Raw genomic sequence first — 108,292 nt, 5'->3', positions numbered from 1 at the left:
TTTTTCGTTTGATTTGCTACACTATTTTAATGAACTGCTTCCCTAAAATTCAGACTGCAAAGATACTCACTTTATTTCCTAATAAACAAGAATTTGTTAAACTATTTTTTAACCTTTTCTTTAAATACCTTAAACCCCTATTTTAATGAACTTTTGCTAACTTTAAAACTTAGCGCTTCTCCGTTGGCGGGTGCAAATATAGATACCTTTTCCCACTTAACAAGCAATTTTTAAACCTTTTTTTAAAATATTTATTAATACACTATAAGATAATTAGTTACACCCTGAAGTTTTTCTAACCAATCAAAACAATACCTACTCTTTTACTCTAAACACCCGATTTAACTATTCCCTTTAATACTAATAGTGACTTAAATACTATATATATGGTAGCAAATCGCGTTAGGGATTAAAGCGGTATCCTTTTGTTTTTGATTTGCGATAGCACCTCAAGAACAAAAGATATAGCGGAAAGCCCAACATTTAGTGTTATTAAGCATAAGCGAAAATAACCTTTAAATGGAACGCCCACATTAATAAAGGTGTTTTTTAGAAATACGTTATATATAATGTAGGTAATTGCCTTTTATAAAATATTATTTAGAACAGTGTTGTTTGATTCGTTTGGTACTTATCAAATTTGGTATAATCTAGCGGATGGAGTGTTTTATCTTTTAAATACAGTTTTCTTGCCAGCTTAAATTGTGTATTTATTTGCTCTGCTATTTTTCCTTCTCCTCTCATTCTACCCCCATAACGTGAATCATTCAACGAGCCTTTATGCGTGTCTTCTATTTGATGCAGTATTTTGTTTGCTCTATCTGGGTAGGTTTTTCTTACCCAATTGGCAAAAATTTCCCCTATCGCTCCATTCAAACGTACTATTGTATATGCAACTGATGTTGCTCCTAACTCACTTACTTTTTTTACTAATGGTAATATTTCATGACTATTGATTGAAGGTATAATTGGCGCCATCATAACATTAACTGGAATATTATTTTCCGCTAGCGTCTTAACTGTTTCTAATCTTTTTTCGATTGTTGCTGTTCTTGGCTCTACTACTCTTCTTGTTTCTTCTAACAACGATGTGATTGATATATTCACTCTCACTAAATTCATAGCTGCCATTTTTTTTAAGATATCTAAATCACGAAGTATTAGTGCATTTTTTGTTATCATACTTGCTGGATGCTTTAACTTTAACAGCACTTGTAGCATTTTTCGTGTGATTTCAAGCTTCTTTTCTATTGGTTGGTAACAGTCTGTATTTCCTGAAAACATAATATTTTGGGGTTGCCAATTACGACTTCGCAGTTTTTTCTCTAATAGTTCTGGTGCATTTGTTTTATACAGTATTTTACGTTCAAAATCTAATCCTGCTGAATACCCCCAATATTCATGCGTGTTACGTGCATAGCAATATATACATCCATGCTCACAGCCTTGGTATGGGTTCATTGAATATGAAAATCCAATGTCTGGACTTTTTACTTTATTTAAAATTGTTTTGGGATAAATTTCTAAATAGGTTGTTTTATTGTTATCTGCTGATTCATTTTCAGCTTCGCAATAATTTAAAAAGTCATCTAACACCTCGTGTTGATGTTGTATAAATTTATTGTGCGTGTTGTGTTGTGCACCACGCCCTTTAATATAGTCCATAATCATATCTAAATAAAATATTATAAAATTGTCTTTAGAATGACTTTATCGAGAACAGGTTCGTATAAACTTCTCGATACAATTTCGATAGAGCACCGAAATCATCCGAAGTGACTTTGTAAAGTTACTTTAAAATAAAATGATTTATTTAACAATAGGTAAAATTGTTATAAACAAAAAACATCATTTTTTTAAAATGGTGTTTTTAATTTTAAATTCTTCTAGTTTTATTCATTAACCAAAAATCGGCAAGTACTAAAGCTGTTAATGCCTCTACAATAGGTACTGCTCTTGGTACTACACAAGGGTCATGTCTCCCTTTTCCGTGTATCTCAGTAGCCTCTCCTTTTGAGTTTGTTGTTGCTTGATTTTGCATTATTGTCGCTACAGGTTTGAATGCTACCCGAAAATAGATATCCATTCCGTTAGAAATCCCTCCTTGAATTCCTCCTGACAAGTTAGTTCGTGTTGTTCCGTCTGGATTAAAAATATCGTTATGCTCAGAACCTTGCATTTTTGCTCCACAGAAACCACTTCCAAACTCAAATCCTTTTACAGCGTTTATAGATAACATGGCTTTTCCTAACTCTGCATGTAATTTATGAAAAATAGGTTCTCCTAAACCTACAGGTACATTTTGTGCTACACATGTTATTGTTCCTCCAACAGTATCACCTGCTTTACGTATTTCATGAATTTTAGCAATCATCTTTTCTGCTGATACTTCATCAGGACAACGGACAATGTTACTTTCAATTTTAGAAAAGTCTAAATCTTGATATGGCTTTACCATAAAAACGTCTCCTACTGATGATGTAAATGCATTTATATTAATGTGATTGATTAATTGCTTTGCTAGCGCTCCTGCCACAACCCAATTGGCTGTTTCTCTTGCTGATGTTCGTCCACCACCTCTATGATCTCTAATTCCGTATTTTTTATCATACGTGTAATCGGCATGTGAAGGACGGTACACATCTGTATTATGGTTATAATCTTTACTTTTTTGATTTGTATTCTTTATTGCAAAACCTATTGAGGCTCCTGTAGTCACTCCATCAAAAATACCCGACAAAAACTCAACTGTATCTGGTTCTTTACGCTGTGTTACTATTTTAGATTGCCCTGGCTTACGACGATCTAATTCTTGCTGAATAGCATCAAAATTAACTTTTACTCCTGCAGGGAATCCATCAATCACACCTCCAATCGCTATTCCATGAGATTCACCAAATGTAGTTAACTTTAAAATATTTCCGAATGAATTAAACATACCTTACTATTTAATAAGACGAAGGTAGAATTTATTTACTAAAAACGATAATTTTCATTCTTATAATTATCGATTAATCCATTACCTCATCCTATTATGTATTCAGTTTATTTTTTATTTAAATTTTTTTAAATTTTATTTCACACCAAACTTATTGATAGCAAAAGCATTACGTTTCACAACACTTTTAAAGCTTAAATTTTATTAAAAAAAGTATCAAAAAACTTTTTTAGAATTGAAAAAAGGTCATATATTTGCACCCGCAATCAGGGAATATATCTGATGAGGCACTAAGGAGAAATGGCAGAGTGGTCGAATGCGGCGGTCTTGAAAACCGTTGTCTGTAACAGGACCGGGGGTTCGAATCCCTCTTTCTCCGCAAGTCCGAAGCGAAAGCTTCGGATTTTTTTTTAGGGGATTAAAGAAAAAAAGCTTACAAATTTGTAAGCTTTTTTTATTAATTAGAAACAGTAACGTTTCTTATAATCTTAATACTATTCTTTCCCTAACCCAACTCTCTTCTCAAGAGCTAAGTATCCAAAATAAAATAATGTTCCTAAAATTATACCTGAAATATATCCTGTAGCGACGTCTACTGGAAAATGTACCCCTAGGTATATCCTACTATATCCGAAAATCAAAGGAAATAAAATCATTAAGTAAATTAACCTAATGTGCTTTCTCAACAATAGAATTATAAAAGTTGTTATTGTAGTAGATAACGAAGCGTGACCAGACCAGAAACTATATCCTCTTGGCTTATATGTAAAGTCTCTCAAATACTCTTTCAAGCCTTCAGTATTACATGGTCTAATTCTTTCTGTAGAATTTTTAATCAAGTTTGTAAATTGATCAGAAAAAGCAACAATAACCGCTATAAATAACACTGTAAATAATCCTTTTTTCCACCCAAACTGTTTAAACACTAAAAACAGCACAAAAGCAAACAAAGGCGTCCAAGTAAATTGATTGGTTATTGTTAACCAAAAACCATCCCATTGCTCACTTCCTAAATTGTTAAGATAAATTAAAAGTTCTTTATCTTTTTGTATAATATTTTCTATCAAAACTACTTTCCTACTTTTAATACTTCTATTTCAAAAATTAAATCTGACTTTGGTGGTATTGGCCCTACTCTACGATCACCGTAACCTAAATAAGAAGGTATAAACAATCGTACTTTATCTCCTTCTCTCATTGTTTTCACTCCTTCTTTCCAACCTGTTATTAATGGAAAGTTTTCGTCATCTACAGTAAAAACAAAAGCTTCTCCTTTATCTAAACTAGAGTCTATTTTTCTTCCATCTGCTAAATACAGCGTATAATGCGCTGTTGTTGGTAATGCTGGATTTACTTTTTTTCCACTTCCTTTTTGTAATGACAAAATTTTCAAACCAGAATCAGTTGTAATTGCATCATTAATTCCTTGTTCTTCTTGATACTTTTGTTTTAACTCTTCTAGCTTTTTCTTTCTCTCTTCTTCTTTCTTTTCAACGTTTGCTAATTCATTTTCAAAAACTACTGGAGCATCAAACTTAGCCGCCTCTTCTCCTATTCTTAAAATTTCTATCTGTTTTATATAGTCATTTTTCTGAATGGTATCTACTACTGACTGACCTTGCAAAACACGACCAAAAACCGAATGTCCACCATCTAACCAAGGTGTTGCTTTGTGTGTAATAAAAAATTGACTGGAATTGGTAACTGGTCTTGAGTAGTTTGCCATAGACAACACCCCTGGCCCGTCGTGCTTATACAACAGCTTTCCTTGTTCATCCATTGGGAATTCATCAGCAAATGTATAACCCGCATCACCAGCACCTGTTCCTGTTCTATCCCCTCCTTGTATCATAAAATCTTTAATAACCCTATGAAACTTCGTTCCATCATAAAACGGTGTTCCTTTTAACGAATCTATCATTTTAGGATGTGTTCCTTCACTCAAGGCTACAAAATTCGCTACTGTCATTGGAACTTTATCATAAAAAAACTTTACTAAGATATCTCCTCTGTTTGTTTGGATATCTGCATACAACCCGTTTTCTAAATTAGGGTATTTCGCTGATTTACATGATACAAACATTATCAATACAACAAATACAATTTTAAATAATTTCATTTATTTCGTTTTTATTTTCTCATATAAACAATTAATTAGGTTAACAACAAGTGCTAACCTAATTAATTATCAACTATTTAAGTTTTGTTTATTTTATCTCTAATAACTCTACTTCAAAAACTAAAGCTGAAAAAGGCTTAATATGTTGTCCTCTTTGTTGCGCTCCATAGGCTAATTCTTGAGGAATAAAGAATTTATATTTTGCTCCTGGCTTCATTAACTGTAAACCTTCTGTCCATCCTTTAATTACTTGTCCTACTCCAAATTCAGTTGGTTCACCTCTTTCTACTGAGCTATCAAACACAGTTCCATCAATTAAAGTTCCATGATAATGAACTTTTACTCTAGAGTTTGCTGTTGGAACTTCGCCTTCTCCTTCTTTTAAAACTACATACTGTAAACCACTCTCTGTAGTTTTTACTCCTTCTTTAGCTTTATTTGTTGCTAAAAACTCTTCTCCTGCTTTTTTGTTATCTCCAAATTCAGCTTCTGCTTTTTTAGCTTGCTCTTCTTGCATTTGTTTCATTTTTTCTTGTTGCTTCTTTTGAAAAAATGCTCTTAAAATATTGTTTATATCTTTTGACTCTACTAATAGGTTTGTAGAATCCATACCATTTTTAAAACCTTGCACAAATAAATCCTGATCCATATCATCAAAATTCATTTTTATTTTATTAGCCATATCTAAGCCTAAAGCGTAGCTTACAGAGTCTACTTCTGTTGCTAATGAACTTTTTTGTTTAAACTGACCGTTACTGCATGAAACAATTGATAAACCTACAACTGTAGCTGCTAAAATGTTGGTTAATTTCATTCTTCTATTTTTGATTTTATATCGATTAATGTTACTGTACTTTGTATTGGCTGATTTACAGCTATTTTATTTCCATCTCCAGTAACTCCAAAAGCTCTGTATGATGGAATGACAAATGTAATAGTTTCTCCTTTTTTCATCAACTTTATTCCATCTTGTAATGCAGGAATAAAATCTTCTTTATCTACTTTATAACTTCTCTCCTTTGTTTCATAAAGAACATCTCCATTCAGACTTACTATATTGTAAGACAACATAACTAAATCTTCAAACTTCGGAGAACTTGAGTTTAATGTATCTTTAGTAATATATGTATACCAAAAACCGTTAGGTGAAGTTTTATATTCTTTAAGAGTATCTTTAGCCACCCATTCTTCTAAACGTTTTTTTTCTAAAGCGTTTAGTTTCTTATTCTCTTTAAGAACTTCTTTATAAAAATTTGTTGTACCGTGTTGCTTTGGTCTTCTTGCTTGCGGCTCTTTACAAGACACTATAAGTATAGCTGTAAAAACAAAAAGTATTATTTTATGCTTCATACGATTTTTCTAACTCTTGTTGGTATGTAGGTAATAACGACTTAAATCTTGCTATCGTATTTTCCAAGCTATCATCACTTCTACCTCCAGCTGCATTATCATGTCCTCCTCCATTAAAATAATTACGTGCAAACTGGTTTACAGAGAATTTTCCTTTTGAACGAAAAGATATTTTCACAATTCCTTGTTCTTCATCTTCAATAAAAATGGCAGCAAATACAATTCCTTTCAAAGATAATGCATAGTTTACTACCCCTTCTGTATCTCCTTTTTCGTAATTAAATTTTCTCTTTTCTTCCTCAGTAAGTGTTATAAATGCTGTTTTATATTCTGGTAAAACTTTCATATTACCAAGTGCTTGCCCTAACAACAATAATCTATTGTAAGAGTTTGCATCGTGTACATTACTGTGAATCTTATCATTTTCAGCTCCTTTATCTATTAAATTTGCTATAATTCTATGAGTGGTACTTGTTGTAGATCTAAAACGGAAAGAACCTGTATCGGTCATAATACCCGTATATAAGCAAGTTGCTATATTTTTATCTATTAACTCTACATCTCCCATCATTTCAATAAAGTTGTATACCATTTGACAAGTTGAAGACATGGAAGTATCTGAATACATATACATGAAATCGTCTGGTTGTTGATGGTGATCTATTAAAGCAAAATCGTTTTCGTATTGCTCTAAAGTGTTTTGCATATCACTTCCTACTCTATGTAACGCATTAAAGTCTAGTAAGAAAACAATGTTAGACTTCGCTAAAGCTTTGACAGATTGGTTGTTTTGACGATCAAAACGCTTAACAGTTTTTGACCCAGGAACCCAATGCAAAAAATCAGGATATTCGTTTGGCATTAACACTTGTGCCGTATGTCCTTTTTTATCTAAATAATGTTTTAAACCTAATGTTGAACCAATTGCATCTCCATCTGGGTTTCTATGCCCAATTATTACAATATTCCTAGGTTTAGATAAGAACTCTTTTAATTCTGTAAAATGCTTTAAAATCATAAGTGGCGAAGATACAAATTAATGCTATATTAACCTTTTTATGTATTGCTTTTTGTTTCTTTGCTATAAAATTAAAACTTAATGAAATCTACTAAATTTATTACCCTATTAACCTTTTTGCTAAGTATCCCTTTTCTATCTTTTAGTCAAGATACATTTTCCATTGCTTTTGGATCTTGTAATAACCAAAAACTTAACAATCCTTTTTGGGAAAACATTCTATCACTTCAACCCGATGTATGGATTTGGGGTGGAGATAATATTTATGCAGATACTAATAACATGCGTAAAATGAAACGCATGTATAAAAGTCAAAAAAAGGTTAAAGGATATAAAGAACTAACTACCAAAGTTCCAATTCTTGCTACATGGGATGATCATGATTATGGTAAAAATGATGCAGGTGTAGAATTTGAAATGAAAGACGAAAGTCAACAACTATTTTTAGATTTCTTAGATGTTCCCAAAAACTCTCCTAGAAGAAAACAGCAAGGGGTTTATCATTCTAAAACTTTTAAAACAAGCAAAGGAAATGTTAAAGTTATTGTTTTAGATACTCGCTATTTTAGAACTTCACTTACTAGAGGTACTAACGGACAACGTTTTCAACCTAACAAATATAACGAAGGTACTATTTTAGGCGATACACAATGGAAATGGCTTACAAATGAACTTACAAACTCTACTGCTACTTTTACTATAATTGTAAGCAGTATTCAAATCTTATCAAAAGAACATGGTTTTGAAAAATGGGGTAACTTTCCTCATGAAGTAGCTAATTTATTCAGTTTAATTAAAAAAGCTAAAAACACCAACGTAATTCTTCTTTCTGGAGATAGACATATTTCTGAGTTTTCTAAAACAACTATTGAAGGACTTGCTTATCCTCTTATAGATTTCACTTCAAGTGGGTTAACACATGCTTATTCTTCATTTTCTTCAGAAGAAAACAACTTCAGAGTAGGAAATGTTGTAAATTCTTTAAGCTATGGAACGTTGCTTTTAGATTTAAAAACTAAAAAAGTAACCTTTCAAATGCGTGGTAAAAACAAATCTATCTTACAAGAAATCAACCAAGTATACCCTTAACTTGCTAATAACATTAAAAAGTGTATTTTTGCGCCGATTTATGCAAAGTTTGCATAATCAACAACAATTAAGAAATTTATCATATACTGATATTTATTACATTTAATAATGGCAACAAATAGAACTTTTACAATGATTAAACCAGATGCTGTTGAAAACGGACATACTGGTGCAATTTTAGAAAAAATTAATGCTGCAGGTTTCAGAATCGTAGCTATGAAAAAAACACAAATGACGAAGCGTGATGCTGAGACTTTTTACGGAGTACACAGCGAGCGTCCTTTCTTTGGTGAGTTAGTTGAGTTTATGACTCGCGGACCAATCATCGCTGCTATCTTAGAAAAAGACAACGCAGTTGAAGACTTTAGAACTTTAATTGGTGCTACAAACCCAGCTGAAGCTGCTGAAGGAACAATCCGTCAGTTATATGCTACTTCTATTGGAGAAAATGCAGTACACGGTTCTGATTCTGATGAAAACGCAGCTATCGAAGGAGCTTTCCACTTTTCTGGTAGAGAAATGTTTTAATCTTTAATTTAGATTACCGAATTTATAGATATTATAAAGGCTCGCTACAGTTTTGTAGCGAGTTTTTTTTTTGTAAATCTTACTCCAACTACTCTCCCTTTACCAAATAAAAACACATCCTTAAATCTAATTTAAATTTCTTATTTAGGATTTATAAATTCAGACTGATATTTTTCTAAGAACTTCTTCTGCCTATCTTCCATTTGTTTCATTATTTTATCTATTTCCATAAATTCTCTACCAAAATTACTTTTAAAAAAATCATTACTAAAGTAATGTTTACTAAAAAGAGAATCTTCAGAAAAGACATCTTCAAACCCTTGCTTTTGAAATTCTGAAAAGTTTGTGAAAAATTTAGATTTAAATGATTTTAACAAACTATCTCTGTCAATAGAAGAAAGGTTTGTTTCATTGTTATTAAGTGACCAGGTATAAATACTATCATACCTTATCAAGTTTCCATTTTCATCAAACTCTTTATCAACTTTCCAACTTCCTTTAGGTTGCTTTTCTATACGCTCAACACCTTCTTTTTGTTTATGTTTTTGACCATTACAACTAATAGTTAACAAAGCCAAGACCATACATAATATATACTTTCTCATCTTTTTTATTTTTTATTAAACAGTTCGTAAAATTGATAAAATGAATTAAATCTCTATACCTTATACAAACCTCCTGTTTCAGGTAATTTCACCAAATTGTTTTGATGAAATATTTTTGATTTCCGTTCGCCATCTTTATACCAAACACACTCTAAATAAGTATCATTATTATTTACCCCAAATAAGACATCCTTCTTTAGGATGTATTTGAGCACTTCCATCTTAGGAGTTTTATTACTATCTTTTAATTTCACCCAATCTCCTGATTTAAATTTTCTAGGCATGCGATTGTATATTAAATTAATAGGAAATTTTTTATAAGGAAGGCTGATAATTCAGCCTCCTTACCTCCATTAAGGATAAAAAATCATTATGAAATTTTAATTATTCTAGCTGGTTTTTGTTTCGCTTCATCTTTTTTAGGTAAAAAGATGTTTAAAACACCATCCTTGTAGCTAGCATTAATCTTATCATCATTCACGCTTTCTGGTAGCGTAAATGTTCTTTTAAACGAAGAATACCCAAACTCTCTACGAATATAATTCTCTTGTTTTTCTTCATTAGTTTCATTTGTTTCTGTACTAATAGATAATACCTGATTATCAATATTTATATGAAAATCAGATTTACTTAAACCAGGAACAGCCATTTCTACAATATAACTATCTGCTGTTTCTTTAATGTTTACTTTAGGTAAAGTAATACCTCTGTTAAAGTTTGATGTAAGTACAGCTGGTAAATCTCTATTAAACATATCATCTAACCAACTAGATAAGTTAGGGAAGTTTAGATTTGAATTAGTGCTTGTTAAACTTCCGTTTTTAGGAACATTAATTAAATTGCTCATAATTACAAAATTTTAATTAAACATTATTTCAAAAATGAAATCTTATGCGATTTCAATAATCTATTTTACAAATAATGAACCAAAATAAAAATTACAAAACTCCTTTAATTAAACTTTTAAATTTCTTTAACACACAACTGTTATTTTTTCAGCGAAACACTATCACTCGCTAAAAAACTGTCATTTTGTCATCTTTAAAACAAGCCAAAAAACTTCTTTTAAACCAACATCAGTTTTTTAACAAGCTCCTCTCCTATTTCCTCATTAATCATACGGATAATTTTATCTTTTCCATAACTCAATTCTTCTCGTAAAACTGAAGATGATAAACGAACAATCAAGGTTCCGTTTTGTAATTTCACTTCACTAGTATAAGAAGCTACTCCTGCACCCATCAATTTTTCCCAAGCTTCATCAATATGAATTTTTTGAAATCCTTTTTTCAACTTATTATTTTCTTGAATAAAGCTTCCCATTAAATCTTTGATTGAAAAACTATCGTTTTCTCTTTTAGCCATTTGATTTACTTTTTGCCTTGTTTTCTTGCAATTAAGATTATAATTTAAAAATCTGATACTCTTGATTACTCTTTTTTATCACTTCCTCTGTTCGATCGGCATGTGTATCTGTAATAAAAATTTGTCCAAATTCATCACTATTCACTAAATCAACGATTTGAGCAACCCTATTTTCATCTAACTTATCAAAAATATCATCCAATAACAAAATAGGAGTTACATTAGACTGCTTTTTAATAAATTCAAACTGCGCTAATTTTAATGCTATTAAATACGACTTTTGTTGTCCTTGTGAACCAAATTTTTTAATAGGATGTTCCTCTATCTCAAAATTTAAATCATCCTTATGAATTCCAACCGATGTATACTGTAGCATCTTATCTTTATCTAAGTTTTGTTGCAACAAAACTTCTAAAGACACATCGTGTAACTGACTTTTATAACGTAAATTTACTTCTTCATTTGCTCCAGAAATAATTTTATGCTTATCGTTAAAAATAGGCACAAACTCTTCTAAAAAAGCTTTTCTTTTGTTATAAATAACCGTTCCATACTCGATTAACTGCTCATCGTATACTTTTAAATTTAACGCATCAAATGTTCTATTGGCAGCAAAATACTTCAACAATGCATTTCGCTGACTCACAGTTTTAGTATACGAAATTAAAGTTTGCAAATACTTTTTATCTTGTTGAGAAATTACTCCGTCAATAAATTTACGACGAGTTTCGCTTCCTTCAACAATTAAATCCCTATCCGCAGGAGAAATAATCACCAACGGTAGCTGCCCTATATGTTCAGAAAATTTCTCGTAGGCTTTTCCATTGCGTTTCAATACTTTTTTCTGACCTCTTTTTAAGGAACAGATAATTTTTTCTTGTCGATCGTTTAACAAATAATCTCCTTCTACCATAAAAAAATCTTGACCATGTCGAATATTCTGTCCTGCAATCGAATTGAAGTAACTTTTAGCAAATGACAGGTAATAAATTGCATCTAACACATTGGTTTTTCCAATACCATTATTCCCAACAAAGCAGTTAATTTTCTTTTGAAAATCAAAAGTTTGAGATTCAATATTCTTAAAGTTTACCAAAGAAAGTTTTTGTAAATACATGAATGAGCCCTGTTACTAAAAGAAAGCGCAAATTATCGAAAATTTACGAAAAAACGACTTTTAAAATCCAATTAAAAAAACTATTTTTGTCGCCACTAATTTTTTAAGCAATTATGGCTACATACAAGAAAAGAGGTTACAAACCTAAGAAAGAAAAGGTTACACAAGAAGTAGAAGAAACATTTGATGAATCTCAAAGTACTACTGCTGAAGTATTTAATACTTTAGATGATACGGCGAATAAATCAGAAGAATGGATTGAAAAAAATAGCAAGCCATTATTTTACGGATTGGTAGCTGTTGCAGCTTTAATTTTAGTGTACTTAGCTTATAACAAGTTTATTGCTGAGCCAACACAACAAGAAGCTTCTAACGAATTAGCATACCCTAGAGCTTTATTTGATGAAGCTTCAACTTTTGCTGGAGCCAAAGCTGATTCTATCTATAACCTAGCTCTTATAGGAGGAGTTAATGGAAAATATGGTTTTATTGATATTGCTGATCAATTTAGTGGCACAAAAGCAGGAAACTTAGCAAACTATTATGCAGGTATTTCTTACCTAAAAATAAAAAAATACGAAGAAGCTATAGAGTATTTAAGCAGCTTTAGTTCAGATGATGAGCTATTAGGGCCTACTGCTTTAGGAGCTATTGGTGATGCTTTTGCTGATATCAATCAGCCAGAAGACGCTTTAGACTATTATCAACAGGCAGCTAATAAAAAAGATAATCAATTTACTACGCCTTTATTTTTATTCAAAGCAGCTCAAATTGCAATGGATTTAAAAGAATACAGTAAAGCTGAAAAATTATACACAACCATTAAAGAAAAATACGCTGATTCTGATCAAGGAAGAGATATTGAAAAGTATATCAACAGTGCAAAATACGCTCAATAATGGCAACAACAAATTTATCTTATTACGATAAAGCAACAATCCCAAATGCGAAGTCTTTTCGATTTGGGATTGTTGTTTCAGAATGGAATCCTGAAATCACTAAAAACCTTCATAAAGGTGCTATTGAAACTTTATTAGATTGTGGAGCTACAGAGGAAAATATTGTTTCTTGGGATGTTCCTGGTAGTTTTGAATTAGTGTACGGATGTAAAAAAATGATCGAAACACAAAAATTAGATGCTATTATCGCCATTGGAAATGTTATCCAAGGTGAAACCAAGCATTTCGATTTTGTATGTGAAGGAGTTACTCAAGGAATTGTAGATTTAAACATTAAGTACGATGTTCCTATAATTTTCTGTGTATTGACCGATAACACCAAACAACAATCTATTGATCGTTCAGGCGGTAAACTAGGTAACAAAGGAATTGAATGTGCAGTAGCTGCAGTTAAAATGGCAGCAATTAAAAATCAAGAACGTCCATCAAAATCATTAGGTTTTTAATTAATTCTGTTATAGTTAAATATTATTAAAAAGCGTTTAGATTCCAAAATCTAAACGCTTTTTAACTTTAATTTATACACATTTTTTGACCACCTCTCTATAATTCAGTAACTTTGGAATTCGTCTTATTTGGTGTGATTTTTGTTCCACTTAAGCTATTAAAGAAGCAACAATTTTATGGGATTTATCAAAAGAGAAAATAAAAAGTTCGATTACAAACCTCGTTATTATAAGGGAGATGGTAATCCTTATCAAGTAAAACATAAATTTGATGAGTACAGAACTACTGTTGGAAAAAGAAAAAGTTTAAAGGGAAAGTTTAATGCTGCTTTTGACGAATTTAAAGAGTCTGGTTACAAACTGAACAAAACTATAGTTGTTATAGCGTTGGTTTTAACGCTTATTTTCTTGTTTATTATCGACTTTGATCTTACAATCTTTTTCCCTAAAAAATAATTAAATGTCAGATATTATACAGTTACTACCTGATCATGTTGCAAACCAAATTGCTGCTGGAGAAGTTGTGCAACGCCCTGCTTCTGTAGTAAAAGAATTGATTGAAAACTCTATTGATGCTGGTGCTACTTCTATCACCTTATTGTTAAAAGATGCTGGGAAAACTTTAATTCAAGTAATTGATGATGGTAAGGGAATGAGTGCTACGGATGCTCGTTTAAGTTTTGAACGTCATGCCACTTCAAAAATTAAAGATGCACAAGATTTATTCAACCTAAATACTAAAGGTTTTCGTGGAGAAGCTTTAGCTTCTATTGCTGCCATTGCGCATGTTGAATTAAAAACGAAACAAGAAGATGACGAGTTAGGAACACAGATAAAAATTGAAGGTAGTGAAATAACTTCTCAAGAAGTAGTTTCAACTGCGAAAGGAACTAGTATCGCTGTTAAAAATTTATTTTTTAATATTCCTGCACGTCGTAACTTTTTAAAATCTGACACTGTTGAAACGCGTCATATTGTTGATGAATTTCAACGTGTAGCCTTAGCGCATCCTACTATTTCTTTTTTATTACACCATAACAACAACGAGGTTTATCATTTAAAAAAGAGCAACTTACGCAAACGTATTGTGGCTATTTTTGGGACTAAAATGAACGAAAAATTAGTTCCTATTAATGAGCAAACAGATATTATAACTGTTAACGGATTTGTTGCTAAACCTGAATTCGCAAAGAAAAAACGTGGTGAACAATTCTTTTTTGTGAATGACCGTTTTATAAAAAGCTCGTACTTAAATCATGCTGTAGTAAATGCTTTTGAAGGTTTATTAGAAAGTGGTTCGCATCCTTCTTATTTCTTGTATTTAGAGGTGCCTCCTAATACAATTGATATTAACATTCACCCAACAAAGACGGAAATTAAGTTTGATAACGAAAAAGCATTATACGCTATTTTACGTGCTACTGTAAAACATAGTTTGGGGCAATATAATGTAGCTCCTGTATTGGATTTTGACAGAGATGCTACTTTAGATACTCCTTACGATTATAGCAAAAAGAGTAACTCATCTGTTCCTCCAATAACTGTTGACCCTACATTTAATCCTTTTAAAACGGAAACTAATTACAAAGAGCCGTCTAATACAAATAGCTCACCTAAAAGTAGCACAACGCACAGTTATCAATCTAACTTTAAAAAAGATACTGGAAGTTGGGAAGCTTTATATACAAATACTGAAACCATTGAACCTATTCAACAAGAACAACTTTTTGAATCTGAGCAAGAAACTGAAACTGGAAAAACCTTCCAAATTCAAAAAAAATACTTATTGAGTTCTATAAAATCAGGCGTGGTATTAATTCATCAATCTTTAGCACACCAACGTGTTTTGTATGAAGAATTTTTAGAGAATATTACTGTTAAAGAAGCTAGCAGTCAGCAACTGCTGTTTCCTGTAAATATTTCTTTTTCTTCATCAGATATTGAAATGATATACAGTATAAAATCTGATTTAGAGAGTGCTGGTTTTATGTTTGACGAGTTCACCAAAGAAAGTGTAGTAATTGCCGGAATTCCTACTTCAATAAGTGAAAGTCAAATCACCCTTATTTTAGAACAGTTATTAGACGATATTAAACTCGAAGTACCTGATAGTAGTTTTAGTCATTTTGACGTGATGGCAAAATCATTTGCAAAATCACTAGCAATAAAAACAGGGACTTCTTTAAATCCAAAAGAGCAAGAAAACTTAGTAAACAACTTATTCTCTTGCAAAGAACCTAACATTTCACCCTTTGGCAAACCTACGTTTAAAACATTAGCTTTAAATGAAATTGATGCCATTTTTAATAAATAAAAAGTAATTATGAGGATATCAAACACAGTTAAGCATTTGATAATAATAAATGTTATTTTTTTCTTAACAATAAAAGCTTTTGGCTATAATTTGTTCAATAGTTTAGCCATTTGGTTTCCTTTGAATAACAATTTTGAAGTTTGGCAGGTATTTACCCATATGTTTATGCATCATCAAACTTTCTATTTGCATATTATAATGAACATGTTTGGCTTATGGATGTTTGGTACTCCTTTAGAACAAATGTGGGGGCGAAATAAGTTTTTATTTTTTTATTTCTCTGCTGGAGTTGGAGCTGTTCTTTTACCTTGGATAATTGATTTCTATCAATTTAACTCTATCGTACACCAATTAACCATCAACGGTTTTGATAAATCAGAAATCTTAATGCTTTTAAATGAAGGTAAATATAATATTGGATGGAAGAATATTTTAAGTGAGGCTGATTTTTATAAAATGAATCAAATCTTTTATACATCAGGTGTTGGTGCTTCAGGAGCTATTATGGGATTAGTAGCTGCTTTCGGTATTAATTTCCCTAACGCTAAGATGGCTTTAATTTTTTTACCTGTTCCCATTGCTGCTAAATATTTCATTCCTATATTTTTAGCTTATGAAACCTTATCAGGAGTATTCAATTGGCCTTCTGTTTTTGGTATTAATGTAGCCAATTTTGCTCATGTGAGTGGTGCTATTGTTGGAGCAATTATCGCATGGTACTGGAAAAAAAAATCAATTTAAATTTCGTTAATTTAGTATCTTAACTTGTCTTTATTCAAGAAGTCATAAAAATATGAATATACTCGAAAACTTAAAATATAGATTCAAACATGCTGGAATTGTTGAGCAATTAATTTACGTAAACTTAGCTGTTTTCTTACTTGTTTTTGTGACCAATACTTTTGGTTTTCTTTTTCAATCAAAAACAAACTTTTTAGTAGAATGGCTTGCGTTACCTGCTAACTTTGATGATTTTATACTAAAACCGTGGACCATTATTACCTATGGTTTTTTACACACTAGTTTTTTGCATATTCTATTCAACCTAATTGCTTTATTTTATATCGGGCATTTATTTCAACAATATTTCACCCCTAAACAGTTGCTTAGTTTTTATTTACTAGGAACATTATTTGGAGGAATTGTTTTTGTTGCGAGTTATAATTTTTTTCCTGCCTTACAAAATGTTGCACATAATAGTGTCTTGTTAGGTGCTTCAGCTGGTATTTCTGCTATCTTTATTGGTATTGCTACCTATATACCTAATTATGAATTAAAGTTCCCGTTAATTGGTTTTGTAAAACTATGGGTATTAGCTTGTATTTGGATTGCTATTGATATTATTCAAATTCCTGCTGGTAATGCTGGTGGGCATTTAGCACATTTAGGTGGTGCCCTACTAGGCTTTTTCTATGTTCGTAGTGCTAGTAATAAGGAGTTGGACATTTTTAAATCGGTAAACAAACTTTTTTCTAAAAAAGAAAGAAAACTCAAAACAGTTTATAAATCTGGTAATAAAACACCAAAACCTAACGTTGATAAGACTAGAAACCAAGAAGAAGTTGACGCTATTTTAGATAAAATTAGTAAATCTGGATACGATACTTTAAGTAAAAGTGAAAAAGAGTTTTTATTTAAACAAGGAAAAAATTAGATGAAAAAGTTTTCGATAGCTCATAAGTTTATATTCTTTATCAATTCAGTTTTTGCAGCTGTTTTATTGCTATCATATGCACTTCCGTACGTATCTCCACAAACAATTCCTTTCCTTTCTGTTTTTGGGTTGTTTGTTCCGTTTTTAGTTATCGTAAACATTGCTTTTTTTGTGTATTGGCTTATTAAAATGCATAAAAATGCTTTTTTATCATTACTTGTTTTAGCCATAGGATGGTTTGTTTCTACTCCATTAGTTAAGTTTTCTAATAAGGAGGTAATTTTAAATGATGATTTAAAAATAATGAGCTACAATGTCCATTTGTTTAATCATTATAAACATGAAGAAGATGTTACTACTGAACAAAAGATTTATGAGTTCATCAATAATGAAAATCCAGACGTTATTGCTGTACAGGAATTTTACAATTCTAAAATGTTAGATATTAAACTTCCTTATAAATACATCAAAACGAAAACGAAAACGAATAAATTTGGATTAGCTATTTATTCCAAACACCCAATTATAAACTCTGGTTCTCTTGATTTTAAACAAAGTGCTAACAACACCATTTTTGCCGATATTCTTGTAAAAGATGACACCGTTCGTGTTTATAATGTGCATTTAGAATCATTAAAACTAAATCCGAAAAAAGAAAATTTTGGAGAAAAAAGTTCTGAGCGTTTATTTAAACGTTTAGAAAATGGTTTTGTAAAACAAGTAAGTCAGGTTGAATTAATTCAACAGCATGAGTATTCATGGAAAGGTAAAAAAATTGTTTGTGGCGACTTTAATAACACCGCTTATTCTTGGGCTTATAAACAATTGGCTTCTGATAAAAAAGATGCTTTTATTGAATGTGGAATTGGTTTAGGCAAGTCTTTTAGGTACATTTATCCTATGCGAATTGATTTTATTTTAACAGATAAAAAAGCTACTGTGAATCAATTTAAAACCTACGGAGACATAAAACTATCTGACCACTACCCTGTTATGACTCGTTTACATTGGTAAATTAATTTTTAATTCGGTATAAAAGTGTATTTTTAACCGAACTAAAAATAATACTATGAAACAGCATTACCATGTTGCTATTATTGGCAGCGGACCATCAGGAGCTTCAACAGCTTTTTACTTAGCTCAAAAAGGAATTTCAACAGTTATTATTGAAAAAGAAACTTTACCACGCTATAAAACATGCGGTGGAGGTTTTGTTTTTAGAGGTCGCAAAAACTTACCTTTTGATATTAAAGAGGTCGTTGAAAAAGAGTTTCATACTGTTGATATTTATTTGGGAGAGAAACTTCACTTTAAAACGCATAGAGAAGAACCAACTATTTCTATGATTATGCGTGATTCTTTTGACAATCTTATCACGCAAAAAGCAAAGGAGTTTGGTGCTACTTTACTAGAAAACCATAAGCTAAAAGGACTAACTTTTTCTGATGATATTATTACTCTTGAAACTTCTCAAGGTAATTTTACTGCTAATTTTGTTATCGCTGCCGATGGTGCTTTGAGTCCTACAGCTAAAATGGCTGGGTGGAAAGAAGATACTCGTAAATTAATTCCTGCTTTAGAATATGAAGTAGAAGTTTCTGACGAAGACTTTAAACGTTTATCAAAAGAAGTTCGTTTTGATATTGATGCTATTCCTTACGGTTATGCTTGGAACTTCCCAAAGAAAAAGCATTTATCTATTGGGGTTGCCTCTGCTAGAAGAACTAAAATTAACTTGAAAGAATATTATCAAGAATACTTAAAAACATTAGGAATTACAAATATTGTTAGCGAATCACAACATGGTTTTCAAATTCCTGTTGCTCCTCGTACAGATGGTTTTGTTAAAAATAATGTGTTTTTAATTGGTGACGCTGCTGGTTTTGCTGATCCTATTACTGCTGAAGGAATTTCTAATGCTATTTACAGTGGTAAATTGGCTGCTGAAGCTATTATTGAGAGTGAAAAAGAGCCTGAATTAGCTACTAAATTATATTTAGAAAAAATATCAGAAAGCCTACTTCCTGAAATAAAAACTGGTTTATGGCTTTCGAAATGGTTTTACGAGCAAAAGAATATCCGAAATATTGTATTAAAAAAATATGGTCAGCAGTTTAGTGAAGCGATGGCCGATGTTTTTCACGGGGATAGAAGTTATCCTAAAGATATTAAAAAAACAATTACGAATCGAATTAAAGATTTAGTTTCATATTAACAAAGAGATTGCTTATAACTACTATCATTTTTGATTAGCAATACAGTTTTAAAATTTAAATACTATTATTTACACTTCTTATTTGTAAAGAAGAATATCTAATTTTGTATTTAATTAGAACAGTATTATGAATCTAGATAGTTACTTAATTCCTATAATTTATTTACTCGGCCTTATTCAAGGAATTATATTTAGTATACTTTTAATTTACTTGGATAAAAAAAATAATCGCCCTACATTACTTTTAGGGTTATTTATTTTTGCTTACTCCATAAATTACCTTAAACCAATAGCTAAACTTTTAGATTTAGATAAAGATTACTCTTTTTTAAATAATCTTCCTGTTGATTTTACTTGGTTACTATTCCCTCTTTTTTATGTTTATATAAGAAATATTTCTATACTACCTAAATCTAATAAAGTCTATTTTTATTTATTACCAGGTTTGTTAATGTTAATTATAGATATATTGGTTTATCTTAATTTATCATCAGGGTTAGAACAGTTAAAACTTTCAAAAGAATTTCGTTTTGTAAATCATATAGGTGGGCATTTATATGATATTTTTATATACTACAAAACTTATACTTTTATAAAAAAACATACCGAAGAAACTAACAATCAATACACTTCTACTACAGGTAAAGAGCTACAATGGGCTAAAACATTTATGTCAATTGGTCTCTTTTTTACGCTCACACTTCATTTTTTACCTGAAATAACAAATAAAACTCTCAATTTATTTATTATTTTAATTGATGTTGGGCTTTTATACTGGATTAGTATTTATGGGCTACAACAACAAACAATTAAAAACTTGACTCAACAAAAAGACTCTAAGATTGAAAAGAAGAACAATTTTAATAGCGAGAATAAAATAAGTAAAGTTGATACAGATTTATTTAACCATATTCAACAAACTATAATTTTACATAAAAAATATAAAGATCCAGATTTAACCATTGCTGATGTAGCTAATATTACAAATCAACACCCTAAAAGAATTTCTTTTGTTATTAATGAAATTTCAAATAAAAACTTTAAAACTTTTATAAATGGTTTTAGAGTTAATGAAGCTATAGAAATTTTAAAAAGTAATAATTCAAAAAACTATAGTATTGAAGGTATTAGTTTAGAGGTTGGTTTTAAAAGTAAAAGTGCTTTTTATAGTGCCTTCAAGAAAGAAACTGGTACTACTCCTACTAATTATAAAAATAGCTTTTTCTAATATTTAACCTATAAAAACCTGTTTCTTTTATTTAAAAAAGAGTTAATTAAAGTTCTATTTTCTGATTTTCGAACTCATTATCTCTTTATCTTTCATATTTAAATGATTTAAAATATTGAGTTTTGCAAAAAATTAAAAATTAAAACTACATGAAAATTAAACATTTTTTAAAACCTCTATTTTTTTTATTTATCTCTATTATACTTACTAACTGCTCTAGTGAAGAAAACGAAATAGAAATAATACCAACTAGTTTCAATACTAGTAATGATTTTAATTATTTTATTAACCACAATAATACTCTTAAAATATATTTAAAAGGCACTTTTAAAGATGGTAATGATTTAGCTGATGTAACTGATAGAGGATTTGTATATGGAAAATCATCAAACCCTATTCCTAATGGCAACAATACTGTGGTTGCCGCAGGTCCTGCTGACAATATTACAGGTATAGTCGACAATTTACAAAAGGAAACAACTTATTATATTAGAGGTTATTTTAAACTAAGTGATAACACATATTTCTATGGAAATGAAATTAAAATAAACACTAGTATAGACGCTAGTGAAAGTAGGTCAATTAACATGATAATCAAACCGAAACTATTCTTTAAAAATTCAGAAGGTATTACCCCAGAATTAGAAGTAATTTCTATAGAAAAAGAATCTCCTAAAGAAATTGGTTTTGAATATAGTTTAAATGAAGATTTTTCTAACAGCTCTATAGCCTTAGATACTGATGTATCTGGTAATATTTTTAAAAATATTTATACTGAATTTATTGAAGAATTAACACCTGAAACCACTTATTACTTTAGACCTTATGCTAAATACAATGATGGTAGTGTTACAAATGGAGGAACTAGTGTTGCTTCTTTTAAAACAAATAAAGCATTTTAATTAAAAAGTATTTTCTGACTAGTACTAAATAATTATTATAGTTATTTAGTACTGGTCGTTATTTTTTCATTTATGCCTAAAAAATAAACACCTATTCTAAAAACGATTTAATCTACAATTTTTCTAGTAACTTGCTATAGAACAATTACACATACAAGTGATAAAAATTAAAACTACTATTTTTTTAAAACTTCCTTTTCTGTTTGATACAGATAAACTATTACATGATTATTCTTTAGTTGTAAATCAACATTGGATTCCTCATTTCAACACATCTGGATATCAAGGTGAGTGGAAAGCAATCTCTTTGTACGCTGGCAATGGTGATGCTTCTAATATTTTTGCTTTTCAAAATGATAATAGTACTATTAAGGAAACTCCGATAATGAATGATTGCAATTATTTTAGAGAGGTTATCAACTCTTTTCAATGCCCTATTTCATCTGCTCGCTTACTACGTTTAAATGTTGGTGCAGAAATTAAACCTCATCGTGACTACAAACTAGGTTATGAAGATGGTAACTTTCGCTTACATATTCCGATTATTACGAATAATAAAGTTGAATTTATTTTAGATGATGAACAATTGAAAATGTTACCTGGTGAGTGTTGGTATACGAATGTAAATTATATACATTCAGTTACTAATAAAGGAAATGAAGACCGTATTCATTTAGTTATCGATGCTGAAAGGAACGAATGGTCTGATACTTTATTTTTTTCTCTTGCTCCAAAAGAAAGTTTTCAACCTAAACAAGAAGAAATTGATTCACCAGAAACAATACACCTTATCCTAAATGAGCTAAAACGTAGCAATGAACCTGCTTCGAAAAAACTTATTAATGAAATGGAACAGAAGTTATCAAAGCTTACATCAAAATAAACAACTCTTATAATAGCTTGTAATGAATTTAAAAAAAGAGTTACTACATATTACTTCTAAATTCTTTGATGAAACATCTAATTATTCTTCTTCTTTAAAAGATTATAAACAATTACTCTTTAGAATTTCAAATGAAGCTATAAATCATGAAGAGCATCAAAATAATGTTCAACTTGAAAATGGTGTAGCAATAGGTACTTTATGGGCAGCTAATTGCCTTGATGATTTAGAAAGAACTCTAAAATTTATCAAAGGAATTGATATTGCTATTCAAGAGAAGATCTATCAAAAAGACTCATTACATATACTTTATGCTGGTACTGGTCCTTTTGCTTCGCTTATACTTCCTTTTATATTAAAGTATGCTGATTTGAATATAACATACTCACTTTTAGAGATAAACCCTCTGAGTTTTGAAACTTTAAAAAGTACAATTAAAAAACTAGATTTAGAAAACCATAATATCAACTTTATAAATCAAGACGCTACAAAATATAAATTCCCTAAAAACTTTTCTCCAGATATTATTTTAAGTGAGACGATGCAACGTGCGTTGGATAGTGAGCAACAAGTTTCTGTTTTTTATAATTTAATGAAGCAGTCTAATTCAAATACTGTTTTTGTTCCTGAGAAAATTACATTAGCTATTGGTACTAGCTCATACAAAAACGATGAACCTAACATTCAACAAAAATATTATCGTGAACATCATAAGGTTTTTGAAGTTAGTAAAAAAGCACTGAATTCGAGTGAGTGGTTGTTTGAAAAAAATTCAAACAATTTAAATTTTATTGAAAAACGTACAGTTTTAAGAGAGAAAGAACTTTCTACAGCTAGTGAAATTGTGGTGATGACAGAAATTACAATTTATAAAAATGAGAAGCTTATGATAAATGAAAGTGGTTTAACTGTTCCTAAGTACATTCAGGATGTTTCCAACAACGAAAAAGGATTCTTAACTATCAAGTCTAGATATATAATTGGCTCTAATCCTAAACTTGAGTTAAAAATTATTTAAACAAACTTTAAGTTTACTCCTTTTTTCTCAGCATATTTTTTTGCTGCTTCTTCTAGCTCTAAGTTTTTTTCTTTAAACTCTTCAAAACTTCTGACTTTAAACTCTTTAATTAACTGATTAATTTCTTGTTGAGTTTTTCCTTCATCGTACATATATGCTATTTCTGCATAGTCTTTTTTATAAAAGTCTATACAAAACTCAAACAATTCAATTGAAGCATTTATTAAATCTTTTGAATCTTCGTTTACTTCTAACTTCTGAATGTCTCTTAAACTTCTTTCAAGGTTTGGTATTGTTACTTTGTGAAGATATTGAGAGTATGTTGCGGAATATTCTTCTCCATCATTATCATAATACTTTAAATATTCATTTTTTTGTAATTCTTTAAGTTGTTTAAAATATCCTATGCCATAGTTAACAGTTAATAAATTGGCTTTGAGTACTGTTTTTTCAACTATCTTTTGCGGAGTTTCTTTCTCACACCCTGTTAATAAGATACATACTACAATAATTCCTAGAATATTTTTTATACTTTTCATTTCAACTACCTTTTATTGTTCTAAAAAATAATTTCAGTTTTATACAAAAACATTGCAAACAAGGCTTTTTTTTGATTTTTTGATAGAAACCCCACACCCCTACCTTATTTAAGCCTTCGTTTACAATGTTATATTTTATGTTTTCTCTTTCTTTATTTTGTTAGTTTATATGAAAATGAATGAAGCTACAATCATCCATATTCCAACAACGATTCCTAATAATCCTAATTTTCCTTGTTTCGGTGCAATCTTCCCTCTCAATATTTCTGCTTTTTCTCTAGCTTCTGGATTTTTTGATAGTAATAATTTGTTTATCATTCCGTATCCTAACATAAAACCTAATCCTGCTTCTACAATGCTTCCTGCTAAAAAGGTTCCCCACCATATTGGTGCTGTAGTTAACCAACCTAAGTTTAAAATAGCTGAAATAATTCCCCAAATTCCCCAAATACAGAAAATAAGACCAATCCATCCTTGGTAAGGCTCTATTTTTTCTAATAATTCTTTAGCATTAGGCTTTTTTGATAAAATTAAAGATGGTACCGCTACAATACTTAAAAATACTAATGAGATTCCGTAAATCATGTTTGATTAAAATTTAAATGGTTTATATTGATTTTTATTATTTATGTATTAAAAGTGCTGAAGAAAATATAAACAGCATTAAAAAAGTTACGATGATAAGCCCCGAAAACATCCACCAAGGAGTTTTACTTGTTTGCTTATATTCTTTCGCCTTTCGTTGTAAGTCTGGTGGCATTTGGCTTTTGCTCATTTCCAGTTTACAATGACCACAAATACTATATGTTTTTTTGTATAAAGGAATAACAGGAATCCAAAATACATGTACATACAATCTATTTACTTGAATAAATAAACGTTCTGGTGTATTGCAATAACTACAACTATGATTGTTTACTGGCTGTATACTTATTTTGGCTTCTCGCCATCCAAAAATGACCATAACTTTATTACTTAATAATTATGGTACAAAGATGCGTTAGATGTGATTCTTAAAATAGACTGAAACTAGTGAAAGTTACTACCCTGTTTTCAGGGGGTGGTAAAATTACTACTCTACTAAGCCCAGTTTTATTGCGTATTTTGTTAATCCTGCAAGGTTTTTTACGTTAAGCTTAGATATTAAGTTTTTTCTATAACTCTCAATAGTATGCTTACTTAAAAAGAGTTTATCTGCAATTTCTTGTGTAGTATATTCTTCTGCAATTAATTTAAGTACATCTTTCTCTCTAGCTGTTAACATTATTGACGTTTCCTTTTTTTTATTAAAAACATTTTCCATGTAAGCTTCTCGTACAGATTGTGAGAAGTATTTTTCACCACCAAGAATAGTTTGTACTGCTTTTAGTAGTTCAGATTGAGTTGCATTTTTAGATAAATATCCGTCTACATTATTTTTAATTAATGTATCTATCATTCCTGCATCTGTATGCATGCTAACAATTAATGTTTTAATATCCGAGCGTTCTTTTTTTATATAATCGTTTAACGTAATACCATCTATATCTGGCATAGAAATATCACTAATAACAATATCTATATGTTGATTCGGATTTGTTTTTATGTACTTTATTACATTTTCACCATTATTTGCTGTAAGCAAGATATTGTACACATCTTCATTTTTAAAAATATTTACCAACCCATCTAAAAACATTTTATGGTCGTCAACTAAAATAATATTGTAAGTCATCATATATTAATTTAAAGGTACATTAATATCTATCACTGTTCCTCTACTTGGAAAAGAGTTAATTAAAATATTTCCCTTAACTGTTTTTAATCTGTCTTTTAAATTTTGAAATCCTAATCCGTATTTTACTTTTTCTTGATCAAATCCAACACCATCATCTTCAAAAAGTAGTTGTATCGTGTTATTAAACAGAGAAAGCTGAATATCTATTTGTGTTGCCTTCGCATGTTTTAATGCATTGGTTAATAATTCTTGAATTATTTTATAAAGCTCTACTTTTAAATTCTCATTTATTTTATCTACCTCTTCCGTTGGATGGATTTGTAACGTTATTTGTTCTTTAGATAGCGCTTTTACATTATTTATATATTCTGTTATTATTGTTGTAAAAGCAGAATCTTTAAACTTTTTAGGCATTAAGTTATGAGATAACTCTCTTACCTGATTATAGGTTTCATCTACTTGCTTAATTATGCTTTCTTCCTCTAATTTACTCTTGTTTGATAGTTGTAACTTTATGGTTGCTAAATTTCCTCCAATACTATCGTGTAGCTCTCTGGCAATACGTTTTCTTTCATTATTCTGCCCTTCTAATGATGCTTTTACTAACTTTAATTCTTGGTCTTTAAGTAACGTAGTTATTTTTTGTTGGTTTACTTCTTCTAAAGTCTTATTAAGTTTACTTTGTGTTTGAAGCTTTTGATAGTACACATATAATAAAGCAAGTACAGGTATTAATACTATAAGAAAGGCTATTAGTATGTATGCTTTCATTGTTTTTTGTCGCTCAATCTCTTGCTTTTGCTCCAGTGTTTTATACTGTACTTCAAGCTCATTTACTTGCTGTTTATTTTGACTTACTAAAATTTCATTATTAACACGATTTAATTGCGTCATTAAAGCATGTGCATTTTTATAATCTCCTGTTGAAGCATAGGCGTTTTGAAGTCCTAAAATAGCTCTTCTTTCTATCTCTAAATTTGCCCATTGTATGGAGTTTATATATACTGTAGAAAGTATTTTTTTAGCATTTTCATAGTCTTTTTCTTTTAAATAAAGAATGCCTAATGTATTTCCTGTCTTGGCATACAATGTAAAAAAACCTTTAGATAACGACTCATTAAAAACATAATAACAAACATCTAGAGCTTCTGTTATTTTACCTTCTTCTTTCAATACTTTTCCTAGCCACAGATCAGTTTCTAAAGCTTCTTTAACAAACCCCTCGGCCACGTAGTGTAATCTAGCTTTATTATAATTTTCTTTTGCTTTCTCATACTCTCTTTGAGTATAATAAATAAACCCTAGTTCATAAAAAGCATCGTGTTTTAATTTTTCGTTTGGAGCATTTTCAATGCATTCTTCTATAATTGCCTTTCCTTCCTCTTCTTTTCCTCTAACATACTTTACAGCTCCTAATCCTATTCTATTTTTAACAAATAATTCATCGTCCGGTTTATTATTTGAGTGCTCTATTCCTTTAAAATACCATTTCAAAGCTTCATCAAAAAGTCCCTTTTCTAACTTTCCTTCAGCCACTATACTAGAAACCTTTGATAAATGATTTTCTTTATCTATCAATTTATTCTTAGTTGTTTCCGTATACAGTTTATTTCCATAGTATATAATGGAATCTAAATTTCCTTTTTCTCGATGAAACTCTATAAGATCAAATGTCGCATCATATTTAGCTTTGAAGTCTTTTGCCTTATTTATTTTTGAAAAAAGAGAATCATTAGGTATTGTGGGGTTTACACCAAAAGCCTTAAATCCTTGTACTCCCACCGACTGCGACATTCCTTCTAAAGCAAAAAACAAAAGAACTGTGATTATAACTTGTTTTGCAAATAACAACCTCATTTCTTTTTTTAAGTAACCTATTCTCATCTCAATTATTAAATCTTTTCTATAAACAATAAGAACCGCTAAAATTACATAACATTTTTATTTCTTAATTAACTATTAACAACTTTATTATATACTCCTCATTTCCAAAACAGAAGCAGTTTTTATAAAAAAAAATCAAAAATTATTTTTTATAGTTAGGAAACCTAACTATATTTGTATTGAAATTTAAAATTAATATAATTATGAGTAAATCTATTTTTTATCACGCTGGTTGTCCTGTTTGTGTAAGCGCAGAACAAGACATTATTAACTTAATTGGTTCTGATAATGTTGAAGTAGTTCATTTTGGAGAAGACAAAAGTCGAATTTTAGAAGCCGAAAATGCTGGTGTAAAATCTGTACCTGCTCTAGTTACTCCAACAGGAAATGTACTTCACATTAATTTTGGAGCTTCAATGGACGAAGTAAAAGGATAATTTTTTCGCTCTACAAAGTTAGGAATCCTAACTTTGTAGAGCGAAAAAATTATAAATATATAATAAAATGAAAGTAGCTGTTTGGGATACCTACGTAACTAAAAAAGATAATACAATAATGCTTTTTGATATTATTATACCTTCTAGCAATAAAGACACTAACATAATTTTCAACTATGGTAAGGAATATTTAAAAACTAAAGGATTAGAAAACCTTGAACTATCTTCAAAAGAATGTGTATTTTGCCATATTGAAATACTCAAACCCGAATGGGAAGATGCTATACATAAAAAAGGGTATTTTATATACAAAATGGAAAACTGTAATTAATGAAATCTCCTTTTGACTTAAACCAGCAAAACACTAAAATTGAAAGTAAAATAGTTGTAGCTTTAGAACGAATTTCTGAAGCTTTTAGAGTACTTCTTTGGAGCGAAAGCAAGGAGAATTCTTTAAGCCCTATCCAAATTCAACTTCTAATTTTTTTACTATTTCACTCAGAAGAAAAATGTAAAGTGAGTTATTTAGCTGAAGAGTTTAACATGACTAAAGCTACTGTTAGTGATAGTATTAGGGTTTTATTAAAAAAAGAATTAGTTCAAAAGTTTCATAACCCTAACGATACTAGAAGTTATATTATTGGTCTAACTAAGCAAGGAAAACAAATAGCTGAGAAATCAGCTAACTTTACTTTCAATATTGAAAAACCTTTGAGTTCATTACCTGAAGATCAAAAAAAAGACATACTAACAGGACTCTTAAAAGTAATATACCAGCTTAATAAAGCAGGAGTTATAACTATTCAAAGAATGTGCTATACTTGCTCTTATTACCAACATGAAAACAATGAACATTTTTGTAACCTTTTACAATCTAAACTAGCTTCTAAAGAGTTAAGAATTGATTGCCCTGAACACGAATTTAAGAGTTAATAATTTAAAGCATCAACTTTATTTTTGACAAAAAAACACAAATGGCTATACATAACTTGATTCTTCAATCGAAAGAAACAACTATAGAACTAGATAAAATTCATCTTAGCGATGAAAACAAAAATACACTACATCAACTATTAAAAGAATTTAAACACGTTGCTGTTTTAGATAAATACAAACTGCCTGTTGATAATAAAATTTTATTATTCGGACATACTGGTTGTGGTAAAACTACCACCGCTAAGGCTATTGCCAAAAAGCTTGATAAAAAAATTATCATACTTAATTTGGGTAGCATTGTTTCTTCAAAACTAGGAGAAACAGCTAAAAACATTTCCGAAGTTTTTAAAAAAGCAACTCGAGAAAGTGCTGTTTTATTTTTAGATGAGTTTGATTACATCGGTAAAGCGCGCGATTATGACAGTAAAGATTCTAGTGAGATGAAACGATTGGTGAATACAGTTATTCAACTTGTAGATCAACTTCCAAATGACGTTTTATTAATCGCTGCCACGAATCACTCTAGTGTTATTGATACTGCACTTTTAAGACGTTTTCAATTAAAACTAAAATTCGAAGTACCTAGTGAATCGGATTTAGATAACTATTATGAGACTTTGCTGCAACAGTTCCCGCAAGAGTTTAGAGAAGTAAATCGTGTGTATGATATATCCTATGCAGAAGCTAAAGACATTACTTTTAGAGCTGTAAAAAATAAAATTATTGAAAAAGAAGAACTAAATAGTCAATTAGTAAATGGATACTATTCAAAATAACCTCAACATTATTCACCAAAGAATACAATTTGCATGTAAAAAAGCAAATAGAAACCCAAAAAATGTTCGTTTATTATTAGCTACAAAAACAGTAGATACTGACAAGATAAATTTCGCTTTAGAACAAGGAGAAAACCTAGTTGGTGAAAATAAAGTACAAGAATTAAAACAAAAATGTAATGCAATAAAACAACTGCAACCTGAAGTACATTTTATCGGTCATTTACAAAGTAACAAGATTAAAGAAGTTATAAAATGGGCTAGTTGTATTGAATCTATAGATCGCTTATCTGTCGCTCAAAAATTGCATCAACGCTTAACTTTTGAGGAAAAAGAAATTGATGTATACATACAAGTAAACACCTCTTTTGAAGAAAGTAAGTTTGGAGCTAAACCAGAGGAAACTATTGAATTAGTAAAAAAGATATCTGAATTCAAAAATATTCATATAAAAGGATTAATGACCATTGGTTTGCTGAGCTCGGAATCAGATGAAGTTCGAAAGTGTTTCCAACTTTTAAAGCAACTTCAAGAAGAAATCAAGGCACTACAAATTCCTAATGTAGAAATGAATGAACTCTCTATGGGAATGAGTGGCGATTTAGAAATTGCTATTGAAGAAGGCGCTACTATTGTACGTGTTGGAACAGCTATTTTTGGAGAACGAATACATCCTGACAGCTATTACTGGAACGAAACAAAAAGTAATACTTAGTTTTTCTGTACTCTTTTTAGGTTTAACAAATCAATCGGATTAATTCCTAAACCGGTAACATTTTTCTGTGTAAAGCGAATTACCTCATCGTAATATAACGGTACAATTGGTGCTTCTACAATAATAATGCTATCCATTTTTTGATATAGTTTATAGCGTTTTTTCACATCTACTTCTTTGATAGATTGTTCATACAAAGTATCAAAAAAATCATTTTTAAAATGCGTATAGTTAGGCCCATTAGGAGTAAAATTTTTGCTGTAAAATAGCGACACATAGTTTTCCGCATCGGGATAATCAGCAATCCAACTTGCTCTAAAAATAGGCAACTTTCCATTTGCTTTTCCTTGACGCAAGGTTGAAGGCGGAATCACATCTACTTTGGTAGCTACTCCTATTTTTTGTAATTCGCGTTGAATAAACTCGCACAAATCTAAATAATTGCTGTTCGTTGTAATGGCTATTTGTGGATTCTCATCTCCTGTCTCTTCTTTGTATTGTGCTACTAACCTCTTCGCTTCTTCAGGTTTGTATGAATATCCTTGTTGGTTATTGAATGAAGGCAATCCTTTCGGGATGAATCCACTTGTAGCAGGACTCCCAATTCCGTTTCTTAAGAACTTAATCATCTTCTCCCTATCAAAACCATAATTGATGGCTTGTCGTATCAATTTTGATTTTGTTGGATGTTTCTCTTCTCCATCTAAGTAAATTCCTAAATATTCTGTGTTTAAATACGCTCCTGTTTGCATATTGATTGTAGAAGCATATTTCTCTTTTAAAGTTCCATCAGTGTTTAGAATATCATCTTTATACGAAGCGTCCAAACTCTTCATAAAGTCAATATTTCCTTGGATAAACTGTAAAAACTCACTTTGTTTGTCTGGTAAAAAAGTAACAGCAACCGACTCTAAATACGGAAGTTGTTTTCCATTTTCATCCTTTTCAAAATAGAGTGGATTTTTTCTCAATACCAACTTAGTATTTTCAACCCAAAGTTTAAAATGAAAAGGTCCTGTTCCAATCGGATTTGCTCTAAATTCATTCCCAAAATAATCAACTGCTTCTTTTGGTACAACCGAACAATATTTCATAGCCAGCAGTCCTAAAAAAGGTGGAAAAGGTTGCTTTAAATTAATTGTAAAAACAGAATCGCTTTCTGCTTTGAATTTTTCTACATTTTGTAATACCCAACCTCCTGGAGACGCTACATTCTTATCTAATAATCGATTAAAAGAATATTCAAAGTCTTGGGCTATTACATTTCTCGTAGAATCTTTTCCAAATAACTCATGCTTATGAAATAACACGTCATTTCTTAACTCAAACTGATAGGTTTTTCCATCTTCAGAAACTGTCCAGTTTTTTGCTATCGAAGGTTGTACTTGTAAACTATCATCTAATTCTACCAATCCATTATATAGTTGGTTGACTCCCCAAATATTTCGCTGATCTTTTGCAAAAGCAGGATCTAATGAGGTAATATTTGAGTGCTCATTATAACGAAAAACCTGATTGTTTGTATATTTTGATTTCTTTTTAGCACAAGAAAAAAGAAACAATAAGGCTATTAATACAACTAATTTATTTCTTTTTACGTTTATTTTTATAGTAGGTTTTATCTGCAATGTATATGGTTTTAGAAACTTCTGCAAAAACAACAGTTTTATCTTGGTTCGTTATTTTAATATCTTTTATTAAATTGATTTCCTGTTCATTTTTAACCTGCTTTTTTATTTGTTTTATTTCATCTTCAGAAAAAATAAAATCTACATAAGCGTCTTGCTTTACAGGTCTTTTAAATAATATTGTTGCAGCTTTATCCCAAACTACATAAGTATCTCCAAGAATATTTATTAACTGAATCATAAAAATAGGATCGGTTGCAGAAAATAAGCTCCCTCCAAAAATAGATCCTACGTAATTCTTATTCTTATAAGTAATAGGAATTTTTACTTGCGCTTTTAACAAATCTTCAGAAACATAATTTATTTTCCCAGTAGATCTTCTATACATGGGAGAAATATTGAATCCATACTTAAAAATAGTACTTTGTTTAAAAAACCTTTTTAAAAAATTAGAAATTGTTGCGTACATACCTATCCTTTTTCAAAACCATACTCTCGTTCTACTTTACATATACGTAGTTGATATTTTTTATACCACCTTTCTCTTCCTTTATTTCTAGCTTCAGTATGCTCAACATTATTTTTCCATTTTACAATAGCATCTAAACTTTCCCAATAAGAAACCGTAATGCCTACATTGCTCCTTGTCGACTCAACACCTAAATACCCATCTTGTTCTTTAGCTAAATTGTCCATTTTTTCAGCCATCTCATAATATCCTTCTGTATCATCTGAAAGAGTTGTCGTGAAAATTACTGCGTAATATGGAGGTTTTAAATTATCTACTATCATAAAATTAGTTCATATTTTGTTTCTGGTAGACCAATATCGTCACTTATAAATTTCTCTATCGCAACAAAGTTGAATCGTTCTAATATTTTAGCGGAAGCAACATTTTTATCCACCACACACCCTATAAGTTTTTTCATTCCTATGGATTTACAGTACTGTATTAATCCTTCACAAAGTTCAGTTGCAAAACCATTTCCCCAGTATCGTTCTATAAACCGATATCCTATTTCATCATTTCCTTCTTCATCTTTTACCAAAGCAACCGTACCTACAAATTCATTGTCTGACTTACGTTCTATGGCATATATCCAAAAATCATTTTCTTTATTAGTGTATCGTGCTATAAGCTGTTCTAAATCCTCTTTACTTTCTTCTAAATCTTTAGGTTCCCCAGTGGCGTATTGCAATACTTTCGGATTGCTTTCTAGCTCATAAAAAGGTTCTATATCAACAACTTGAAGCTTTCGAATAAGTAATCTTTTCGTTTCAAAAATCATGAATATTATCGTACTTTTGCAAACCCAAAACTGCTTTAAGCAGTCGTAGATTAAATAAACTATACGAACTTCTAAAAAATTAAAGACTTGTACAAGGCTTTTGTTTTTTATTTAGGATAGAGAAAAGATGAATGTAGATAAGAAAGTAGCTTTTTACACCTTAGGTTGTAAATTAAATTTTTCAGAAACCTCAACTATTGCCAGAAACTTTGTTAATGAAGGGTTTGAGCGTGTTGAGTTTGAAGAGGAAGCAGATATATATGTGATTAATACTTGTTCGGTAACAGATAATGCTGATAAACGCTTTAAGAGTATTGTAAAATCTGCTTTAAAGAAAAATGAAGAAGCTTTTGTTATTGGTGTAGGATGTTATGCACAATTAAAGCCAGAAGAATTAGCTGCTGTTGATGGGGTAGATTTGGTACTGGGTGCTACGGAAAAGTTTAATGTAACTAGCTATATTAACGACTTAACCAAAAATGACATTGGTGAAGTACATTCTTGTGAAATTGAAGATGCCGATTTTTATGTAGGTTCGTATTCTATTGGAGATCGTACCCGTGCTTTCTTAAAAGTGCAAGATGGTTGTGACTACAAATGTACTTACTGTACGATACCGTTAGCACGTGGAATTTCTCGAAGTGATACGTTAGAAAATGTATTGAAAAATGCCAAAGAAATTTCTGAAAAAGGGATTAAAGAAATTGTTTTAACAGGAGTAAATATTGGTGACTACGGAAAAGGTGAATTCGGTAATAAAAAACACGAACATACCTTTTTAGAGTTGGTACAAGCTCTTGATAAAGTAGAAGGAATTAACCGTTTACGAATCTCTTCAATTGAACCTAACTTATTAAAAGATGAAACAATTGATTTTGTTTCCAACTCAAATACGTTTGTTCCTCATTTTCACATTCCTCTACAATCAGGAAGTGACACACTTTTAAAGAAAATGAAGCGTCGCTATTTACGTAAAGTATATACTGATAGAGTTGCAAAAATTAAGGAAGTAATGCCTAACGCTTGTATTGGTGTAGATGTTATTGTTGGATTCCCTGGTGAAACAGATGAATTGTTTTTAGAAACCTATAACTATTTAACTGATTTAGATATTTCTTACTTACATGTTTTCACATACTCTGAAAGACCAAATACTGAAGCTGTTGAAATGGATGGTGTAGTTCCTAAAAAAGTGCGTGCTAAACGAAGTAAAATGCTACGCGGATTATCTGTTAAAAAACGTAGAGCTTTTTATGAAAGTCAGTTAAGTAACACGTTAACTGTTTTATTTGAAAGTGAGAACAAAGAAGGGTATATCCACGGGTTTACAGAAAACTATGTAAAGGTTAAAGCTCCTTGGAATCCTGAATTAGTGAATACATTACATACAGTTACGTTAACAAAAATTGATGAAGATGGTTTAGTTCGTTTTGATTTTGTGGATACTGAAGTTATTGCTTAACTTGTCAACTAGTTCACTCAATCAAAAAATCTACCTATGAAGTACCTATTATATTCTTTTTTAGCCTTAGGAATCTCTTGTGGTATTCCTAAAAAAGGTTCTGAAACTAAACTAGCTGAGCCTACTGAAAAAGTAATAATTGCTAAAGAAGAAGCTACTAAACCTATGGCTTCTCAAAATCAACTGATTGTTGTTCTTAAAAACGCTAAAAGTATTGATGATGTAAAATCACTTATAAAAAACAGCGGTTTAACTTGGAGTAAAATGGCTTATGAAACAGATGCTTCAAAAATAGGTATTGTTGAAGTTCCAGAAGGGAAACGTGATTTTTGGATTGATAAATTACAAGAAAGTGGTGAGTTCAGATTGATTGATGCCAACACGGAAGAAAAATTAACTAACATTATTTCCGAAGAAAAAAACAATCTATTAAGAATTACTAAAACTCAATGTTTTGGTGACTGCCCAGTATATACTGTTTCCATTGATAAAAAAGGAAACGTTGTTTACAACGGAGTAGAATATGTACTTGTAAAAGGTATTCAGAAATTTACGCTTTCTGAAAAACAATTACAAGAGTTAAACGAAAAACTTGCAAAAAAGGATTTTAAAAATTTTAAAGACGCTTATAACAATCCTAGAATACCCGATTTATCTAGCACTTACATAGTTCATGATGGAAAACAAATCTTAATTCGTTTATGGAAAGATATTCCTGATGAACTTATTGATATACATGAATATATAGATGGTATTTTATTAGACAAAAAGTTTATTGAATAATGCCTAAAACTCACTTATATTTTGTTCCTGGTTTAGCTGCCAATACCAAAATATTTGAGCGTATTTCTTTACCCGAGGAACATTTTGAATTACACTTTTTAGATTGGATGCTTCCAACATCTATCGATGAAAGTATTGAAGAATATGCCGAACGATTATGTGCTAAAATTCAACATAAAAACCCTGTATTAATTGGGGTCTCTTTTGGGGGAATTATCGTACAAGAGATGAGTAAAATTATTGATTGTAAAAAAATAATTATAATTTCTAGCGTTAAAAACAATAAAGAGTTTCCTAAACGTTTTAAATTAGCACAAATAACAAAAGCCTATAAGCTTTTCCCTTCTAAAGTTATTTCAAATATTGAAAGTTATGAACGCTACTTTTTTAATGATTATTTAAAAAAACGAGCTGAGCTATATAAAATATATTTATCCATAAGAGATAAAAAGTATTTGCAATGGGCTATATACAACGTATTACATTGGAAGCAAGAAAAATCAATTCCTGGAATAATACATATTCATGGAAAAAAAGACGAGGTTTTTCCTATAAAGTATATCAAAAACGCAATTGAAGTTGAAAATGGTACACATGTGATGATACTGACAAAGGCAAAAACTATTTCTGAAATATTAAAAAAGGAATGTTTTTTGATGGATTAATACCATTACACAACTTGACAAAAACTAAAAGAACAAATGAACAAATCAATCCGTTTCTTATCTATCTTAACTATAGTATTTGTTGGAATTTTATTTACCAATACTATAAGTAAATCAAACGAACCTACCATTAAAAATGTGGCAGAAAGCTATGAGGTTAAAGCTTTAAAACTACCTAACGATTTAAATTTAGCTGGAGAACGTGTTCCTATTGAAAAACCTGACATTAGAGAACGAATGGATCGCGAGCTTTTAGTAAACACCTATTGGCAGTCTAATGGATTGTTATTAATAAAACGTGCTAATAAATACTTCCCTATTTTAGAACCTCTACTAGAAAAATATGGCTTACCTGACGATTTTAAGTTTTTAGCCTTGGCTGAAAGTGGATTTATTGATGAAACATCACATGTAGGAGCTGCTGGTATGTGGCATTTTATGAAACAAACAGGAAGAGAATATGGATTAGAAATTAATAGTAATGTTGATGAACGTTACCATATTGAAAAGTCTACTAAAGTAGCTGCTGAATATTTAAAGAAATCAAAAGAGCGTTTCGGTTCTTGGACACTTGCAGCAGCAGCTTACAATGCAGGCAACTACGGTATTTCAAAAAGATTAGATGCTCAAGGTGTAACCAGTTATTATGATGCTTTATTACCTGATGAGACTGAACGTTACGTTTTTAGAATTTTAGCCTTAAAAGAAATTATTTCTAACCCAAAAGAGTATGGTTTTGTTTTTGACCAAGAAGATTTATATATCCTACCTGAAACCTATACTGTTAAAGTAGATACTGCTATTAGCAACATTGCTTTATTTGCTAAAAAATTCGGAATTACCTACAAAGAGCTTAAGCTACATAACTCTTGGTTACGTGAAAACAAGTTAAACAACCGTAGTAGAAAACTATACGAAATTAAAATCCCTGTTAAATAGTGAGAAAAGTACTTCCTTTTATATATTTATTCATAGGTATATTTATTTTAATTAATACATTTTCTATCTTTTTTCAAAAAAGAGAAGTGTATCGACTTTTATTCAGCTTTACAACCGAAAACCAATATGTTTTCCTACTCTTTAGAGTATTATTTGCTTCTTGGTTTATAGTGGATGGCGTTAAAAAACTAAGAAAAAATCAGTAAGTATTTATGGATAATTTTTTAATCGGAATAGGAAAACGAATTAAAGAAATTAGAAAAAAGCAACATATTACTATCAATACTTTAGCAACCAATGCACAAGTAAGTAATGGTCTAATTTCAAGAATAGAAAACGGAAGAACCATTCCATCTTTACCTGTTTTATTAGAAATTATAAGTGCTTTAGAAATAGATGCCAGTACTTTTTTTGAAGGAGTTGAGAAAAAAACTGGTTCAAAATATATTCATATTAAAAAAGAGGAACAGCAATTAATAGAAAAAGAAGTAGAAGCTGAAGGATTTACGTATTATCAAATTTTTGGTAAAAGTTTAAATGCCGTTGGTTTTGAAGCTGTTTTATTAACTGTATCTCCCAACTCTAAAAGAGAAAAAGTAATTACTGATGCTTGGGAGTTTAAATACATTATGAGTGGTGAATGCACATACCTTATCGATAATGTTGAAGTTACAGTTAAAGAAGGTGACTCTTTGTATTTTGACGGAAGACTTCCTCACGTACCTGTTAATCGTACTCAAACACCTTGTACCATGTTGGTACTATATTTTTATTCAGAAAATAATTAAGTAGGGTGCTCACACACCCTACTTATTTTAATCTTTTAATTTTTTAATCCAGGCCAAGTGCTATTGTTAACCTCTTTAGGATAACCTGACACTGCACTATCTGTTGATTTGTTATACTTAATGTATGTATTATCATCAAGGAAGAAATAACAATAAGTTACACCCCAATCTACAGCTGCTGTAATCTTTGTTGCGTAATCTCCTAACCCTGGCCAGCTTCCATTGGTAATAGCTACAGGGTACCCAGAATCTACAGAGTCATTTGTTATACTATATCTTATATAAGTTCCATCATTTAAAAAGAAATAAGCTTTACTATTATTTCTTTTAAAAGCTGCCACAATTTTATCCTTGTATGGTTCCAACCCAGGCCAATTTCCATTTGTTATGTTTGCTGGATATCCCGCATCTACAGAATCATTATTCATATCGTAACGTAAATACCTTCCATCTTTTAAGAAGAAATATCCTTTATGATTATGCCATTTAAAAGCTGCACTAATTAAATCTTTATACTCCCCTAACCCTGGCCAAGTACTGTTGTTTACCTCTTTTGGGTAACCATCATCAGACTTATCTAACAGTTTGTCATAACGTATATAACTATTGTCACTTCTAAAAAAATAAGCTCTATTGTCTGCAAAATCATTCCAATCTAATCCTGCTATTATTTGAGAATTATTATAAGCCACAGAACCTGTTTGTCCATCAAGTAATAGGGTGTAATTAATACTTCCATTAGAATTGTTAGCATCGGTAAAATATCCTTGTGAAGCAGGTACCGTTGCTACGTATGCATTGTTTTTATAAACATCAACATTGTTAGATGCGTTAGAACTCCAATAAACTGTATTGGTATTTTGCATCATTACCTTCCTAGTACCCACATTCCCTACTAAAGAAGTACTATTTAATTGCCATTCTTTTTGAATCGGGATATTTAAGTGAGTTAAGATAGAAGGAACGATTGCTGTTTGTGCAACATGACCGTAAATTCCGCCAAAATCTTGATTTGGAACATTTGATACATGGGAATTAAATTCAGCGTTTCCTTCTTTATTCATTCCTACAAAAATTGTTTTTTCTTGCGTTGTTTGTCCTCCATGGTTAAATCCTCCAAAACCTCTTCCGTGATCTGTTACTACTAATATTAACCAATCTTCGTTCGTTCTTTTTTCTACCTCAGCTACAATTCTACCAAACTGCTCATCTGCTTTGGTTATAGCTTTATTATAAGCACTACCAAAGCCTAACGAATGCCCTACACCATCTACATCATCAAGATGCACAAAAACCACGTCTGAATTTTCATTATTAATTGCATGAATGGCTCCTGTGACTGTATTTTCATCTCCTCCACTTTTTGAGTGGTAATCAATATAGTTCAGTTGCTCTCTAAAGAAATCATGAATAGGTCCCCAAGTAACAACACTAGCAGTTTTTAGCCCTGAATTTGATTCTTTAATTAATTGAAAAACACTTTTCGCTTTCGAAATATGAGAAGTATTGTTGTCTGTAACTCCGTGTTTGTTTACCCAAACACCTGTTAAAATAGTTGACCACCCTGGTCCACTACTTGTTTTTTGTTCAGAAGAAGTATTATCGATTCCTCCTGCATACCCTTTTACAATATTAAGCTTATCTAAATTTGGAGTGGAAGTTCCTGCAATTTTCTCAAACTGGATTCCATCAAAGCCTACAACAAGTACCTTCTTCTTTAAAGAAGACTTTGTTTGTCGTTCTAGTTTTCCTTGTTTTTTGGATACCTCATCCAAGTTGTTCTCTTGACAGCTCGACAATGCGAACAATAAAATTAAAGCGCTTAGCTTTACTAAATAATTGGTTTTCATTTTAAAAAGTTTACTAATAGTTAATTTATTAATCAAAAATACACTATTAGTAAACTTTTAAAAGACAGTTTTCGAGTCTTAATACAAAGATAAATTAGCTAACATTAAAGATATATTTAGCAAACATATCATTTACATTTTATTAAACTAACTCACTTAAAGACAACAAAATATAATCTGGATTTTGAACTTCTAACTGTTCTTTAGTTTGTGCTCCTGATAAAACACCGATGGTTACACCACAATTAGCATTTTTACCTTCCTCAATATCGATAGCTGAATCTCCGGCTTTTAAAACGAACCTGGTATTGGTTATATTAAATGCTTCCATTGCTTTGTGTATCATTTCTGGATGAGGGCGTCCCTTTTCTACATCAGAGGCAGTTAATAGCATATCGTAATGTATGTTCTTGTCCCATGCCAATTTTTCTAACAGCCTTTCTGCTACTTGTCTGTTATAACCCGTATTTAAAACTACTATTATTCCTTTTTGTCTTAAATTAAGCAATACATTCTCTACGCCTTTTATGGGCTTAACTTCTAAGTTTTCATAAGCTTCATCCAGCATTTTTTTGAATTCTTCAAATATTGCTTCAGACTCCCCCAGTTTATTCGGCTTGAATTCAACTAAAACATCTTTTATTGCTTGATGTTTTTCTTTTCCTGCTCCAATTTTTAAAACGGTATTTAAATCAACTGCTACTCCGTGTGTATTTAATGCTTTATGTAAGGTTTTATACACTACATTTTGCTCATCTACTGTTGTTCCTGCCATATCAAAAACAACCATTTTAATATTTTCTAACATCTATTTACTTAAAATAATTTATTAATACTTTCTTTTGAAAAGCCTGCGCTTCCTGTCATTCCTTTTCCTCCAATACCTGTTACAATGTGTATATTTTCTCCTATCGAATATTCAAAAAGATCTTTGGTTTTACATTGACTGTAAAAACCTGCCCAACGATGTTGAATTTCATATGTTGGTAAATCGATAATTTTTTTAGCTTCTTGAATCATGAAGTTATCTATGTCTTCATTCAAGTCAAATCCAAGATCATCTATATTTTTTGCCGTTGCATATTCGTGTGAATCACCCAAAATAACAGAACCATCTGTCGCTTGCTTAAATAAAATATGTACTCCATATTTTTTCTCAAACGAATTCGGATCTTCTTTAGCTTTTATCACATTCCATGAAGCACACTCTTCAAAAGCTTCATACCTTCTAATAGTCAATCCTGTTAAAATAGATCCGTCTAGTTGATAATTCTTCTGTGGTTTCGTCTGCATCATTTGTAGCTTAGATACAATTAAATCACTTTCATTATATATTGACGGATACAATGTCTTAAAATCACTTCCGTTGCAGATAATTACTTTTAACGCCAATAATTCTTCAGAATTTGATGTTAACACTGATACACAACTGGTAACATTATTTGTAGCAACCACGTTAGTATTATAGTGTATTGTTACATTCAATTCTTTTTTCATGTACTCATGTAAATGAAGAATCATAACTCTAGGTTCCACAGTTACTTCTTCAGGAAAAAATAACCCTGCTTGACAATAATCACTACGCAAGCCAGCATATTTATCTAAACATTGTTCTTTGGTTAACAGCTGTGACGTATAGCTATTATTCTTATTAATTTGATGCAATTCTTCTATTAACTGAACTTCTTCTTCGTTTGAAGCAATATATACGGTTCCGTTTTGACGTATGGAAACATCAAACTGTTCTTGAATGCTTTTATAAATAGCTAAACTTTCTCTTCCATAGTTTTGCCATTTTTGATTCATTCCTGAAGGCACTACTTGTCCGAAATTACGAACGGTAGCTCCTTGTGGTTTGTTATCTTTTTCTAAAATAGCTACTGACAACCCTTTCTTTGCAGCATGATAGGCATGAAAAGTTCCTAAAACTCCCCCTCCAACAACAATAAGGTCATATTTATGATTCATATACTAATTGATTTATTTTTTGTTCTTTGTTTTTTTTAGCTTTAAAAAAGTAAAAGCTATATAGTGTTATAAATATTCCTATAAATGCTAAAATGTAAAGTGCGTATGTAAAAAAGCTTAGCCATGAAATATCTCCTTTTCCGAAGTTTTTATATAAAAGAATTAATATACTTCCTAAGTAACCAAAAGCATCAGCTATATAGATTAAGAACCCAACATTTCCGTTTATTTTAAAAGTAGCTATCATGCGGTCGAAAAATATTCCGTTAAAAGGCACATAGCAACTATACAATCCTAAACCAGAAATAATCATCCACGTTAATGCTGAAATTTCATTGTACTGAAATAAATAAGTACTAATAATCACTGCTAAGCACGATACAAACAACACATAATGATAGTAAACAAATGCTTTGTAGTTTTTGCTAATACTTCCTATTACCCCTAAAATAATGAGTACAATAATGGCTATAGGAATTTCTGAAATACTATAAATTGAAGCATCTTTGTACTCTAAAGAGTCCCAGATTTCTCGTGCAAAGTTGTCTCTAAAATCTCTCAATGCTGTGAGTAACATAAAAAAGAAAACAATGAGTATTAAAGGGCCTGAAAATTCTTTGAATAACTTTTTTCTTCCTGCTGAATCTAATGGTTTACGTACTACTTTAAGTCGTGTATCTTCTGCTGTTGGTTTGGGTAACTTCTCTAATAACCAAGCAAAAAATATCAACGGAATTATAAAAAACAGTCCCGTTATAAAAGGCATCCAATGTTCGTTAAATCCAAAACTATCCAACACTATTTTCCCGACTGATTTTACAGCTCCTGAAGAAACTATAAAACTTGAGGACAAGATTACTCCTAATAGTTCTGTGGCTTTTCTTCCTTCTAAATAAGAAAACACAATTCCCCAAACCATGCCTAAGGGCAATCCATTTAAAAACAGGAATAAGATATTGTAGGGTGCGGGAGTTATAGCAAAACCTAATAAGCTTACTTCTGCAAATAGAATAAAGCTAACTAAAGCGAGCATCCTTTTACCTGATTTCATTTCGGAAATGACTTTTATCCCTATAAACTTTGATAATGTATACCCTACTACTTGGGCTATTATCAAGAGAATTTTATAATCAATTCCCCAAAAACTTTCATCGGCAAAAGTGGCTACTGTAAATGGCTTTCGAAAAGCGTACATACAAAAGTACGTACCGAAAGCTGCTATAGAGGCTCTTGCTATAAATCTTATATTCATACTAACATTTTTAATAATGCAAGCCCTCATAAAAATGAGAGCCCGCATTGCATTTATAAACAGAAAACAAGTTCATTACAGATTATACTTTACACCGATGCTTCCTTTTATACCGTAGAATTCTACTTGCTTAGGACGGTCTTCAGTTTTTCCATAATGATAAATTAGGGCATTGTTTAATATGTTATTTACATCTGTAAAAATGGTCCAGTTTTTACCTATTTGATATGAGGCTGAAAAATCTAGTGTGTTGTATTTTCCATAGTAAATATCATCAATGTCTCTTTCTCCAAACCCAATTGCATAGCTTCCTTTGTGGTTATAGGCTAATCGTGTATTGAATCCTCCTTTTTCAAAGAATAACTGTGCATTAAATAAGGTATTGGCTTGGTATGCAATAGATACTTTTCTTCCACTTGGTTTTGTCATTTCAGAATCCATAAATGTTGCATTTAACTGAGTTCCGAAGTATTGTAAGAATCCTGGTAAGAAATCAAATCGTTTGTTAATTCCTAATTCTATACCACCAATCCAAGCGTCTGCTCCATTTACAGGTGTACTAAACTCTACTCCTGTATTTCCGTTGTAAGTACCTTGATATGTATCGTTGAATACAGGATCTGTAATTGATTTATAGAAAATACCTGCATTTATTACTCCTACATTTTTAAAGTAGTACTCTCCTAATAAGTCAAAGTTCCATGAGAATGTAGGGTTTAAGTTTGGATTCCCTCCTTTAAACTCGTTATCAAATGAGATGAAGGTACCTCCTGGAGCAATATCTCCAAAGTTTGGCCTTGAAAAACTTCTTGTTGCTGCAAAACGAATGTTTAAATCAGTTTTTGGTGAGTATTTTACATGTAACATTGGTAATACTGCCCAATAGTCTTTTACATTTCTTACAGCATTTAATTGGCTTTGATCAGCATCCCAAACATAACCGTTTACTTCTGTTTCTGTTTTGGTTGCTCGTAAACCTCCCAATACCGTGAATTGATCTGATAATTTTAAGGTTCCCATTCCGTAGAATGATAAATGAGTTTCATCTACATTAAAGTTTCTTCCTAAACCTCCACCGTTCTGTAAAATTTCTGAATCTCCTTCTAAAACAGTTAGGTTGTTTTTATTGTTTTTCCAGAAGTTTACCATTCCTTGTTCTGATAATACTGGCCCAAAAGTAGATTGAATATTAGACCCCATTTCGTTTAAAAAATCAGCTCTTCCTGGTTGCTCTATAATATTTTGAGAGTAATCTGACAGGTTAGGTGTTGTTCCTGCGTTTGCTTCATCCCAACCATAGTATACATCCTCAAACTTAGCTCTACGATCTTTATCTCTATATTTTGTACCCACTTTTATTTTAAAGCTGTCATTAAAAGTATGTTCATAGTTTAAAGACGCTACAATGTTATCACGCTCTTTAATTGATATTTTATACAACTCTAAATCTGCAAATGACATTTGAGATGCATCCATTTTAAATGAAGGATCGCTAAAGAAACCAAATAAAGCATCTGTATCGTTATAGTCTAACAATCCACCATCTGCTTTCCAGTATGCTCTATCGTCTCCAGCTCCACCAGCTGCTTCTGGTCTATTCTGTAAATATTCAGGTTTCATTCCTACTCCATCTTGCTTAAACTTCACTACATAGTAGCTCTTATCTTGCTCTGTTGGAATTCCTCCGTATCTAAACTCATTATTATAATTAGCTATACTCCAATCAAACTTACCATTACCTGTAATATGTCGCCCTCCAATTTCACCACCAATCATTTCAGTAATTAGTTCATTGTAGATATTTTGTAACTCAACCCTTGCTGTGTTTGTTCCTGAATCAAACTTATCAAAACGTACTCTATGCTTATAATGTGTTTCTGTATCTGACAATGTTCCGTACACTCCTCTAAAGTGCATTTTATGTTCTGGTGTAAAATTATACTCCATCGCTCCGTTTAACCCTTTGGTTATTCTTACACCGTTGTAATCTCTTAACTCCATTCTAAATACACCTTCATCTCCTTTTCTTCTTGCTTCAAAATTGTCCGTTCCCCAATTTCTATTCCAATATGAACCGTTAACAATAAATCCAAACTTTCCATCTTTACTTCTATTTCCATACGTTAATGAAGCATTGTAAATTGGCTCTCCAGATTTCTCGTTATATCCTCCGCCAACATTTACGTTTAAAACTCTTTTTGCTGGTGCTGTTTGTGTAATAAAGTTTACTCCTCCACCAATACCATCAGCTTCCATATCTGGTGTGTATGCTTTTGCTGCTTGTACATATGAGATTAAATCAGAAGGAAAGAAATCGAAAGCCGTTGCTCTTGAAGTTGTTTCTTCTTCTGCGGTAGGAATACGGTTTCCGTTAATTGTTGTAGAAGCCCAAAATGGCGGCAATCCACGTACTGATACAAAACGTCCTTCTCCTTGATCTCTTTCAATAGATAATCCTTGGATACGTTGTACCGTTTCTGCTGCATTTCTGTCTGGTAACTTTCCTATTCCATCTGCTGCAATTACATTCATTATACTCATTGATTTCTTTTGAATACTCAATGCTCTTGCTTCACTGTTTCTTCTTCCTGAAGAAGTAATAATTACTTCTTCTAAATTTTGGTTAGATGGCACTAATGTAATTACGCCTACATTTTTCTTTACATTCGTGTTAATTGAAACTCTTTTTGTTTCAAAACCTATGTAAGATATTTCTAAGGTTACTTCCCCCTTTTTGACATTAGACAACACAAAATTTCCATCAAAATCTGTGTTAACGCCTTTTGTTGTTCCCGACAACATAACACTAGCACCAGGCAAAGGATAATTTCCATCATTTACTATTCCAACAATAGTAGCCCCCTGACCTAAAGCTGCACTACACGTAAAAAGAACAAATAGTGAACTTAGTAAAAGTTTAAAATTATTCATTGGTTTATTATTTACAATTATTAAAATTAATATTGCAAATCACTATATTATTTTACTATTTGTAAACTTTTAAACATTAAGAAAACTTTTATGAATTGCTATTATAGCGTAACAGAATTGTTAACACCAAAGGTTTTAGTTTTAACTAAACGTAAATAACACTGTATTTCAACTAGTTAAAAACTAATTTAAGTATAGATAAAAACAAAAAACTCTCAACCTTAGTTGAGAGTTCTCTTGTTATACTTTTTTACTAGAAGTAAAAAAGCTCATTCTAAAGAATGAGCTTTTTAATTTATTTACTACTTATTTTCTATTGAAAATCAGTGTTTAATTTTATGTAATCTAAGAATTCACGCTTAGTTTCTTTGTTTTTAAATGCTCCACCAAACTCAGCAGTTACTGTACTACTTTCAATATCTTTAATTCCTCGTGAGTTAACGCATAAATGTTTAGCATCTATAACACAAGCAACATCTTGCGTTCCTAATGCTTCTTGCATTGCTTGTACTACTTGCATTGTTAAACGCTCTTGTACTTGCGGACGCTTAGCGTAATACTCTACAATACGATTCATCTTAGATAAACCGATTACTTTACCATTTGAAATATACGCAACGTGAGCTCTACCAATAATTGGTAATAAGTGGTGCTCACATGTTGAATATACAATAATGTTTTTTTCAACTAACATTTCACCATACTTGTATGTATTGTCAAATGTTGATGCCTTTGGTTTGTTTTTTGGGTTTAACCCCATAAACAACTCATTTACGAAAGCTTTTGCAACTCTTTTAGGAGTACCTTGCATGCTATCGTCTGTTAAGTCCATTCCTAGAGTTTCAAGAATTTCTTTAACACTTTCTTGAATTCTTTCTATTTTTTCGTCGTCAGAAATATCGAAAGCATCTGCACGTAAAGGTGTTTTAGCCGACGTAGCAATGTGGTTCTCTCCTATTTCGTCAATTCTATCGTCATTCATTTTGTTGTTGTTCACTTCAAACATTTCTATCTAAAATTAGTAGGGCGCAAATTTACAACATTGTTGGTAATTTACTGCACTTTATTTATCAATTCGTCTAAAGAACAAGTAGTTTGCTCTCCTGTCGACATATTTTTAACAACAAGCGTACCGTTTTCAACAGTTGTAACTACAAACTCTATTTCTCTATTTGTAGCATACTTCCATTGCTTTTTTTGCTGGTTGTTACTGCTTGCCACATCTGGATACATTTCTGACTTAATATTGTTTTGTCTTAATGTTTTTATGGCTTTTATTTTATCTAAACTCTCGTTTTCGTCAAAGTTTAAGAACAATACTTTAGGTTTTGGTAATTCTACTGCTTCAAACAGCCCTAATTCTTCCATCACCAAGTAAATTCTATCCAATCCGAAAGATATTCCTACTCCAGAAACATCTTTTAAACCGAAAATACCTGTCAAGTCGTCATAACGACCTCCACCACCAATAGAACCCATTTTTACACCTTCAGGTGCTGCTACTTCATAAATAGCACCTGTGTAATAGTTTAATCCTCTAGCTAAGGTTACATCTAATTCTAAGCTTGCTGAATCTAGCCCGATGCTTTCTACATTATCAACTACGGTTCTTAAATCAGCCACTCCTTGTAATCCTTCTTCCGAACCTTGTAACATAGCCTCTAAAGAAGCTAACTTATCTTGATTACTTCCTGAAAAGTTAAATAACGGGTCAACTTTTTCTATCGCTTCAGCAGAAATCCCTTTATCTAACATCTCCTTAACCACACCGTCTTTTCCTATTTTATCTAACTTATCTAAAGCCACTGTAAAATCAATCAATTTGTCTGATGCTCCAATTACCTCAGCAATTCCAGACAAGATTTTTCGGTTATTGATTTTGATAGTCGTACCATTTAATCCTAACTTACTAAAAACAGTATCATATAATTGCACAAACTCAACTTCTTGCCATAGCGACTTACTTCCTACTACATCGGCATCACATTGATAAAACTCGCGGAAACGTCCTTTTTGAGGTCTATCAGCTCTCCAAACTGGCTGAATTTGATAACGTTTAAACGGAAATGTAATTTCGTTTTGGTGTTGTACTACGTAACGTGCAAACGGCACTGTTAAGTCGTAACGCAATGCTTTTTCAGAAATTTTCGACGTAACTTTTTGACTGTCTTTATCTGCCAATAAGTTTTCATCTACTTTCTTTAAATAATCACCTGAATTCAAGATTTTAAAAATCAATCTATCCCCTTCTTCTCCATATTTTCCCATTAATGTAGAAGAGTTTTCAAAACTTGGCGTTTCAATAGGTTGAAATCCGAAATTTTCAAACGAATGTTTAATCGTATTAAAAATATAGTTTCTCTTTGCTACTTCCGTTGATGAAAAATCTCTTGTTCCTTTTGGGATTCCTGGTTTCATTTTTTTGTTAATTATGAATTATGAATTTTTAATTATGAACTTATTGATAATTCGTAATTATTAATTCGTAATTTGATTTGCGTTTTAGCCTGCAAATATCCGAAAAAATATGAAGAAAAATGTTATTTAACTCTCGCTTTATTTTTACGTTTTAAACGATAAATTGTAGCATTTAACTCAAAGCCTAGGAGAAGAATAATTGCGTTTAACCACACAAAAAGCATTAAGATTAACAGCGTACCAATTGACCCGTATAGCTGATTGTATTGCGCAAACTTTACTACATAAATTCCAAATAAGTAAAAAGTAAACATAGATACTACGGTAGTTAAAATAGCACCTGGTGAAAAGAATTTTACTTCTTTCCCTTGTTTGGTTCCGTATCTAAAAAGTAGCGATACAATGGTAAAAATCATTACTAAAAACAAGAAACCTCTTCCGTAGTAAAACAAATCTAAATCTCCTGTATTTAGCCATCCTATTTTATGGATTCTTGTTAGCGCTATTTGATAAAAAATAATCAATGTTACCGTTACAATTAAGAAGAAAGACATGAGTAATGATACCGCTAAGGAAACAAAATAAGCTCTAAAAACGCTTCTCATTTCTGTTACATGGTAAGAATATTCAAATCCACCAAATATGGCGTTTACACCATTTGTCATTAAAAAAATAGAGGCTAAAAAACCGAATGATAACAATCCTCCGTACTGATTGTTAATAATATCTTTTATCACAAAATCTACCGCTTCAAAGGTTTTTGGTGGTAACGCTTCTTGCATTAAAGAGAGTAGTCCGTCTTGGAATCCATCAATTGGGATGTATGGAATGAGTGTTAAAATGAATAATAAGAATGGAAAAATTGCCATAAAGAAACTAAAAGCAATACCTCCTGCCCTTGTTGTTAATGCTCCTTTTACAATACCTATAACATACATTTCAAGTACATCATACAAAGACATTCCTTCTAACCCCGGAATTTTAATTTTCTTTCCAAAGGCTACGAGCCAGTTTATTACTGGAATTTTCTCAAGGCTTTCTTCTATCTGTTTAGTCATTTTCTTTTTAGTTGCAAAGTGTTTCTAGTTTCAGAGATTCTAAGATGCAAAGTGTTTTTAGCTGCAAAGTATCATTAGTTCCTGAGGTTTAAAGATGCTAAGTTTTTTTAGTTTCAAAGTTGAATAGTGTTACTGTATCAAAGTTGCATAGTTTTTATCGTTTTTCCTTTAACTTTCTTATTAAACTTGATAGCATTCTTTCTATCTCTCTTGATTCCTCATAAAGTCTGTCAAAAGATTCTTTTGAAATATACGCTAAGTTTGAAGAAATTTCAAGTTGCGTTTGTAATTCAAACAACGAAGCTATTCCAATATTTAAAAACCGAATAAAATCTCCTAAACTTTGTCTTCCAAACCCTTCAGAAATATTACTTGGTACTGAAACTGCGCTTCTTCTCATTTGTGAAGTTAGTCCAAAAACTTCTTCCTTAGGAAAATTATTAGATATTTTATAAACCTCTGTTACAAAACCCATCGATTTTTGCCAAACCAATAAATCTCTGAATGTTTTTATACGTGTTTTCTCTTTCATTTTATACTTTTCTTTTTCACTTTGCTTCTATAACTCTTAGAAACTTTGCCTCTTTCTAACTTTACTTCTCAGCATCTTTGCTACTTCAATAACCCCAACCACATTACTCCACCACAATATCATATTTATATAACAATCCTACAATATTCTCATTGGAAAATTTAGCTTTTTTAATACTATTATTTTCAGGGTCGATCGCAAAATTAGTGGCAGTTGTAAGATCTGCTTTTTCTAAATTCGTCTGATCAAAAATTGCTCCTTTTAAATCACAATCTTTAAAGAGACCTCTACTTAAGTCAGCTTCAACAAAATCTACTTCTTGCAAATTACAACTTATAAATTTTGTAGTAGGAATTTTTAATTGGTAAAAAGAAGATAAGTTTAGTTGGCAGTTATGAAAGCTCATTTCTAGCAAAAAGTTGTTGCATTCATTAAACTTTACCCCAACCATTTTACAATTTTCAAAAGTGCAATCTTTAAAAAAAGTGTGGTTTACCACTGTATTGCTAAAATTACAGTTGATAAACTCACACTCTAAAAATTCAATATTTGAAGCATGTACGTTCTCGAAATTGCAATTCTCGAACGTACAGTTGTCATATTCTCCTTTGTTGATTTTTGTTAATGTAAAATCAACTTTTGTAAATGTTTCGTTGTCAAAGAAATCATTCATTTATTGTAATCCTCTCGCTTTTAACATTGGTTCAGCTTGTGGATCTCTTCCTGCGAAAACTCTATACATTTCTGCATAGTCCATCGTGTTTCCTTTCGATAAGATTTGTTCTCTAAACTTCTGACCATTTTCTCTGGTTAACAATCCGTTGTTTTTAAACCAATCGTAGGCATCGTGACTTAACATTTCTGTCCATAAATACGAGTAGTACCCTGCAGCGTATCCTCCGCTAAAAATATGTGCGAAATAGGTTGAACGGTATCTTGGTGGTACCTCATCAATCTTTAACTTCATTTTAGCTAATGCCTCTTCTTCAAATTTAGCTACATCTTCAATGTTTGTATCTGCTGAAATAGTGTGCCATTGCATATCTAAATTAGAAGATGCTAAGTTTTCAATAATTGAATATCCTTGATTGAACGTTCCTGCATTCTTGATTTTTTGTAATAACGCATCAGGAATTACTTCTCCTGTTTTATAATGTAAAGCATAGTTATTTAATACCTCTGGATGAGTTGCCCAGTTTTCATTGAATTGCGATGGAAATTCTACAAAGTCTCTTGCCGTACTTGTTCCTGAAATTGATGCATATTTTTGATTTCCGAATAAACCGTGTAATGCATGTCCGAACTCATGGAAGGTAGTTTCTACATTATCAAAGCTGATTAATGCTGGTTCTCCTTCTGCTGGTTTAGGGTAATTACAAACGTTGTAAATTACTGGTTTTTGATCTCTTAATTTCGATTGCTTTACAAAAGCTCCCATCCACGCACCACCGCGCTTACTGTCTCTTGCAAAGAAGTCTCCGTAGAACAATCCTAACTTACTTCCGTCTTCTTCAAAGATTTCATACACTACTACATCTGGGTGATAGGTAGGGATATCGGTACGCTTTTTAAAGGTGATTCCGTATAATTTTGTAGCCGCATAAAACACACCTTTTTCTAATACGTTGGTTAACTCAAAGTATGGTTTTACCTCATCTTCGTTTAAGTTGTATTTTGACTTACGTACTTTTTCAGCAAAATGATTCCAATCGTATGGAGCTAAAGTAAAATCGTTTCCTTCTTTATTAATTTCTGCCTGAATTTCTTTCGTTTCGGCAGCTACTTTTGATAACGACCCAGGAATTAATCCGTTGAACATTTCAAATACTTTATCTGGTGTAGATGCCATTGTTCCTTGTAAACTCCAGCTTGCAAAGTTGTCAAAACCTAAGATTTGCGCTTTCTTAGCACGTAATGAAGCCATTTTCTTTACTAAATCGCTTGTGTTATACTCACCTGCATCAGTTCTGTGAATTGATTTTTCAAACAATTCTTTACGAACTTCTCTATTTTCTAAAGTTTGTAATAAAGGTTGTTGTGTAGTGTTAATCAGTTGGATTTCGTATTTACCGTCTTTCTCTAAACCTTTAATTGTTTCTTCTGAAAGTCCTTTTAACTGTTCTTTATCCGTAACCGTTAAACCTCCTTTTTTACTAGCGTCTAATAACTTTTTTCCGAAGTCGTTAGATAAACTTGCTAATTCTGCATTGATTTCTTTTAGCTCGTTTTTCTTTTCTTCAGATAAGTTAGCTCCTGCTTTTACAAACTTTTTATACTGTTCTTTAACCAAGTGTTTAGACTCAGCATCCAATTCTAGATTCTCTAAATTATCGTGTACCGCTTTTATTTTTTCAAACAACTTAGTGTTTAATAAAATTTCATCGTTGTGTTTAGAAAACTTAGGCGCTAATTCTTTTTGATTGTCTTTAATTGTATCGTTTGTATGTGCTCCTGCTAAAGCATAAAAAACAGCCGTGGCATTGTCTAACATTTTACTACTTTCTTCAAGTGCAACAATGGTATTTTCAAATGTTGGCGCTTCTGTGTTTGCTATAATTTTAGCTATTTCTTCATTTTGAACTTCCATACCTTTTAAAATTGCAGGCATAAAGTGTTCGTTCTTTATTTTAGTAAAATCTGGTGCTCCAAAGTCTAAAGAACTTTTTACTAATAATGGATTTTCTACCATGTTTGAAGTGGTTTCTTTTTTAGTTTGCTCTGTTTTACACGACATAGCTACTACTAGCGTTGCTATGAGTAATAGTTGTTTTTTCATGATGTATTAGGTTATATTAATCGACCGCTTTTAAGCTTAAATCCATATTGTATACTGAATGTGTTAAGGCTCCAGACGAAATAAAATCAACCCCACATTCTGCATATTCTCTAATGGTTTTTTCGTTGATTCCTCCAGAAGATTCTGTTAAACACTGATCTCCTATCATAGCTACCGCCTTACGGGTATCTTCATAGTTAAAGTTGTCTATCAAAATTCTGTACACACCTTCGTTTTGTAAAATCTCTTCTATTTCTGCTAAGCTACGTGCTTCCACAATAATTTTAATATCCAATCCTTTTTCTGCTAGGTACTTTTTGGTTTTGGTAATAGCTTGTGTAATTCCGCCAGCAAAATCGATGTGATTGTCTTTAATCATTACCATATCGTATAAAGCAAATCGGTGGTTTTCTCCGCCTCCTATTTTTACCGCCCATTTTTCTAAAGCACGGATTCCTGGTGTGGTTTTACGGGTATCTAACACCTTGGTTTTGGTTCCTTCTAACAAATTGGCAAAAAACTTAGTTTTGGTTGCAATAGCACTCATACGTTGCATTGCGTTTAGTACCAAACGTTCTGCCATTAAAATAGACTGTGATTTTCCTGATACATAAAAAACAATATCTCCGTATTTTACGGGTGAACCATCATTAATCAACGTTTCTACTTTTAAATCGGTATCTACATAGTTAAACACCATTTTAGCAAATTCTACTCCGGCTATTATTCCTTCGTCTTTTACTAATAGTTTTGCTTTTCCTGTTGCATCGGCAGGGATGCATGATAATGATGTATGGTCTCCATCTCCTATATCTTCTCTAATAGCATTTGCTATAATTAAATCTAACTCTTTATTAAATTGTTCTTGTGAAATCATAGTATTGAATTGTTGAGGTAAAAATACAATTATTTTTAGTTCTCTGTTTTGAGTTCACTTCTTATTGTTGTGTAATTTTTACCGTTTCTTTACTAACAAAATTCTAAACCTGTTACAGGTTGTTTTTCATTTTCTACTACTTTGTGTGTATGGTATGTGTTTGGTGTTTGTTTAGCATATTATCTTACACTTTTACATCATACATTTTGAGAAAACTCTGTCAATTCGAGTGAATTTTATGATTGAAATGAGTAAAATTTGTGTCGAGAATAAGAGTTATAACACTTAAATTAGTTCTCGATACTACTTTTGTTTTTTTATAATTTTAAAACATACAGTAACGTCTGTAAATTGAGCCGCCCTTTCCAACAACACGCTAAAAAACTAACAATCAAGCATTAAAAACAAAAACATAAGAAAAAACCTTACTTTTTTACGGTTTTTTTAGCAAAAAAGTTATTATTAAAAGATATTTTTGAAAAAAAAATTGCTCCTTATAAATCATACTCTTAAAAAACATTACTGATTTTAAACTTTTAAATATAAAATCATTCGCGAAGGATAGACACAAAAGGTGAGTGTCTTTAATAGTTCACCAAAAAAATAATTTATAAAATTTTTATTATGCTAAACAAAATTGTTAATCTAAATGGAGTTACAATACTTAACAGAAAAGAACTTCACAGTATTGCTGGTTCAACTTGTAGAATTGCAGTAAGAAATAAAGATGGTTCTTTTAGACATTGGTCTGCAAAAGTTTATTCGGTAGATGATGCTCAGTCTGCTTATAATGAAACGGAGAAATATAGTGATGGAAGCTATGCTTCTGGATACTGTTGTGCTTCTTGTTAAAAAGTACAATATAAACTAACTTAAAGGAAAGGTTAAAAAACCTTTCCTTTATTCCTTTAATAAATAAAATTAAAAATGACATTGAGAAAATTTATTTCACTTATACTGTTTACACTTTTGCTCTTTTCTTGTACCAGTAAAAAAGACAATGAAGTTCCTAAGCTTAAAAATGAATTAATTGTTTGCATAGAAAACTATTCTGATAATCAAATTGCATTAAGAAAAGAAGCTAGTTATCAAAACATTAATAAAAGTCTCTATACATCAAAAAAGAAGATAGACACTATTAATATAAAATTAAATAAAGGTGAATTTATTTATTTAAGTCATAAAAAAATTGTTCCCGATACTCTCTTTTTAGGTAAAGGTGACAGCATAAAGATTAAAGCTTATGAAGACAGAATAGAATATATTGTTAACTCCTACAACCAAAATAACAAACGATTTAAAGAAGTTTCACAAAAATTAAAGCAAGATAGCATCTATCAAAGCTTCAAAAAACAAATAGATTCCTTAACTAATATCTTTTATTCTATAAAGCACAATAAAAGGCCGATGATTGGTAATAATGATTATCAAAAATTTGTTAGCTATCCTGTAAAAGTAAACGAAGAATTATATCCTTCAAAGCATAAAGAAGAAAAGCTACTTATTGACTTATTAGACAAACTTTACTTGTATAAAATTGATTTTTTTAAAAAACAAGAGCTACCTAATGATTTAAAAGTGCATTTAAACTTTAAATCATTGATAGAGTATAATAATAAACTATCGGTATTTCATAGTTTTTTTAAGTCAAAAGCTGCTAAAGACAAACTCAATTCAGCCATTTTTATAAACGACAGCCTTCTTTTAAACCCCTATTCCAAAACATTAATGCTTTCTTTCTTAAGAAAGAATGTAATTAAATCTAAACCTACCTATACTCGCTCAAGACAATACATTAACTATGTAGAGGCTTTTGATAATGCTCCTTTATATTTTAATGACTCACTTACAAAATATGCTCGGTTTTTAAGTATTGAAGCTATGATTAATTTTGGAGAATCTTTTAATGTTACTAGATCAAAATTTAATGAATTTAAAAACAAATACCAAGATGACAGATTAAATACTATTCTGGAAGACAAGTATTTACTTGATATTGATATATTTGACAATATTAAGAATGATGTAAAACTTATAAATCATAATCAAGAAATAAGTTCTTTGAATGATTTAATAAAAAACAACAACGGTAATTACATATTTATCGATTTTTGGGCTAGTTGGTGTTTCCCATGTAGGGAATCTATGCCGGACTATCAAAAGGTGATACATAAATTTTCAAAAGAAAAAATCACTTTCCTTTACCTTTCTATTGACAAAAATAAAGACAGCTGGTTGAGCGCTGTAAAAACTGAAAATATGGAAAGTTATCAGCATAGTTATATGGTGCTAAATCAAGAGAGTGCAAACTTTTTAAAATCAATTAAATTGGTTAATATTCCAAGATATATACTTCTTGATAAACAAGGAAAAATCCTTCATGAAAATGCTCCTGGTCCTAAAGGTGATGAATTAACTGTTTTTTTGAATAAATACCTAAGTAAGTAATATTAAACCTAAACATATAAAAGTAAAAACCGAACATTTTAGTTCGGTTTTTTTAATAACTAAATATCAAAACCTTGCATGCATTATTCTTAAGGAAAAGAACTATAGCCTTTAAATTAGTTCTCAATAGTTCTACTGAGCGAAGTCGATGTATGATTTTCGTCCCTCAAAATCACTCGAACTGACAGTTTTCCATATTTCTGTCTCTAAAAGCATCAACTGGTTGGACACTCTTGATTTATTTTTTTGCTTTTACGACTGTTTTTTACTCCTTCTTGTTTGTTTTTTATATTTTGCTATCTAAATACTAACTGAATTTTAAAACTTACGTGTTGTAAAGATTAAGAAATCTTCTTTCAACTTATAACTACTCTTATATCATGGCTATAAACTATCCTTTTGGTCTTCCGTTAAAACATAATTTTGCTGAGTTTGTACACTACAACGGTTTATTTCTTCCGCATGAAACTGATAGAATTTTGAATTTATGGAGTGAGAATCAAAAAATTAAGGCTACGCTTAGCGGATCTGACACTTATGATGATGAGCTTAGAAAAAGCGATGTAATGTTTATTGAAAATACGCCTGAAACTGAATGGATTTACAACCGACTGGCGGGGTTGGCTATTCAGTGTAATAATGAACGATATTGGTTTGATTTGTTAGGTTTTCATAACAATTTGCAATTGGCTAGTTATACTGAGGGTGACTTTTTTGATTGGCATTTGGATTTTGGTGCGGGTGAAATTTCTGATAGAAAACTGAGTATTTCCATGCAGTTATCTGACCCTGATGAGTATGAGGGTGGTGATTTACAGTTTATGCTGAATCAAAAAATTGTAAGTGCTCCTAGAGAAAAAGGTACCATCATTGTTTTTCCTTCTTTTATGATGCATCGTGTTACTCCTATTACTAAAGGGATTCGTAAGTCTATTGTGGGTTGGGTTGCGGGGCCTCCGTACAGGTAGTGGTTACTCGCTAGTTGTTAGTTTTTAGTTATTAGTTATTAGCTCTTAGCACTTAGTACTTAGCACTTAGTTATTGATAATCAATAACTTACCCCTACATAAAGCTCTTACAATGTTACGGCAATTGCCTTTTATATAAAGGTCTGTGCTGTGGTATCTTCGGAACATGCCGTGATATCAGCGACCCGTGCCGCGGTGTCTGCGGAGCATGCCGTAATATCAGCGACCCATGCCGCGGTGTCTGCGGAGCATGCCGTGATATCAGCGACCCGTGCCGTGGTATCTGCGGAGCATGCCGTAATATCAGCGACCCATGCCGCGGTGTCTGCGGAGCATGCCGTGATATCAGCGACCCATGCCGTAGTGTCTTCGGAGCATGCTGTGATATTAGCGACCCGTGCCGTGGTGTCTGCGGAGCATGCCGTAGTATCTTCGGAGCATGCCGTGATATCAGCGACCCATGCCGTAGTGTCTTCGGAGCATGCCGTGATATCAGCGACCCGCGCCGTGGTGTCAACAGAGCATGCCGTGATATTAGCGACCCGTGCAACCTTTAATGACTCTTAAAACATCTTTTATTCCCTAAATAGCTGAGTTTATGGGATTCCGTAATAATGTGTACATGCTTTGTATTAGGTTCGCAGGGATTGTATAATTAATTAACAAATAACAGTAACTCGTTAATAACTTTTCTTTTTGATAAAGTACTTGTTTAATTATATTTGATAACCTATAAAATTGCTATCCTTTATTTGTTATATCCCTTACTATTGTCGGGATAACAAAAGTAAAACTTGGCATATAACGAGTTAGCCGCAATTTAAAAAATGAACTAAGAACCTAAAACAAAATATTATGGAATCATCATTATTGTCAATTTCAAAAATATTTACAGAGAGACTATTTAGAATCCCTGATTATCAAAGAGGATACGCATGGACAGAAAAACAATTAAAAGATTATTGGAATGATTTAGTCCAACTTGAAGATGGAAAAAATCATTATGTTGGTGTGCTAACATTAGAGGATGTTCCTGTAAATAAACATAACAGTTGGGAAGATGATAAATGGATAATTGATGCAAGAAGTTATTCACCATATTACATTGTTGATGGTCAGCAGCGGATGACAACTTCTATTATTCTTATTCAAGCTATTACAGAATACATAACCAAAGGTGAGAAACTTAATTTCACAACAATTGAAGATATAAAACGGAAGTTTATTTTCGATTCAAAAGACGAAGGAATTTCTCGCTCATATATTTTTGGATATGAGAAGGACAACCCAAGTTATGAATTTTTAAAAACAAAAATTTTCTTAGAAGATAGTACTCAAAGTGAAACAGAACAAGAAACAATTTATACGCATAATCTTGAGAATGCAAAAAAGTATTTCAGTTCATGTCTAAATGATTTAAAATTTGATGAAGTAGAGAAGGTTTATAAAAAATTAACCCAGAATTTTTTATTTAATATTTATACCATTTCTAACGATATAGATGTTTTTATTGCTTTTGAGACAATGAACAACAGAGGCAAACCCCTGTCACATCTTGAATTATTAAAAAACAGACTGATTTATTTATCAACAAAATTTTCAGTAGATAATTTTGAAAAAGAACAGTTGAGAAAAAGGATAAATGAATGCTGGAAAACAGTTTACCATAATCTTGGAAAAAATAAAGATAATCCTCTTGAGGATGATAAATTTCTAATCAATCACTTCTTTATCTATTTCGGAAAAGGAATGATTGAAGAAGAAGAGCGTGGGATAAGACATATGAGAAGTTTAAGAAGAATGTTTCGTTTGGAATATTCAGATTACTTGCTGGAAAATATATTTACTACCAAAAATATTGAAAATGGGAATAAATACAACCTAACGGTTAATTTTATAAATGAGTATGTTAGAGATTTAAAGAAATCTATAGAGATATGGTATAAGATTAATAATCCAGAAAAAAGCAATTTTTCTTCAGAAGAGATTAAATATTTAGAAAAGTTAAATAGGTTAGGTCTAAATGAAAATTCATCTTTAATTTTAGTTTTCTATAGTAAAGTAAGAGATGTTCAACTTCGTATTAAATTTCTTAAGTTGATTGAACAAACTCAGTTTTATCAGTTACTTAGTTCACATCGCTATTATTATAGTTTTAGAGAAGAGTCTAGACTAATATCTGCAATTGATTTATATCATGAGACAATTAATGCCACACAAATTATTAAAGATTTAGAAGCAAAAATCAGACAATACGATTCAAACAAGGAATACTGGAAGGAAGTTAAACAAGGATTTAAAAATAATGGCTTTTATAAATGGAATGGGATTCGATATTTTCTTTACGAATATGAAATGTATCTTCAAAGCCAATCAAAATCACGAAAGAAAAAAATTAATTGGGCTGAATTACTACATGAGCAACCAGATTACAAAACTATCGAACATATTTATCCTCAAAACCCAAGGAAAGATTGTTGGACAAAAATTTATAATAAATACACACCAAAAGAGAGGAGTGCTTTACGTCATTCCCTAGGCAATTTATTGCCACTTTCAAAACCGAGAAACTCTAGTTTTGGCAATAAGTGTTTCAAAGAGAAGGTTTCTAACAGTAATAATACTGTGGGATATAGATATGGGTCTTATTCAGAAAATAAAATTGCTGCATATGAAAAATGGACAGCAAATGATATTCTTGAAAGAGGGATTGAATTACTTGATTTTATGGAATCAAATTGGAAAATAAGTATTGGAACAAGGCAAGAAAAAATAAAATTTCTAAACCTTGAATTTATGAAAGAGAAAAAAACAGCGGCTAACACTTTGTATAAGTAATGGCAGGCGAAGTAGCAAATATCAAGGTTCGCAGCCCGCTCAAACTGCATAACGGTTTGACAGGAAATTACCACGCAATCTGCCACTACTCATACAATTTACCGTTGAGCTTAATTAAATGAAAACAATACTTGATAACTGCAAAACATTATTTTTAGATGAGCTTCATTATAATAAAAGCTTACAACTCATCGTATCTGAAAGAATTCTTTTAAATGAGAATCAATCAATAAAAATTGGAGAAGGAACTATTGATAATGTAAAACCGATCGTGATTACAGAAAATAGTAAAAAATTTAAAATTGAATTTGACTTTGATGACATAATTAACTTTCAAGTAATTGATTAATCTTATACAATGTTTGATAAAGATGAAATAAGTGACACTAATGGATTTCTTCAAATTATATTAAAATCTGACTATTTATCATACGTGGAAAAAAGTCATGGTTGGTATAAAAATGTGGTTGATAAAGAAGGATAACATTATAGACTGTGGACTGAAAGCGACATAATTGATATAATATCAATTGAGAAACCAAAAATTGAAATATTAGAGAAAAACTAAGCTCTATAAAGAACTGAGATAAAAACAAGTAAATTTTATATCAAAGTACTTTTATAGTTCATATTATACGGTAAACCTCTTTTTATTATTGCAAAAACCAGTTTTAGCAGCTTATTACACACCGCTATTAAAGCAAGTTTTTACTCTTGCCCATATTTCCGAATTTTCTATTCGGTTTGTATTTGCTAAATTAGTTACTTAAAAACATGCACCTAACCATATACAAACATGTTGTACGTGATTAAAAATCATCCAGCGTTTTAAATTTAAAAAAATGAAAAAACCTTTTTCTTTAATTCAGTTGTGCCTTTTTTTACTGTTGGCGTGTAATGAGAAACAGACCAAATCGTCAGACTCTAATAAATCAGACCAAACAAACTTCTCAGAAAGCAAAATTATAGATTTATCTCATGCATATTCTAATGAGACTGTATATTGGGTTACAGCAAAGGAATTTAAATTAGACACTGTTTTTAAAGGACAAACAGATAAAGGGTTTTATTATTCCGCAAATAATTTTAGTACTGCGGAGCATGGTGGAACCCATATAGATGCACCTATCCATTTTGCTGAAAAAGGCCAAACTGTAGATGAAATTCCTATCGAAAAATTAATTGGATCTGCAATTAAAATTGATGTTTCTTCAAAAACATTTAACAATCCTGACTACTTAATAAAAATTGATGATTTTTTAGCGTGGGAAAATAAAGAGAAAATCAAAATTCCTAATGGAAGTATTATTTTATTAGAAACAGGGTTTTCTAAATACTATCCTAATAAAGTTAAGTATATGGGAACAGCTGAACGAGGTGAAGATGCGATTGAAAAATTACACTTTCCTGGATTGTCTAAAGAAGCAGCAAAATGGTTAGTTGAAGAACGAAACATCAATGCTATTGGAATTGATACACCAAGTATCGATTATGGTCAATCTGAATATTTTGAAAGTCATGTTATATTACTCTCTCAAAACATACCGGCTTTTGAAAATTTAACCAATCTAGATAAGCTACCTAGTATTGGATTTAAAATAATTGCATTACCAATGAAAATTAAAAATGGTAGTGGTGCGCCATTGAGAATTGTAGCTTTAATTAATTAGAATAATATGAAAATAGAATACTCAGAAGAAGAGGATGAATATTATTCATTGGTTTCCTTAAAGTCTCTCAATCAATTTGAAAAAAACCATCAACCTAAAGACTCTATATGTATTGATTTTTTTGGATTTGGCGAAGAACCCACTAAAGAACAATTAATTGCTTATGAATTTCTCTTAGAAAACGAAGAAAGGATAATTAATTCTTTAATCAGAGGAGCTGTAAACTCATACAACTCCATTTACTTAAAGAGATTTGAAAAGTTTATAGGATTCTTACCTGAAATAAAAAACACAAGTGATTTTAAAAAAGCTATATCAATACAAAATATAATAATTTCAGATAACCACGAAAATGGTTCCTCCTTTGTTATGTATAAAGGAGAATGTAATTGGGATGAGGAACACGGAGTTTGTATTGTTATGTTAAAAGACAAATTTATAACAATGGAATCTTGGGACTATTATCACGGATAAACTATTACTAATAACATGTATAATTTACTGCTAGTTCTTGCTTACTTACGAAACACTTAAAATGAAAAAAACACTAATTTTAATACTAATCTTTTTACCTCTAACTATACTCGGACAACACTTAAAATGCTGTGAATCGAAAAAAGAAGTGAAATCTTATTTGAGCGGAAAATGGAAAATAAAAAATTCTGACTCAAAAACCATTTATCATTACTGGTTTGAAAAAGGACAGGGAAACCTAACCGAAATGGAACGAACCGAAAATGAAAACGAATATTTAATAATTGATGATCATCCTTTTGTTGATATCATCAAATATGACCAAGGGTTTAAATTAAAATTTACAAGCTTATACAGTATCTGGACTTCTGAATTAAAATATTTGAACTCAAATAGAATGATACTCGTTACAGAAGACAAAGAGGTTGAATATGTTAAAGAATCTGAATAAAACACTGCACACAATAATAGCTATAAGCAACTAATAACTTATTTTTCTACACTGAAATCTATTCCTTTAATAGTTTATAAAACATTCGTAATTTAGCCATATAAAAATTGCTAAGCTTTATAATATCACATGCTTTTGTCGGGATAAAAAATTGAAAGCCACAATTAAACCAAAAAATGAACGAATCGACTAAAATTGGAAAAAAAAGAACGATACTAATTTCAATAAGTATTTTATTAGTTTCAATTCACACAATATATTTTTATCACTCTGTAAGACCAGAAATTGAGTCAAAAAAACTTATCCAACAATTAATAAGATTTTCATTAACAATCGTACTTTTAATTCTGGTTTATAAAGGAAAAAAATGGGCTATAGTTATTTCAGTGATTTTATTTTCCTTGGGATTATTAATTATATTACCTACTCTATTTACAATAGATAGGCCATTTATTAATAAAATCCCATTGATTGTGATGACCTTCGTTTATTCAATTGCTATTTATCATTTCGGATTTTCTAAAAGCTTTAAAGCATTTTTTGATTTTCAAAATTCAAATGTAACCGATTCTACAACCGAGAAAATAAAATAAAACTTTGGCTAACACTGTATAACATTTGAGAGAAACATTGAAACATATAATTTTAATAATGGGAATATTGTCTTTTTTGGGAGCGAATAGTCAGAATAATAAAAAGAAAACCTATAAAAATTTGACTTCAGAATTAAAAGATATATATAGAAACGAACTAAAAAGAGATTCTGAAAAAGAATTTAATTTAGAATTCATACGAACGACTAATTTAGAAAACGAAATCATAAATAAATATGGTTTTAATGGTATTAAACTTGTATTTGAATCAAAAAACAGCTCAAACTTTCACAAGCTTGGAAAATTACCAAAAGACTGCCCTTGGTCAAATTTAAACGACAAAACGAATACGGAATTCATTACTGAAAACTTTAAACCAATTTCCAAGAAAGTACCAAATTTGATTTCTTCTTTAAAAGAGAGGTGTAAATTCATTTTTGCAGAAAAAAAAGAAAACACTTGGCATGAAACTTTATGATGATAGAGATTACTACGGAGTATATACTGGAGGTGAACCTCTTTTAAATGCTGAACCGAATAAAAACCTAAAAACATATAATTGGAATATTCCGAATAACTTAAAAGCTTTTTATAAAATTCATAATGGATTTGGAGAAATCTACGAAGCTAATTATATAATGGCAAATGAGGATATTAAAGTTATGGAAGAAATGATGAATCCAATTTGCAAAGAACAAAATGTAAAGCCAGATGGCTATTCATTTAACGATTTACTTGAATTTTTCCCTGATGGGGCTGGTAATACACAATGCTTTTATAAAAACATTGGAAACTCAACAGTTGATTGGGATCATGAAGTTTGGGAAATATCGGGAGAAATTGATTTTTTTGAGTTTATAAACGAACGAATGTCGGAAATTGATGAAGAATAAAGAACGTTTTACAAAAATTTTTATAATTCATTACTAGACCTCACTTACATACAAAAAACCTCGCGGATTTTCTATTCGGTTTTTACTTGCTTAAAACATGTTACAAACAAATAGAGATCAGCAAACTACTGGAAATGAAGAGTAACTGAAAATTCTAAAGAGTAAGGAAACTTTTAAAAATGAAAAAACCGTAATAAATATATCTCCTGTTAGCAAAGAATCATTTCAGTCTGTATCAATAATATTATTCTTGTATTTGAGTTTTAAATAGAATATCTACCTGTGTAACAAATATAAATAATTGCTTGTTTTATCTTATTTCTTAAAATCCTTTCAGTTTTTTAATTTTGTGTGCATTTGCTAAATTTAATAGCATCAAAACAAACAAAACCATTATAATCAATTAAATAATGAAACTCAAGAAAAAATATATAAGCTTTTTTTTAGTACTTTTTTTAATATCAATAAATTCTATAAGTGCTCAAAATTACATTGATTATTATGACAATGGAAGTAAAAAATCTGAAGGTTTTAAAAATAGTGAAGGGATAGCGTATGGTAACTGGACATATTATAGGAAAGACGGCTCTATAAATTCTATGATTAATTTTGATAAAAATGGAAACCCTAAAGGTACTTTTGTTCTTTATTATAAAAACGGACAAGTTCAAACTACATGTAGCTACTCTGGTAAGGGGTTTTACGAAATGGATGGAAACTACGAGAGTTACTATAAAAACGGGCAGTTACAATCTACTGGGGTTTACAAAGAAAATAAGCCCGTTGGAAATTGGATAAATTATTGGAGCAATGGCCAAATTAAATCAAAAGAAGAATATACTGAAAAAGGCATAATTCAAAAGAACACTGAATACTACAAAAATAGTCAGTTACGACTTGATGCTAAATATAATGATGTAGGTGATTTTGTTGGCAAATTAATTATATACTATAATAACGGAACTATATATCAAGAAAAGGAATTTAATGAAAAAGGAAATAAGATAGGTACACATACTAGTTTTTACCCTAATGGAAATATTATGGAAACTGGCAGCTATTTAGGTACTGATTATTTTACAAAAGTTGGGGTTTGGCAAACTTATTATAAGAATGAAAAATTGAAGTCAAAAATTGAATACAACCAAGAAGGGAGCATCATAAAAAAAACACTTTATGATAAAAAAGGTAATAGAATACTAACGAAGTATTAACGTATTTTTTTGACAAAAAACATCTCCCTTTAGTCTTTAATTATAATCAAACGATAAAATTAAAGTTAGAGATTATTACTTTGAAAAAGATGAATGGAACGTTGAACTTAACGGTGTATTAAAAAAGGTCAGTTCGGTTGGAGAAGGTAAAATCCAATATTTTAATTTTAGGCAATACTCTGGAAAACCTTTGTTTTATGAGGAAATTTTAATAATGATTTAGTTGCTGTTAATGTAGTACAAACAGATTAAATTTGTAGAAGAAATATGTATTATTAAACTAATTACGTAGTCGTCTACAAAATATGAGATTACTCCTATTTTTTTGATGTTATAAAACTTTTAATCTTCTAAAATCAACTTTTCTTTGGTTCAAAAACTTTAAGTCTATAAAGTATTCTTCAAATTCTTTTTTAAGAATGTTCCTTCCATCTTTACTCAAATACATATCTTCCATTTCCCTTTTTTTATAATATATATTAATAACGTTTTGTTCGTAAAGCTTCATTCTAACTTCAACTTCATTCATAAAAACTGATGTTTGCAGTTTTATATTTCTGTCTTTTAAAGAAATTGTTATTTGCGACCTAAACCTTTTACGAGTTTCAAACCTGTCGTGTTTGTTTTTATAATATTCAGGCGACCTTATAAATAATTCGTCTAAAAAACTACTCTTTTCATCAAAGTAATCGTCTGGATTTTCTCTACATTCTTTTCCGTATATATCAATAGATATGGTTTCGTCGTAATAGAATCCTTCAATTCTAACATCTTCTGTAGATACTTTTATGTGTAAGTAATCTTTAAAGAGCGACTTGCTTGATCTGTTGTTATATCTGGTTGCATTATTATAGTTATCGGGACTCTTATGTGAAGATGTAAGGTAAATACCTTCAACTATTTTTCTTATAAATGTTACTAAGCTAAACTGCATTATTAATGGGGTTCTTTGATGTTTTAATTTTTACAACCTTTTCATGTAAATTAAGTTATTATTGATTTTAAAACTCATACATAGAAAAACGATTACTTACTTTGTTAATAAACTTTTTAAGAGTACTGTGAATTAACAAGTAGATAATTAACTTCATTGATTAGTTAACCTTAATAGGTACTTTAATTCTTTTTATTTTTTTATCTTTCCCTCTAAGTGGAAGAAGTTTAAACCTTAAATATAGAGTATCTTCTTTTATTAAGTCTTTTGTTAAAGTTGGGTAATTTTTATAAAAATCTTCAAAAGCCCCTAGTGTAATAGAGTCTTTTGTTTCTCTACCTTTAATATATTTTGACGATAATTTATTCGACAGCTCAGTATCATAAATCATATGTCTGGTGTATAATAAGAACTTTTTTCTTTTATTAGAGCTAAATGACCTTTCTTCATAATCTTTTAATACTTCTATCTTTTTTCTTTGTTTATATAATAAATTTCCACAGAAGCGCCTTTTTTAGGATTTCTGTATTTGTATTGGTAAGTATGTAAAAGTTCTTGTTGGCTACTCTCAATATATAGATTAAAAGGTAAACTTATCGCGTCTATTTTTTTACTTTTAGGATTATACCAACCGATTATTTCATTGCTTTTTGAAGTAATACTCTTTACTTCAATATTTCTTTGCATACTGCAAGAAGAAATAACAAATAGAATTAGCGTTATATATAACTTATATTTCACAATGTATTCAATAAAAATAGATTCAACAATTGTTTTTACTTGTACTGGATTTTTTTTATCCTCATTGTTGAAGCTTAAAAAACTCTGTTACCATTTTGCAGGAACAGTAACATACTCGCCTAACTTTCCATTATCTAAAAACTGAATTGAAATACTATCTCCTTTTGTTAACTTTTAAAATAATGCTGCATGTTTTTTCTTAAACTCTAAAACTGATTTTATACGGAAGGTATCTAAGTTGTTTTTCAACATTTTTAGTACGTAGGGTTTTAACTCTTTTTGAGTGACCTCAGATGAGTCTATTTGATATCGTGAATAGATTATATATTTATTAGTTAAAAAAGGTGATATGCTCTTTATTTGATTGTTTTCTATTTCAACTAATTCTTCAGCATCATTATAGATAAATAAATCTTCTCCAATACCCTTTTTATTAAGGAAGTAATTATAATTCATGGTAACAAAAGATAGTTTTGAAGATGAACTGTTTTTTATTTTAATACCAAAAGGAATGTCTATTCTATAAACTTTTTTATGAGGTTTACTCATCATCACAATAACTGGACTTGAAGGTTTAAAGCTTGAAACTTTTTTATTACTTGAACAAGCAATAAACATTAAAGTAACAAAGACATATTTCCTTCTATTTATCAATAAATATAGACTCGATAACGTAATCAAATCTTCCTTTTTCTTCTCCATAAACAGCTCTATACAATATTTGTACATTTTTTGTACTAAACTTTTGTTCACTTTCATAATCGTTTAATTTTTTTAAGGTTCTAAATTTTCCTAATAACAATGCTGATAAAGTTTTATTTGAAACAGCTATTAAATCATACTCTGTCTCTTTTCCGTAAATATGAACAAAAGTTTGAACAGCATCTAATCCTTTTATTTTTGCTCTTTCAAGTTTTTCTTGCATTATTTAGTCAACCATAGCTTCTTGCTTTTCATGTTCAACCAAAGCTACATATCCTAAAAACTCAAGCCATAAACTAATACCTACAATGGGTGTTTTGGGTAAAAAACGTTTTAACAAAAAATCAGGTACATTTAAAGTTTAATAGGTACTTTAATTCTTTTAGGAGGAGAGTTTTTTTTATCAAAATTTGTAAACTTTAAAAAAATACTATCATTTGATAATAATTTTTGTGTCAATTTAGGTAGTTTATTTTTGAAGTTTTTAAAACTACTCAAATGTACTGAGTCAGTATTTAAATGTTTGTTTTTAAAGGTTGAAAGAATTTTATTAGAATCCGTCAAGTTATTAATAAGATGTTTTGAGTAAACGACATACTCTTTTTTTTGTTTTGGAAATATCTCTTTTTTGAGCGTGCTACTCAGTTTTATTAAATCGTTATTATCATTCTCCTTATACAAAAATGCGAAAGCACCTTCACTAGGTTTTTTATAGATATATTGATGAAAAGTAAGCTCTTCCTTTTGATTAGCCGATTTATTATTTATAGTTAAAACAAAAGGAAAGCTAATAGCCCAAATATCTTTCTGTTCTTTATCATACCAAACGACAACTTTATGTTTATTAGAAGGGTAATTATCTACTTCTATTTTACTGACAGTTTTACAAGAGGTACATGCTAATAACAGTATATATAAGTATATTTTCATTTTGATTTATTTTTGAAATAAAATTGATTCGATAACTCTAGGATTTTCTTTTAGGTAGTCTTTTTTTACTTCTTTAATTAAAAGCTCTATTTTTTTAGCACCTCTAGTATTTGCATCATAATCTAAAAGTTCGTCAAAAGTTTTAAATTCTCCTAATAACAATGCTGAAAGAGTTTTACTTGAAATAGGAATCAAATTATAATCTGTTTCATAAACATGTAAAAATGTTCTTAAAGCATCTAATCCCTTAGTTTTTGCTCTTTCAAGTTTTTCTTGCATTATTTGGTCAACCATAGCTTCTTGCTTTTCATGTTCAACTAAAGCTACATATCCTAAAAACTCAAGCCATAAACTAATACCTACAATGGGTGTTTTGGGTAAAAAACGTTTTAACAAAAAATCAGGTACATTTAAAGGTGTATCCGTTATTTCTTCTAAACTCATCATAGAGAAATCAACCAAACTAAATATTTTACTAAATGCTTCAGATGCGTCTTCTGCATTCATTAGTGGTCTTATACGTAATGTATTTAGTATTTCTACATTAGTACCATTAGTTGCAAAATAATGTGCTTGATTAGCTGCTGATTTTACAACACCGTTATCAAAACGTCTACCTCTTTTTACAATTACCTCTTTGTTAAATACTTCTTCAGTGTATTGGTAAATTTTTCTAGACTTGGTATGTATTTTACCATTTGTATCTACCATAGTACCTTTGGCTAATTTCGCCAATGCAATGGTAGTTACTTTACTTTCAATAGCATTATTATAACCTACTACAGCACTATTTACAAGTTCTTCAGCTTTCTTTTTAACTTTATCTTTAATCCTTGACTTAGCAATGTCCTCAACTTCATCAATTGTAGCTTCTTTAAGTTCAGCTAAAAACAAAGGGCTTCCATCGTTAGCGATAAGTTGTGGTAATTTACCTCCTGCAATAGAAGGTTTAAAAAACAGTGTTCGATCGCTAAAAGTTACATTAAGATAAAGCTTCTCCCTGTTAGGTAAGTTTTTGATTGTTTCTTTATAGCTAACCTTCCAATAAAGTTCAATATCGTAAGCTCTATCTTCTACAAGATTTTGTTCCCATTTTTGGTTAAGAAAAAGTTCAATAGTCGCCTTATTATTTCTTACGATAGCTTTTTTATGAACTTCTTTTTTGTTGAATTTATCGTCATCAGGATATAAATAGTCCCATAAAAATTTATCTAAATCATACAGCTTACAATCTATTTCTTCACCGTCATTAATATTCTTAGTTTCTATGTGAAAATAAACTGTATTACCAAGATTAGCTTTTTTTAGGTTTAATCTGTCAATTTTATTTTTAGTCCACCATCCACTAATTATTTGAGGTTTTTTTTCTGATTTATTAGTTTCTTTCGCTTTATAAGGTGTATCTTCTATAGGCGGTATAAAACTTTCTTGCCAAGGCTTTATATAACGAGTAGTGCTTTTTCTACGCCAGTCGGTACTATTATTAAAAAAACGATAGTCTTGCATCGCAGGCGATATGGTTAACGTAACCTGCATACCTTTTTGGTTATCAAAAGTTTCGTAATAATTTACAAGTACGCCATCTTGAAAGTTGTATTGAAATAGCTCTACTCCATCAAACTCGTCTTTGTAAAAAACTATTTTACCGTCTCTTAACTGATAAAGATTAAAAGGATGACGTATTTTTTTATTGCCTCTTCTATCTGATTTAATCCAATCAACAAAAGTATCATCGTACATTTCAGATTCAAAAGTTACTGAAATAGTTCCTCCTAATAAGGCTGAAGTAGGTTTACCATTCCAATCAGTAAGTCTGTTATAATTTAAGTTAGTAGTAAGCAATTCTCGTTCCTCACCACATATAAAAAGCTTTGCTTTTATGTTCATAGACGTATTTTTAGGGTGGTACAATTTTTTGAGTTAAAGATATAAAACATCTTCAAAATCACACATTTAATATATTGATTTTTAAGTTTTTTACTGTAAAACACTGTCTTTTAACAAGAACCAATTTTATTTGTACGCAGCTTGTACCTTTGCTCACTATTTTATGTACTTAAAAAGTCACTAAGTAGTACGTGTTTTTTTGCTCTTTTATTCGAGCAGTTACGTTTACTTATGAAAAGTGAGAGTGTGTGTAAGTTTAAATTGCCTCTTCATTAGAATTTTGTTTGTAAAAAATAGTTTTACGATATTTTTACTTGTAGTTTTTTTCTTCTTAAAGAAATAAGAGATGCCCACAGTAGTGTTAATGCAAAATCTTAAACAGTAATTCTTTTAAAATATCAGCATGAGTTTGGTTGGCTCCTACTCCTTTACTTTTTACATCGGCATCACGTAATAAGGCAATAATTTGTGATACTTTTCGCATCGGGTAGTTACGGGCAGCGTTTACATAGTCATCCACAAAATATGGGTTTACTCCCAAGTTTTTAGCAACCGAAGCCTTCGATTTGTCTTTTAATCCGTGGTACATTAATAACTGTGTAAAGAAGCTATTTAGTAAAGAAATGGTCATTACCAACGGATTGTTCTTTGGGTTCTGTGCAAAATAATTGATGATTCTGTTCGCTTTTACCACATCTCGCTGTCCTACTGCTTTACGCAACTCAAAATTGTTAAAGTCTTTAGAAATCCCTATGTTTTCCTCAATATGCTTATCGGTAATAATGGTTTCCGCAGGCAACACTGAAGTTAGTTTATCTAATTCGTTGCTAATCTTGCTTAGGTCAGTTCCTAAAAACTCCACCAACATTTGCGAAGCTTTCGGTTCGATGTTAAACTTTTTTCCTCCCAACACCTGACGAATCCAATCGGCTACTTGATTTTCGTATAGTTTTTTACTCTCGTAAATGAGTCCACTTTTAGCTATGGCTTTGTACGCCTTTTTACGTTTATCGAGCTTTTTGTATTTGTAGTTAAACACCAATACGGTACTCGGTTGCGGATTGGTAGCATACGATTCTATTTTATCAATCGTACGGCTTAAATCTTGCGCTTCTTTAACAATAATCACCTGCCTTTCTGCCATCATCGGAAAACGCTTTGCCGACGACACAATTTCCTCTATCGACACATCACGACCGTACATAACTACTTGATTGAATCCTTTTTCAGATTCATCTAACACATTGTCTTCAATATAATCTGAAATTTTATCGATGTAATACGGTTCTTCACCCATTAAAAAATAAATGGGTTTGATGTTGCCTCCTTTTATATCGGATATGATAGATTTAATTTCGTTCATGTGTCTTTCTTCTGCCTTCTTTTGATGTTGTTATTTTAAATGTTGTAGCTAAGAGTGGCTTCGTTTCTTCGAGAAAAAGATTGCTTCACTATCGTTCGCAATGACGATAACTGAAACGTCATAGCGAGAAGTGATAACGACGTGGTTATCTTTTTTCCATTAACAGATTGCTTCGCTTTCACTCGCAATGACGATTACTATAATGTCATTTCGAAAGAGGTTACGACTGAGAAATCTTAAACATGGGAGTTACTCCGCTGAATGAGATTTCTCCCTCTGGTCGAAATGACGGCTTCTCCTTTTTTTCCGTTAGAAATAACTTATAATTTTCTTACTTTTGGTTTATGCAAAAGCTCAACCTTCCTAGCTATACATTCAAGCTCAAAAGTAACGAAAATAAGACGCTTATTTTTGATAATTTGAGAAAAAAATACATGGTATTAACTCCAGAGGAATGGGTGCGTCAGCATTTTGTTCAATGGTTGATTCAAGAGAGAAACTACCCTGTTTCATTGATCGCTATTGAAAAACAATTGGTTATCAACAACCTTAAAAAACGTACCGATATTGTGGTTTTTGCTTCAGACGGTCATCCGAATATTATTGTGGAATGTAAAGCGCCACATATAAAAATTACCCAAGATACATTTGATCAAATTGCACGTTATAACTTAAAACTCGATGCTGATTACCTCATCGTAACCAACGGACTGCAACATTTTTTTTGTATGCTTGATAAAGAGAACGAAACTTATGTGTTTTTAAGGGATATTCCTGAATACAAATAAATCTATGAAAACAGATTTTACCCCTCAATTCATAAGCATTATTGAAAATGACGCTTGGATGCTACGTATTCTTGAAATCGTTCGTAACCTACATCTTCCTGATTGTTGGATTGGTGCCGGTTTTGTTAGAAACAAAATTTGGGACTATAAACACAATAATAAAAGAACTTCTTTAAACGATGTTGATGTTATTTACTTTGATAAAAGCGACATTACTAAGACTCGTGAATTAGCTCTTGAAGAACAGCTCAAAGCTATTAACTCTTCTGTTAACTGGTCGGTAAAAAATCAAGCTAGAATGCATGTTCGAAATGGTCATTCATCTTATAAAAATTGTCTCGAAGCCATTTCTTACTGGCCTGAAACAGCTACTTCGATTGCTATTCAGTTAAACTCTGATAATCAAATTGAATATATTGCTCCGTATGGTTTAAATGATGTATTCAACCTTGTTGTACGACCTACTCCTAATTTTGATTTGATAACGTATCGTAATAGGGTTACAAACAAAGGATGGAAAGATACTTGGGATAAGTTGATTATTGAAAAGTAAGAGGAACTCTCCTCGTGAGACTCAACTTCGTTAATTCCTCCTTTTTTCATCACTTCAAAATAACGGTTTCCTATTTTATTAAGCAATTATGAAAAGATTATCAAGATGGTAAAATACCTCCTAATTTTTAATAAAATCACTTTAAACTAATAATAAACAATTACTCACTATATAAACCTCCAACACACAATACGTGTTACCTTGTTTCCTTGGTACATAGGAATTACTTTGAATTCTTTAACTCCTAACTTTTTTCCTGAGTTTTGTAAACTTTCTACGTTTTCTTTTTTTGAAACTAAACTCGTAAACCATTTACTTACTTTTGGAAATTTAGAACTCTCATATAAATAGGTATGTAAAAAAGCTTTTTCTCCGCCTATATACCATAACTCATTAGAGTTCCCTGCAAAATTACGTACTGTATTATTCCCTAAGTTTCTCGATTTTCTTCGGTTGGCTCCTCTCGCCTCTTCTGCCGATTTATAAAATGGCGGATTACACATCGTTACCGTAAATGCATCACCCTCTTCTATAATTCCTTCTAAGATATGTTCTTCTTTAAACTGTTGTCTTAACTCAACCTTATCCGTAAAACCATTATCATCTATAATATCTTGAGCATAATCTAGTGAATCTAAATCGATATCAGTAGCTGCAAAATTCCAATCGTATACTACAGTTCCCAACAAAGGATAAATACAACTTGCCCCTGTACCAATATCTAACACCGTTACGTTTTCTTCACCTGCAACTAAATCAGCTAAATGATGAATATAATCTACTCTTCCAGGTATTGGTGGACATAAATTCTCATCAGAAAAATTCCAATGTTCAATATTATAATGAGCTGCTAATAATGCCTTATTAAACTCTTTTACAGCTATTGGATCAGAAAAATCAATAGTCTCTTTCTCAAACTTTTCAATGATAAATTCAGAAAGTTTCGGATACTTTTCTACTAGTAATTTGAAATCGTATCCTTGGTTGTGTATATTTTTAGGATGTAATCCTTTTTTTGTGCTCATTAAAGTGTAATAAGGGTAAACTCTAGTTGTAACGGATGTAAATTTTCTTTGAGAATTGTAATAAAATCTGCTCCATACTCTAAATAGAACTCTGAAAAATTACGTTGTCGCTCTTCTAAACTTTGATTAGGTAATAATTCGTTTTGCAAAGCTACAATTCTTTCAACCATTTCTTTTTGACGTCGTTTTTCTGCTCGCAACCATCTTTTTTCAAGGTTTTCTAATCCTTTCACCTGCTTTCTTTCTTGTGCATTAACAGCTCCTACAAAAGAAACATCGGTCTTTTTAGCTAGCTTACGTAAATCATCAAATTGTTGTTGTAAAAACTGTTTTTGCTTGGTAAAATCTACCTTAGTATCGCCGTTAGCCAACACTTTTCTTGCTAGTAAGTCGTCTTGTTTTAAAAATAGTTCTTCTTCTGAAACGTTTAGTTTTTCTAACTTTCCTAACTGCTTTTCTGAAAGTATTTGAGCTGAGTTTCTTAATAACAAAATAGGAAACGGAACATTTACTTTATCAAAATATGCCTTTAGCTCTAACCAATACGCTAACTCTCCTCCTCCACCTATGTAGCATAGGTTCGGTAAAATTACCTCTTGGTATAGTGGACGCATAATTACGTTTGGCGAAAAACATTCTGGCTGACTATGTAAATGATCTAAGATTTCATCCTTTGTCCAAGAAATATCTGTATTATTTACTTTGTAAATTCCGTTTTCAAGAACAATACGTTCACGAATCCTATCAGTAATATAAAATAAGTTTATCTCACGTGGATTTACTTGTATTTTATATGATTGTTCTAGTTCTGTAATTGTTTTCGATACTTCATTATAAGAAGTTTCGTGTAACAAATCGTACTCTACATAAGGTATTAACGCTCTTTTTAATTCTCTTTCGTCAGCATCTAAAATTACCAAACCATATTTTCCAAAAAGTTTATCGGCTACATATCTGGTTGCACCTGCTAATGTTTTGTGCTGTAAATATCCTTTTTCAAAAAGTTCTTTTATTTGAATAGCATTTTTTGAACCTCCTAAATGTTCAGCAAATACTTCAAATACATCTTGTAACCCCTCGGTTGTAAAACGTCCTACAGGTCCTTTTTGGTCAGAGTTCCACTGTACTTTTTTCCCTTTAAAGTTAAAGAAGTTAATTTCTTCAAAATCGTGATCTTCTGTTGCCATCCAATATACAGGCACAAAATTCTCATTAGGAAATTGCATTGACAAATGCTCGCACATGTTTATGGTTGATATAATTTTATACAGAAAATATAAAGGTCCCGTAAACAAATTCAACTGGTGTCCTGTTGTTATTGTAAACGTATTCTCTTTTAGTAAACTTTCTATATTTTTTTGTGTCTCAAAAGATAAATCAATGTCTTTGTATTGCTTTCTCAATACTTCAACCAATCTTTTTCTTTGAGTATTTGAAATAGGGTTTTCTTTCTTTTCTTCTAGTTGTTTTTCAAAGTTGCGTAAACTCGGGTAACGGTTATAAAAAGGTTGAATCTTTTCATCAGCCTTTAAATAGTCCTCCATTGTTTTAGAAAAGAATCCTGTGTTTTTATAAGGGATATTGGTTATGTTCATTACTTATTGGCTCTTTGAAATAATGTGTAAACATACGGACGTTCTCCTCCGTACGGATTTACAAATGTGTGATTAAAACTATTGACTAAAACAAAATCGTTTCCTAATTTTTCTTGTAGCATTTCCGTATTGTAACGTTGTAATTGTAGTCCACAACATTTTTCTGCTCCGTCTAAAGCAAAAACAGCAATAATTACGAATCCATTTACTTTTACAAGCTTCTTTAACAGGTTAAAATAGGCGTTTTGTTCTTCTTCTTTTAAAAAAAAATGTAGTACTGCTCTATCGTTCCAAACATCAACTTCTTCAAGATCTTGTAGTTGGGTTGGAGCCACTAAATTATCGGCTATAAAGTTAACTTTTGATGCACTTTCTCCTAATCGATTTTTTACATCGGTTAGTGCTTTTTCAGATAAATCATTTACTATTAAGCCTGAATATCCATCGGCCACTAATTCATCAATTAACATAGACGAACCAACACCAACGTTTAAGATTTTAGCGTCTTTTGGTACGTTAGATTCCTTTAATAATTCAATAGTTTCTTTCGAACTTTCTTCGAACCACCCTAGTTTTTCAGTTGGATTTTTTACATAGGCTGCATTCCAGTGTTCTTTATAGTTAATTTCTCCCGGAATGTTACACTCACTCTCTTTTGTAGTCATAGTTCAAAAATAGGAAAATTTAATCCTTTGTCGAAAACTTACCACACTTCTAACAGATTTTTAACTACATTCTTTTTTAAACCATCTATTTAGGTATTTTTACAGTTAGTAAATTACAATTATGCAGTTTAAACATCCTGAGATTTTATATTTCTTAGCTTTTTTACTCATTCCTATTTTGGTACACCTGTTCCAACTACAGCGATTTGTAAAAGTTCCGTTTACCAATGTAGCTTTTTTACAAAAGTTAGTGTTACAAACACGTAAAAGTTCTCGTATAAAAAAATGGCTGATTTTAGCTACTCGTTTACTGCTACTCACTGCCCTTATTTTTGCTTTTGCTCAGCCATATTTTAGTAACCACAAAGCAAATGAAGAGCAACACTTCTTTGTGTATCTTGATAATTCTTTAAGTACTAACGCTATTGGAGAAAAGGGTAATTTACTACAAATTGCTACCCAAGAAATTATTGAAAACACAACAGAAAAAACTAAGTATTCTTTACTTACAAACGACCATTTTTACGCAAATAAAACAGCTTCTGAACTAAAAGAAGAGCTGTTAAAAACAACTAATACTGCTAAAATTAGAGACCTTGCTGATGTTTTTTTAAAAATGACTAGTGAGCATAAGTCTATAACTTCTTCTTCCAAAAACATTGTGATTTCTGATTTTCAAAACATTAAAAAAGAGGAAATTGACAACGCTCCTGAAAATACTTCTTTTGTAAAGTTAGTACCTGAACAAAAAAGCAACATTTCTATTGATAGTGTTTTTGTAGATGATAATGGAGGTTCTAATTTCAACGTACATATTGTTGTTAGAAATCAAGGAAATGCTAAAAATGACATTCCTATTGCCATTTACAATAATGACAAGTTATTGAATAAACAAACCTTTAGTATTGAGGAAAACAAGACTACGGAAGTTACTTTTTCTGTTGTAAAAACTCCAATGTTTTTAGGTAGAATTGCTATTAATTTTAACGACACTTATGGGTTTGATAATTCGTTTTATTTTACCATTAATGCTAACGAAAAAATTAATGTATTAGCAATTGGAGAATCAAATAACTTCTTACAACGGATTTATACCAAAGAAGAATTTAACTTTACTTCTTCTACGCTACAAAATGCCAACTATAATTTGATAGATAAGCAACATCTTATTGTATTAAATGAGTTGGAAAGTATTCCTGAAACACTTCTGAATAGTTTAGAAAATTATACTAAAAAAGGTGGAAATCTTGTTATAATTCCCAATAAAGAGTCAGTACTTTCTTCTTATAACAACTTTTTCAGTAAGCTAAATACAGGAAGATTACTTTCTAAAAAGAATGATAGTTTAAAGGTTACTTCGATTAATTATAATCATCCTCTTTTAAAAAATGTTTTCGAAAAGAAGGTAGCTAACTTCCAATATCCGTTTGTGAAAACTTCTTTTAATTCTGAATTTAAGAATGCTAGTAACATTATTTCTTTTGAAAACAAACAAGGCTTTATTAAACAGATTAATCTACCAAATGCTTCTATGTATTGGCTAGCAGCTCCTCTACTAAAAGACAATAGTAATTTTACCAACTCTCCTTTAATTGTACCTGTTTTTTATAACATCGGAAAACAAAGTTTACAACTTTCTGAATTGTATTATACCATAGACAAACAAAATACTATTGATATTGATAAACAGCTAGGTAAAGATGAAGTTTTAAGTATTGTTTGTAGCAAAGGTTCTTTTATTCCTTTGCAACAAACTTTTCAAAATAAAACACGTATTACAACTAAAGATCAACCTTTAGTTGCCGGCTTTTATCAAATACAACAAGGAAATAATGTGCTTAGAAATGTTGCTTTTAATTATAACAAAAGTGAAAGTGCCTTAGATTTTTTAATATTTTCTGAAGCTAATGATATGACTATATCCACTTCAGTTAAAAACACCTTGGAAAATATTAATGATGAAAACAAAATTCAATGGCTTTGGAAATGGTTTTTGGGCTTAGCTATTGTATCTTTGCTTTTAGAAATTTTGATTTTAAAATTCTTTAAACCATGACAACGCTGCTTAAATCGGCAACAATAATAGATGCTTCTAGTCCTTACCACCAACAAACTAAAGATATTTTAATTACCGACGGTATTATTACCAAAATTGACAACAACATTGCTAGTGAAGAAAATTATCAAGTTGTAGAGCTTGATAACCTTCATGTATCTCCAGGTTGGTTTGATACGAGTGTTTCTTTTGGAGAACCGGGTTATGAAGAGCGAGAAACCTTGCAACATGGTGTACAAGTAGCGGCTAAAAGTGGATTTACTCATGTAGCTATCAATCCAAACACTCACCCTATAGTTGATAATAAATCAGCCATAGAGTTTTTAATTAATAAAGTAAACGGAGCTGCAACTAGCATTCATCCTATTGGAGCCTTAACACAGCAAAGTAAAGGTGTTGAAATGTCTGAAATGTACGACATGCAACAATCAGGTGCTATTGCTTTTGGTGATTATAACAAACCCGTTAGCAATGATAATTTGTTAAAGATAGCATTGTTATATGCTCAAAATTTTGACGGATTGGTACTAAGCTTTCCTAAAAACAATTTAATTGCTGGTGAAGGTGTTGCTAACGAAGGTAAAAATAGTACGCTTTTAGGATTGAAAGGAATTCCTGCACTTGCAGAAGAAATTCAAATTTCTCGCGATTTATTTTTGTTAGAATATACAGGAGGTAAATTACACATTCCTACTATCTCAACTGCTAAGTCTGTTCAACTTATAAAAGAAGCAAAAGAAAAAGGCTTAGATGTAACGTGTAGTGTTGCTGTACATAATTTAGTTTTGACAGATGACGAACTACATGGCTTTGAAGCTAATAAAAAAGTAAATCCTCCCCTACGTACAGAAGAAGATAAAAAAGCTCTAATACAAGGTTTAAAAGAAGGAATTATTGATATAATTACATCAGACCATAATCCTATTGACATTGAACATAAAAAAGTAGAGTTTTCTACCGCAAAAGACGGTACTATTGGTTTAGAAAGTGCTTTTGGAGCGCTAAATACTGTATTAGATTTAGAAACTATCATCAACTGTTTATCTAACAATCCTAGAAAACGTTTTAATGTTGAATTAGCTTCCATAAAAGAAGATGAAAAAGCTAGTTTGTCTGTTTTTAACCCTGATGGAGCATATACTTTCTCAGAGCAAAATATTGTTTCTACCTCAAAAAACAGTATCTTTCTAGGAAAAAAACTAGAAGGAAAAGTTTATGGTATTTACAATAATAGTCAACTAATTTTAAACTCATAGAATCATGGAAAATCTAACAGTAAACGAAGGAAAAACTGAAGCAATTATTAGCCACTTCACAATTATAGGACTTATCATAGCTTTCGTTTTAAACATGAACAAAAAAAATGCTTTTGCTAGTTTTTACATTAGGCAAATGCTTGGTTTAAATGTTCTTCAGCTTTTAAACGGCTGGGTTGTTTATAAATATTTAGGTAGTAATGCTGGTTGGATTGTTGGCGTGCTACTATTTGTACTTTGGTTAATTAGCCTTTTAGCTGTTTTAAAAGGAGAAAAAAAGCTTGTACCAGTTGTTGGAGAGCAATTTCAAAACCTATTTAAAGGAATTTAATACATGAGTTTACAATATATTGTAAGAGAACCTAAAACCTCAAATGCTAACCCTCCATTATTAATTTTATTACACGGATATGGTAGCAACGAACAAGATTTATTTTCATTTGCAGAAGAATTACCAGACGATTTATTAATTGTAAGTGCTAGAGCTCCTCATGATATGGGTTATGGTGGTTATGCTTGGTATGCTATAAATTTTGATTCAGTTAACGGTAAATTTTCTGATTTAAAACAAGCAGCTGAATCAGTTGATAAGATTGCTTCTTTTATAGACGAAATCAAACAGAAATACAATACCAACCCTGATAAAACATTTTTATTAGGATTTAGCCAAGGAGCTATTTTAAGTTATGCGCTAAGTTTTAAATACCCTAACAAAGTACAACATGTAGTTGCTTTAAGCGGTTATATTAACGAAGAGTTATTACCTACTGAAATAGACAACTCTATTACAACAGATTATTATATTTCTCACGGAACTGTAGATCAAGTCCTTCCTATAGATTGGGCACGTAAAGCTCCTATTATACTGAAAGACTTAAAGTTAAAAAATGAATATTCAGAATACCCCGTAGGTCACGGAGTTGCTCCTCAAAACTTCTATAGTTTTAAAAACTGGATCGTGGAAAGACTATAAATTTTAACAGTTAAATTGATTAAAATTAAATATTTTTGCAATCTAAAAAAATAGCATGAGCAACATATTCAATCAAGATATATTATACTACTGGAGTGCTCCTTTCTTCATTTCAGTAATTTTAATTGAAATGTACTTTAGTTATAGAGCTAAAGCTAAAAACTACGATTTTAAAGACACAGCTACTAATGTTTACTTTGCTTTAGTTAACTTTAGCTTAGATTTACTAATGAAGGTTGTTTCTTTTGCCATTATGGGGTTTTGTTATCAATACAGAATTATCGACTGGGAAGGTAACATGTCATGGGCATATTGGTTATTAGCTTTTATTGGTCAAGACTTTTTGTATTATATACACCATTATGTAGATCATCATTCACGATTTTTCTGGGCTGTACACGTAACACATCACAACTCTGAATTTTACAACATTTCAACTGGTTTTAGATCTCCAGTTTTACAGCCTTTGTTTAGGTATATGTTCTTTTTACCGTTAGCTTTTCTAGGTGTTATGCCCTTGCATATTATGTTTGCATATGCCATGAATCAAAACTACGGAACATTATGTCATACTAATTTTATTAAAAGTAAATTAGGTTGGTGGGGATACATTTTTGTTACTCCATCTCACCATAGAGTCCATCATGCCTCTAATACTAAGTATTTAGATAAAAATATGGGAATGGTATTGATTATTTGGGATCGTATTTTTGGAACTTTTCAAGCTGAAGAGGATGAAACTGAATATGAAAAATTACGTTATGGTTTGACCAAACCATTAGAAGACAAGGGACCTATTAACATTATCTTCCATGAATGGAAAGAAATTTTTAACGACTTCTTTAAACGAAAAAAGAGTTTACCTTTTACAACACGACTAAAATACGTGTTTATGCCTCCAGTATGGAGTCATGATGGTAGCACTAAAACAAGTAGAGAATTACAAAAAGAACTTGCCTCCGCTACAGAAGTAATAAAACCTACAGAAGAATTTAGGGTAAGTCCACAAAAAATAAAAGTCGAGTAAATACTCGACTTTTTTCTTTTATTAAATAGATATACCATTATTTTAATATCTGATTTGCGTGTTCCTTTGTTTTTACTTTCGTAATTACATCTTCAATTACTCCTTTCTCATCAATTACAAAAGTAGTACGGTGAATTCCATCATATTCTCTTCCCATAAACTTTTTAGGTCCCCAAACACCAAAAGCGTTGATTACATCTTTACTTTCGTCTGCTAATAAAGGAAAAGGTAATTCATTTTTATTGATAAAGTTTTGCTGACGTCTTGCTGAGTCTGCACTCACCCCTAAAACATCATAGCCTTTTGCTAAAAACGTTTTGTAATTATCACGTAAGTCACAAGCTTCAGCTGTACAACCAGGTGTGCTTGCTTTCGGATAAAAGAACAATACTAGTTTTTTCCCTGTATAATCAGAAAGCTTTACAGTATTTCCTTTTTCGTCTACCGATTCAAAATTTGGTGCCTTATCTCCTATTTTTAATGTTGTCATATTGTTTTGCTTCAAAGTTATTACGTCAAAGTTACAAAGTTGATTTTGATTATCCATAAAACATACGAAGCTTCTTTGTACCTTTGATTTTTTCAAATTTTATAAAGCAATGACGAAAGCAGAAAAAGTCCAGTTTGTTATAGATACTTTAGAAGAATTATATCCTGAAACTCCCATCCCTTTAGACCATAAAGACCCCTACACCTTGTTGATTGCTGTATTGATGTCTGCTCAAAGCACCGATGCACGTGTAAACATCATTACTCCTTTATTATTTGAAAGAGCTGATAATCCGTACGACATGGTAAAGCTTACTGTTGATGAAATTAGAGAGATTATCAAACCAGTTGGCTTGTCTCCTATGAAATCAAAAGGAATTCACGGTTTATCGAAAATTTTAATTGAAAAACATAATGGTGAAGTTCCTGTTGATATGGATGCCTTGGAGGAATTACCAGCTGTAGGGCATAAAACTGCTAGTGTGGTAATGTCGCAAGCTTTTGATATTCCTGCTTTTCCTGTAGATACCCATATTCATAGATTAATGTATCGTTGGAATTTATCTAACGGAAAAAGTGTTGCACAAACTGAAAAAGATGCAAAACGTTTATTCCCTAAAGAATTATGGAATAAATTACACTTACAAATTATTTATTATGGACGTGAATATTCTCCTGCTCGAGGTTGGAAGCTAGAAAATGATATTATCACTAAGACAGTTGGAAGAAAATCGGTAATAGACGATTATAATAAAAAGAAAGCATAAAAAAAGCCCCAACCTTGTTGAAGCTTTTCCCACTCTTAATTCAAATTCAATTCAATGAGATAGTTTGATTTTGTTTTAACTACTGTTAGCGATTTGGAAAAATTAATCAAATATTGAACTGTTTCTTGTTTAGGTTCCATTTTAAAGTCAGGAGACTTCTTAGAGTAAACTTGCATCATATATTCCCTTATTAATACTTATTATCAATGATTTAACGATGCTTTTTTTAAAATATTGTTTAACTAACTAAGATAATTTTATTTTTTTCAATTATTTTTCTCAAATTAATTAAAGCATAACGCATCCTACCAAGTGCTGTATTTATACTAACGCCAGTATTCTCTGATATTTCATTGAAACTCATATCGTTATAAATACGCATTTTTAAAACCTCTTTTTGTTCTTCGGGCAACTCTTCAACTAATTCTTTAACATCATTTAATATTTGTTCTTTTATTATTTTTCCTTCTGCATTCAAAGTTCCATCACTTAATACCGAAAAAATATCAAACTCTTCTGTATTATTAAACGTAGGCATGCGATTGTTTTTTCTAAAAAAATCAATAATTAAATTATGAGCAATACGCATTACCCATGGTAAAAATTTACCTTCTTCGTTATAATTTCCTTTTTTTAGCGTTCTTATAACCTTTATAAAGGTGTCTTGAAAAATATCTTCTGTAGTATCTCTATTTTGTACTTTACTATAAATAAAGCTATAAAGACGTTGCTGGTGGCGTTTAATCAATAATTCTATGGCATATTCATTACCATTTATATAGTTCTTTACTAATACACTATCATCTACAATGTGCTGCATAATAATTACTTTTTTTTTAAGAGCAACTAACTAGTACTCTTTTTGTTAGGGGATATTAAGTTATAAAAGTAATTATTTTACTATAAGCTATTATTTATTGATTAATAATGAGTTACAAATATTAAATTTTTTATTAATAAATACAAAAAATGTCTTAAAAATTTACCATAAATAGTAAAACTACTCTAAAAATAGCACGAATAATTCATCTATATTACTTTACTTATCACTTAAACTATTTATATTTATAGTAAGTTTAACCATAAATTACCCCCGAAACTATGAACAATAATATAAACTCACCTGAGTTAATCATTTATCCACCTGGAGAACTAATTCTAAAAGTTCAAGAAAAAAACATTTTAGCTACTGGTCATATTACCTTTGAAAATAATTTTAAACAACCTTTACCTTCTTTAGTAGAAGCTAAATTTAACGCTACAAAAACAGCCATAAACGTTAAGGTTTTATTTTTTGTAGACTCACAAGAAAAACTATCATTTGTAAATGTTCATCAACTATTCTCTATTAGCAACTTTGGTAATTGTAAATTACAGTTATTTTTATCTTGTAGCCAAGAACAAGCTAAGATTTTAAGAGACTACCCAAGCCCAAATGAATATAGAGCTTATACTGTAAATTTTACTACAAATAGTACTAGTGATTTTCCTTCTCATATTAGCTTAAGCGACATAAAGGTTATTCAAGCTTTTATTTGGAATATCGACCCTAAAACTTCTAGAGGAACTGAAACAACGGTGCAAACAACTGACTAACTAGTTAATAAATTTACATATGAAATGTAACAAAACGTTTTTGTTTATAACGTTGTTGTTTTTGTACTCTTTTATTTTTCCTCAGGAAAAGAATAAGGATCAATTTTACTTTTTCAAAAAGGAAATTAATAAGCTTGGATTAAGAGAAAATAATTTTATTAAGTCTTCCCATTTCTTTTTAAAAAAAGAATGGGATTCTGTTCTTGTTTTCTCTTCTAAAGCTTTATTATTTAACAAACAACAAAATGTTAATAACTATATCCATTATATGCGTGGATATAGTTTTATGAAGAAAAAAATATATAAAGAAAGCTTAAAAGAATATGAAAAAGTAACTACTAACTTCCCTTTTTATTATAAAATAATACGAAACTTAGGTGGCATTGCTTTAGAAAAAGGCTCTTATAAAGAAGCTATTTCTTACTTTGAACAACTAAATAATATAACAGACTCTAATATAATTAACTACAATAAAAGTTCTGTTATTCACGATATTGGTATTGCTTATTTTCATCTTTCAGATTATGAAAAAGCCACTTCTTTACTTTTAAAAAGTACTCAACTACAAGAGAAAAACAAAGATACTTTGCGTTTAATTGGTTCATATATGGATCTTGCCAATGTATATTACACACAGTACAAAGACAATATAGCCATACCTTATTTTGAAAAAGCTTATGAATTATCAAATAAAGTTTCTGATTTTGAGATAAAAAGGAAAGCTGCTTTAAATATGTCTGTAGTTGAAGAAAACCGAAAGAACTTTGCCAAATCCTTAGCATACAGAAAAGAATTTGAAAAATGGAAAGATTCACTTACCAATCAACAAAAAATATGGTCGGTTGCTCAGTTTGAAAAAAAGTTAGCTATTAATCAAAAGCAAAAAGAAATTGATTTATTGGCTTCTCAAAATAAATTAAAAGAGAGTCAGAGAAACAACTTGTTAATTTCATCTTTTCTTCTACTTTTTTTACTAATTATCAGCGTTTACTTTTATATCCAAAAAAACAAAAATCATCAAATAATTACACGTCAAAAAGAAGAATTAAATCTTTTAAATATAACAAAAGACAAATTGTTTTCTATTGTGAGTCATGACTTACGCTCTTCTGTAGATTTAATAAAAAGAACCAATATCAATCTTTTCAAAAAAATCACTCCTTTAAAAGATTCTCTTTTAAGTAATATTGTTCTTTCTAATATCACTACTGCCAATACTACTTACAACCTTCTTGAAAACTTGCTAAACTGGGCTACATTACAAACAAAGCAATTGTATTTTCATCAAGAATCTGTCGACTTACATTCTATTGTAAAACAAGTAGAATATAATTTCATTCCTCTTTTTAAAAGTAAAAATATCTCATTTCAAAATCAAATTCCTACAGCTACTTTTATTTTTGCTGACATTGACTCTCTAAAAATAATCATTAGAAATTTATTAGACAATGCTATTAAGTTTTCTCATAATAACGGAATAATATCAGTACACTCAAAAGAAGTGGATAATCTTATTCAATTTACTATTAAAGACAATGGTATTGGAATGAATAAAACAATAGTAAATAACCTACTCAAAGAAACTTCTTTACTAAACAAAAAAAGGAATCAACAAGAAATTGGCACTGGGTTAGGAATACAATTATGCAAAACGTTAGCTCAAAAAAACAACGCTACATTTACTATTAAAAGTACTGAAGGTAAAGGAACTCAAGTATTATTACGTTTTAAAAAACCATAATAAATGGATAGAATAAACATTTTAATTATTGAAGACGATCAAGAAATTGCTTCTGAATTAAACACTATGTTAACTCAAAAAGAATTTAATGTAGTAGGAATTGCTAGTACATACAGAGAAGCTATTTCTCTATTTTACAAATTAGCGGTAGATTTAGTAATTATCGATATCTTTTTAAGAGAAAACCCTGAGGGAATTACTTTTGCCGAAACCATATCTACAATTCCTAACTCTTTGAAGCCTTTTGTTTTTTTAACCTCTTCTAAAGATCGACAAATTTTTGAACGTGCCAAACTCACCAAGCCTTTTCGCTTTTTACTAAAACCTTTTAATGAATTAGAACTACTATACAGCATTGAAATGGCTATCGAAAAATTTTACAATCAGTCTAATGTTTACGCTAGTAATGATCAAGATACAGTAATAAGTAATCAGTATTTATTCATTAAAAAAAGAGGTGTTTTAAAAAAAGTAGATATCTCTACCATTATTTATATTGAAGTAGAAAACAGGTATTGTAACATTGTTGCTGAACAAGAAAAATTTGTAATTCAAATATCGTTGAGTAAGGTTAACTGCTACCTTGACGATAAACTTTTTAAACAAGTTCATCGAAAGTATATTGTAAACACAGAAGCTATTGAAGAAATAACTACCTCAAAAAACTCTTTACTTCTAAAAAACCAACATCTTGTATATTATAGTGATAAATACAAAGACCTTATCAATAATTTTTCCATTTTAAAATAACAACTATTCTTACTGTTTCTAAAAACACATAATACCCTTTTCTACTTCTTTCTATACCCATTTATTCTCTATTCACTACATAAAATTACTCCCCCACAACATTTATCTTATCTACAAGCCTTTTAACAAGTAGTTTTATATCAGATAACAAAAAATAGCGCTATCAGATGTTTTCTACAATAATCAAGTAGAGTTCAGAGACTACTATAAAAACGAGGCGTCACCCCGAAAAGCCATATGAGTAGGTAACTAAACTTTAAATATTAAAATTATGAGTAATCAAGTATTAACAACAGATTTTTTAGAAATAAAATCTTCATCTGTAATTTCAGGAAATATCAATTGTTCAAGTGCAGCTCCTGCTATTGCATCTGATCCTAGAAGCGCCATTTTTATAGCACTAACTAATCCTAGTTATGATTCTATTAAATACGCTATTTATAATAACCAAACAGGCCATGTAATAGCTTCTGGTAGCTTATCAAAAGGAAATTCCCGTTCGGTTATAGTTCCCGCACAAGACGTCCCTAATATTGTAAGAATTCAAAATCAAAGTCCTTGTGATACAAGTGGTATTACACCAATTTTATCATTTTCAGCTTCTATTCAAAGATAGACTATTAAGTTATCATATTAGAACAATAAGAGACTGCCAAATGAGGTAGTCTTTTTTGTTTAAAATACATTCTTGATTTATTGAATCTATTTCACAACATATAATTACTCATTCACAACATTCAACTCATTACCTGGCTAGTTTAAAAGTAATTTCACATCAGAAAACAACTATAGCGCTATCTAAGTTTTCAAATTAACCAAACGTAGAGTTCAGAAACTACTATAAAAACGAGGCGCCCCCGAAAAGCCATATGAGTAGGGACTAACTATAAACTTATATTAAAATGAACAAAAGAATTATATTAAAATTAGAACAAGACGGAAAAGACTTTGGGTATGTTAAATTAAAAAAAGACATCTTCTATAGTAATGGATCAAAAGAAGAAGCTGTAGTTTTTGAACTAGAAAACTACAAAAAATCATCTGACTCCTTTTATTACAAAGTTGCCGATACAAAAGACAGCTATATGGACGTAAAAGCAACTACCTCTAGAGTACAAGTGGTTAAGCCATTCTTATCTGTAAGTTCATCTAGTATTTGCGCATGGACATTAAAAAACGGTATCTTAAGAATGGTATTAGCTAGTAAAGAAACAGGAAAAGCTTTATCTACTAGTGAAGATGCGGAGTCAACAGCTCTATATGCGAATCTTTTTGACGGAAAACCTTTTACGGTTATAGAAGAGAACCCTAAAGAGGCTTCTAATAAAGCTAATCCTGAATTAGCACATTTTATCATCTAAAAAATCTTAAACTATGTGTACTAGAGTATTCAACAATTACAATAAAAAATATTTAACTACAGCCAGAAATATGGACTGGGCAACCCAAATGCCAACTACTATTTTTGCTTTTAAAGTAGATTCTAATGAGGATATCATAAAATCAGGAACAACACCTGAAAATGAACATTCTTTAACCTGGACTCCAAGATATAATAGTATTGTTACCATGGTAGGTACGGAAGCTCCATTTGGTGCATCTGACGGAATAAATTCTGAAGGGCTTGTTGCAAATCTTTTATATGATAGTAACGCTACATATCATAGAGCAGATGGAAGTTCTTGTAAAAAATTGGATGTATTAAGATGGGTACAATTTGTATTGGATACTTGTTGTTCTGTTTCTGAAGTAATTGCTAAGTTTAGCAAAGAAGCCGAAACTCAAATTCAGTTAATTGGAGGAAAAGTTCCTGGTTCTACTAAAGAGGCTTCACTGCATTTATCGGTATCTGATATACTTGGGAAATCTGCTATTATCGAAATTCATAACGGAGAATTTATCATTTACAATAATAAAAATTTCAGGGTTATGACCAACGAACCATCATATGCAAAACAAATTGAATTAAACCAATTCTGGAGATGGCAATGGAACAATGAAAATAATTTTCCAAGTAATACTTTACCTGGAGGACCTTTTCCATCTGATAGATTTGCTCGAGCTTCTTATTATCTAAATCATTTATATGAAGCTACAAGTACAGCAGATTCATTAACCCAATCTCAATCTGTAGTAATGAATGCTTCTGTACCTGTTAATTTCAAATCAACTTTAAACAACTATCCAAACATCGCACAAACTTTATGGACATCTATTTCAAGTCATAATGAACGTACATATTATTTCACAAATGCTAGAACAATGAGTAGTATTGAAGTTGATTTAAAACAAATGGATTTATTCCCTTCAAATGTTTCTAAATTAGTAGTCGTTTCAGAGAGAGACAATATATTTATTAACCATGAGCTAACTGGCTTACAAAATGAAAACTTTAAAGAAACGATTGATCCATTTGTATCAGAAACTATACTTGTTTAGTTTTTTTATTCAAATCATAAAAGTTAAAAGGATTAGAGCTCTTAAAAAGAGCTCTTTTTCTGTTTAAAAATGAACTTCTTCTTGTTTTATTTCTAACATAGAAAATTGTATTTTTATCGCTTATTTTTCGAGTATATGAAGACTGATATTTCAACTGTTAATCCAAAAGAAAATATTATAATAAAAGGAGCTAAACTGCACAATTTGAAAAACATTGATGTAGTTATTCCTCGTAATAAATTAGTAGTTATTACTGGACTTTCTGGTTCAGGTAAATCTTCTCTAGCTTTTGATACTTTGTATGCTGAAGGACAACGCCGTTATGTAGAAAGTTTAAGTTCGTATGCTCGTCAGTTTTTAGGAAAACTACACAAACCAAAAGTTGATTACATTAAAGGAATTGCTCCTGCCATTGCTATTGAGCAAAAAGTTAACGCTACTAATCCACGTTCAACAGTTGGTACATCTACAGAGATATACGATTATATTAAATTATTATTTGCTCGTATTGGTAAAACCTTCTCTCCTATTTCGGGTAATGAAGTAAAAAAACATACAGTTTCTGATGTTATCAATCATGTAAAAAATTTTGAGGAACGTTCAAAGTTATTATTACTTGCTCCTATACATATTAATAAAGACAGAGATATAAAAACTGTTTTACAAGTACTAACACAGCAAGGATATGCTCGTTTAAAATATCAAGATACCGTATACAGAATTGATGAGTTTCCTGTAAAAGATTTTAAGGGAAATGAATTACAATTAGTTGTTGATAGAATTGTTGTAAAAGACGAAGAAGACTTTTACAACCGTTTGGGAGATGCTGTACAAACGGCTTTTTTTGAGGGAAAAGGTATTTGCTATATCGAAAACCTATCAGATAATAGTACTGTTGAATTCAGTAATAAATTTGAATTAGACGGAATTTCATTCTTAGAGCCTAACACTCATTTATTTAGTTTTAATAACCCATACGGAGCTTGTCCAACCTGTGAAGGTTACGGAGATGTAATTGGTATTGATGAAGATTTAGTAATTCCTAACACAGGATTATCTATCTACGAAGATGCTATTTTCCCTTTTAAAACAGATAGTTACAAAAAATATAAAAATGATTTAATTCTAAATGCTTCAGCATTCGGGATTTCTATTCATAAACCATGGTTTGAACTTACTGATGAACAAAAAGACTTGGTTTGGAATGGAACAAAAAAATTTAAAGGGATTAATCATTTATTCAAAAAATTAGAAGAGAAAAGCTATAAAATCCAAAACCGTGTAATGCTTTCTCGTTACCGCGGAAAAACAAAATGTACTGAATGTAACGGAAAACGTTTACGTAAAGAAGCCAACTACGTTCAGGTATACGGTAAAACTATTGATGAATTAGTAACCCTACCTCTAGATGAATTAGCGATGTTCTTTAATAATATTGAATTAAACAAATACGAAGAAAAAATTGGTAAACGTTTACTTACCGAAATTAACAATCGTCTCCTGTTTTTAACAAATGTTGGTTTAAGCTATCTAACATTAAACAGAACATCTAATACATTATCTGGTGGAGAAAGTCAACGAATTAATTTAGCTACTTCGCTAGGAAGTTCATTAGTAGGTTCTATGTATATTTTAGATGAACCAAGTATTGGATTACACCCAAAGGACACGGAAAGGCTCATTGGCGTGTTAAAAAACCTACGTGATTTAGGTAATACCGTTATTGTAGTTGAACATGATGAAGACATTATGAAAGAGGCCGATTATATTATTGATATTGGCCCAGAAGCAGGGACTTATGGTGGAAATGTTGTTGCCGAAGGAACTTTTAAAGATATTCTACAATCCGAATCGCTTACAGCTAAATATTTATCAGAAGAGTTAAAAATTGAGATTCCTACAAGTAGAAGAACATCAAAAAATTCTATTGATATTATTGGGGCTCGTGAAAATAACTTAAAGAACATTGATGTTTCTTTTCCGCTTAACAACTTAACCGTTATTACTGGAGTTTCTGGTAGTGGTAAAAGTACCTTAGTTAAAAAAATCCTATATCCTGCTATGCAGAAGAAACTGGTTGGATATGGTGAAAAATTAGGACAACACACGGATGTCACTGGGAGTTTTGATTTGTTAAAACATGTAGAGTTTATCGATCAAAATCCTATTGGCCGTTCTTCACGCTCTAACCCTGTAACGTATATAAAAGCGTATGATGATATTCGCAAGCTACTTTCGTCTCAAAAACTATCTAAAATAAGAAATTACCAACCTAAACATTTTTCTTTTAATGTAGATGGTGGTCGATGTGAAGTTTGTAAAGGTGAAGGAGAAGTTACTATTGAAATGCAGTTTATGGCTGATGTACATTTAGAATGTGAAGCTTGTGGTGGTAAACGCTTTAAAAAAGAAGTGCTAGAAGTAACTTTTGAAGGAAAATCGATTGATGATATTTTAAACATGACGATTGATGATGCTGTTGCTTTTTTTACAGAACACAAACAAACCAAAATAGCTAAAAAATTAAAACCTTTACAAGATGTTGGATTAGGGTATGTACAGTTAGGACAATCATCTTCTACCCTTTCTGGTGGTGAAGCACAGCGTATAAAACTAGCTTCTTTCTTAGTAAAAGGAAATACTAAAGACAAAGCTTTATTTATTTTTGATGAACCTACTACTGGATTACACTTTCATGATATTAAAAAGTTATTAGCTTCTTTTAATGCGTTAATTGAAAGAGGACACTCAATTATTGTTATTGAACATAATATCGAATTGATTAAATGCGCTGATTATATTATTGATCTTGGTTTAGAGGGTGGAAAAAAAGGTGGAAACTTAATCTTTGCAGGCACCCCTGAAGAATTAGCTAAAAATAAAGAATCATACACCTCTAAGTATTTGGCTGAAAAACTCATTAACTAAACCTTTTTTTAACTAGAAAAGCCACCCAACCTTTCGGTTAGATAGCTTTTCACAACAAAAATTAACAAAATTTAATAAATAAATCTTTACTTTAATAAGCTATATACAAACTCAGGATAACCTCTTTCTCCTGCATCATTTGTTAATGCTAAAAACTTTAACTTATATAAATTTCCATCAGTATCTTCTATTACATAAAAAACATTGTCTTTACGAGAAGGTAAAGAACTAGGACCTCCTCCTGCCCTCCAACTACTACCGATAGCTGTTTGAGTATTACCAAAATTTTCTACTTTTACATCTGTTAAGGTAAAATCATTATATGTATAACTTTCTTCTTCTGTATCTATCATATATCCTTTAACATTTGATTTTATATTATTTACTACAAAATCTGGAAATACATACGGACCATATCCAGGTAATAAGTTTGTAAAAATTGTAAAGTTTAAGTCCCAGTTTTCTTTCATTGGCTCAACATTAACTTTAGCTTCTGTATTAAAGCTAAAGAATGTAAAGTGATACCCTTCTGTTTTTGTTATTACAATTTCTTTATGCGTAGTAGCATCTAAATCTGCATACTGTAAAACATAAGCATCTCCTTCTTTTAAAACTCTAATTTTTTTCCAACCTCTTTCATCTCCATTTGCAGAGTAGCTACCTGTAGCTGGTTTATCTGTTGCTACTTCATAACCAAGGTTTACTAAATATACTTTATTATTAGCCTCTGTTACTTCAATTTCAGCAATTGCCGTTTTTGTTATATCTCCACTAGGATGATCAACAAAAGGAGCACTTTCATCAGTATATGTATTCGTTCTTACTAAAGGCTGTAAATCTTTTACTTCTTGGGTTGAAGAGCTAACAGCATCTATATCTGTTGTAGATAATTTAGCAGCCGCCATAGATATTGAACCATTAATAACAACTCTAAACTCACTTCCAGAATAAAATCCTAAATCCCAAGAGTCTCTCTTTATCTCTGTTGTTGTATTCGTACTTAAGTCAATATATACTTGATTTGGTTGATTAGGTCCACCTACTCCTGGACTTACTTCTGCTCCTTCTATTACCACTTTTATTGGTTCAGATGGTAAATCATTATCACTTCCACAACTAATGAAAGAGTACATAGTTGTTAATAATATGAGTGTGAAAAATTTGTTTTTCATTGTTATTAATTTTAAAATTTAATATTATATAATAGTTTTAAATAGTATGAACGACCATAGCCTAACAATAGAGAATTATTGTTTGTTGAATGTGCGCCTGTTGTAGCTGCGTTACTTACATTAACACTGGTAACATCAAATAAATTTCTGGCTCCTATTGTAGCTTGTAGCTTTTTGTTTAAAAATGATTTTTGCACAGAAGCATCCAACCAATTATAAGCTTGCGTAGTTGTTTTTGTGAAAGTTGAGTTTTTATTTTCATCTGTACCTGAAGCTATATAATTTTGTTGTTCTCCGTTATGCTTTAATAATAAAGTTATTATTGTTTCCCATTTTTTTATTTTATAGCTAGCACTCGTAGTTAATTGAAAGGAATACAAAAAGTCATTTTGTGCATTTATTTCATTGTTAGCTACCTGAGCTATTCCTTGTAAATTAGCTCCTAAATTAAAAGACCAGTTATTTGCTTTTATTGTATTTCTTGAAGAGACCCCCCATAGTTTATAAGCATCAACGTTTATGTATTGATATTGTAGAGGTGACGAATTAACAATTGCTAAATCTATTTTATCTTCCAGATTTAAATAGTCTATTTTTAAACTATTTAACAATGCTATATTAGAATCGTCAAAACAACTTCTTTTCTTTAAATTAATTGAAGCAGAATATCCACTTTCTGGATTTAAATTTTCATTTCCTCTTACGTCATGATTAGAGTCAACAAAATAATAATATAGTTCTTGAAAACTTGGAGTTCTATACGAAGTACCTATATTACCTCTAAGTTCAAATCCATTTTTAAATAAATAACGAGCACTTAAAGAGCTTTGTAATTTAGAATGAAATAAAGAATTGTATTCATACCTTAAGCCAGGACGAACCATTAAGGCATCTGAAAATTTTACTTCAGAAGAACCAAATAAAGCATAGTTACCCTGAGTACGTGTTTTATCTTGTTGAGTAACCTCACCAGAGGCCTGCGTATCGAATCCTTCTATATAACGAGCTTCATAACCTAACTGAAAATTATGACGATTACTTTTTATAAAGTTTGAAATAGTACCTTTTGAAAAGAAAACATTGCTTGATTGATATACTTTATCTTCCTCATTTGTTTTATTTCCAGATAAAATAAAATAAGTAAACTTATTTAAACGTCGTTTTTGTGTTTGATAAGAAGCTGAGAAGGAATAAGGGCTCCCCGATGCTAAAACCCCATTCAAATTAATATTATTTACAAATCTCTCTGTTTTGAAAACACGATCTAACGCAAACGGATTACTAGTTTGTGAGTCTACATCAATATTGTCATCAACTTTTGGATTGTAAAAGTTTACATTATCATTATAATAATTAAATTTATAACTCAAGTTAAGTTGATCTTTTTTATAATTCAAAAAACCAGTGGCATTTATCTGCTCTTTCGGCAACCAACTATACCCCCTTAGTAAATCATTCTTATAATAATCTCTTCCTTTTCTATCATCTAAAAAACCTGTAAAATCTGTTCTATTAAAACTCACTCTACCAAACCAGTTTTCAGAAAAATTATGAGCCAAATTAACACTCTGTATATGTTTACCCTCATTAAATAAAGCATACTCATTACTTACAGTTTCTTCTTGTATTGCTGCTTGAATGTTCCATTTATTTTGAGATGATTTTTTTGTTATAATATTAATTACTCCCGATACCGAATTAGCTCCGTACTCAACTCCCATGGCTCCTTCAACCAATTCTATACGCTCAACATCATCTAAATTTATTTGAGTTAAATCAATGTTATTTCCAATTCCGTTATCACTAACTAACGGAACGTTATCTATCAAAATATTAAAGTATTGAGAATCTAAACCAAACATTGAAATAGTTGATTTACCTGACTGAGAATTTGGTATAACTGTTAAGTTTAGTTTAAAGTTTAATACATCCGCTAAATTATTAGCTGCTTGACTTTCTATTTGTTTTTTATCTATGATAGTTACATTGTATACCGATTTCTTAATCGATTTAGGATTATACTGCCCTGTTACAACAACCTCTTCCAATTTATTATAATGAGTACTATCACGTCTTACCTCTTCTTTTTCTTGAGAAAAGACTTGACATGCTAAAAGCATCAATAAAAAAAACACTTTGTTATTTAGAAACATTCTTAATAATTTTCTGCAAATATATTCTTTATTTTTAACCAATCTAAATAAAAGTTATATTTTTGTCAAAAAATAAATTCAAACAAAACTCACGATGAAAAAAATATTTTTAGGTGGTTTATTAATACTATCTGCACTTACAATTAACGCTCAAAACAAGAAGAAAAAAGATAGAGCAGCTATAAAAAAAATGTGTGGTTGTTATGAAGTTACTTTCAACTTTGCTGAAACATTTAACTTTAGTAAAGACTCTCTATACAAACCTTCCAAAACAAAAACAGATAAAGCTTTAGAGTGGGCAGGTTTAATTGTTGACGAAAATGATAAAATTTCAATTCAACACTTACTACAGGTAGGAAATCCTACAAATCCTCATATTGTAAAACATTGGAGACAAGATTGGTTGTACGAAAACACTGATTTTTATATGTTCAATGGAAATAACAATTGGCTTTATAAAAACAAACCAAAATCAGAAGTAAAAAAACAGTGGACACAAAAAGTATATCAAGTAGACGATAGTCCACGATACGAAGGCTCTGGTACTTGGGTACATGTAGACGGAAAAAGTTACTGGGAAAATACTACAGATGCTCCTTTACCAAGAAGAGAATATACCAAAAGAAGCGATTATAATGTAACTGAAAGAGGTAACCGTCATGAAATCACAAACTATGGTTGGTTACATGATCAAGATAACAGGAAAATCATAAGAGAAGAAGGTAAAAAAGATATTGTTATAGCTCATGAAAAAGGGTACAACACCTACGTAAAAGTAGATGATAATAAATGTAAAGCTGCTCAAGACTGGTGGAAAAAAAACAGTGCGAAATGGCAAAAAGTTAGATCTAAATGGGATGAAGTTTATGGAAGAAACACTAACCTCTCTTTAGAAACTAAAGTAAACAATAAACCTTTATACAAGCATTTATTCTCCGAAAAAGTATCTGAAGAACAACAAATAAATGAAACAATAGAATCTTTTGTAAAAAAATAAAAACGTTTCAAAGCATTTTATAGTTATACCTAAACGAAAAATTAAATATTTTAAAACAAATCTCTCAAAGAGGAAAAAAAAATGAGAATTATTGCAACCGTACTACTTTTATGTAGTTGTATTCAAACAATGTATAGTCAAGCAACCCTACAAGGAGTTGTAAAATCAGAAAACAATGAAACTATTCCTTATGCGAATGTATTTATCAAAGGAACTAAATTAGGAACTGAAACCAATGAAAATGGTCGTTTTACTATAACAAATGTTCCAAACTCTAATCATAAGCTTATTGTAAGCGCTGTAGGATTCAATCAATCATCACAAAAAATAGTGGTAAAAGGAGACATTAAAAATTTAGTTTTTATTTTAAAATCAGACACTCAACTTGATGAAGTTGAACTTTTTGGAGCAAGAGATAAAAGAGCTGAAAAACTAGAAACACTTACTAGACTACCTTTAGCTCCTAATGAGCAATTACAAAGTATTTCAGTCTTATCACATAAACTTATCGATCAACAAAACGCTTTAACTCTAAGCGATGTTACCAAAAACGTAGCCGGTGTATATACCTTTGCCACCTACGGAAACACCAAAGAAAGTATGTCTTTAAGAGGTTTTAGAGGAATTCCTTTATTAAAAAATGGAGTTCGTATAAACTCAGATTTTAGAGGAACTGGAATTATTACCGATATGGCTGGTGTTGACAACATTCAAGTATTGAAAGGAATATCTGCTATTAGCCAAGGTTTAGGTGGTGATTTAGGTTCTGCTGGTGGTGTTATTAATGTAGTGACTAAAACTCCTAAATTTTACACAGGTGGAGAAGTTACTTTTAGAGCAGGTAGTTTCGGGAAATTACGTCCTACTTTTGACGTTTATGGACCTATTGATACCAATAAAAAACATGCCTTTAGAATTGCTGGTTCTTATGACAAAGCAGACAGTTTTAGAGACCATGTTGGTTCTGAACGTTTTTATGTGAACCCATCATACGCTTGGAGACCAGATGAGAAAACTACCATTACATTAGAAATGGATTACATGCATGATAGTAGAACTCCTGATCAAGGAACTCTTAACTTAGGAACTTATGATGTAAACAACATTTATAAATTACCTAACAATAACTTTATGGGATATGATTCTGATAATGTTACTACCAAAAACCTAACCTATGCCATTAGAGCAGATAGGAAACTAACTGATAAAATAAGCATAAAAGCAGGATATTTTGTTTCTGATTTAGATATAGATACTGAAACTTCTTACGCTTTTCAAGGAGACCCTAGAAATGGTTTACCTGTTTTACCAGACAACCAACGTTATAGAGAGTATTATGCTTCTGGAAGAAAAGATAATAATAGTGTATTACAATTAGATTTGGTAGGAAAAGATATAGAAACAGGCTTTTTAAAACATACTTTTCAAATTGGTGCAGACTTTAGAACTTCTGAATTTGATAATATAGCCTATGCTACACAATATGCTTCTAACAATAAATACGCAGATATTATAGATGTGTTACAGCCTATAGATAATACACTTCCTAACGGAGTTAACATTACACGAAACCCTGCAAGAGATTCAGGATCTAGAACAGAGTCATATGGAATTACGGTACAAGATAAAATAAGCCTTACTAATTGGGCTGATGTTTTCTTAGGGTTACGTTATACTTCTATGAAAAGAACTAGAGGTAGCTTTATAGGTAGACCTTTAGATGAATCTAAAAGTGATGATGCCTTTAATCCGTTATTAGGGTTTAATTTAAAGCCTAATGAAAATATTATCATTTTTGGTTCATATGCTAGCAGCTCGGATCCTAGAACTTCTTTTTATACGGATGTTGACGGTAACGAATTAGGTACAGAGCGTTGGGATCAAATAGAAACAGGAATAAAATCTACTTGGTTTAATAATGCTTTACGTTTTAATGTTACTACATTTTATACCTCAAGTAAAAATTTAAACTTACCTGTTTATGACAATGCTGGTAATAGTTTAGGTTATTATACACAAGGAGGTGATGATGTGAGAAATGGTGTAGAAGTAGAATTAATAGGTCGTATCCTTCCTAATTTAGAAGTTATAGGAGGATATTCTTATTTAGATGCTAAATACAAGGATCATGCATCATATTACTATAACTCAAGACCTATTAACACTCCAAAACATACGGCAAATTTTTGGGCACGTTATGCATTTAAAAAATCTTTAAATGGTTTATCTATCGGTGCCGGGGCTTATTACTTAGGAGAACGTCCGCACAATGTGTGGTCTAGAAACTATACGCACACAGGGGTTACTCCTGATACAAAACCATTCGATTTAAAATCGTACACTACAGTTAATGTACAGGCTTCTTATAAATTTAATGAGAAATTAAGTATTGATGTATTTGGAAATAATATCTTTGACGAAATAGGCTACAACGCCTACCGTACAAGTTATATTAACAGAATAGAGCCTGCTAGTTTTGGTTCAACGTTACGTTATAAATTTTAATTTATTATGAAAAAACAACATATAATATTTGCCTTTGTACTTTTTATAAGTACAATTCAAGCGCAAACAAAAAATATATTTTTTGAAAGATCTTTTTGGCAAGAAAAACCTAATATTCAACTCGTTGAAGAAAAAATAAAAGAAGGAAATAGCGCAACAGCATTAAACCCAAATGGGTTTGATGCTGTTACCTACGCTATCTTAGCCAGTGCTCCAAATAAAGTAATCAAACATTTACTTACTAAAAAAGGAAATGATGTTAACAAGATAACTCACGATAAAAGAACTTATGTTTTTTGGGCTGCCTATAAAAACAATGTTGAAATTATGAAGCATTTGATAGCCAATAATGCTCGTATGGATTTAAAAGATTCTCATCAATTATCTCCATTAACTTTTGCAGCGAATGCAGGGCAAACAAATAAAGAAATTTATGAGCTTTGTATTCAAAACGGAATTGATATAAAAACAGATGTTGACGAGCACGGGGCTAATGCTTTATTATTAGTACTACCAAGCTTAAAAGATTTATCGTTTGTGGACTACCTTACTTCAAAAGGGTTGAGCGTACATAATGTTGACAAAGATGGTAATGGTGCTTTTAACTACGCTGCTAAAAAAGGTAATAAAGAAATTTTAACTCTTTTAATAAAAAAAGGATTACCTTATAAAAACCTAAATAAAAAAGGAGGTAATGCTATGTTATTAGCTACTCAAGGTTCTCGTAGCGGTTATAATTCTTTGGAGTTTTTTAAATATTTAGAAAGTTTAGGTATCAAACCAAACATAACTAATAATGATGGAAAAACACCGCTTCATAATTTAGCTCGTGGTAACAAAGATTTAAATACCTTTAACTACTTCCTTGATAAAGGTGTAAATGCTAATCAAATTGACGATAACGGTAACACTCCTTTAATTATCGCAGCTAGTAGAAACTCTTTAGAAATTGTTCAGTTATTATCAGAAAAAACAAAGAATATTAATCACACTAATAAAAAAGGACATTCAGCACTTACGTATGCTGTTGAATACAACTCAGAAGCTGTGGTAGATTATTTAGTAAAAAACGAGGCTGATATTCAAGTAAAAGATGATAAAGGAAACTCTTTAGCTTATTATTTAGTTAAAAGTTATCATCCTAAAAAAGTGAACGATTTTAATGAAAAAATGAGTCTTTTAGCCAATAACGGATTAAACTTAACACAACTTCAAGCCAATAAAAATACATTGTTTCATATTGCTGTAGAAAAAAACAACATCGATTTACTTAAAAAAATCAACACTTTAAAAATTGATGTGAATGCAAAAAACAATGAAGGTTTAACCCCACTACATTTAGCTGTTATGCAAGCTAATAATACTGATGTAATTAAATATTTATTAAGAATTGGAGCTAAAAAATCAATTACTACTGATTTTGATGAAACGGTACACGATTTAGCTAAGGAAAATGAAATTTTAAACAGGAAAAATATAGATATTAACTTTTTAAAATAAACTTATGTACCAAGTCGTGTGTAAATACAATTACACACGATTTGGTATTAAAATAAATCAATAAAAAATGAAAAAAATCATAGCTCTTTTTATTACTGTATTCACAATAATGGCTTTTAGCATAAATGATAGTGCCACATATAAATGTATGATTCAGATGAAAAATTATACTGGTGAAGGTGCATATATTGCTATTTCATTATTAAACCCTAATGGAAAATACGAACAAACATTATACGTTCAAGGTGATGATGAAGAGTGGTACTCTGACATTACCGAGTGGTGGAAATTCCAAGGTAAGGTTCGTACTGACATTGACGCTATCACAGGAGCAACAATTAGTGGAGGTAACAGAGCGATTACCGTATTAAAAATTGACAACGATAAAATTGATAAAGGATATAAAATCAGATTTGAATCGGCTGTAGAAGATCAAGAATACTACAAAGACGATGTAGAGTTTGAATTAACTACCAACAACCTTAAAGGTAAATTTGAAGGAAATGGATTTATTCGTTACATCCGTTTAATGCCTCAGTAATTTTATCAATAGAAATAGCTAACAAAAATGACCACTTCTATATGGAGATATAGCCACTTAACATTGGCTATATCTTCTTTTCTTTTTTTACTTGTTGCTTCATTAACAGGTATTATTTTAGCTTTTGAACCTATTTCAAAACAGCTTTCAGACTATAATATTTCTAACACAAAAGAAATTACACTTGCTCAAACAATTTCTGTACTGCAAAAACAATATGACGAAGTAATTTCTATCACTATTGATGAGAATGATTTTGTATCAGCTTCGGTAGTTACCAAAGAAGGAAAAAGTGACACATTTTATGTAAACCCAACTACAGGTGAAAAATTAGGTGATATCGAAAAAAAGAAACCAATTTTTCAGTTTGCCACGAGCTTACATAGATCTTTATTTTTGAAGTCTACAGGAAGATTTATTGTTGGCTTTATTTCTTTTTCACTTTGCTTAATTGCTATCACAGGACTCATTCTAATTACTAAACGACAAGGAGGCTTTAAAAAGCTTTTTTCTAAAATTGTAAAGGAGAATTTTGAACAGTATTACCACATTATTATTGGTCGTTACACACTTGTTCCTATCATTATCATCACACTAACAGGTGTATATTTATCGTTAGATAGGTTTTCTGTTTTACCTGTAAAAAAAATTAATCACTCTTATGATTTTTCTTTAGCTTCTTCAAAAGAAAAAAAAACACTTCTTGAATTTCCAGTATTTAAAAACACTACTTTGAATGAAGTAAAAAGTGTTGAGTTTCCTTTTTCTGAAGATGAGGAAGATTACTTTTTTGTAAAACTAACCGATAGTGAACTAATCATTCATCAATATACAGGAACCATCATTAGTAAAGAAAATCTTTCATTAACTAGCATACTTTTAAACTGGAGTTTGTTACTACATACAGGAAACGGAACGATTATTTGGTCAGTTGTATTGTTACTTTCTTCAATATCTATCCTGTTTTTTATCTATTCAGGCTTTGCAATGACTTTCAGCAGAACACAAAAAAGATCGTTACCTAAAAATAAAACTAAGAAAGGTAATGCTGAAATTATCATATTAGTAGGCTCAGAGACAAACAATACTTACTCTTTTGCCTCATCTTTATACAATGCTTTAATTAAAAACAGTAAAACCGTTTTCATCGATATTTTAAACAATTATGCTTCGTATAAAAAAGCGAAACACCTAATCATATTAACTTCAACTTACGGAGAAGGTGAAGCTCCTTCTAACGCTTCTAAATTTTTACAACTAGTTCAACAAACAGCTATTCAAAATAAGATTAACTATTCAATAGTTGGTTTTGGCTCCAGAGCATATCCTCATTTTTGTCAATTTGCTATTGATATAAATAGTAAACTACAACAACTCCCAGAGTTTACACCTCTGTTACCTGTTTATAAAATTAACAACCAGTCTTTTCAAGATTTTAAAACTTGGGGACATTTATGGAGTAAAAAAACTAACATACAGTTTGAACTAACACAAGAGGTAAAAAAGCATAAAAAACAACAAACTTTCACCACAGTTTCTAAAACTGATCTAAACAACGACGATTCTTTTTTAATCCGTTTACAGCCAACAAAAAAACTTCGTTTTAACTCGGGTGATTTACTAGCTATCACTCCAAAAAAAGATAACATTGAACGCTTGTACTCAGTTGGAAAAATAAATAATGATATTGTATTAAGTATTAAAAAACATGACCTTGGAGTGTGCTCTAACTTACTTTATCAACTAGAGGAAAACGAAATAATTCAAGCAAGCATTCAACAAAATAAAGACTTCTATTTTCCTAAAAGGAAGAAAGAAGTAGTCTTAATTGCTAACGGAACAGGTATCGCCCCTTTTTTAGGAATGCTGCAACATAAAAACGGCACAAAAGCGCATCTATTCTGGGGTGGTAGAACTAAAGAGTCGCTAAGAATGTACGCTCCTTTGTTAAAAAACATAGAGAAAAATAACATTCATATTGCTTATTCTCAAGAAAAAGAAAAAGAATATGTGCAAGATTTATTACTAAAAAAAGAAACTATAATTACTACTGTTTTACAAAACGGAGGAACTATTATGATTTGTGGTTCAATCAAAATGCTAAAAGGCGTTGAGAAGGTATTAGAACAAATAACTTCAACTAAACTAAACACATCTTTAGACTACTTTAAAAAGAAGAATCAAATTAAAACAGATTGTTATTAATAGATAAAAAAACAGCTTTTCTGTTAGAATACAATCAAGATATTTAGATTACCCAATTATCAGGTTACTACTGGATAATTGGGTATATGTTTTCTACATTTAATTGCCTTTCCTATAAAAATCAACGAATTCTAATTTATCTACTACGAATTCTAGTTTACTCCAAATCTACCTGTACTTCTGTGGTAATTTTGATCATATAAAAACAACAATTATGTGGTCAAACAACAATTATTCATCAGTATTAAAAATGTATTTAGAGAAATACACAAGTTTAAAATTACAAATAAACACAAGCGGATTAATCGCTTCTGTTGAAAAACAAGAAAACGGTCAGTGGATTAACGACCGAAACCTTCCTAACATCTTAAACAAACTATCAACTAGTATAAATTTAGGAAAGGATGTAACCATCATTTTACAACAATAACAGTAACTATATTAACCTTAAAACAAAAAACTATGAAACAAAACATTTTAAAAGTAGGTACAGTAATGGGATTACTACTACTAATCGGAGTATTTTCTAGTTGTGATAACACAAAAAGTGACAACAAAAATCAAGAACAGGGAAACATTGCTACCACAGAGGAAACTATTGAAAAAATAGCTGTGGAATACAGAAAACCCATAGTATTTATTACAGGGAATGATAAAGGAAACAGCCATTTTTACGATAGTGCCAGAGTATATTTCAAAGAAAAAAACTACGAAATAATTAATGGCAAATATTCAGTAGAAGAAATTATTTCTTGGATGAACAACAATACTACTGAAAATCCTTACGGAGAAGTTCATATCGTAAATAACAACAACCCTTTTAGAGCAATGAACTTAGAAACTGTAGTTAATGGAGATAAAGTAACTGCTGAAACGTTACAAAAAACAATTACTAAAGGTGCATTACCTTCTGTAAAAAGTGAAGCTATTACTGATGACACTAGAATTATTTTTCATACCAATCAATTGGCAGAAAACACTGATTTAATAAACACTTTAAAAAGTGCTTTTATAACTGAAAACAAAATTCCTCAAGTAGTTGCATCACCATACTACAATGTTTTTGGAGGAGAGTTTTCTAACCATTATTTAGCTCAACCGTACTATGTATTTTATCCAACAGCAAACTCTCCTGGTAAAGTAGATTTATCAAAAGAAATCGCTAAAAAATATCCAGAAGAAAAAGAAATTGCTTGGTACGACGCTTTAAACAATGAAAGAGAGCGTTATGTGGGAGAGCCTTATACTATTCAGTATACCATTCCTGTAAATCTAGAGTTAGATTACCATAACTCTGATAACGAAATTCCTCACTTTGTAATGCAAGAAGAAATTATGGATTTTATTGCAAGCGAAGAAGCTTTAATGAAAGAAGTTAAAAAAACAAATATTCCTGTAGAGAAATTTAGATGGACCTATACTGTAAAAAACAGTCAGTTAATTATAAAAGGGAAATCTTCTGCTCTATGTGTTTTAAAACCTTTAACGAAACCTTATGGAGAGTTAGAACATGTAAAACCAGATACTAATAATAAGCGTTTATACGCTATGAAATAACTAATAATTGTTGAACAAACGTCATTACGAACCTAGGAAAACCTCATAATAAAAGTAATTACTTCAACCTCCTTCCCTTCGTAATGACGTTTTATTTAAGTACTTTTGTTATGATGAAAACCCAATATCATATTACAAAAACAGCTATGAGAAACAATTTTGTATTGAGTACTCAAAAACACTCAGTACAAAATTTTGTTTTTTTACTACTTTGCTGTTTTATCTGTGGTCTGATAAATGTTTCTGCCCAAAACCAACCTTTAAAAACCTATACAAAAAATAATGGGTTACCTAGTCTACATATAAATAGTGGCGCTCAAGATAAAACTGGTTATGTATGGTTAGCTTCCAATAACGGCTTAATTAGATTTAACGGAAATGAGTTTACTACTTTTACTACAAAAAACGGACTTATTTCCAACAACGTTAATATCATTTCTTCAAAAGGAAATATTATATTTATAGGTACTGATAAAGGTTTAAGTATAAAAAACCATCATGGGTTTACTAATTTTGAAGGCAACAATGTTAACTGTATTTTAACCGTTAAAAACCATACTTTTTTAGGCACTGATAAAGGAGTTGTTAGAGTTCGTGAAAACTATCTCTCTCCTCTTCGTACCAACTTTCAAATTGATTTAAATCAGATAAACGATATGTTATTTGATGGAAAGTTTTACTGGATAGCTACTAATAAATCTTTGTGGAAGCTTGATAAGCTTATCAATCCTAAAGTTTTAAAAAGAATTGATGTAAATAATTACACTTCTCTTTTAATTAACAAAAAAACGATAATTGCTACCACTTATAACAAAGGGCTTAAATTCATTAAAAATAACGAAGTAGAAACACAAAGCATCACTGCACAAAATGTTATTGAAATTAAAAAAATTAATAATCAATTTTGGATTATCTCTGAGGATAATGGTATTGAAGTACTAGATGCTAATTTTAATTTCGTTAAAAATATTAATAAATATAACAGCTTAACTACCAATAAAATTACCAGTACCTTTCAAGACAACGAAAATAACACTTGGGTTTCTACAAAAGATAAGGGAGTTTATTTTATTAAAAGTGACAAACCAATACAAAAAAAGCCTACCATTTCTTTTGAAAATATTGAGGTAGTTTTTACTCCTTTAGATAGCATTAACATAAACAACTACAGCAAAACTCTAGAACTCCCTGCAGATAAAAACCATATCTCTTTTTATTACAAAACAATAGATATTAGCAACTCAAATAAGTTGGAGTATCGCTATACGCTCAACAATCAAACCAGTCCCTGGAGTACTAAAAGCGCTATTGATTTAGCTTATCTTTCTCCAGGAAACTATACTTTTTCAGCTCAATCAAGAATTGGAAAAATAGAAAGCACTCCTATTGAGTTTAATTTTTATATTGATACTCCTATCTATAAAAAAAGTTGGTTTATTTGGTCTACCATTGGAGTAGCCAGCATAATTTTAACACTCATTGTTTGGTCATATATCAGAAGAATTCAAGCTAAAAACAAAGCTAAAGTTGCAAAGTTAGAACTGGAAAATCATTTGATATCTCTAGAGCAAAAAGCCTTGCAACTTCAAATGAATCCGCATTTTATTTTTAATGTCTTAAATGGAATTAAAGCATTGGGTAACTCGGGGAAATCAGTTGAATTAAATACAACCATTAGTAAATTTGCTACTCTTTTACGTGGTGTTTTACACAATTCTAGACAAGAAGAAATTAGCTTAGCTGAAGAAATTACCACACTAAAAAATTATGTTGAACTAGAACAACAAATAAACTCAAATACCTTTGAATATTCAATAACTACAAATCTTTCTATTGATCCTGAAGAAATTCTAATTCCACCAATGCTAATACAACCTTTTGTTGAAAACAGTATAAAACACGGAATCTCTTCTGTTGAAAATGGAAAAATTAGGATCAGTTTTTCTATAAAAAATGATCTTTTTCATTGTGAAATAATAGATAACGGTATTGGTGTTCATCAATCAAAAGAACTTAAAAAAGTTAGCTCACATAAATCCGTAGCTTTAAAAGTTACGCAAGAACGAATTCGAAACCTGTCAAAAAAGGGAGCTTTTTCCATTATTGAATTATATGATGAAGGAAAAGTAACAGGAACTAAGGTACTATTTGAAATTCCTTTAAAAACTGATTTTTAAAACATGAAAAAACTTTCTGCAATTTTAGTAGACGATATGTCAACAGCTTTAGAAATGTTACAAAACGATCTCATTCAATTTCATCCAGAAATTGAAATTATTGGTACTGCTAAAAGTGTGGTTGAAGCTTCAAAAGTTTTACGAAAGCAACAACCAGATATTTTATTTTTAGATATTATGCTGGGAGACGGTACTGGTTTTGATGTTTTAGAAATTCATCCAAACCTATCCTCAAAAATTATTTTTGTTACTGCAAGCGACGAGTATGCCATTAAAGCTTTTAAATTTGCTGCTATTGATTATGTATTAAAACCATATTCAAACGAAGATTTAGCAAGCGCAATTAATAAAGCAAAAAATCAAATTAAACCCGATAAAGAACAGCTAACAGTACTACAGCAATCCATTTCAAAACCAAATCAACGTCCTAAAAAGATCTCATTAAACACTTCTGACAAAATTATGGTGGTAAATTTAGACGATATTGTTCGTTGTCAGTCCGATAATAATTACACAGAGTTTTTTATGAATGATGGACAAAAAATATTAGTTGGAAAAACCTTAAAGCACTTTGCTGACATGTTGAAGGAATACGATTTTTTACGAGTTCACCAAAGTCATCTAATTAATATTCAATTCATTAAGGAATTCATAAAATCTGATGGAGGATATTTAGTTTTAAAAAACAAAACAACTGTTCCTGTTTCAGTTCGTAAAAAAAATGAAGTCATTAATGTTTTAGAAAGAATGTAGCCCTTATTTT

109 protein-coding genes, 1 tRNA gene and 1 pseudogene are annotated in these 108,292 nt (G+C 30.6%); 63 read left to right on the top strand and 48 right to left on the bottom strand.

The genetic code is table 11. The features are described from left to right. Positions 1-600: 600 nt before the first annotated feature. The gene (locus MHM83_RS15535; protein WP_159616650.1) at positions 601-1,665 is read right to left on the bottom strand and encodes a PA0069 family radical SAM protein; all 1,065 of its coding nucleotides are present in this window, start codon (positions 1,663-1,665) and stop codon (positions 601-603) included. A 211-nt stretch (positions 1,666-1,876) separates the two neighbouring features. Then, positions 1,877-2,938, bottom strand: a complete 1,062-nt coding sequence (gene aroC, locus MHM83_RS15530; RefSeq protein ID WP_047790439.1) for a chorismate synthase — start codon at positions 2,936-2,938, stop codon at positions 1,877-1,879. Positions 2,939-3,232: 294 nt separating this feature from the next. On the opposite strand from aroC, the gene MHM83_RS15525 reads away from it, so the two are divergent. Further along, a tRNA-Ser gene (locus MHM83_RS15525) sits at positions 3,233-3,317 on the top strand. A gap of 115 nt (positions 3,318-3,432) precedes the next feature. On the opposite strand, the gene MHM83_RS15520 is transcribed toward MHM83_RS15525, so the two are convergent. From MHM83_RS15520 to MHM83_RS15500, 5 genes are all read right to left on the bottom strand, one after another. Beyond that, a complete protein-coding gene (locus MHM83_RS15520) occupies positions 3,433-4,005 on the bottom strand; it encodes a phosphatase PAP2 family protein (protein WP_239180769.1) in 573 nt (190 codons plus the stop codon). A 2-nt stretch (positions 4,006-4,007) separates the two neighbouring features. Then, complete coding sequence (locus MHM83_RS15515) at positions 4,008-5,057, bottom strand: peptidylprolyl isomerase (RefSeq protein WP_239180767.1); 1,050 nt, start codon at positions 5,055-5,057, stop codon at positions 4,008-4,010. Positions 5,058-5,145: 88 nt separating this feature from the next. Continuing rightward, the gene (locus MHM83_RS15510; RefSeq protein ID WP_159494562.1) at positions 5,146-5,871 is read right to left on the bottom strand and encodes an FKBP-type peptidyl-prolyl cis-trans isomerase; all 726 of its coding nucleotides are present in this window, start codon (positions 5,869-5,871) and stop codon (positions 5,146-5,148) included. Beyond that, a complete protein-coding gene (gene gldI, locus MHM83_RS15505; RefSeq protein WP_047790442.1) occupies positions 5,868-6,407 on the bottom strand; it encodes a gliding motility-associated peptidyl-prolyl isomerase GldI in 540 nt (179 codons plus the stop codon). Before gldI ends, MHM83_RS15510 begins: the two co-directional genes overlap by 4 nt. Then, on the bottom strand, positions 6,397-7,425 hold the full coding sequence (locus MHM83_RS15500) for a DHH family phosphoesterase (protein WP_239180765.1): 1,029 nt from the start codon (positions 7,423-7,425) through the stop codon (positions 6,397-6,399). Before MHM83_RS15500 ends, gldI begins: the two co-directional genes overlap by 11 nt. Positions 7,426-7,506: 81 nt before the next feature. On the opposite strand from MHM83_RS15500, the gene MHM83_RS15495 reads away from it, so the two are divergent. Continuing rightward, entirely contained in the window at positions 7,507-8,514 is a 1,008-nt protein-coding gene (locus MHM83_RS15495) for an alkaline phosphatase D family protein (protein ID WP_239180763.1), read from the top strand. Positions 8,515-8,622: 108 nt separating this feature from the next. Continuing rightward, positions 8,623-9,042 carry a nucleoside-diphosphate kinase gene (locus tag MHM83_RS15490; protein ID WP_028892988.1) on the top strand — a complete coding sequence of 140 codons (420 nt, stop codon included), beginning with the start codon at positions 8,623-8,625 and terminating at the stop codon, positions 9,040-9,042. A 140-nt stretch (positions 9,043-9,182) separates the two neighbouring features. Here MHM83_RS15490 and MHM83_RS15485 read toward each other — a convergent pair whose 3' ends face one another. The 5 genes from MHM83_RS15485 to recF form a co-directional block, all read right to left on the bottom strand. Further along, positions 9,183-9,647, bottom strand: a complete 465-nt coding sequence (locus MHM83_RS15485; protein ID WP_239180762.1) for a hypothetical protein — start codon at positions 9,645-9,647, stop codon at positions 9,183-9,185. Between the two features lie 53 nt (positions 9,648-9,700). Next, positions 9,701-9,931, bottom strand: coding sequence for a hypothetical protein (locus MHM83_RS15480; RefSeq protein ID WP_239180760.1), 231 nt, complete (start codon positions 9,929-9,931; stop codon positions 9,701-9,703). Positions 9,932-10,017: 86 nt separating this feature from the next. Next, entirely contained in the window at positions 10,018-10,494 is a 477-nt protein-coding gene (locus tag MHM83_RS15475; RefSeq protein WP_239180758.1) for an Hsp20/alpha crystallin family protein, read from the bottom strand. A 218-nt stretch (positions 10,495-10,712) separates the two neighbouring features. Next, complete coding sequence (locus MHM83_RS15470) at positions 10,713-11,012, bottom strand: DUF721 domain-containing protein (RefSeq protein ID WP_047790448.1); 300 nt, start codon at positions 11,010-11,012, stop codon at positions 10,713-10,715. 37 nt (positions 11,013-11,049) lie between these two features. After that, on the bottom strand, positions 11,050-12,129 hold the full coding sequence (recF, locus tag MHM83_RS15465) for a DNA replication/repair protein RecF (RefSeq protein ID WP_239180756.1): 1,080 nt from the start codon (positions 12,127-12,129) through the stop codon (positions 11,050-11,052). A 113-nt stretch (positions 12,130-12,242) separates the two neighbouring features. On the opposite strand from recF, the gene MHM83_RS15460 reads away from it, so the two are divergent. From MHM83_RS15460 to MHM83_RS15405, 12 genes are all read left to right on the top strand, one after another. Continuing rightward, the gene (locus tag MHM83_RS15460; protein WP_047790450.1) at positions 12,243-13,028 is read left to right on the top strand and encodes a tetratricopeptide repeat protein; all 786 of its coding nucleotides are present in this window, start codon (positions 12,243-12,245) and stop codon (positions 13,026-13,028) included. After that, a complete protein-coding gene (gene ribH, locus MHM83_RS15455) occupies positions 13,028-13,534 on the top strand; it encodes a 6,7-dimethyl-8-ribityllumazine synthase (protein ID WP_239180754.1) in 507 nt (168 codons plus the stop codon). Before MHM83_RS15460 ends, ribH begins: the two co-directional genes overlap by 1 nt. 177 nt (positions 13,535-13,711) lie before the next feature. After that, positions 13,712-13,990, top strand: a complete 279-nt coding sequence (locus tag MHM83_RS15450) for a riboflavin synthase subunit beta (RefSeq protein ID WP_125343723.1) — start codon at positions 13,712-13,714, stop codon at positions 13,988-13,990. A gap of 4 nt (positions 13,991-13,994) precedes the next feature. Next, positions 13,995-15,848 (top strand): DNA mismatch repair endonuclease MutL, encoded by a 1,854-nt coding sequence (gene mutL / locus MHM83_RS15445; protein ID WP_239180752.1) that lies wholly within the window; start codon positions 13,995-13,997, stop codon positions 15,846-15,848. Positions 15,849-15,857: 9 nt separating this feature from the next. Beyond that, positions 15,858-16,589 (top strand): rhomboid family intramembrane serine protease, encoded by a 732-nt coding sequence (locus MHM83_RS15440; protein WP_239180750.1) that lies wholly within the window; start codon positions 15,858-15,860, stop codon positions 16,587-16,589. 52 nt (positions 16,590-16,641) lie between these two features. Beyond that, the gene (locus MHM83_RS15435) at positions 16,642-17,502 is read left to right on the top strand and encodes a rhomboid family intramembrane serine protease (protein WP_239180749.1); all 861 of its coding nucleotides are present in this window, start codon (positions 16,642-16,644) and stop codon (positions 17,500-17,502) included. Further along, complete coding sequence (locus tag MHM83_RS15430; protein WP_073184842.1) at positions 17,503-18,516, top strand: endonuclease/exonuclease/phosphatase family protein; 1,014 nt, start codon at positions 17,503-17,505, stop codon at positions 18,514-18,516. 55 nt (positions 18,517-18,571) lie between these two features. Next, the gene (locus tag MHM83_RS15425; protein WP_159494571.1) at positions 18,572-19,717 is read left to right on the top strand and encodes a geranylgeranyl reductase family protein; all 1,146 of its coding nucleotides are present in this window, start codon (positions 18,572-18,574) and stop codon (positions 19,715-19,717) included. Between the two features lie 127 nt (positions 19,718-19,844). Beyond that, complete coding sequence (locus MHM83_RS15420; RefSeq protein ID WP_239180747.1) at positions 19,845-20,945, top strand: helix-turn-helix domain-containing protein; 1,101 nt, start codon at positions 19,845-19,847, stop codon at positions 20,943-20,945. Positions 20,946-21,094: 149 nt separating this feature from the next. Continuing rightward, positions 21,095-21,847, top strand: a complete 753-nt coding sequence (locus tag MHM83_RS15415; protein ID WP_073184835.1) for a hypothetical protein — start codon at positions 21,095-21,097, stop codon at positions 21,845-21,847. Between the two features lie 157 nt (positions 21,848-22,004). Beyond that, positions 22,005-22,730: an aspartyl/asparaginyl beta-hydroxylase domain-containing protein gene (locus MHM83_RS15410; protein ID WP_239180745.1), complete on the top strand. Its 726-nt coding sequence runs from the start codon at positions 22,005-22,007 to the stop codon at positions 22,728-22,730. A 22-nt stretch (positions 22,731-22,752) separates the two neighbouring features. Then, positions 22,753-23,748, top strand: a complete 996-nt coding sequence (locus tag MHM83_RS15405; protein ID WP_167714126.1) for a hypothetical protein — start codon at positions 22,753-22,755, stop codon at positions 23,746-23,748. Here the strand turns inward: MHM83_RS15405 and MHM83_RS15400 are convergent. The 5 genes from MHM83_RS15400 to MHM83_RS15380 all read right to left on the bottom strand — a co-directional run bounded on the left by MHM83_RS15400 (position 23,745) and on the right by MHM83_RS15380 (position 27,861). Beyond that, positions 23,745-24,287 (bottom strand): hypothetical protein, encoded by a 543-nt coding sequence (locus tag MHM83_RS15400; RefSeq protein ID WP_159616239.1) that lies wholly within the window; start codon positions 24,285-24,287, stop codon positions 23,745-23,747. The two genes, MHM83_RS15405 and MHM83_RS15400, sit on opposite strands and share 4 nt — an antisense overlap. Positions 24,288-24,452: 165 nt before the next feature. Then, positions 24,453-24,872 carry a hypothetical protein gene (locus tag MHM83_RS15395; protein ID WP_047790461.1) on the bottom strand — a complete coding sequence of 140 codons (420 nt, stop codon included), beginning with the start codon at positions 24,870-24,872 and terminating at the stop codon, positions 24,453-24,455. 37 nt (positions 24,873-24,909) lie between these two features. Continuing rightward, a complete protein-coding gene (locus MHM83_RS15390; protein ID WP_047790462.1) occupies positions 24,910-25,251 on the bottom strand; it encodes a zinc-ribbon domain-containing protein in 342 nt (113 codons plus the stop codon). Between the two features lie 108 nt (positions 25,252-25,359). Further along, a complete protein-coding gene (locus tag MHM83_RS15385) occupies positions 25,360-26,004 on the bottom strand; it encodes a response regulator (protein WP_047790463.1) in 645 nt (214 codons plus the stop codon). A 3-nt stretch (positions 26,005-26,007) separates the two neighbouring features. After that, positions 26,008-27,861 carry an ATP-binding protein gene (locus tag MHM83_RS15380; RefSeq protein ID WP_239180743.1) on the bottom strand — a complete coding sequence of 618 codons (1,854 nt, stop codon included), beginning with the start codon at positions 27,859-27,861 and terminating at the stop codon, positions 26,008-26,010. A 230-nt stretch (positions 27,862-28,091) separates the two neighbouring features. Between MHM83_RS15380 and MHM83_RS15375 the strand changes: the two genes are divergently transcribed. From MHM83_RS15375 to MHM83_RS15355, 5 genes are all read left to right on the top strand, one after another. Next, positions 28,092-28,325 (top strand): thioredoxin family protein, encoded by a 234-nt coding sequence (locus MHM83_RS15375; RefSeq protein ID WP_073184826.1) that lies wholly within the window; start codon positions 28,092-28,094, stop codon positions 28,323-28,325. Positions 28,326-28,392: 67 nt separating this feature from the next. After that, the gene (locus tag MHM83_RS15370; protein WP_239180741.1) at positions 28,393-28,656 is read left to right on the top strand and encodes a DUF2024 family protein; all 264 of its coding nucleotides are present in this window, start codon (positions 28,393-28,395) and stop codon (positions 28,654-28,656) included. Beyond that, positions 28,656-29,258, top strand: a complete 603-nt coding sequence (locus MHM83_RS15365) for a MarR family winged helix-turn-helix transcriptional regulator (RefSeq protein WP_239180739.1) — start codon at positions 28,656-28,658, stop codon at positions 29,256-29,258. Before MHM83_RS15370 ends, MHM83_RS15365 begins: the two co-directional genes overlap by 1 nt. Before the next feature lie 41 nt (positions 29,259-29,299). Continuing rightward, positions 29,300-30,037, top strand: coding sequence for an AAA family ATPase (locus MHM83_RS15360; RefSeq protein WP_239180737.1), 738 nt, complete (start codon positions 29,300-29,302; stop codon positions 30,035-30,037). Beyond that, positions 30,018-30,752, top strand: a complete 735-nt coding sequence (locus MHM83_RS15355; RefSeq protein WP_239180735.1) for a YggS family pyridoxal phosphate-dependent enzyme — start codon at positions 30,018-30,020, stop codon at positions 30,750-30,752. The genes MHM83_RS15360 and MHM83_RS15355 overlap by 20 nt, the downstream gene beginning before the upstream one ends. On the opposite strand, the gene MHM83_RS15350 is transcribed toward MHM83_RS15355, so the two are convergent. From MHM83_RS15350 to MHM83_RS15335, 4 genes are read right to left on the bottom strand one after another with little or no spacing between them, the layout of a single operon-like run. Beyond that, positions 30,749-32,380 (bottom strand): ABC transporter substrate-binding protein, encoded by a 1,632-nt coding sequence (locus MHM83_RS15350; protein WP_370642019.1) that lies wholly within the window; start codon positions 32,378-32,380, stop codon positions 30,749-30,751. The two genes, MHM83_RS15355 and MHM83_RS15350, sit on opposite strands and share 4 nt — an antisense overlap. Continuing rightward, the gene (locus tag MHM83_RS15345) at positions 32,337-32,849 is read right to left on the bottom strand and encodes a DUF4442 domain-containing protein (RefSeq protein ID WP_047790469.1); all 513 of its coding nucleotides are present in this window, start codon (positions 32,847-32,849) and stop codon (positions 32,337-32,339) included. The genes MHM83_RS15350 and MHM83_RS15345 overlap by 44 nt, the downstream gene beginning before the upstream one ends. Positions 32,850-32,851: 2 nt before the next feature. Then, positions 32,852-33,172: an antibiotic biosynthesis monooxygenase family protein gene (locus MHM83_RS15340; protein ID WP_047790470.1), complete on the bottom strand. Its 321-nt coding sequence runs from the start codon at positions 33,170-33,172 to the stop codon at positions 32,852-32,854. Further along, a complete protein-coding gene (locus MHM83_RS15335; RefSeq protein ID WP_173360427.1) occupies positions 33,169-33,669 on the bottom strand; it encodes a GNAT family N-acetyltransferase in 501 nt (166 codons plus the stop codon). The genes MHM83_RS15340 and MHM83_RS15335 overlap by 4 nt, the downstream gene beginning before the upstream one ends. A 127-nt stretch (positions 33,670-33,796) precedes the next feature. Here MHM83_RS15335 and mtaB point away from each other — a divergent pair, with 127 nt between their 5' ends. From mtaB to MHM83_RS15310, 5 genes are all read left to right on the top strand, one after another. Beyond that, entirely contained in the window at positions 33,797-35,131 is a 1,335-nt protein-coding gene (gene mtaB / locus MHM83_RS15330; protein WP_047790472.1) for a tRNA (N(6)-L-threonylcarbamoyladenosine(37)-C(2))-methylthiotransferase MtaB, read from the top strand. Positions 35,132-35,167: 36 nt separating this feature from the next. After that, positions 35,168-35,914, top strand: coding sequence for a DUF6438 domain-containing protein (locus tag MHM83_RS15325; protein WP_239180733.1), 747 nt, complete (start codon positions 35,168-35,170; stop codon positions 35,912-35,914). Continuing rightward, positions 35,914-36,579, top strand: a complete 666-nt coding sequence (locus MHM83_RS15320) for an alpha/beta hydrolase (protein ID WP_239180731.1) — start codon at positions 35,914-35,916, stop codon at positions 36,577-36,579. Before MHM83_RS15325 ends, MHM83_RS15320 begins: the two co-directional genes overlap by 1 nt. Before the next feature lie 36 nt (positions 36,580-36,615). Continuing rightward, the gene (locus MHM83_RS15315; protein ID WP_239180729.1) at positions 36,616-37,518 is read left to right on the top strand and encodes a lytic transglycosylase domain-containing protein; all 903 of its coding nucleotides are present in this window, start codon (positions 36,616-36,618) and stop codon (positions 37,516-37,518) included. 212 nt (positions 37,519-37,730) lie between these two features. After that, positions 37,731-38,306: a helix-turn-helix domain-containing protein gene (locus tag MHM83_RS15310; RefSeq protein ID WP_047790475.1), complete on the top strand. Its 576-nt coding sequence runs from the start codon at positions 37,731-37,733 to the stop codon at positions 38,304-38,306. Positions 38,307-38,341: 35 nt separating this feature from the next. Here the strand turns inward: MHM83_RS15310 and MHM83_RS15305 are convergent, their stop codons facing one another. The 12 genes from MHM83_RS15305 to nadC all read right to left on the bottom strand — a co-directional run bounded on the left by MHM83_RS15305 (position 38,342) and on the right by nadC (position 53,968). Then, positions 38,342-40,156: a hemopexin repeat-containing protein gene (locus MHM83_RS15305; protein WP_239180727.1), complete on the bottom strand. Its 1,815-nt coding sequence runs from the start codon at positions 40,154-40,156 to the stop codon at positions 38,342-38,344. A 142-nt stretch (positions 40,157-40,298) separates the two neighbouring features. Then, positions 40,299-40,964, bottom strand: coding sequence for a phosphonatase-like hydrolase (locus MHM83_RS15300; RefSeq protein WP_239180725.1), 666 nt, complete (start codon positions 40,962-40,964; stop codon positions 40,299-40,301). 8 nt (positions 40,965-40,972) lie between these two features. Continuing rightward, on the bottom strand, positions 40,973-42,124 hold the full coding sequence (locus MHM83_RS15295) for a TIGR03364 family FAD-dependent oxidoreductase (protein ID WP_239180723.1): 1,152 nt from the start codon (positions 42,122-42,124) through the stop codon (positions 40,973-40,975). After that, the gene (locus tag MHM83_RS15290; protein WP_239180721.1) at positions 42,114-43,376 is read right to left on the bottom strand and encodes a DUF5690 family protein; all 1,263 of its coding nucleotides are present in this window, start codon (positions 43,374-43,376) and stop codon (positions 42,114-42,116) included. The genes MHM83_RS15295 and MHM83_RS15290 overlap by 11 nt, the downstream gene beginning before the upstream one ends. Before the next feature lie 75 nt (positions 43,377-43,451). Then, a complete protein-coding gene (locus MHM83_RS15285; RefSeq protein WP_239180719.1) occupies positions 43,452-46,307 on the bottom strand; it encodes a TonB-dependent receptor in 2,856 nt (951 codons plus the stop codon). Positions 46,308-46,620: 313 nt separating this feature from the next. After that, positions 46,621-47,313: a GTP cyclohydrolase I FolE gene (gene folE, locus MHM83_RS15280; RefSeq protein WP_047790480.1), complete on the bottom strand. Its 693-nt coding sequence runs from the start codon at positions 47,311-47,313 to the stop codon at positions 46,621-46,623. Between the two features lie 47 nt (positions 47,314-47,360). Then, positions 47,361-48,725 (bottom strand): histidine--tRNA ligase, encoded by a 1,365-nt coding sequence (hisS, locus tag MHM83_RS15275; protein ID WP_239180718.1) that lies wholly within the window; start codon positions 48,723-48,725, stop codon positions 47,361-47,363. 122 nt (positions 48,726-48,847) lie between these two features. Beyond that, the gene (locus MHM83_RS15270) at positions 48,848-49,783 is read right to left on the bottom strand and encodes a YihY/virulence factor BrkB family protein (protein ID WP_125068335.1); all 936 of its coding nucleotides are present in this window, start codon (positions 49,781-49,783) and stop codon (positions 48,848-48,850) included. A gap of 154 nt (positions 49,784-49,937) precedes the next feature. Further along, positions 49,938-50,315, bottom strand: a complete 378-nt coding sequence (locus tag MHM83_RS15265; RefSeq protein WP_239180716.1) for a four helix bundle protein — start codon at positions 50,313-50,315, stop codon at positions 49,938-49,940. A gap of 103 nt (positions 50,316-50,418) precedes the next feature. Beyond that, complete coding sequence (locus tag MHM83_RS15260; protein WP_239180714.1) at positions 50,419-50,988, bottom strand: pentapeptide repeat-containing protein; 570 nt, start codon at positions 50,986-50,988, stop codon at positions 50,419-50,421. Beyond that, complete coding sequence (locus MHM83_RS15255) at positions 50,989-53,091, bottom strand: M3 family metallopeptidase (protein WP_239180712.1); 2,103 nt, start codon at positions 53,089-53,091, stop codon at positions 50,989-50,991. Positions 53,092-53,107: 16 nt separating this feature from the next. Beyond that, entirely contained in the window at positions 53,108-53,968 is an 861-nt protein-coding gene (gene nadC, locus MHM83_RS15250; protein ID WP_239180710.1) for a carboxylating nicotinate-nucleotide diphosphorylase, read from the bottom strand. 624 nt (positions 53,969-54,592) lie between these two features. Here nadC and MHM83_RS15245 point away from each other — a divergent pair. From MHM83_RS15245 to MHM83_RS16190, 7 genes are all read left to right on the top strand, one after another. Next, on the top strand, positions 54,593-54,820 hold the full coding sequence (locus MHM83_RS15245) for a hypothetical protein (RefSeq protein ID WP_239180708.1): 228 nt from the start codon (positions 54,593-54,595) through the stop codon (positions 54,818-54,820). Positions 54,821-54,895: 75 nt separating this feature from the next. Then, positions 54,896-56,416 (top strand): TlpA family protein disulfide reductase, encoded by a 1,521-nt coding sequence (locus tag MHM83_RS15240; protein WP_239180706.1) that lies wholly within the window; start codon positions 54,896-54,898, stop codon positions 56,414-56,416. Positions 56,417-56,796: 380 nt separating this feature from the next. Next, entirely contained in the window at positions 56,797-57,384 is a 588-nt protein-coding gene (locus tag MHM83_RS15235; RefSeq protein WP_239180704.1) for a 2OG-Fe(II) oxygenase, read from the top strand. Positions 57,385-57,534: 150 nt separating this feature from the next. Then, entirely contained in the window at positions 57,535-57,951 is a 417-nt protein-coding gene (locus MHM83_RS16270) for a hypothetical protein (protein ID WP_370642017.1), read from the top strand. A gap of 288 nt (positions 57,952-58,239) precedes the next feature. Next, positions 58,240-60,222, top strand: a complete 1,983-nt coding sequence (locus MHM83_RS15230; RefSeq protein ID WP_239180702.1) for a DUF262 domain-containing protein — start codon at positions 58,240-58,242, stop codon at positions 60,220-60,222. Positions 60,223-60,340: 118 nt separating this feature from the next. Next, positions 60,341-60,571: a hypothetical protein gene (locus MHM83_RS15225; protein WP_239180700.1), complete on the top strand. Its 231-nt coding sequence runs from the start codon at positions 60,341-60,343 to the stop codon at positions 60,569-60,571. A gap of 9 nt (positions 60,572-60,580) precedes the next feature. Then, complete coding sequence (locus MHM83_RS16190) at positions 60,581-60,706, top strand: hypothetical protein (RefSeq protein ID WP_255724875.1); 126 nt, start codon at positions 60,581-60,583, stop codon at positions 60,704-60,706. A 119-nt stretch (positions 60,707-60,825) separates the two neighbouring features. On the opposite strand, the pseudogene MHM83_RS16280 reads toward MHM83_RS16190, so the two are convergent. Continuing rightward, positions 60,826-60,930: pseudogene (locus MHM83_RS16280) on the bottom strand (IS110 family transposase); the annotation flags it as partial. Between the two features lie 134 nt (positions 60,931-61,064). On the opposite strand from MHM83_RS16280, the gene MHM83_RS15215 reads away from it, so the two are divergent. The 7 genes from MHM83_RS15215 (at position 61,065) to MHM83_RS15185 (ending at position 65,517) form a co-directional block, all read left to right on the top strand. Then, a complete protein-coding gene (locus MHM83_RS15215) occupies positions 61,065-61,892 on the top strand; it encodes a cyclase family protein (RefSeq protein ID WP_239180698.1) in 828 nt (275 codons plus the stop codon). 6 nt (positions 61,893-61,898) lie between these two features. After that, positions 61,899-62,366, top strand: coding sequence for a DUF6985 domain-containing protein (locus tag MHM83_RS15210; protein ID WP_239180696.1), 468 nt, complete (start codon positions 61,899-61,901; stop codon positions 62,364-62,366). Between the two features lie 148 nt (positions 62,367-62,514). Beyond that, positions 62,515-62,817, top strand: coding sequence for a hypothetical protein (locus MHM83_RS15205; protein WP_239180694.1), 303 nt, complete (start codon positions 62,515-62,517; stop codon positions 62,815-62,817). Positions 62,818-62,993: 176 nt separating this feature from the next. Next, complete coding sequence (locus MHM83_RS15200) at positions 62,994-63,410, top strand: hypothetical protein (RefSeq protein ID WP_239180692.1); 417 nt, start codon at positions 62,994-62,996, stop codon at positions 63,408-63,410. Between the two features lie 58 nt (positions 63,411-63,468). Continuing rightward, positions 63,469-63,888, top strand: coding sequence for a hypothetical protein (locus tag MHM83_RS15195; RefSeq protein ID WP_239180690.1), 420 nt, complete (start codon positions 63,469-63,471; stop codon positions 63,886-63,888). Then, on the top strand, positions 63,875-64,303 hold the full coding sequence (locus MHM83_RS15190) for an SMI1/KNR4 family protein (protein ID WP_239180688.1): 429 nt from the start codon (positions 63,875-63,877) through the stop codon (positions 64,301-64,303). The genes MHM83_RS15195 and MHM83_RS15190 overlap by 14 nt, the downstream gene beginning before the upstream one ends. Before the next feature lie 410 nt (positions 64,304-64,713). Continuing rightward, the gene (locus tag MHM83_RS15185; protein ID WP_239180686.1) at positions 64,714-65,517 is read left to right on the top strand and encodes a toxin-antitoxin system YwqK family antitoxin; all 804 of its coding nucleotides are present in this window, start codon (positions 64,714-64,716) and stop codon (positions 65,515-65,517) included. Between the two features lie 331 nt (positions 65,518-65,848). On the opposite strand, the gene MHM83_RS15180 is transcribed toward MHM83_RS15185, so the two are convergent. The 7 genes from MHM83_RS15180 to holA form a co-directional block, all read right to left on the bottom strand. Beyond that, a complete protein-coding gene (locus MHM83_RS15180; protein ID WP_239180684.1) occupies positions 65,849-66,451 on the bottom strand; it encodes a hypothetical protein in 603 nt (200 codons plus the stop codon). Between the two features lie 160 nt (positions 66,452-66,611). After that, entirely contained in the window at positions 66,612-66,842 is a 231-nt protein-coding gene (locus MHM83_RS15175) for a hypothetical protein (protein WP_239180682.1), read from the bottom strand. A gap of 524 nt (positions 66,843-67,366) precedes the next feature. Further along, positions 67,367-67,894, bottom strand: coding sequence for a hypothetical protein (locus MHM83_RS15170; RefSeq protein WP_239180680.1), 528 nt, complete (start codon positions 67,892-67,894; stop codon positions 67,367-67,369). Then, positions 67,836-68,117 carry a hypothetical protein gene (locus tag MHM83_RS15165; RefSeq protein ID WP_239180678.1) on the bottom strand — a complete coding sequence of 94 codons (282 nt, stop codon included), beginning with the start codon at positions 68,115-68,117 and terminating at the stop codon, positions 67,836-67,838. Before MHM83_RS15165 ends, MHM83_RS15170 begins: the two co-directional genes overlap by 59 nt. Positions 68,118-68,248: 131 nt before the next feature. Next, positions 68,249-68,824 (bottom strand): hypothetical protein, encoded by a 576-nt coding sequence (locus MHM83_RS15160; protein WP_239180676.1) that lies wholly within the window; start codon positions 68,822-68,824, stop codon positions 68,249-68,251. Positions 68,825-68,830: 6 nt separating this feature from the next. Further along, positions 68,831-70,711, bottom strand: a complete 1,881-nt coding sequence (tssD, locus tag MHM83_RS15155; protein WP_239180674.1) for a type VI secretion system tube protein TssD — start codon at positions 70,709-70,711, stop codon at positions 68,831-68,833. A gap of 361 nt (positions 70,712-71,072) precedes the next feature. Beyond that, a complete protein-coding gene (gene holA, locus MHM83_RS15150; protein ID WP_239180672.1) occupies positions 71,073-72,074 on the bottom strand; it encodes a DNA polymerase III subunit delta in 1,002 nt (333 codons plus the stop codon). Between the two features lie 344 nt (positions 72,075-72,418). Between holA and MHM83_RS15145 the strand changes: the two genes are divergently transcribed. Next, positions 72,419-72,862 carry a type I restriction enzyme HsdR N-terminal domain-containing protein gene (locus tag MHM83_RS15145; RefSeq protein ID WP_047789206.1) on the top strand — a complete coding sequence of 148 codons (444 nt, stop codon included), beginning with the start codon at positions 72,419-72,421 and terminating at the stop codon, positions 72,860-72,862. Between the two features lie 4 nt (positions 72,863-72,866). Then, positions 72,867-73,415 carry a nucleotidyltransferase family protein gene (locus MHM83_RS15140; protein WP_239180670.1) on the top strand — a complete coding sequence of 183 codons (549 nt, stop codon included), beginning with the start codon at positions 72,867-72,869 and terminating at the stop codon, positions 73,413-73,415. A gap of 167 nt (positions 73,416-73,582) precedes the next feature. Here MHM83_RS15140 and rlmF read toward each other — a convergent pair whose 3' ends face one another. Genes rlmF through MHM83_RS15125 form a run of 3 tightly spaced genes read right to left on the bottom strand, consistent with a single transcriptional unit; the run spans position 73,583 to position 76,700 of the window. Further along, positions 73,583-74,440 carry a 23S rRNA (adenine(1618)-N(6))-methyltransferase RlmF gene (gene rlmF, locus MHM83_RS15135; RefSeq protein WP_239180668.1) on the bottom strand — a complete coding sequence of 286 codons (858 nt, stop codon included), beginning with the start codon at positions 74,438-74,440 and terminating at the stop codon, positions 73,583-73,585. Continuing rightward, a complete protein-coding gene (bshC, locus tag MHM83_RS15130; RefSeq protein ID WP_073181176.1) occupies positions 74,440-76,035 on the bottom strand; it encodes a bacillithiol biosynthesis cysteine-adding enzyme BshC in 1,596 nt (531 codons plus the stop codon). The genes rlmF and bshC overlap by 1 nt, the downstream gene beginning before the upstream one ends. Beyond that, positions 76,035-76,700 (bottom strand): methyltransferase domain-containing protein, encoded by a 666-nt coding sequence (locus MHM83_RS15125; RefSeq protein ID WP_239180666.1) that lies wholly within the window; start codon positions 76,698-76,700, stop codon positions 76,035-76,037. The genes bshC and MHM83_RS15125 overlap by 1 nt, the downstream gene beginning before the upstream one ends. A 121-nt stretch (positions 76,701-76,821) precedes the next feature. On the opposite strand from MHM83_RS15125, the gene MHM83_RS15120 reads away from it, so the two are divergent. Genes MHM83_RS15120 through MHM83_RS15100 form a run of 5 tightly spaced genes read left to right on the top strand, consistent with a single transcriptional unit; the run spans position 76,822 to position 82,012 of the window. Continuing rightward, positions 76,822-78,756 (top strand): BatA domain-containing protein, encoded by a 1,935-nt coding sequence (locus tag MHM83_RS15120; protein WP_239180664.1) that lies wholly within the window; start codon positions 76,822-76,824, stop codon positions 78,754-78,756. Next, entirely contained in the window at positions 78,753-80,012 is a 1,260-nt protein-coding gene (locus MHM83_RS15115) for a dihydroorotase (RefSeq protein WP_239180662.1), read from the top strand. Before MHM83_RS15120 ends, MHM83_RS15115 begins: the two co-directional genes overlap by 4 nt. A gap of 4 nt (positions 80,013-80,016) precedes the next feature. Beyond that, positions 80,017-80,343, top strand: coding sequence for a hypothetical protein (locus tag MHM83_RS15110; RefSeq protein ID WP_239180660.1), 327 nt, complete (start codon positions 80,017-80,019; stop codon positions 80,341-80,343). A 3-nt stretch (positions 80,344-80,346) separates the two neighbouring features. Next, positions 80,347-80,985 (top strand): alpha/beta hydrolase, encoded by a 639-nt coding sequence (locus MHM83_RS15105; protein WP_239180658.1) that lies wholly within the window; start codon positions 80,347-80,349, stop codon positions 80,983-80,985. A 55-nt stretch (positions 80,986-81,040) separates the two neighbouring features. Beyond that, positions 81,041-82,012 (top strand): sterol desaturase family protein, encoded by a 972-nt coding sequence (locus MHM83_RS15100; RefSeq protein WP_239180656.1) that lies wholly within the window; start codon positions 81,041-81,043, stop codon positions 82,010-82,012. Between the two features lie 37 nt (positions 82,013-82,049). On the opposite strand, the gene bcp is transcribed toward MHM83_RS15100, so the two are convergent. Then, positions 82,050-82,502, bottom strand: coding sequence for a thioredoxin-dependent thiol peroxidase (gene bcp, locus MHM83_RS15095; protein ID WP_047789216.1), 453 nt, complete (start codon positions 82,500-82,502; stop codon positions 82,050-82,052). Positions 82,503-82,611: 109 nt separating this feature from the next. Here bcp and MHM83_RS15090 point away from each other — a divergent pair, with 109 nt between their 5' ends. Next, the gene (locus MHM83_RS15090) at positions 82,612-83,268 is read left to right on the top strand and encodes an endonuclease III domain-containing protein (protein ID WP_239180654.1); all 657 of its coding nucleotides are present in this window, start codon (positions 82,612-82,614) and stop codon (positions 83,266-83,268) included. A gap of 238 nt (positions 83,269-83,506) precedes the next feature. On the opposite strand, the gene MHM83_RS15085 is transcribed toward MHM83_RS15090, so the two are convergent. After that, complete coding sequence (locus MHM83_RS15085) at positions 83,507-84,088, bottom strand: RNA polymerase sigma factor (RefSeq protein WP_173360714.1); 582 nt, start codon at positions 84,086-84,088, stop codon at positions 83,507-83,509. A 281-nt stretch (positions 84,089-84,369) separates the two neighbouring features. Between MHM83_RS15085 and MHM83_RS15080 the strand changes: the two genes are divergently transcribed. From MHM83_RS15080 to uvrA, 7 genes are all read left to right on the top strand, one after another. Next, positions 84,370-84,864 carry a hypothetical protein gene (locus MHM83_RS15080; RefSeq protein ID WP_239180652.1) on the top strand — a complete coding sequence of 165 codons (495 nt, stop codon included), beginning with the start codon at positions 84,370-84,372 and terminating at the stop codon, positions 84,862-84,864. A gap of 286 nt (positions 84,865-85,150) precedes the next feature. Further along, positions 85,151-86,605, top strand: coding sequence for a tetratricopeptide repeat-containing sensor histidine kinase (locus tag MHM83_RS15075; RefSeq protein WP_239180650.1), 1,455 nt, complete (start codon positions 85,151-85,153; stop codon positions 86,603-86,605). A 3-nt stretch (positions 86,606-86,608) separates the two neighbouring features. After that, the gene (locus MHM83_RS15070) at positions 86,609-87,355 is read left to right on the top strand and encodes a LytR/AlgR family response regulator transcription factor (protein ID WP_239180648.1); all 747 of its coding nucleotides are present in this window, start codon (positions 86,609-86,611) and stop codon (positions 87,353-87,355) included. A 271-nt stretch (positions 87,356-87,626) separates the two neighbouring features. Then, positions 87,627-87,971: a hypothetical protein gene (locus MHM83_RS15065; RefSeq protein ID WP_239180646.1), complete on the top strand. Its 345-nt coding sequence runs from the start codon at positions 87,627-87,629 to the stop codon at positions 87,969-87,971. A 286-nt stretch (positions 87,972-88,257) separates the two neighbouring features. Continuing rightward, positions 88,258-88,716 carry a hypothetical protein gene (locus MHM83_RS15060; protein WP_239180644.1) on the top strand — a complete coding sequence of 153 codons (459 nt, stop codon included), beginning with the start codon at positions 88,258-88,260 and terminating at the stop codon, positions 88,714-88,716. A 13-nt stretch (positions 88,717-88,729) separates the two neighbouring features. Further along, entirely contained in the window at positions 88,730-89,794 is a 1,065-nt protein-coding gene (locus MHM83_RS15055; RefSeq protein WP_239180642.1) for a linear amide C-N hydrolase, read from the top strand. Positions 89,795-89,929: 135 nt separating this feature from the next. Beyond that, positions 89,930-92,722 (top strand): excinuclease ABC subunit UvrA, encoded by a 2,793-nt coding sequence (gene uvrA, locus MHM83_RS15050; protein ID WP_239180640.1) that lies wholly within the window; start codon positions 89,930-89,932, stop codon positions 92,720-92,722. Between the two features lie 86 nt (positions 92,723-92,808). Here the strand turns inward: uvrA and MHM83_RS15045 are convergent, their stop codons facing one another. Both MHM83_RS15045 and MHM83_RS15040 read right to left on the bottom strand, forming a co-directional pair. Further along, complete coding sequence (locus tag MHM83_RS15045) at positions 92,809-93,894, bottom strand: HmuY family protein (protein ID WP_047789221.1); 1,086 nt, start codon at positions 93,892-93,894, stop codon at positions 92,809-92,811. Positions 93,895-93,905: 11 nt separating this feature from the next. Further along, positions 93,906-96,047: a TonB-dependent receptor plug domain-containing protein gene (locus tag MHM83_RS15040; RefSeq protein WP_239180639.1), complete on the bottom strand. Its 2,142-nt coding sequence runs from the start codon at positions 96,045-96,047 to the stop codon at positions 93,906-93,908. Positions 96,048-96,141: 94 nt separating this feature from the next. Here MHM83_RS15040 and MHM83_RS15035 point away from each other — a divergent pair, with 94 nt between their 5' ends. The 9 genes from MHM83_RS15035 (at position 96,142) to MHM83_RS14995 (ending at position 108,282) form a co-directional block, all read left to right on the top strand. Next, on the top strand, positions 96,142-97,044 hold the full coding sequence (locus MHM83_RS15035; protein WP_239180637.1) for a DUF6607 family protein: 903 nt from the start codon (positions 96,142-96,144) through the stop codon (positions 97,042-97,044). A gap of 81 nt (positions 97,045-97,125) precedes the next feature. Further along, positions 97,126-99,549, top strand: a complete 2,424-nt coding sequence (locus MHM83_RS15030; RefSeq protein ID WP_239180635.1) for a TonB-dependent receptor — start codon at positions 97,126-97,128, stop codon at positions 99,547-99,549. A 6-nt stretch (positions 99,550-99,555) separates the two neighbouring features. After that, positions 99,556-101,049 carry an ankyrin repeat domain-containing protein gene (locus MHM83_RS15025; RefSeq protein WP_239180633.1) on the top strand — a complete coding sequence of 498 codons (1,494 nt, stop codon included), beginning with the start codon at positions 99,556-99,558 and terminating at the stop codon, positions 101,047-101,049. A gap of 109 nt (positions 101,050-101,158) precedes the next feature. Continuing rightward, a complete protein-coding gene (locus MHM83_RS15020) occupies positions 101,159-101,590 on the top strand; it encodes a DUF2271 domain-containing protein (RefSeq protein ID WP_370642021.1) in 432 nt (143 codons plus the stop codon). Positions 101,591-101,617: 27 nt separating this feature from the next. Next, on the top strand, positions 101,618-103,795 hold the full coding sequence (locus tag MHM83_RS15015) for a PepSY domain-containing protein (RefSeq protein ID WP_239180629.1): 2,178 nt from the start codon (positions 101,618-101,620) through the stop codon (positions 103,793-103,795). Positions 103,796-104,009: 214 nt separating this feature from the next. Further along, a complete protein-coding gene (locus MHM83_RS15010; protein ID WP_047789227.1) occupies positions 104,010-104,225 on the top strand; it encodes a hypothetical protein in 216 nt (71 codons plus the stop codon). Positions 104,226-104,257: 32 nt separating this feature from the next. Beyond that, positions 104,258-105,352: a hypothetical protein gene (locus MHM83_RS15005; RefSeq protein WP_239180627.1), complete on the top strand. Its 1,095-nt coding sequence runs from the start codon at positions 104,258-104,260 to the stop codon at positions 105,350-105,352. 146 nt (positions 105,353-105,498) lie between these two features. Beyond that, positions 105,499-107,529 (top strand): sensor histidine kinase, encoded by a 2,031-nt coding sequence (locus tag MHM83_RS15000; RefSeq protein WP_239180625.1) that lies wholly within the window; start codon positions 105,499-105,501, stop codon positions 107,527-107,529. A gap of 3 nt (positions 107,530-107,532) precedes the next feature. After that, positions 107,533-108,282, top strand: coding sequence for a LytR/AlgR family response regulator transcription factor (locus tag MHM83_RS14995; RefSeq protein ID WP_159492430.1), 750 nt, complete (start codon positions 107,533-107,535; stop codon positions 108,280-108,282). Positions 108,283-108,292 lie beyond the last annotated feature (10 nt).

The organism is Tenacibaculum sp. Mcav3-52 (assembly GCF_022347665.1).
Lineage (GTDB): Bacteria > Bacteroidota > Bacteroidia > Flavobacteriales > Flavobacteriaceae > Polaribacter > Polaribacter mesophilus.
Note: the sequence above shows the minus strand (reverse complement) of the source record. Positions and strands in the feature narration are given on the sequence as shown.

Excerpts from the sequence above, each read along its gene's own strand:
- MHM83_RS15535 (WP_159616650.1), bottom strand. The coding sequence starts at position 1,665 with ATGGACTATATTAAAGGGCGTGGTGCACAACACAACACGCACAATAAA.
- aroC (WP_047790439.1), bottom strand. The coding sequence starts at position 2,938 with ATGTTTAATTCATTCGGAAATATTTTAAAGTTAACTACATTTGGTGAA.
- MHM83_RS15515 (WP_239180767.1), bottom strand. The coding sequence starts at position 5,057 with ATGAAATTATTTAAAATTGTATTTGTTGTATTGATAATGTTTGTATCA.
- MHM83_RS15510 (WP_159494562.1), bottom strand. The coding sequence starts at position 5,871 with ATGAAATTAACCAACATTTTAGCAGCTACAGTTGTAGGTTTATCAATT.
- gldI (WP_047790442.1), bottom strand. The coding sequence starts at position 6,407 with ATGAAGCATAAAATAATACTTTTTGTTTTTACAGCTATACTTATAGTG.
- MHM83_RS15500 (WP_239180765.1), bottom strand. The coding sequence starts at position 7,425 with ATGATTTTAAAGCATTTTACAGAATTAAAAGAGTTCTTATCTAAACCT.
- MHM83_RS15495 (WP_239180763.1), top strand. The coding sequence starts at position 7,507 with ATGAAATCTACTAAATTTATTACCCTATTAACCTTTTTGCTAAGTATC.
- MHM83_RS15490 (WP_028892988.1), top strand. The coding sequence starts at position 8,623 with ATGGCAACAAATAGAACTTTTACAATGATTAAACCAGATGCTGTTGAA.
- MHM83_RS15485 (WP_239180762.1), bottom strand. The coding sequence starts at position 9,647 with ATGAGAAAGTATATATTATGTATGGTCTTGGCTTTGTTAACTATTAGT.
- MHM83_RS15480 (WP_239180760.1), bottom strand. The coding sequence starts at position 9,931 with ATGCCTAGAAAATTTAAATCAGGAGATTGGGTGAAATTAAAAGATAGT.
- MHM83_RS15475 (WP_239180758.1), bottom strand. The coding sequence starts at position 10,494 with ATGAGCAATTTAATTAATGTTCCTAAAAACGGAAGTTTAACAAGCACT.
- MHM83_RS15470 (WP_047790448.1), bottom strand. The coding sequence starts at position 11,012 with ATGGCTAAAAGAGAAAACGATAGTTTTTCAATCAAAGATTTAATGGGA.
- recF (WP_239180756.1), bottom strand. The coding sequence starts at position 12,129 with ATGTATTTACAAAAACTTTCTTTGGTAAACTTTAAGAATATTGAATCT.
- MHM83_RS15460 (WP_047790450.1), top strand. The coding sequence starts at position 12,243 with ATGGCTACATACAAGAAAAGAGGTTACAAACCTAAGAAAGAAAAGGTT.
- ribH (WP_239180754.1), top strand. The coding sequence starts at position 13,028 with ATGGCAACAACAAATTTATCTTATTACGATAAAGCAACAATCCCAAAT.
- MHM83_RS15450 (WP_125343723.1), top strand. The coding sequence starts at position 13,712 with ATGGGATTTATCAAAAGAGAAAATAAAAAGTTCGATTACAAACCTCGT.
- mutL (WP_239180752.1), top strand. The coding sequence starts at position 13,995 with ATGTCAGATATTATACAGTTACTACCTGATCATGTTGCAAACCAAATT.
- MHM83_RS15440 (WP_239180750.1), top strand. The coding sequence starts at position 15,858 with ATGAGGATATCAAACACAGTTAAGCATTTGATAATAATAAATGTTATT.
- MHM83_RS15435 (WP_239180749.1), top strand. The coding sequence starts at position 16,642 with ATGAATATACTCGAAAACTTAAAATATAGATTCAAACATGCTGGAATT.
- MHM83_RS15430 (WP_073184842.1), top strand. The coding sequence starts at position 17,503 with ATGAAAAAGTTTTCGATAGCTCATAAGTTTATATTCTTTATCAATTCA.
- MHM83_RS15425 (WP_159494571.1), top strand. The coding sequence starts at position 18,572 with ATGAAACAGCATTACCATGTTGCTATTATTGGCAGCGGACCATCAGGA.
- MHM83_RS15420 (WP_239180747.1), top strand. The coding sequence starts at position 19,845 with ATGAATCTAGATAGTTACTTAATTCCTATAATTTATTTACTCGGCCTT.
- MHM83_RS15415 (WP_073184835.1), top strand. The coding sequence starts at position 21,095 with ATGAAAATTAAACATTTTTTAAAACCTCTATTTTTTTTATTTATCTCT.
- MHM83_RS15405 (WP_167714126.1), top strand. The coding sequence starts at position 22,753 with ATGAATTTAAAAAAAGAGTTACTACATATTACTTCTAAATTCTTTGAT.
- MHM83_RS15400 (WP_159616239.1), bottom strand. The coding sequence starts at position 24,287 with ATGAAAAGTATAAAAAATATTCTAGGAATTATTGTAGTATGTATCTTA.
- MHM83_RS15395 (WP_047790461.1), bottom strand. The coding sequence starts at position 24,872 with ATGATTTACGGAATCTCATTAGTATTTTTAAGTATTGTAGCGGTACCA.
- MHM83_RS15390 (WP_047790462.1), bottom strand. The coding sequence starts at position 25,251 with ATGGTCATTTTTGGATGGCGAGAAGCCAAAATAAGTATACAGCCAGTA.
- MHM83_RS15385 (WP_047790463.1), bottom strand. The coding sequence starts at position 26,004 with ATGATGACTTACAATATTATTTTAGTTGACGACCATAAAATGTTTTTA.
- MHM83_RS15380 (WP_239180743.1), bottom strand. The coding sequence starts at position 27,861 with ATGAGGTTGTTATTTGCAAAACAAGTTATAATCACAGTTCTTTTGTTT.
- MHM83_RS15375 (WP_073184826.1), top strand. The coding sequence starts at position 28,092 with ATGAGTAAATCTATTTTTTATCACGCTGGTTGTCCTGTTTGTGTAAGC.
- MHM83_RS15370 (WP_239180741.1), top strand. The coding sequence starts at position 28,393 with ATGAAAGTAGCTGTTTGGGATACCTACGTAACTAAAAAAGATAATACA.
- MHM83_RS15365 (WP_239180739.1), top strand. The coding sequence starts at position 28,656 with ATGAAATCTCCTTTTGACTTAAACCAGCAAAACACTAAAATTGAAAGT.
- MHM83_RS15360 (WP_239180737.1), top strand. The coding sequence starts at position 29,300 with ATGGCTATACATAACTTGATTCTTCAATCGAAAGAAACAACTATAGAA.
- MHM83_RS15355 (WP_239180735.1), top strand. The coding sequence starts at position 30,018 with ATGGATACTATTCAAAATAACCTCAACATTATTCACCAAAGAATACAA.
- MHM83_RS15345 (WP_047790469.1), bottom strand. The coding sequence starts at position 32,849 with ATGTACGCAACAATTTCTAATTTTTTAAAAAGGTTTTTTAAACAAAGT.
- MHM83_RS15340 (WP_047790470.1), bottom strand. The coding sequence starts at position 33,172 with ATGATAGTAGATAATTTAAAACCTCCATATTACGCAGTAATTTTCACG.
- MHM83_RS15335 (WP_173360427.1), bottom strand. The coding sequence starts at position 33,669 with ATGATTTTTGAAACGAAAAGATTACTTATTCGAAAGCTTCAAGTTGTT.
- mtaB (WP_047790472.1), top strand. The coding sequence starts at position 33,797 with ATGAATGTAGATAAGAAAGTAGCTTTTTACACCTTAGGTTGTAAATTA.
- MHM83_RS15325 (WP_239180733.1), top strand. The coding sequence starts at position 35,168 with ATGAAGTACCTATTATATTCTTTTTTAGCCTTAGGAATCTCTTGTGGT.
- MHM83_RS15320 (WP_239180731.1), top strand. The coding sequence starts at position 35,914 with ATGCCTAAAACTCACTTATATTTTGTTCCTGGTTTAGCTGCCAATACC.
- MHM83_RS15315 (WP_239180729.1), top strand. The coding sequence starts at position 36,616 with ATGAACAAATCAATCCGTTTCTTATCTATCTTAACTATAGTATTTGTT.
- MHM83_RS15310 (WP_047790475.1), top strand. The coding sequence starts at position 37,731 with ATGGATAATTTTTTAATCGGAATAGGAAAACGAATTAAAGAAATTAGA.
- MHM83_RS15305 (WP_239180727.1), bottom strand. The coding sequence starts at position 40,156 with ATGAAAACCAATTATTTAGTAAAGCTAAGCGCTTTAATTTTATTGTTC.
- MHM83_RS15300 (WP_239180725.1), bottom strand. The coding sequence starts at position 40,964 with ATGTTAGAAAATATTAAAATGGTTGTTTTTGATATGGCAGGAACAACA.
- MHM83_RS15295 (WP_239180723.1), bottom strand. The coding sequence starts at position 42,124 with ATGAATCATAAATATGACCTTATTGTTGTTGGAGGGGGAGTTTTAGGA.
- MHM83_RS15290 (WP_239180721.1), bottom strand. The coding sequence starts at position 43,376 with ATGAATATAAGATTTATAGCAAGAGCCTCTATAGCAGCTTTCGGTACG.
- MHM83_RS15285 (WP_239180719.1), bottom strand. The coding sequence starts at position 46,307 with ATGAATAATTTTAAACTTTTACTAAGTTCACTATTTGTTCTTTTTACG.
- folE (WP_047790480.1), bottom strand. The coding sequence starts at position 47,313 with ATGTTTGAAGTGAACAACAACAAAATGAATGACGATAGAATTGACGAA.
- hisS (WP_239180718.1), bottom strand. The coding sequence starts at position 48,725 with ATGAAACCAGGAATCCCAAAAGGAACAAGAGATTTTTCATCAACGGAA.
- MHM83_RS15270 (WP_125068335.1), bottom strand. The coding sequence starts at position 49,783 with ATGACTAAACAGATAGAAGAAAGCCTTGAGAAAATTCCAGTAATAAAC.
- MHM83_RS15265 (WP_239180716.1), bottom strand. The coding sequence starts at position 50,315 with ATGAAAGAGAAAACACGTATAAAAACATTCAGAGATTTATTGGTTTGG.
- MHM83_RS15260 (WP_239180714.1), bottom strand. The coding sequence starts at position 50,988 with ATGAATGATTTCTTTGACAACGAAACATTTACAAAAGTTGATTTTACA.
- MHM83_RS15255 (WP_239180712.1), bottom strand. The coding sequence starts at position 53,091 with ATGAAAAAACAACTATTACTCATAGCAACGCTAGTAGTAGCTATGTCG.
- nadC (WP_239180710.1), bottom strand. The coding sequence starts at position 53,968 with ATGATTTCACAAGAACAATTTAATAAAGAGTTAGATTTAATTATAGCA.
- MHM83_RS15245 (WP_239180708.1), top strand. The coding sequence starts at position 54,593 with ATGCTAAACAAAATTGTTAATCTAAATGGAGTTACAATACTTAACAGA.
- MHM83_RS15240 (WP_239180706.1), top strand. The coding sequence starts at position 54,896 with ATGACATTGAGAAAATTTATTTCACTTATACTGTTTACACTTTTGCTC.
- MHM83_RS15235 (WP_239180704.1), top strand. The coding sequence starts at position 56,797 with ATGGCTATAAACTATCCTTTTGGTCTTCCGTTAAAACATAATTTTGCT.
- MHM83_RS15230 (WP_239180702.1), top strand. The coding sequence starts at position 58,240 with ATGGAATCATCATTATTGTCAATTTCAAAAATATTTACAGAGAGACTA.
- MHM83_RS15225 (WP_239180700.1), top strand. The coding sequence starts at position 60,341 with ATGAAAACAATACTTGATAACTGCAAAACATTATTTTTAGATGAGCTT.
- MHM83_RS16190 (WP_255724875.1), top strand. The coding sequence starts at position 60,581 with ATGTTTGATAAAGATGAAATAAGTGACACTAATGGATTTCTTCAAATT.
- MHM83_RS15215 (WP_239180698.1), top strand. The coding sequence starts at position 61,065 with ATGAAAAAACCTTTTTCTTTAATTCAGTTGTGCCTTTTTTTACTGTTG.
- MHM83_RS15210 (WP_239180696.1), top strand. The coding sequence starts at position 61,899 with ATGAAAATAGAATACTCAGAAGAAGAGGATGAATATTATTCATTGGTT.
- MHM83_RS15200 (WP_239180692.1), top strand. The coding sequence starts at position 62,994 with ATGAACGAATCGACTAAAATTGGAAAAAAAAGAACGATACTAATTTCA.
- MHM83_RS15195 (WP_239180690.1), top strand. The coding sequence starts at position 63,469 with ATGGGAATATTGTCTTTTTTGGGAGCGAATAGTCAGAATAATAAAAAG.
- MHM83_RS15190 (WP_239180688.1), top strand. The coding sequence starts at position 63,875 with ATGAAACTTTATGATGATAGAGATTACTACGGAGTATATACTGGAGGT.
- MHM83_RS15185 (WP_239180686.1), top strand. The coding sequence starts at position 64,714 with ATGAAACTCAAGAAAAAATATATAAGCTTTTTTTTAGTACTTTTTTTA.
- MHM83_RS15180 (WP_239180684.1), bottom strand. The coding sequence starts at position 66,451 with ATGCAGTTTAGCTTAGTAACATTTATAAGAAAAATAGTTGAAGGTATT.
- MHM83_RS15175 (WP_239180682.1), bottom strand. The coding sequence starts at position 66,842 with ATGATTTATGATACTGAGCTGTCGAATAAATTATCGTCAAAATATATT.
- MHM83_RS15170 (WP_239180680.1), bottom strand. The coding sequence starts at position 67,894 with ATGGAGAAGAAAAAGGAAGATTTGATTACGTTATCGAGTCTATATTTA.
- MHM83_RS15165 (WP_239180678.1), bottom strand. The coding sequence starts at position 68,117 with ATGCAAGAAAAACTTGAAAGAGCAAAAATAAAAGGATTAGATGCTGTT.
- MHM83_RS15160 (WP_239180676.1), bottom strand. The coding sequence starts at position 68,824 with ATGAAAATATACTTATATATACTGTTATTAGCATGTACCTCTTGTAAA.
- tssD (WP_239180674.1), bottom strand. The coding sequence starts at position 70,711 with ATGAACATAAAAGCAAAGCTTTTTATATGTGGTGAGGAACGAGAATTG.
- holA (WP_239180672.1), bottom strand. The coding sequence starts at position 72,074 with ATGAACGAAATTAAATCTATCATATCCGATATAAAAGGAGGCAACATC.
- MHM83_RS15145 (WP_047789206.1), top strand. The coding sequence starts at position 72,419 with ATGCAAAAGCTCAACCTTCCTAGCTATACATTCAAGCTCAAAAGTAAC.
- MHM83_RS15140 (WP_239180670.1), top strand. The coding sequence starts at position 72,867 with ATGAAAACAGATTTTACCCCTCAATTCATAAGCATTATTGAAAATGAC.
- rlmF (WP_239180668.1), bottom strand. The coding sequence starts at position 74,440 with ATGAGCACAAAAAAAGGATTACATCCTAAAAATATACACAACCAAGGA.
- bshC (WP_073181176.1), bottom strand. The coding sequence starts at position 76,035 with ATGAACATAACCAATATCCCTTATAAAAACACAGGATTCTTTTCTAAA.
- MHM83_RS15125 (WP_239180666.1), bottom strand. The coding sequence starts at position 76,700 with ATGACTACAAAAGAGAGTGAGTGTAACATTCCGGGAGAAATTAACTAT.
- MHM83_RS15120 (WP_239180664.1), top strand. The coding sequence starts at position 76,822 with ATGCAGTTTAAACATCCTGAGATTTTATATTTCTTAGCTTTTTTACTC.
- MHM83_RS15115 (WP_239180662.1), top strand. The coding sequence starts at position 78,753 with ATGACAACGCTGCTTAAATCGGCAACAATAATAGATGCTTCTAGTCCT.
- MHM83_RS15110 (WP_239180660.1), top strand. The coding sequence starts at position 80,017 with ATGGAAAATCTAACAGTAAACGAAGGAAAAACTGAAGCAATTATTAGC.
- MHM83_RS15105 (WP_239180658.1), top strand. The coding sequence starts at position 80,347 with ATGAGTTTACAATATATTGTAAGAGAACCTAAAACCTCAAATGCTAAC.
- MHM83_RS15100 (WP_239180656.1), top strand. The coding sequence starts at position 81,041 with ATGAGCAACATATTCAATCAAGATATATTATACTACTGGAGTGCTCCT.
- bcp (WP_047789216.1), bottom strand. The coding sequence starts at position 82,502 with ATGACAACATTAAAAATAGGAGATAAGGCACCAAATTTTGAATCGGTA.
- MHM83_RS15090 (WP_239180654.1), top strand. The coding sequence starts at position 82,612 with ATGACGAAAGCAGAAAAAGTCCAGTTTGTTATAGATACTTTAGAAGAA.
- MHM83_RS15085 (WP_173360714.1), bottom strand. The coding sequence starts at position 84,088 with ATGCAGCACATTGTAGATGATAGTGTATTAGTAAAGAACTATATAAAT.
- MHM83_RS15080 (WP_239180652.1), top strand. The coding sequence starts at position 84,370 with ATGAACAATAATATAAACTCACCTGAGTTAATCATTTATCCACCTGGA.
- MHM83_RS15075 (WP_239180650.1), top strand. The coding sequence starts at position 85,151 with ATGAAGAAAAAAATATATAAAGAAAGCTTAAAAGAATATGAAAAAGTA.
- MHM83_RS15070 (WP_239180648.1), top strand. The coding sequence starts at position 86,609 with ATGGATAGAATAAACATTTTAATTATTGAAGACGATCAAGAAATTGCT.
- MHM83_RS15065 (WP_239180646.1), top strand. The coding sequence starts at position 87,627 with ATGAGTAATCAAGTATTAACAACAGATTTTTTAGAAATAAAATCTTCA.
- MHM83_RS15060 (WP_239180644.1), top strand. The coding sequence starts at position 88,258 with ATGAACAAAAGAATTATATTAAAATTAGAACAAGACGGAAAAGACTTT.
- MHM83_RS15055 (WP_239180642.1), top strand. The coding sequence starts at position 88,730 with ATGTGTACTAGAGTATTCAACAATTACAATAAAAAATATTTAACTACA.
- uvrA (WP_239180640.1), top strand. The coding sequence starts at position 89,930 with ATGAAGACTGATATTTCAACTGTTAATCCAAAAGAAAATATTATAATA.
- MHM83_RS15045 (WP_047789221.1), bottom strand. The coding sequence starts at position 93,894 with ATGAAAAACAAATTTTTCACACTCATATTATTAACAACTATGTACTCT.
- MHM83_RS15040 (WP_239180639.1), bottom strand. The coding sequence starts at position 96,047 with ATGTTTCTAAATAACAAAGTGTTTTTTTTATTGATGCTTTTAGCATGT.
- MHM83_RS15035 (WP_239180637.1), top strand. The coding sequence starts at position 96,142 with ATGAAAAAAATATTTTTAGGTGGTTTATTAATACTATCTGCACTTACA.
- MHM83_RS15030 (WP_239180635.1), top strand. The coding sequence starts at position 97,126 with ATGAGAATTATTGCAACCGTACTACTTTTATGTAGTTGTATTCAAACA.
- MHM83_RS15025 (WP_239180633.1), top strand. The coding sequence starts at position 99,556 with ATGAAAAAACAACATATAATATTTGCCTTTGTACTTTTTATAAGTACA.
- MHM83_RS15020 (WP_370642021.1), top strand. The coding sequence starts at position 101,159 with ATGGCTTTTAGCATAAATGATAGTGCCACATATAAATGTATGATTCAG.
- MHM83_RS15015 (WP_239180629.1), top strand. The coding sequence starts at position 101,618 with ATGACCACTTCTATATGGAGATATAGCCACTTAACATTGGCTATATCT.
- MHM83_RS15010 (WP_047789227.1), top strand. The coding sequence starts at position 104,010 with ATGTGGTCAAACAACAATTATTCATCAGTATTAAAAATGTATTTAGAG.
- MHM83_RS15005 (WP_239180627.1), top strand. The coding sequence starts at position 104,258 with ATGAAACAAAACATTTTAAAAGTAGGTACAGTAATGGGATTACTACTA.
- MHM83_RS15000 (WP_239180625.1), top strand. The coding sequence starts at position 105,499 with ATGAGAAACAATTTTGTATTGAGTACTCAAAAACACTCAGTACAAAAT.
- MHM83_RS14995 (WP_159492430.1), top strand. The coding sequence starts at position 107,533 with ATGAAAAAACTTTCTGCAATTTTAGTAGACGATATGTCAACAGCTTTA.